The sequence below is a fragment of the Gammaproteobacteria bacterium genome, assembly GCA_024235095.1.
GTDB lineage: Bacteria > Pseudomonadota > Gammaproteobacteria > Competibacterales > Competibacteraceae > UBA2383.
The window spans coordinates 1831208-1946550 of sequence record JACKNC010000001.1; the positions used below are offsets into that span (position 1 = coordinate 1831208).

Annotated in this window: 113 protein-coding genes, 4 pseudogenes and 1 riboswitch (2 of these 118 running past the window's edge); of the genes and pseudogenes, 66 read left to right on the forward strand and 51 right to left on the reverse strand. The window is 52.6% G+C overall.

What is annotated here, in order from left to right; genetic code table 11:
• Positions 1–374: the 5' portion of a hypothetical protein gene (locus H6973_08115; GenBank protein MCP5125588.1), read on the reverse strand. The gene continues 187 nt to the left of window position 1, outside the view; only the first 374 of its 561 coding nucleotides appear in the window; the start codon lies at positions 372–374; its stop codon lies beyond the left edge, outside the window.
• A gap of 332 nt (positions 375–706) precedes the next feature.
• Between H6973_08115 and H6973_08120 the strand changes: the two genes are divergently transcribed.
• Complete coding sequence (locus H6973_08120) at positions 707–2095, forward strand: integron integrase (GenBank protein MCP5125589.1); 1389 nt, start codon at positions 707–709, stop codon at positions 2093–2095.
• A gap of 53 nt (positions 2096–2148) precedes the next feature.
• Here the strand turns inward: H6973_08120 and H6973_08125 are convergent, their stop codons facing one another.
• From H6973_08125 to H6973_08180, 12 genes are all read right to left on the reverse strand, one after another.
• Positions 2149–3858, reverse strand: coding sequence for a nickel-dependent hydrogenase large subunit (locus tag H6973_08125; protein ID MCP5125590.1), 1710 nt, complete (start codon positions 3856–3858; stop codon positions 2149–2151).
• On the reverse strand, positions 3855–5072 hold the full coding sequence (hybB, locus tag H6973_08130) for a Ni/Fe-hydrogenase cytochrome b subunit (protein ID MCP5125591.1): 1218 nt from the start codon (positions 5070–5072) through the stop codon (positions 3855–3857). The genes H6973_08125 and hybB overlap by 4 nt, the downstream gene beginning before the upstream one ends.
• Positions 5069–6103, reverse strand: a complete 1035-nt coding sequence (gene hybA, locus H6973_08135) for a hydrogenase 2 operon protein HybA (protein ID MCP5125592.1) — start codon at positions 6101–6103, stop codon at positions 5069–5071. Before hybA ends, hybB begins: the two co-directional genes overlap by 4 nt.
• 12 nt (positions 6104–6115) lie before the next feature.
• Entirely contained in the window at positions 6116–7297 is a 1182-nt protein-coding gene (locus tag H6973_08140; GenBank protein ID MCP5125593.1) for a hydrogenase small subunit, read from the reverse strand.
• Positions 7298–7497: 200 nt separating this feature from the next.
• Complete coding sequence (locus H6973_08145; protein ID MCP5125594.1) at positions 7498–7842, reverse strand: SUF system Fe-S cluster assembly protein; 345 nt, start codon at positions 7840–7842, stop codon at positions 7498–7500.
• A gap of 22 nt (positions 7843–7864) precedes the next feature.
• Positions 7865–8308 (reverse strand): SUF system NifU family Fe-S cluster assembly protein, encoded by a 444-nt coding sequence (locus tag H6973_08150; protein ID MCP5125595.1) that lies wholly within the window; start codon positions 8306–8308, stop codon positions 7865–7867.
• Positions 8305–9525 carry a cysteine desulfurase gene (locus H6973_08155; protein MCP5125596.1) on the reverse strand — a complete coding sequence of 407 codons (1221 nt, stop codon included), beginning with the start codon at positions 9523–9525 and terminating at the stop codon, positions 8305–8307. The genes H6973_08150 and H6973_08155 overlap by 4 nt, the downstream gene beginning before the upstream one ends.
• Positions 9526–9584: 59 nt before the next feature.
• Positions 9585–10889 carry a Fe-S cluster assembly protein SufD gene (sufD, locus tag H6973_08160; protein ID MCP5125597.1) on the reverse strand — a complete coding sequence of 435 codons (1305 nt, stop codon included), beginning with the start codon at positions 10887–10889 and terminating at the stop codon, positions 9585–9587.
• Between the two features lie 10 nt (positions 10890–10899).
• Positions 10900–11667 (reverse strand): Fe-S cluster assembly ATPase SufC, encoded by a 768-nt coding sequence (gene sufC / locus H6973_08165; protein MCP5125598.1) that lies wholly within the window; start codon positions 11665–11667, stop codon positions 10900–10902.
• Between the two features lie 342 nt (positions 11668–12009).
• Positions 12010–12432 (reverse strand): aminoacyl-tRNA hydrolase, encoded by a 423-nt coding sequence (arfB, locus tag H6973_08170; GenBank protein MCP5125599.1) that lies wholly within the window; start codon positions 12430–12432, stop codon positions 12010–12012.
• A 437-nt stretch (positions 12433–12869) separates the two neighbouring features.
• Positions 12870–13943, reverse strand: coding sequence for a class II fructose-bisphosphate aldolase (gene fbaA, locus H6973_08175; protein ID MCP5125600.1), 1074 nt, complete (start codon positions 13941–13943; stop codon positions 12870–12872).
• 182 nt (positions 13944–14125) lie between these two features.
• On the reverse strand, positions 14126–15148 hold the full coding sequence (locus H6973_08180) for a hypothetical protein (protein MCP5125601.1): 1023 nt from the start codon (positions 15146–15148) through the stop codon (positions 14126–14128).
• Positions 15149–15269: 121 nt separating this feature from the next.
• On the opposite strand from H6973_08180, the gene aroK reads away from it, so the two are divergent.
• Together aroK and aroB are read left to right on the forward strand one after the other, a co-directional pair.
• Entirely contained in the window at positions 15270–15800 is a 531-nt protein-coding gene (gene aroK / locus H6973_08185; protein ID MCP5125602.1) for a shikimate kinase AroK, read from the forward strand.
• Positions 15797–16873 carry a 3-dehydroquinate synthase gene (aroB, locus tag H6973_08190; GenBank protein MCP5125603.1) on the forward strand — a complete coding sequence of 359 codons (1077 nt, stop codon included), beginning with the start codon at positions 15797–15799 and terminating at the stop codon, positions 16871–16873. The genes aroK and aroB overlap by 4 nt, the downstream gene beginning before the upstream one ends.
• A gap of 26 nt (positions 16874–16899) precedes the next feature.
• On the opposite strand, the gene H6973_08195 is transcribed toward aroB, so the two are convergent.
• From H6973_08195 to hemE, 3 genes are read right to left on the reverse strand one after another with little or no spacing between them, the layout of a single operon-like run.
• Positions 16900–17526, reverse strand: a complete 627-nt coding sequence (locus tag H6973_08195; GenBank protein MCP5125604.1) for a CBS domain-containing protein — start codon at positions 17524–17526, stop codon at positions 16900–16902.
• Between the two features lie 39 nt (positions 17527–17565).
• Positions 17566–18015: an NUDIX domain-containing protein gene (locus tag H6973_08200; GenBank protein MCP5125605.1), complete on the reverse strand. Its 450-nt coding sequence runs from the start codon at positions 18013–18015 to the stop codon at positions 17566–17568.
• Between the two features lie 24 nt (positions 18016–18039).
• On the reverse strand, positions 18040–19119 hold the full coding sequence (gene hemE, locus H6973_08205) for a uroporphyrinogen decarboxylase (GenBank protein MCP5125606.1): 1080 nt from the start codon (positions 19117–19119) through the stop codon (positions 18040–18042).
• A gap of 235 nt (positions 19120–19354) precedes the next feature.
• Here hemE and H6973_08210 point away from each other — a divergent pair.
• Positions 19355–19539, forward strand: a pseudogene (locus H6973_08210) (Uma2 family endonuclease).
• Positions 19540–19801: 262 nt separating this feature from the next.
• Complete coding sequence (locus H6973_08215) at positions 19802–20206, forward strand: transposase (GenBank protein MCP5125607.1); 405 nt, start codon at positions 19802–19804, stop codon at positions 20204–20206.
• A 6-nt stretch (positions 20207–20212) separates the two neighbouring features.
• On the opposite strand, the gene H6973_08220 is transcribed toward H6973_08215, so the two are convergent.
• Positions 20213–21172 carry a transposase family protein gene (locus H6973_08220; protein MCP5125608.1) on the reverse strand — a complete coding sequence of 320 codons (960 nt, stop codon included), beginning with the start codon at positions 21170–21172 and terminating at the stop codon, positions 20213–20215.
• A gap of 164 nt (positions 21173–21336) precedes the next feature.
• On the opposite strand from H6973_08220, the gene H6973_08225 reads away from it, so the two are divergent.
• Positions 21337–21735: a transposase gene (locus H6973_08225; GenBank protein MCP5125609.1), complete on the forward strand. Its 399-nt coding sequence runs from the start codon at positions 21337–21339 to the stop codon at positions 21733–21735.
• Positions 21736–21948: 213 nt separating this feature from the next.
• Here the strand turns inward: H6973_08225 and tnpA are convergent, their stop codons facing one another.
• Together tnpA and H6973_08235 are read right to left on the reverse strand one after the other, a co-directional pair.
• A complete protein-coding gene (tnpA, locus tag H6973_08230) occupies positions 21949–22383 on the reverse strand; it encodes an IS200/IS605 family transposase (protein ID MCP5125610.1) in 435 nt (144 codons plus the stop codon).
• A gap of 446 nt (positions 22384–22829) precedes the next feature.
• On the reverse strand, positions 22830–23237 hold the full coding sequence (locus H6973_08235) for a cation transporter (GenBank protein MCP5125611.1): 408 nt from the start codon (positions 23235–23237) through the stop codon (positions 22830–22832).
• Positions 23238–23308: 71 nt separating this feature from the next.
• Between H6973_08235 and H6973_08240 the strand changes: the two genes are divergently transcribed.
• Complete coding sequence (locus H6973_08240) at positions 23309–23728, forward strand: MerR family transcriptional regulator (protein MCP5125612.1); 420 nt, start codon at positions 23309–23311, stop codon at positions 23726–23728.
• On the opposite strand, the gene H6973_08245 is transcribed toward H6973_08240, so the two are convergent.
• From H6973_08245 to gltB, 4 genes and pseudogenes are all read right to left on the reverse strand, one after another.
• Complete coding sequence (locus H6973_08245) at positions 23713–25125, reverse strand: FAD-dependent oxidoreductase (protein MCP5125613.1); 1413 nt, start codon at positions 25123–25125, stop codon at positions 23713–23715. The genes H6973_08240 and H6973_08245 overlap by 16 nt on opposite strands.
• 30 nt (positions 25126–25155) lie before the next feature.
• A complete protein-coding gene (locus H6973_08250; protein ID MCP5125614.1) occupies positions 25156–25809 on the reverse strand; it encodes an S-adenosylmethionine-binding protein in 654 nt (217 codons plus the stop codon).
• Positions 25810–26401 (reverse strand): annotated as a pseudogene (locus H6973_08255) (restriction endonuclease).
• Positions 26402–26478: 77 nt separating this feature from the next.
• Positions 26479–30954: a glutamate synthase large subunit gene (gene gltB / locus H6973_08260; GenBank protein ID MCP5125615.1), complete on the reverse strand. Its 4476-nt coding sequence runs from the start codon at positions 30952–30954 to the stop codon at positions 26479–26481.
• A gap of 374 nt (positions 30955–31328) precedes the next feature.
• Here gltB and H6973_08265 point away from each other — a divergent pair, with 374 nt between their 5' ends.
• Entirely contained in the window at positions 31329–31916 is a 588-nt protein-coding gene (locus H6973_08265) for a hypothetical protein (GenBank protein ID MCP5125616.1), read from the forward strand.
• A gap of 32 nt (positions 31917–31948) precedes the next feature.
• Here the strand turns inward: H6973_08265 and H6973_08270 are convergent, their stop codons facing one another.
• The 7 genes from H6973_08270 to ubiH all read right to left on the reverse strand — a co-directional run bounded on the left by H6973_08270 (position 31949) and on the right by ubiH (position 37761).
• On the reverse strand, positions 31949–32401 hold the full coding sequence (locus H6973_08270) for a YaiI/YqxD family protein (GenBank protein MCP5125617.1): 453 nt from the start codon (positions 32399–32401) through the stop codon (positions 31949–31951).
• A gap of 61 nt (positions 32402–32462) precedes the next feature.
• Positions 32463–33623: a hypothetical protein gene (locus H6973_08275; protein MCP5125618.1), complete on the reverse strand. Its 1161-nt coding sequence runs from the start codon at positions 33621–33623 to the stop codon at positions 32463–32465.
• Positions 33624–33660: 37 nt separating this feature from the next.
• Positions 33661–34041 carry a hypothetical protein gene (locus tag H6973_08280; protein MCP5125619.1) on the reverse strand — a complete coding sequence of 127 codons (381 nt, stop codon included), beginning with the start codon at positions 34039–34041 and terminating at the stop codon, positions 33661–33663.
• A 194-nt stretch (positions 34042–34235) separates the two neighbouring features.
• Complete coding sequence (locus H6973_08285) at positions 34236–34844, reverse strand: class I SAM-dependent methyltransferase (GenBank protein ID MCP5125620.1); 609 nt, start codon at positions 34842–34844, stop codon at positions 34236–34238.
• A gap of 9 nt (positions 34845–34853) precedes the next feature.
• Positions 34854–35240 carry a Co2+/Mg2+ efflux protein ApaG gene (apaG, locus tag H6973_08290; GenBank protein ID MCP5125621.1) on the reverse strand — a complete coding sequence of 129 codons (387 nt, stop codon included), beginning with the start codon at positions 35238–35240 and terminating at the stop codon, positions 34854–34856.
• A gap of 47 nt (positions 35241–35287) precedes the next feature.
• On the reverse strand, positions 35288–36517 hold the full coding sequence (locus H6973_08295; protein ID MCP5125622.1) for a UbiH/UbiF/VisC/COQ6 family ubiquinone biosynthesis hydroxylase: 1230 nt from the start codon (positions 36515–36517) through the stop codon (positions 35288–35290).
• Positions 36518–36528: 11 nt separating this feature from the next.
• The gene (gene ubiH, locus H6973_08300) at positions 36529–37761 is read right to left on the reverse strand and encodes a 2-octaprenyl-6-methoxyphenyl hydroxylase (GenBank protein MCP5125623.1); all 1233 of its coding nucleotides are present in this window, start codon (positions 37759–37761) and stop codon (positions 36529–36531) included.
• Positions 37762–38502: 741 nt separating this feature from the next.
• Here ubiH and dapF point away from each other — a divergent pair.
• The 6 genes from dapF to H6973_08330 all read left to right on the forward strand — a co-directional run bounded on the left by dapF (position 38503) and on the right by H6973_08330 (position 46311).
• Positions 38503–39663 (forward strand): diaminopimelate epimerase, encoded by a 1161-nt coding sequence (gene dapF, locus H6973_08305; GenBank protein MCP5125624.1) that lies wholly within the window; start codon positions 38503–38505, stop codon positions 39661–39663.
• Between the two features lie 22 nt (positions 39664–39685).
• A complete protein-coding gene (locus H6973_08310; protein ID MCP5125625.1) occupies positions 39686–41473 on the forward strand; it encodes an MFS transporter in 1788 nt (595 codons plus the stop codon).
• Positions 41451–43043, forward strand: coding sequence for a hypothetical protein (locus tag H6973_08315; GenBank protein ID MCP5125626.1), 1593 nt, complete (start codon positions 41451–41453; stop codon positions 43041–43043). The genes H6973_08310 and H6973_08315 overlap by 23 nt, the downstream gene beginning before the upstream one ends.
• A 25-nt stretch (positions 43044–43068) precedes the next feature.
• On the forward strand, positions 43069–43704 hold the full coding sequence (locus H6973_08320; protein ID MCP5125627.1) for a class I SAM-dependent methyltransferase: 636 nt from the start codon (positions 43069–43071) through the stop codon (positions 43702–43704).
• Between the two features lie 161 nt (positions 43705–43865).
• Positions 43866–44999, forward strand: a complete 1134-nt coding sequence (locus H6973_08325; GenBank protein MCP5125628.1) for an ABC transporter substrate-binding protein — start codon at positions 43866–43868, stop codon at positions 44997–44999.
• Positions 45000–45147: 148 nt separating this feature from the next.
• A complete protein-coding gene (locus H6973_08330) occupies positions 45148–46311 on the forward strand; it encodes an ABC transporter substrate-binding protein (GenBank protein MCP5125629.1) in 1164 nt (387 codons plus the stop codon).
• A gap of 240 nt (positions 46312–46551) precedes the next feature.
• Here H6973_08330 and H6973_08335 read toward each other — a convergent pair whose 3' ends face one another.
• The 6 genes from H6973_08335 to H6973_08360 all read right to left on the reverse strand — a co-directional run bounded on the left by H6973_08335 (position 46552) and on the right by H6973_08360 (position 56192).
• On the reverse strand, positions 46552–48372 hold the full coding sequence (locus H6973_08335; GenBank protein MCP5125630.1) for a response regulator: 1821 nt from the start codon (positions 48370–48372) through the stop codon (positions 46552–46554).
• Positions 48369–50630 (reverse strand): cache domain-containing protein, encoded by a 2262-nt coding sequence (locus H6973_08340; GenBank protein MCP5125631.1) that lies wholly within the window; start codon positions 50628–50630, stop codon positions 48369–48371. Before H6973_08340 ends, H6973_08335 begins: the two co-directional genes overlap by 4 nt.
• 62 nt (positions 50631–50692) lie before the next feature.
• Positions 50693–52105 (reverse strand): diguanylate cyclase, encoded by a 1413-nt coding sequence (locus tag H6973_08345; GenBank protein MCP5125632.1) that lies wholly within the window; start codon positions 52103–52105, stop codon positions 50693–50695.
• Positions 52106–52123: 18 nt separating this feature from the next.
• Complete coding sequence (locus H6973_08350) at positions 52124–53623, reverse strand: diguanylate cyclase (protein MCP5125633.1); 1500 nt, start codon at positions 53621–53623, stop codon at positions 52124–52126.
• 547 nt (positions 53624–54170) lie between these two features.
• Positions 54171–55532, reverse strand: coding sequence for an aminopeptidase P N-terminal domain-containing protein (locus H6973_08355; GenBank protein ID MCP5125634.1), 1362 nt, complete (start codon positions 55530–55532; stop codon positions 54171–54173).
• 135 nt (positions 55533–55667) lie between these two features.
• On the reverse strand, positions 55668–56192 hold the full coding sequence (locus H6973_08360; GenBank protein MCP5125635.1) for a UPF0149 family protein: 525 nt from the start codon (positions 56190–56192) through the stop codon (positions 55668–55670).
• 144 nt (positions 56193–56336) lie between these two features.
• Between H6973_08360 and H6973_08365 the strand changes: the two are divergent.
• From H6973_08365 to H6973_08395, 7 genes and pseudogenes are all read left to right on the forward strand, one after another.
• Positions 56337–57374 (forward strand): annotated as a pseudogene (locus tag H6973_08365) (IS4 family transposase).
• 247 nt (positions 57375–57621) lie between these two features.
• On the forward strand, positions 57622–58311 hold the full coding sequence (locus H6973_08370; protein ID MCP5125636.1) for an IS630 family transposase: 690 nt from the start codon (positions 57622–57624) through the stop codon (positions 58309–58311).
• Entirely contained in the window at positions 58312–58677 is a 366-nt protein-coding gene (locus H6973_08375; GenBank protein MCP5125637.1) for a transposase, read from the forward strand.
• 104 nt (positions 58678–58781) lie between these two features.
• Positions 58782–59495, forward strand: a complete 714-nt coding sequence (locus H6973_08380) for an IS1 family transposase (protein ID MCP5125638.1) — start codon at positions 58782–58784, stop codon at positions 59493–59495.
• Between the two features lie 221 nt (positions 59496–59716).
• Positions 59717–61081, forward strand: a pseudogene (locus H6973_08385) (transposase).
• An 856-nt stretch (positions 61082–61937) separates the two neighbouring features.
• Entirely contained in the window at positions 61938–63467 is a 1530-nt protein-coding gene (locus tag H6973_08390) for an IS21 family transposase (GenBank protein MCP5125639.1), read from the forward strand.
• Positions 63468–63483: 16 nt separating this feature from the next.
• Positions 63484–64239 carry an ATP-binding protein gene (locus tag H6973_08395; protein MCP5125640.1) on the forward strand — a complete coding sequence of 252 codons (756 nt, stop codon included), beginning with the start codon at positions 63484–63486 and terminating at the stop codon, positions 64237–64239.
• On the opposite strand, the gene H6973_08400 is transcribed toward H6973_08395, so the two are convergent.
• Genes H6973_08400 through H6973_08410 form a run of 3 tightly spaced genes read right to left on the reverse strand, consistent with a single transcriptional unit; the run spans position 64164 to position 66174 of the window.
• Positions 64164–64730: a hypothetical protein gene (locus H6973_08400; protein ID MCP5125641.1), complete on the reverse strand. Its 567-nt coding sequence runs from the start codon at positions 64728–64730 to the stop codon at positions 64164–64166. The two genes, H6973_08395 and H6973_08400, sit on opposite strands and share 76 nt — an antisense overlap.
• 11 nt (positions 64731–64741) lie before the next feature.
• On the reverse strand, positions 64742–65860 hold the full coding sequence (locus tag H6973_08405; GenBank protein MCP5125642.1) for a HigA family addiction module antidote protein: 1119 nt from the start codon (positions 65858–65860) through the stop codon (positions 64742–64744).
• Positions 65861–65877: 17 nt separating this feature from the next.
• A complete protein-coding gene (locus H6973_08410) occupies positions 65878–66174 on the reverse strand; it encodes a type II toxin-antitoxin system RelE/ParE family toxin (GenBank protein ID MCP5125643.1) in 297 nt (98 codons plus the stop codon).
• Positions 66175–66309: 135 nt separating this feature from the next.
• Here H6973_08410 and H6973_08415 point away from each other — a divergent pair, with 135 nt between their 5' ends.
• From H6973_08415 to H6973_08580, 34 genes are all read left to right on the forward strand, one after another.
• Positions 66310–67200: a DDE-type integrase/transposase/recombinase gene (locus H6973_08415; protein MCP5125644.1), complete on the forward strand. Its 891-nt coding sequence runs from the start codon at positions 66310–66312 to the stop codon at positions 67198–67200.
• Positions 67201–67338: 138 nt separating this feature from the next.
• Positions 67339–67713 carry a 30S ribosomal protein S12 gene (gene rpsL, locus H6973_08420; protein MCP5125645.1) on the forward strand — a complete coding sequence of 125 codons (375 nt, stop codon included), beginning with the start codon at positions 67339–67341 and terminating at the stop codon, positions 67711–67713.
• Positions 67714–67744: 31 nt separating this feature from the next.
• Complete coding sequence (rpsG, locus tag H6973_08425; protein ID MCP5125646.1) at positions 67745–68215, forward strand: 30S ribosomal protein S7; 471 nt, start codon at positions 67745–67747, stop codon at positions 68213–68215.
• A 17-nt stretch (positions 68216–68232) separates the two neighbouring features.
• Positions 68233–70332, forward strand: a complete 2100-nt coding sequence (fusA, locus tag H6973_08430; protein ID MCP5125647.1) for an elongation factor G — start codon at positions 68233–68235, stop codon at positions 70330–70332.
• Between the two features lie 39 nt (positions 70333–70371).
• Positions 70372–71562, forward strand: a complete 1191-nt coding sequence (gene tuf, locus H6973_08435) for an elongation factor Tu (GenBank protein MCP5125648.1) — start codon at positions 70372–70374, stop codon at positions 71560–71562.
• Between the two features lie 5 nt (positions 71563–71567).
• Positions 71568–71882 carry a 30S ribosomal protein S10 gene (rpsJ, locus tag H6973_08440; GenBank protein MCP5125649.1) on the forward strand — a complete coding sequence of 105 codons (315 nt, stop codon included), beginning with the start codon at positions 71568–71570 and terminating at the stop codon, positions 71880–71882.
• Positions 71883–72007: 125 nt separating this feature from the next.
• Positions 72008–72652, forward strand: a complete 645-nt coding sequence (rplC, locus tag H6973_08445) for a 50S ribosomal protein L3 (protein ID MCP5125650.1) — start codon at positions 72008–72010, stop codon at positions 72650–72652.
• 9 nt (positions 72653–72661) lie between these two features.
• Entirely contained in the window at positions 72662–73288 is a 627-nt protein-coding gene (gene rplD, locus H6973_08450) for a 50S ribosomal protein L4 (GenBank protein MCP5125651.1), read from the forward strand.
• On the forward strand, positions 73285–73584 hold the full coding sequence (rplW, locus tag H6973_08455) for a 50S ribosomal protein L23 (GenBank protein ID MCP5125652.1): 300 nt from the start codon (positions 73285–73287) through the stop codon (positions 73582–73584). The genes rplD and rplW overlap by 4 nt, the downstream gene beginning before the upstream one ends.
• A 41-nt stretch (positions 73585–73625) precedes the next feature.
• Complete coding sequence (gene rplB / locus H6973_08460) at positions 73626–74450, forward strand: 50S ribosomal protein L2 (GenBank protein ID MCP5125653.1); 825 nt, start codon at positions 73626–73628, stop codon at positions 74448–74450.
• A 29-nt stretch (positions 74451–74479) separates the two neighbouring features.
• Entirely contained in the window at positions 74480–74752 is a 273-nt protein-coding gene (rpsS, locus tag H6973_08465; protein ID MCP5125654.1) for a 30S ribosomal protein S19, read from the forward strand.
• 11 nt (positions 74753–74763) lie between these two features.
• On the forward strand, positions 74764–75093 hold the full coding sequence (rplV, locus tag H6973_08470) for a 50S ribosomal protein L22 (protein MCP5125655.1): 330 nt from the start codon (positions 74764–74766) through the stop codon (positions 75091–75093).
• An 18-nt stretch (positions 75094–75111) separates the two neighbouring features.
• Positions 75112–75795 (forward strand): 30S ribosomal protein S3, encoded by a 684-nt coding sequence (gene rpsC, locus H6973_08475; protein ID MCP5125656.1) that lies wholly within the window; start codon positions 75112–75114, stop codon positions 75793–75795.
• Positions 75796–75861: 66 nt separating this feature from the next.
• On the forward strand, positions 75862–76275 hold the full coding sequence (gene rplP / locus H6973_08480) for a 50S ribosomal protein L16 (GenBank protein MCP5125657.1): 414 nt from the start codon (positions 75862–75864) through the stop codon (positions 76273–76275).
• Positions 76275–76469, forward strand: a complete 195-nt coding sequence (gene rpmC, locus H6973_08485; GenBank protein ID MCP5125658.1) for a 50S ribosomal protein L29 — start codon at positions 76275–76277, stop codon at positions 76467–76469. The genes rplP and rpmC overlap by 1 nt, the downstream gene beginning before the upstream one ends.
• Positions 76466–76726 carry a 30S ribosomal protein S17 gene (rpsQ, locus tag H6973_08490; GenBank protein ID MCP5125659.1) on the forward strand — a complete coding sequence of 87 codons (261 nt, stop codon included), beginning with the start codon at positions 76466–76468 and terminating at the stop codon, positions 76724–76726. The genes rpmC and rpsQ overlap by 4 nt, the downstream gene beginning before the upstream one ends.
• Before the next feature lie 52 nt (positions 76727–76778).
• Complete coding sequence (gene rplN, locus H6973_08495) at positions 76779–77147, forward strand: 50S ribosomal protein L14 (protein MCP5125660.1); 369 nt, start codon at positions 76779–76781, stop codon at positions 77145–77147.
• A gap of 18 nt (positions 77148–77165) precedes the next feature.
• Entirely contained in the window at positions 77166–77504 is a 339-nt protein-coding gene (gene rplX / locus H6973_08500; protein MCP5125661.1) for a 50S ribosomal protein L24, read from the forward strand.
• Positions 77501–78040 carry a 50S ribosomal protein L5 gene (gene rplE / locus H6973_08505; protein MCP5125662.1) on the forward strand — a complete coding sequence of 180 codons (540 nt, stop codon included), beginning with the start codon at positions 77501–77503 and terminating at the stop codon, positions 78038–78040. The genes rplX and rplE overlap by 4 nt, the downstream gene beginning before the upstream one ends.
• Before the next feature lie 10 nt (positions 78041–78050).
• Positions 78051–78356, forward strand: coding sequence for a 30S ribosomal protein S14 (rpsN, locus tag H6973_08510; GenBank protein MCP5125663.1), 306 nt, complete (start codon positions 78051–78053; stop codon positions 78354–78356).
• A 118-nt stretch (positions 78357–78474) separates the two neighbouring features.
• Entirely contained in the window at positions 78475–78873 is a 399-nt protein-coding gene (rpsH, locus tag H6973_08515) for a 30S ribosomal protein S8 (protein MCP5125664.1), read from the forward strand.
• Positions 78874–78919: 46 nt separating this feature from the next.
• Positions 78920–79459 (forward strand): 50S ribosomal protein L6, encoded by a 540-nt coding sequence (rplF, locus tag H6973_08520; protein MCP5125665.1) that lies wholly within the window; start codon positions 78920–78922, stop codon positions 79457–79459.
• A gap of 9 nt (positions 79460–79468) precedes the next feature.
• The gene (rplR, locus tag H6973_08525) at positions 79469–79843 is read left to right on the forward strand and encodes a 50S ribosomal protein L18 (GenBank protein MCP5125666.1); all 375 of its coding nucleotides are present in this window, start codon (positions 79469–79471) and stop codon (positions 79841–79843) included.
• A gap of 9 nt (positions 79844–79852) precedes the next feature.
• Entirely contained in the window at positions 79853–80362 is a 510-nt protein-coding gene (gene rpsE / locus H6973_08530) for a 30S ribosomal protein S5 (protein MCP5125667.1), read from the forward strand.
• A 5-nt stretch (positions 80363–80367) separates the two neighbouring features.
• Positions 80368–80565: a 50S ribosomal protein L30 gene (gene rpmD, locus H6973_08535; protein ID MCP5125668.1), complete on the forward strand. Its 198-nt coding sequence runs from the start codon at positions 80368–80370 to the stop codon at positions 80563–80565.
• Positions 80556–80990, forward strand: a complete 435-nt coding sequence (gene rplO / locus H6973_08540; protein MCP5125669.1) for a 50S ribosomal protein L15 — start codon at positions 80556–80558, stop codon at positions 80988–80990. Before rpmD ends, rplO begins: the two co-directional genes overlap by 10 nt.
• A 5-nt stretch (positions 80991–80995) precedes the next feature.
• The gene (secY, locus tag H6973_08545) at positions 80996–82324 is read left to right on the forward strand and encodes a preprotein translocase subunit SecY (GenBank protein MCP5125670.1); all 1329 of its coding nucleotides are present in this window, start codon (positions 80996–80998) and stop codon (positions 82322–82324) included.
• 66 nt (positions 82325–82390) lie between these two features.
• Positions 82391–82504: a 50S ribosomal protein L36 gene (gene rpmJ / locus H6973_08550; protein MCP5125671.1), complete on the forward strand. Its 114-nt coding sequence runs from the start codon at positions 82391–82393 to the stop codon at positions 82502–82504.
• A 94-nt stretch (positions 82505–82598) separates the two neighbouring features.
• The gene (gene rpsM, locus H6973_08555; GenBank protein ID MCP5125672.1) at positions 82599–82955 is read left to right on the forward strand and encodes a 30S ribosomal protein S13; all 357 of its coding nucleotides are present in this window, start codon (positions 82599–82601) and stop codon (positions 82953–82955) included.
• Between the two features lie 41 nt (positions 82956–82996).
• On the forward strand, positions 82997–83386 hold the full coding sequence (rpsK, locus tag H6973_08560; GenBank protein ID MCP5125673.1) for a 30S ribosomal protein S11: 390 nt from the start codon (positions 82997–82999) through the stop codon (positions 83384–83386).
• 15 nt (positions 83387–83401) lie between these two features.
• On the forward strand, positions 83402–84022 hold the full coding sequence (gene rpsD, locus H6973_08565; protein ID MCP5125674.1) for a 30S ribosomal protein S4: 621 nt from the start codon (positions 83402–83404) through the stop codon (positions 84020–84022).
• 20 nt (positions 84023–84042) lie between these two features.
• A complete protein-coding gene (gene rpoA, locus H6973_08570) occupies positions 84043–85167 on the forward strand; it encodes a DNA-directed RNA polymerase subunit alpha (GenBank protein MCP5125675.1) in 1125 nt (374 codons plus the stop codon).
• 73 nt (positions 85168–85240) lie between these two features.
• On the forward strand, positions 85241–85615 hold the full coding sequence (gene rplQ / locus H6973_08575) for a 50S ribosomal protein L17 (protein ID MCP5125676.1): 375 nt from the start codon (positions 85241–85243) through the stop codon (positions 85613–85615).
• A gap of 571 nt (positions 85616–86186) precedes the next feature.
• Positions 86187–87272, forward strand: coding sequence for a helix-turn-helix domain-containing protein (locus tag H6973_08580; protein MCP5125677.1), 1086 nt, complete (start codon positions 86187–86189; stop codon positions 87270–87272).
• Between the two features lie 89 nt (positions 87273–87361).
• Here the strand turns inward: H6973_08580 and H6973_08585 are convergent, their stop codons facing one another.
• The 3 genes from H6973_08585 to H6973_08595 form a co-directional block, all read right to left on the reverse strand.
• Entirely contained in the window at positions 87362–88366 is a 1005-nt protein-coding gene (locus tag H6973_08585) for an NAD(P)H-quinone oxidoreductase (GenBank protein ID MCP5125678.1), read from the reverse strand.
• Positions 88367–88405: 39 nt separating this feature from the next.
• The gene (locus H6973_08590; GenBank protein ID MCP5125679.1) at positions 88406–89083 is read right to left on the reverse strand and encodes an NrdJb; all 678 of its coding nucleotides are present in this window, start codon (positions 89081–89083) and stop codon (positions 88406–88408) included.
• Positions 89084–89577: 494 nt separating this feature from the next.
• A complete protein-coding gene (locus H6973_08595) occupies positions 89578–91737 on the reverse strand; it encodes an adenosylcobalamin-dependent ribonucleoside-diphosphate reductase (GenBank protein ID MCP5125680.1) in 2160 nt (719 codons plus the stop codon).
• A 365-nt stretch (positions 91738–92102) separates the two neighbouring features.
• Between H6973_08595 and H6973_08600 the strand changes: the two genes are divergently transcribed.
• Both H6973_08600 and H6973_08605 read left to right on the forward strand, forming a co-directional pair.
• Positions 92103–92648, forward strand: coding sequence for a hypothetical protein (locus H6973_08600; GenBank protein ID MCP5125681.1), 546 nt, complete (start codon positions 92103–92105; stop codon positions 92646–92648).
• Positions 92645–93208 (forward strand): hypothetical protein, encoded by a 564-nt coding sequence (locus tag H6973_08605; protein ID MCP5125682.1) that lies wholly within the window; start codon positions 92645–92647, stop codon positions 93206–93208. The genes H6973_08600 and H6973_08605 overlap by 4 nt, the downstream gene beginning before the upstream one ends.
• Before the next feature lie 66 nt (positions 93209–93274).
• Here H6973_08605 and metF read toward each other — a convergent pair whose 3' ends face one another.
• The 3 genes from metF to H6973_08620 form a co-directional block, all read right to left on the reverse strand.
• The gene (metF, locus tag H6973_08610) at positions 93275–94132 is read right to left on the reverse strand and encodes a methylenetetrahydrofolate reductase [NAD(P)H] (GenBank protein MCP5125683.1); all 858 of its coding nucleotides are present in this window, start codon (positions 94130–94132) and stop codon (positions 93275–93277) included.
• 87 nt (positions 94133–94219) lie between these two features.
• Entirely contained in the window at positions 94220–95638 is a 1419-nt protein-coding gene (locus H6973_08615; protein ID MCP5125684.1) for an adenosylhomocysteinase, read from the reverse strand.
• An 18-nt stretch (positions 95639–95656) separates the two neighbouring features.
• Positions 95657–95738: riboswitch (S-adenosyl-L-homocysteine riboswitch) on the reverse strand.
• 104 nt (positions 95739–95842) lie between these two features.
• Entirely contained in the window at positions 95843–97003 is a 1161-nt protein-coding gene (locus H6973_08620; GenBank protein MCP5125685.1) for a methionine adenosyltransferase, read from the reverse strand.
• A 239-nt stretch (positions 97004–97242) separates the two neighbouring features.
• Here H6973_08620 and H6973_08625 point away from each other — a divergent pair, with 239 nt between their 5' ends.
• On the forward strand, positions 97243–97476 hold the full coding sequence (locus H6973_08625; protein ID MCP5125686.1) for a MoaD/ThiS family protein: 234 nt from the start codon (positions 97243–97245) through the stop codon (positions 97474–97476).
• Between the two features lie 13 nt (positions 97477–97489).
• Here H6973_08625 and prsT read toward each other — a convergent pair whose 3' ends face one another.
• Positions 97490–101437 (reverse strand): PEP-CTERM system TPR-repeat protein PrsT, encoded by a 3948-nt coding sequence (gene prsT / locus H6973_08630; GenBank protein ID MCP5125687.1) that lies wholly within the window; start codon positions 101435–101437, stop codon positions 97490–97492.
• Between the two features lie 225 nt (positions 101438–101662).
• Between prsT and H6973_08635 the strand changes: the two genes are divergently transcribed.
• The 4 genes from H6973_08635 (at position 101663) to H6973_08650 (ending at position 104335) form a co-directional block, all read left to right on the forward strand.
• Entirely contained in the window at positions 101663–101983 is a 321-nt protein-coding gene (locus tag H6973_08635) for a PepSY domain-containing protein (GenBank protein ID MCP5125688.1), read from the forward strand.
• Between the two features lie 85 nt (positions 101984–102068).
• Complete coding sequence (locus H6973_08640) at positions 102069–102680, forward strand: cytochrome b/b6 domain-containing protein (GenBank protein MCP5125689.1); 612 nt, start codon at positions 102069–102071, stop codon at positions 102678–102680.
• A 420-nt stretch (positions 102681–103100) separates the two neighbouring features.
• Positions 103101–104141: a c-type cytochrome gene (locus tag H6973_08645; protein ID MCP5125690.1), complete on the forward strand. Its 1041-nt coding sequence runs from the start codon at positions 103101–103103 to the stop codon at positions 104139–104141.
• A gap of 29 nt (positions 104142–104170) precedes the next feature.
• Complete coding sequence (locus H6973_08650) at positions 104171–104335, forward strand: hypothetical protein (GenBank protein MCP5125691.1); 165 nt, start codon at positions 104171–104173, stop codon at positions 104333–104335.
• Positions 104336–104358: 23 nt separating this feature from the next.
• Here H6973_08650 and H6973_08655 read toward each other — a convergent pair whose 3' ends face one another.
• Complete coding sequence (locus H6973_08655; protein ID MCP5125692.1) at positions 104359–107094, reverse strand: AAA family ATPase; 2736 nt, start codon at positions 107092–107094, stop codon at positions 104359–104361.
• 62 nt (positions 107095–107156) lie between these two features.
• Between H6973_08655 and H6973_08660 the strand changes: the two genes are divergently transcribed.
• Positions 107157–108788, forward strand: coding sequence for an AarF/ABC1/UbiB kinase family protein (locus H6973_08660; GenBank protein MCP5125693.1), 1632 nt, complete (start codon positions 107157–107159; stop codon positions 108786–108788).
• A 212-nt stretch (positions 108789–109000) separates the two neighbouring features.
• Positions 109001–110365: a TrpB-like pyridoxal phosphate-dependent enzyme gene (locus H6973_08665; GenBank protein ID MCP5125694.1), complete on the forward strand. Its 1365-nt coding sequence runs from the start codon at positions 109001–109003 to the stop codon at positions 110363–110365.
• Between the two features lie 70 nt (positions 110366–110435).
• On the opposite strand, the gene H6973_08670 is transcribed toward H6973_08665, so the two are convergent.
• The 3 genes from H6973_08670 to H6973_08680 form a co-directional block, all read right to left on the reverse strand.
• The gene (locus tag H6973_08670; protein ID MCP5125695.1) at positions 110436–111338 is read right to left on the reverse strand and encodes a hypothetical protein; all 903 of its coding nucleotides are present in this window, start codon (positions 111336–111338) and stop codon (positions 110436–110438) included.
• A gap of 130 nt (positions 111339–111468) precedes the next feature.
• Positions 111469–112584 carry a hypothetical protein gene (locus H6973_08675; protein ID MCP5125696.1) on the reverse strand — a complete coding sequence of 372 codons (1116 nt, stop codon included), beginning with the start codon at positions 112582–112584 and terminating at the stop codon, positions 111469–111471.
• Positions 112585–112676: 92 nt separating this feature from the next.
• A complete protein-coding gene (locus H6973_08680) occupies positions 112677–113006 on the reverse strand; it encodes a hypothetical protein (GenBank protein MCP5125697.1) in 330 nt (109 codons plus the stop codon).
• A 442-nt stretch (positions 113007–113448) separates the two neighbouring features.
• Here H6973_08680 and H6973_08685 point away from each other — a divergent pair, with 442 nt between their 5' ends.
• Together H6973_08685 and H6973_08690 are read left to right on the forward strand one after the other, a co-directional pair.
• Positions 113449–114564: a GGDEF domain-containing protein gene (locus H6973_08685; protein MCP5125698.1), complete on the forward strand. Its 1116-nt coding sequence runs from the start codon at positions 113449–113451 to the stop codon at positions 114562–114564.
• 99 nt (positions 114565–114663) lie between these two features.
• Complete coding sequence (locus H6973_08690) at positions 114664–115155, forward strand: hypothetical protein (protein ID MCP5125699.1); 492 nt, start codon at positions 114664–114666, stop codon at positions 115153–115155.
• 16 nt (positions 115156–115171) lie between these two features.
• On the opposite strand, the gene H6973_08695 is transcribed toward H6973_08690, so the two are convergent.
• Positions 115172–115343: the end of a Smr/MutS family protein gene (locus tag H6973_08695; GenBank protein MCP5125700.1), read on the reverse strand. Its footprint extends 269 nt past the window's final position; 172 of the gene's 441 nt are visible here — the last part of the coding sequence; its start codon lies beyond the right edge, outside the window; its stop codon occupies positions 115172–115174.

Sequence of the window (115343 nt, forward strand, 5' to 3'; positions counted from 1 at the left end):
GATAAAATTGGTTCCCGCAAATCAGGATCAAAAAGGTGGCTTTTGGCTTCATATTCAGCCTTAACAAAATGATAAGCCTCTGCTTGTGCAGATACGTATTTAACAACGAGTTGAAAGACCTCCTCTCTCGATTTTCCTTCCTTCATCGCCCATTCGATATCGTGAGTCAAATAACTCTCTGGAGTTTCTACAGTAACAATCCGATGCTTTAGCTCTTCTAATTCATTTAACGTCTTTACGTGAACATCCCATTTTTTCTTTTCTTTCTCTAGTTGTCTTGAATTTCTGATGTTCCAATAGGTTACAAGTAGATTCACTGCCAGGGCAATGAGCCCTGTTATCGCGGGCAACCATTTAACAAGATCTGGATTCATATTCGATCTCTTTTAGCATTGAGCCTAACGGGGCGCGAGCTGAGCGGAATCGGTCTAATACCGGAGAGCGCATAGGCGCTTGCAGGTGATTAGGCCGATTACCGCTCCAGCGAGTTGATAGGCGGAGCGCGCAGCGCGACGCCTGCAACTCGCGTCGAGCGAAGCTCGGCTCGCGCCCCGATAAGCGGAGCGCGAAGCGCTCCGCTTATCTTTTGAGTCGACAGAATGAGCTGATAGGACGCTGTACAGAATCCACATATTGCTTTATGCTGACTTTCTGTGTAGCACTAATCCCGGCATTCTTGTCTCATCCGAAAAATAAACGTTAGTCTATGATCAACGCGCTGTCAACTCCCTCGGACACCATTCGGCGCTTTTGGGACCGCTATCTGGAAATACTCCATAAAATAGGCATTAAGCCGCCCGCTGACCGTTGGTACGTCATTCATGCTGAAGCGTACATCAGAGCCTCTCATGGCCGACGCCTAGCGGAACAAACGCCTACCGACGTTGACTGCTATCTCTCCGAGTTGGGAAGAATAGGCAGAATACGTGCCTGGCAGTTTCGGCAAGTCGTCAATGCTCTACAGAAACTGTTCGAGTTAGTCGGCGTCCCATGGCTACAAGAAGTGGACTGGGATTTCTGGCGGGATTCCGCACAAACCTTGCAGTCTGACCATCCGACCATCGCTCGGGCTTCCGGCCAATCGGTAACCCCGCTACCCAACACCGCAACGCTTGACTCTAAAAGCGGCGTCAAACAGGATGCAACCCTGATCGACCGTCTGGTAACGGTGATTCGGCAACGAAATTATTCAATCCGCACCGAAACCGCCTATCGATCATGGGTGGAGCGATTCCTGGCGTTCATTCAGCATCGTGATCCGCGCACCGCCGGTGCCACCGCAGTGGTTTCATTCCTGGAAACACTGGCTGTGCAGGGTAACGTCGCGGCGAGTACGCAGAATCAGGCGCTTAATGCCCTGACATTCTTTTACGACCAGGCGCTTGAGCAACCGTTGGGCGATTTAGGCAGTTTCGTTCGGGCTAAGCGCCCGAGCCGGTTGCCGGTCGTTCTGACGCGCGGGGAAGTGCAGCGGTTGCTCGATCAAATGGAAGGAACCCACCGCTTGATGGCTTCCCTGATGTACGGTACCGGGATGCGTTTGATGGAATGCCTGCGACTGCGCGTCCAGGATGTCGATTTCGCCTATGGTCAAATCCTGGTGCGCGATGGCAAGGGCCAGAAGGATCGGATTACGCCCTTGCCGCAAAAACTGATCGAGCCGCTCCGCGCGCACCTGGAAAAAGCCCAAACGTTGCATATAAAGGATTTACGTCAGGGCTACGGCGAAGTTTATCTGCCCTTCGCGCTTGCGAAAAAGTATCCAAATGCTGCAAAAGAGTGGAGATGGCAGTATGTCTTTCCGAGCGGGCGCTTATCTGTCGACCCCCGCAGTGGAACCATTCGTCGTCATCACCTGCACGAAAACAGCTTGCAAAAAGCCGTAAAAAAAGCTGCTACCGCCGCCCGCCTGGTCAAATCCGCCAATTGCCATGCGTTGCGCCACAGTTTCGCTACCCACTTGCTGGAATCCGGCTACGACATCCGCACCGTCCAGGAATTACTGGGCCACAAGGACGTAAGCACCACCATGATTTATACCCACGTCCTGAATCGCGGTGGGCGGGGCGTCGTCAGTCCCCTGGATACGATCTGACTGGCCACCCTCGCCCGCTTGCGGGCGAGAGAAGCGAACGGTTAACGCGGAAATCAGCCTAGCGCCCGGACTTGGACAATCGGCTGTTTCCGGCCATCCACCAGGTGAATGGCGCAAGCCAAGCAGGGATCGAAGGAATGCACGGTGCGCAACACTTCCAGCGGCAATTCGGCGTCGGCCACCGGATTATCCATCAGCGACGCTTCGTAAGGTCCAAGTGCATCATTATCGTCCCGCGGACCCGCGTTCCAGGTGCTCGGCACCACGGCTTGATAGTTCTTGATCTTGCCGTTCTCGATCACCGTCCAGTGTGACAATACCCCGCGCGGCGCTTCATGATAACCAAAGCCGCGAATCTCTCCCTTGGGAAACACAGGCCGATTAAAGGTCGCAAAATCCCCTTTGGCAATGTTGTCGATCAGCAATTGCCACTGATTTTGCAACGACTCCAGCAACACCGCGCAGCGCACCGCCCGCGCGGCAATCCGGCCAATGGTGGAGTGCAACGCTTCCACGGGAATTTGCGTACCGGCCACCGTACTGGCAATTTCCAGCACCCGGTTGAGATGGCGCTTGGTCGGTTCATGACCGGCAGCCACCATCGCCAGCACATTGGCCAACGGTCCGACTTGTGCGCGCTGATCGTAGAAGGTTGGCGCTTTCACCCAGGAATACTTGCCATTATCCTGGAAGGTCGTGTGCTTGGGATTGGTTTGCCCGTCGTAGGGATGCAGGGCTTTGTCACCACCCTGATACTCATACCAGGCATGTTTGACGCTTTCCTTGACCCCGTCGCGGAAATAGCCGTCCTGATAACTGGTGATCGGCTTGAACTGCGCGACATCGCCCTTGGGAATAAAGCCGCCCGGTAATTCAAACTGTGTCCCTTTCGTATCCAGCGGCAGATCCGGCACCGACAGATAATCGGTGACCCCGGCTCCGTATTGCGTCCAGTCGGCGTACAGCGCGCCAACCGCCGCGACATCGGGAATCATCGCCTGGTTGACAAACTCGCCGAGCTTATCAATTTCCGCCTTGATGGCGAACAGCCGCTCCAGTGTTAGCGTCGATTGGCTGTCCGGGTTAATCGGATTCGCTACGCCGCCCACCGCCAGGTTTTGAATATGCGGAGTCTTGGAACCCAGAATCGCCACAATCCGGTTGGCGATACGCTGATATTCCAGCGCCTGCAAATAGTGCGTCGCCGCCAGCAGATTCACTTCCGGCGGTAGTTTCATCGCCGGATGGCCCCAGTAACCGCTAGCGAACACCCCCAGTTGCCCTGTGCCAACAAACGCCTTGAGCTTGTCCTGTACTTGGCGAATTTCCGGCAGGCTGTTGCGCCGGTAGTCGGACAGCGTCGCTCCGAGTTTCGCCGCGCCTTCGGGACTGGCCGATAACGCCGAAACGATGTCCACCCAGTCCAGCGCCGCCAACTGGTAGAAATGCACGATATGATCGTGAATCCCGTGGGCGGTGATGATCATATTGCGGATGTATTGCGCGTTCAGCGGTACGTCCAGATTCAACGCATTCTCCACCGCCCGCACCGAGACGATGGCGTGCACTGTCGTGCAAACGCCGCAGATACGCTGAGTGAACAGCCAGGCGTCGCGCGGATCGCGGCCTTGTAGGATCGTTTCAATGCCGCGCCACATTTGCCCGGACGACCAGGCGTTGGCGACTTTGCCGTTCTCCACCTCGCAATCGATGCGCAAATGACCCTCGATGCGGGTGATGGGATCGATAGTAATACGGGTCACGACGGCCTCCCGGCTTTGGCAGTGCGGCCGGGCAACACCGGCAGCGTTTTAATGAAAATGAGATAGAGCATGATTTCCAGACACACCACGCCGACGGTGATCATCAGCTCCGGCGCGGAGGGAAAATAGGTCCAACCATTGCCCGGATTAACCGCCAGCAGGTAGCCGTTCATCCGGTACAGGGAACCGGCGGCCAGCAGGCTGATCGTCGCCAGGAAGCGCAGCCGGGTGTTAGCGCAACGACGTTGCGAGGCGAGAATGGCGATGGGCGCGGCGAACAGCGCGGTTTCGATCAGGAACAGAATGCTGTACCGGTCAAAGTTGAAGGCCAGCCCCAGTTGCCCCCGCGCCAGCAGATCGCCGATGCGCACGATCAGGAACAACACGAGTAACCCGGCGACCACCCGCGACAGCTTGGTGAGTAGCGCGGCTTCAGACGGCAGCTTGAAGGAGCGTTGCACCAAGGTCGCTTCCAGCATCACTACCCCGTAGCCCATGGCCAGCGCCGAAATCAGAAACAGCAACGGCAACCATTGTGTGTACCAGAGCGGGGACAATTTGGAACCCATGATCAGCAGCACCGACCCTAACGAGGATTGATGCATGGTCGGCAGCAACACCCCCAGGGCGATGAACACATACATGTAGCGGCGCAGGAAAACCTGGAATTTATCCAGATTAAACCGCTTCTTGACTGCCAGCGGCATGCGCTCCAGAAACGCCGGCCAGAACTCGATCCACAGCACGGTGATATAGGCCATGACGCACAGCGCGACCTCGAAGATGACCGAGTTTGGCTGCGCGTACCAGGGCAGCAGCAGATTAAAGGCGTTCCAGTAGCGGCCCAGGTCGATCATCACCGCCAGACCGGCCAGGGTGTAACCGAAGACCCCACCGAGCAGAGCCGGACGAATCAGCGGATGGTAAACATTGCGGTTGAGAATGTAGACCAGCAGGGCCATGGCGAAGCCGCCACAACCGAAGGCGGTGCCGATCACCACATCCAGCACCACCCAGGTGCCGATGGGATAGCCGTTGCTCATGTTCGATACGTCACCCATGCCGAACAGGAAGCGGCGCAGAATGAAGTAGCCGCCGATCAGCACCAGCAGGCCCAGGAGCATGAACGGTTTGGTGACAATGCGACCACCGAGCGGCTGATGATTCTCCAGAACCGGATCCGGAGATTCGGCAACCGGGTGTAAGACGCTCATCGCGAATCCTCCTCATCGTCAGTCCGGGTCGGGTCTTCGTCGTGATAGACTTTGGCGCTGCGCCGGGCCAGCACCACCAGTCCGCCCAGCAGGGCCAGCGGCGCGATCATGCCTTTGTAAAGGGTATGCTGCATACCCTCGGAAACCGCTGCATAGGAATGGTCGGGCAGTTCCGGCAGACCCAGTTTCTGGTGGGGTACGCCGGTCAGATAACGCACTTGGGTGCCGCCCGCTTCTTTCTCCCCGTAGAGGTGCGGCTGGTATTTGCCAATCGGCGCTTCATGACCGGGCCGGTCGCCGCCCAGCTTGCCACGCGGGAAGGTGTAGGTCTCCCCTGGTTTGGCAGCCAGTCGCCGTTCTGCCTCAGCCTGCAGGTCCTCGACCAGGCCAAACAGCGAAGCACCGGTCGGACAGACATCGCAACAGGCCGGGAGCTTGCCTTGCGCTTGTAAATGGTTGCAGAACTGGCACTTGGAAATCCGGCCAAAGGGTTCGTCGAATTGATATTGCGGAACGTTGAATGGGCAGCCATAGACACAATACCGGCAACCGATGCAGGCGTTGGGGTTATGGGTAACAATGCCGGTGACGGGGTTCTTCTGCATGGCGCTGACCGGACAGACCGAAATGCAGGAAGGATCGACGCAATGCAGACAATGGCGCTTAACGAAGGCATAGCCGTCCTCTTCACGATCTTTTTGAGACATCGCGCCATTCTGGTAGACGCGGATCACGTTCAGCGTCTTTCCGGAAATATCCTCGGCGGTATCCCAAGTTCCTTCGTTCCAGGCCGCCAGCGACGCCGGTTGCTCAGCGGGCATCCCGTTCGCTTCTTTACAGGCGCTGACGCAAGCCTTGCAACCCACACACAGCGTGGAGTCATACAACATGCCCACCGCTTTCGGCGGCAAGGTTTTCGGTTCGCGCGGCCCAAAGGCTACCGCTTCACTGACCGGTGCAGCAACTGCTGCCGCCGTGGTCGCAAGGGCGCCCGCCGCGCCGCGCAGAAATTGACGGCGATTCGGATCCATGACGTTCCCTCCCTAGTGCTGCTTGTCGGAAGAGTTAGATGAGGCTCCCTGACCACCCGCTTCGTCCTCATCCTTCATGCCGCGCAACGCCATCACCCCAGCGCCAACGCCCAGTCCGGCGATACCGGCGACAATCGCCGCCGCTGCGGGGGTGACGCCTTCGCCTTTGGCCGAATTCACTGCGGGGAAAGCGGTTGGCGGAGCAAACGTTTTGACATCCGCCAATGCATGAAGGGGCTTGGTGAACCCGATGCCCTCCTCGGTGCAACCGAAGCAGGGATGACCGATGCCCACCGGCCAGTTGCCCTCGCCGACATCGCCAAAACCAATGGCCGGGCAGTTGGCGTGCGTCTCCGGTCCCTTGCAACCGATCTTGTACAGGCACCAGCCCTGGCGATGGCCGAAATCGCCATATTCCAGGGCGAAGCGTCCAGCATCAAAATGCGGTCGTCGCTCGCAATTCTCATGAATCAAGCGACCATAGGCGAAGCGTGGCCGGTTCTTTACATCCAGTTCTGGCGGTTTGCCCAAGGTCAGCAGGTAAAGAACAGTGGACAGGAAGTTATAGGGATTGGGTGGACAACCGGGAATGTTGATGACTGTTTTGCCCGGCAATACTGCTTGCACCGACTTCGCTTGAGTAGGGTTAGGATCGCTGGAAGGAATGCCGCCCCAGGAGGCGCAAGAGCCGATGCTGATGATCGCCGCTGCGCCTTCCGCTGCTTCCTGTACCGCTTGCAGAATCGGCTTGCCAGCGACCATGCAGTAGACGCCGCCGTCCTTCGTAGGAATCGAACCGTCGACCACCAGGACATATTTGCCCCAGTTCTCCTTCATCGACTTGGCCTTATAGGCTTCGGCCTGATGACCAGCGCCGGAACATAGGGCCTCGTGGTAATCAAGGGAGATCATGTCCAGGATCAGGGTTTCGAGCGTTGGATGGTAGGCGCGCAGCAACGACTCCGTGCAACCGGTGCATTCCTGCGCCGACAGCCAGATGACCGGTGGCCGTTGCGGCGCGGTCGCCGCTTGCGCAATGCGCAACCCCATGAACGATGACAGGCCCAGTGTCGCAGCGATCCCGGTGCAGTATTTCAGGAACTCACGGCGGGTCAGTCCGCCTAGCGCGCCTTCGTAACCATCGAGATTCCGGATTGTACCGGACGCCAAATCGATATCATCGACAAAACCCATGACCATGTTCTCCCCCGCAGGATTCGACCACGGCAAAAGGTAACGCGAGATTTAGGGAATCATTTGATGATCGTCAATTTTTAAAGATTTTTTATAATGCGGGATATGCTCACGCTAAGAAGCTGTTGAAAAGCCGGTCTTCGTTTTAGTAGGTTACAATTAGGTACCCCCCCGGCCCTGCCGGGGAATGGTTACTATCGCTAGAGCATATTCAATTCCAGCTTGGCGCGCATTGACATGAGTTCGGGTGTCCACGGCGGTTCCCACACCAGTTGGACATTGACGGATTCCACGCCGGCTACATGGCGAACGGCGTTTTCCACCCACTCCGGCATCGAACCGGCCACCGGGCAACCAGGGGCGGTCAGGGTCATTTCAACATCCGCATGATTGCCTAGCGGATCGACATTCAGGCCGTAGATGAGTCCCAGTTCGTAAATATTGACGGGAATTTCCGGATCATAAACAGTTTTTAGCGCATCAATGACCCGAGCTTCCATCTCGTCGGCGTCGGGAATCGTTGCGGCAGTGGACATCGCGGTCATGCAGGGTCTCCTTAAAGACAGTTTACTCAGTCGCTACTGCTTCTTTACGCTCTTCCAGCGCAGCGCGCACCGCGTGCCAGGCCAGCGTGGCGCACTTGACCCGGCTGGGATAGTCGCGCACCCCCGCTAATACGCTAAGTTTGCCTAATCCTTTCGGGCATTCGCATTCCGTGGTGACCACATCATGGAATGCATCAAACAGATGTTCGATTTCCGCAACCGGCTTGCCCTTGAGCGCTTCGGTCATCAGTGAAGCCGAAGCGCTGGAAATCGCGCAGCCGGCGCCCTGAAAGGAGATATCCTGGATGACGCCATCCTCGATATCCAGATACACGCTGATCCGGTCGCCGCACAGCGGATTGACGCCATTGGCGTGATGCGTTGGCTGCGGCAGGATGCGGAAATTCCGGGGCCGTTTGTTATGGTCCAGGATCACTTCTTGGTAGAGATCGCGCAGATCATTCATAGTTCGAACATTTCCTTAACTTTCCAAAGGGCCGCGACCAGGACGTCGACCTCGTCGCGCGTGTTGTAGACGGCAAACGATGCCCGTGCAGTGGCGGGAACACCGTAATGCTGCATCACTGGTTGAGCGCAATGATGGCCCGCGCGGACGGCGACCCCCTCACGATCGAGAATGGTGCCGATATCGTGAGGGTGAACCCCGTCCAAAGTGAACGCCGCCAGCGCCGCCTTGTCTCGCGCCGCGCCCATGATATTGAGGCCCGGGATGTCATTCAGCCGGGCCGTGGCGTAATCCAGCAACTCTTGCTCGTGAGCGGCGATTCGTTCCAGGCCAATGGCGTTCACCCAGTCCAGCGCCGCGCCCAACCCGATCACACCGGCAATGTTCGGGGTGCCGGCCTCGAATTTGTTGGGCAGGTCAGCGTATTCGGTTTTTTCAAAAGTGACCAAGCTGATCATATCGCCGCCGCCCTGATAAGGCGGCATCGCGTCCAGCAGCGCCTTCTTACCGTACAGGACGCCGACGCCGCTCGGTCCGTAAATCTTGTGCGCGGAAAAGGCGTAAAACTCGCAGTCCAGTTCGCACACGTCCACCCCCAGATGGGGAGTCGATTGCGCCCCGTCCACCAGCACCGGAATGCCTCGGGCGTGAGCCATTGCAATCAGTTGCCTGGCCGGATTCAGGGTGCCGAGCGCGTTGGAGAGATGCACGAAGGCGACGAGTTTCACTGGCCCGTCATCCAGCAACCGTTCGTACTCCTCTAGAATCAGCTCGCCGGCATCAGTAAACGGCGCTACTTTCAGTTTGGCCCCGGTGCGTTCGCACAGCAGTTGCCAGGGCACAATGTTGGAGTGATGCTCCATGCCGGTAATCAGAATCTCATCGCCGGCTTTGACGGTCTGACCGCCGAAACTGCTGGCGACCAGATTGATGCTCTCGGTCGTGCCTCGGGTGAAAATGATTTCCTGCACGCTGGCGGCGTTCAGAAAGGCTCGCACTTTCTCCCGCGCCCCTTCATAGGCGGCGGTGGAGCGCTCTGACAACAGATGAACGCCGCGATGAATGTTGGCGTAGTAACCGGTATAACATTCGCTGACAGTATCGATCACCGCCCTGGGTTTCTGCACTGAGGCGGCATTGTCCAGATAGACCAGCGGCTTGCCATGCACTCGTTGGCGCAGAATCGGAAAATCGGCGCGGATACGGGCAAGGTCCAGTTCTTCCAACGAGGGAGTCACCGATGGAGCTATGGAATGCAGGGCGCTCATATCGTTCATTATTCCTCCGTGATATCCAGCGTCAGACGCTCAGCGAGCAAACGGCTCAGGCGCTCGCGCAACGGCGTCAGGCGAATTTGGTTCAGGCTGTCATTGGCGAAGGCATGGACCAGCAGGGCGCGGGCCTGATCGGTGGGAATGCCCCGGGCGCGCAGGTAGAACTCCGCGTCGGGATCGAGAAAACCGGTACTGGAGCCGTGGCTGCATTTCACATCATCGGCCAGAATTTCCAGCCGGGGATTGGCGTTGGCGTGAGCCTGTTTGGACAGTAGCAAATTGCGATTCAACTGGCGCGCATCGGTTTTCTGGGCGTGTTGGCGAACGTGGATCATGCCATCGAATACGGTCTGCCCCTTGCCGTCCAGCACACTCTTGAATATCTGCTCACTGGCGCCATGCGGCTGGGCGTGTTCGATCCGAACATGGGTATCGCTAAATTGCGTATCGCGCACCAAGGTCAGGCTATTGAGGCTGCAATGTGCGCCTTCGCCGTCGAGCAGCGCCTGCAAATCGGTGCGGGCCAACTGACCGCCAATGGAGAGCAAATGAAGGTTCGCCTGGCTATCACGATCCTGCTGAACCCGGACACCGCCTAGATGGAACGCCTGTGGTGACTCTTCCTGAATCTTGTGGTAATCCAACACCGCCCCAGCGCCGAGTTGCAACTCAGTCACCGGCGCGTTCAGGTAACGCCCTGCTCCGCGATACTCAACGACTACCGTGGCCTGAGCATGGTCCTCCAGCACCAGCACCAGCCGCGGATGAACCGCGTTATCGTCGCCGGTGGCGTAAAACACCACATGAATGGGCGCATCGACCACCGTTTCACGCGGCAGGTGGACAAAAACGCCATCTTCCCAGAAGGCGCTGTTGAGCAGAGCAAAGGCGTGATTTTCCAATCCCGGTAACCGATTCATGGCGGGTTCAATCCGTTCCGGATGGGTCAATAGCGCTTGGCCGAGACTGGCGACCAACGCCTGGTTGGGCAGTTCGCGCAACCGCGACAGGCCAGGGGCAAAGCGGCCATTGACGAACGCCAGCCGATGCGTTGGGGTATCCAGCGCCGGCAGTGCTTGAGCATCGATTGCTGCATTGGCCGGTTGCCGGAAAGCAATGGCCTGCAAGGCGTTCAGCTCGGTCAGCCGCCAGGCTTCCTGCTGGCGGGTCGGCAAACCGAGCGCCTCGAAGCAATCAAACGCCATGCGGCGTGAACGGGCAATCGCATCCGGTTCATGGCGGTTGGCCATGAATTCGGCAAACCGCTGGCGGTAGGGATCGGAGAACAATGGGGCGACGTTGGTCATAACATGCGCCTCAAGCCGCCCGGCGCGCCCGGCCAGGTTCTTCGTTGTACAGCGCGTACCCCTGTTTCTCCAGTTCCAGCGCCAGGTCCTTGCCGCCAGAACGAGCAATCCGGCCATTGACCAGGACGTGAACATGATCCGGCACGATGTAATCGAGCAGGCGCTGATAATGGGTAATCACTAGAAAGCCGCGTTCTGGACCGCGCAAGGCGTTGACCCCGTCAGCGACGACTTTCAGGGCGTCGATGTCCAGTCCCGAATCGGTCTCATCCATAACAGCGAACCGGGGTTGCAGCACCGCCATCTGAAAGACTTCATTGCGTTTTTTCTCGCCGCCGGAGAATCCTTCGTTGACCGAACGCTTGAGCATGGATTCGTCCATTTTCACCAGTTCCATGCGTTCGTGAACCAGGTCCCAGAACTCCATGGCGTCTACCGGCGGTTCGCCGCGATATTTACGTACTGCGTTGACCGCCGCTTTGAGGAAATACAGGTTAGCGACGCCGGGAATTTCCACCGGATACTGGAAGGCCAGAAACAGCCCTTCACAGGCGCGGATTTCCGGGTCCATTTCCAGCAGGTTCTTACCCTCGAAAAGAATTTCACCCTCGGTGACGGTGTAGCCTTCCCGTCCGGCAATGATATTCGCCAGGGTGCTTTTGCCCGAGCCGTTCGGCCCCATGATGGCGTGGGTTTCGCCGGGATGGATGGCCAGGTCAATACCCTTGAGGATCTCCTGGCCCTCGACGGTGACGTGCAGATTGCGAATGTCCAGCATGGCGTGTTGGGTTCTCCCTGGTTCAGAAGCCTTGCGGTCGGCAGGGCGGATCTAATCGGTACTGGATTAGTACTATTTATGCGTAGAATAGTTCCAAACAACGGGTTTGCCAAGCCGTCAGCAATGACTTGCCGCCGACCTTGCGAGCAACGCTATGAGTTATACCGTTTCTCGATAGGTTTTGAATTCCGAATTCCCCCCTTTAGCAAAGGGGGGTGAGGGGGGATTTGAGGCGCGGCCTGTCGAAATCCCCCCCGGCCCCCCTTTTTCAAAGGGGGGAGACTCTGCAGTAATGTCATTGAACATAATGGGAATGGGTATTAAATCAGCGCCGAACCGGCTTTAGTCTTCATCCCCGGTTGATCGGCGAGTCTGCTTCTTTTCCCCGATGCGCCGCTTTTCGGCGACCCGGCGTTCTTTGGCAGCGCGGGAGGGTTTCCGTTTCAAACGTGGCTTGGGGATTTCCGTCGCTTTCTGAATCAGGGCGGCCAGGCGATCAATGGCGTCCTGGCGGTTGCGCTCTTGGCTGCGAAAGCGCCGGGCGGTGATGAGCAACTCCCCGTCCTTGTTCATGCGGCTGCCAGCCAGGGTGAATAACCGCGCTCTGACTTCATCAGGCAAGGCCGGGGAATGCGCGGCGTCGAAACGCAGTTCCGCCGCCGTGGCCACCTTGTTGACGTTCTGGCCACCGGGGCCGGACGCCAGCTTGAACTGAAATTGCAGTTCGTTTTCGTCAAGCTGGATGGTGGGCGTGACGATAATCATGGTGACGGGGAATTCCTCTCGTCTATCGCGTTGAGGAATGCAAGCGCGGCGGCTTCGTCGGTTTCAATGGCGATTTCGACGGTGCGTTGGGCGGCGTTGAGGAATTGGGCGGCGCGACGCTTGGCCTTTCGGGCGGCAAGTATGCTTGATCTTGTTTGCTCAGCGGTACTGGTTCAGTCCAGTTATAATTTAACCTCTTTTATGGCTCTTCGAGGGTTTTTGTGGAGCAACCCAACCGGCGAGCTGACTATAAAACTAACCAATTGATCTTGAAAGAGGTATGGCCCACTTGGTGGGCTGATCTCCGGTCATACGGGCCGATTCCACAGAAACCCTCGAAGAGCCTTTAAAGATGAGTAGCTTGGCGTTGAATAATCTCTGATGATGCGTCAGAACCCCTGTCCCTTACGGGACAGGGGCGACAATGCCGCTTCAGCTTACAGGCAGAGCGACTTGCCCTTGGAACCCAGATCAGCAAAAGCTTCGTCCAAGCGGGCAATCATGTTCTGTTCTGCTGCACGCAGATACTTGCGCGGATCATAGAACTTCTTGTACGGCTTGTCGGTTTCCGGGTCGACCTGATACAGGAACGCCTTGGGATTCTCGGTGACGAACTTGCCAATCGCTTCCGAGTAGGCGAATTGCAGATCCGTATCGATATTCATCTTGAACACCCCGTAGCTGACCGCCTCGGTGATTTTTTCCTTCTCCGAGCCGGAGCCACCGTGGAACACCAGATTCAGCGGCTTCGCCGCGGTCTTGTGTTCCTTTTCAATCAGCGCCTGGGAATTATGGAGAATTTCGGGTCGCAATTGAACATTGCCGGGCTTGTATACCCCATGCACGTTGCCAAAGGACGCAGCGACCGAGAAATGGCCGATGGGCGACAACCGCTCGTAGGCCTGCAACACATCTTCCGGCTGAGTGTACAAGTGCGAATTGTCAGCGCTTGCATCGTGTTCACCATGACCAATGCCATCTTCCTCGCCGCCGGTGACGCCGAGTTCAATTTCCAGGCTCATGTTCAGCGGCGCCATACGGGTCAGAATCCGCGCACACTCGCTGAGATTAAACTCCATCGGGTCTTCGGAAAGATCCAGCATGTGTGAACTGAACAGCGGCTTGCCATTCTGCTTGAAGTACGCCTCACCATGATCCAGCAGCGCCTCAACCCAGGGAATCAGACCTTTATTGGCATGGTCGGTGTGCAGCACCACGCAAACCCCATAGTGTTCGGCCAACAGATGAACATGCATCGCTGCCGACACCGCGCCCAGCACCTTGGCCTTGAAACCATCCTTCATCCCCTGTCCAGCGTAGAACTGCGCGCCGCCATTGGAAAGCTGAACAATGACATCAGACTGGTTCTTGGCGGCGGCTTCCAGAACCGCGTTGATGGTGCTGCTGCTGGAGACGTTGACTGCCGGTAATGCATAACCGCCTTCCTTAGCCGCGTTGACCAGGGTCAGATAATCCTTGCCGGAAACCACGCCAGGTTTAAGCTGTGCCATGAGAAAATCCTCTTGCTTGCTAGGGTGAGTGAAATCGCTTGACGAAGAATAATCGTCATCCCGACGCCAAGGGCTGAATGACGACCTCGGAATTCAGTATAGCCTTTGCGCCGCCATCGTAGTAGCCATGTTCTCAAGGTTGGAGGGGTCAGCGTTCAAATCCCTGTTATTGGAAAAGGGGTCTATCTAATGCCAATCAGCGCCAGCAAGACGACAATGATGATGCCGGCGCCTATCAGTCCACCTATTAGAATCTTGTTGAATCGTGCGGCTCCGGGCATCCGCAACGCTAGACCCTCCAGGGTTTGCCGCATCTCTTCCAAAGTGTACGCCTGTTCCTGAATTTGTTGCTCGCTTTCACCCAGACGTTGTTCATGATCATCCAGGACATGCGCGCTTTCCAGGCTTTCCAGCGCCGCCAGCCGTTCGTGCAAGGTTACCATCTGACCATGCAGCTCGCGAAGCACCGGGTCGAACTTGGCAAATTGCTCGGCCTGCGCACTCAGCCATTTTTCCAGGGCCGCCAGCCGTTCCCGGTCGGTGCGCAGGGCTTCGGCGCTGCGCGTGCGTTCTTCGCTGAATTGTTGCTCCAGCGCGCCAATCCGTTCGTTCACTTTGGTCAGGGTCGCGAGCGCGGTTTCCCGCTGGGATTGTTCCTGTTTGTGCAGGCTGGTCAGCGTATCGATGTGTCCATTAATTTCCTGGGTTTGCTTCCGGGAGCGTTCAGTCAGCGCCGCCAGATCACGGGTATGCGCATCCAGTTGTTCCCGAGACTTCACCGACTGCGTTCTAAACGTCTTCTCCAGGTCCGCGCTGGTTTGTCGAATGCTCTGCAGTTCCTGCTGGAACATGTTCAGAGTCCCGGTGACTTCATCAATCTGCTGACCATGCGTTGCGTGGGTCTCGCGCAGCGTGCTCATGCCGTCCCGGGCCTCCTGAAGCTCCTGGCGAAGGGCGCTCATAGCCGCAGCGAGTTCATCCGCCCGCTGGCCGCTGGCCTGACCCGCTTCACGCAACGCCGCCAGGTCATCTTGCACGCTTTGCATTTGCTGGCGAACCGCATCCAGCGCGGCCATCATTTCATCGGCCCGTTGACCGTGCGTGGCGCAGGCGTCGAGCAAAGTCGCCAGTTCATGCTGGGTTCCCTGAAAGCGTTCGCGAATCACTTCCAAAGCATGGTTAAGGGGATCGTCATGCGTACTCATTAGCATCCTCAATACAGGTGGGGTATTGCATTAGTTTAATCGTTTCCGAACCATGATTCCGAATAGAGAATCCGATGAATGAATATGGTAAAAAGCTTGAAAAACCGATTTCCCAATCACTATGCGTAAAGTGACCCCTTCCATTTTTCTGATTGGCCCAATGGGCGCGGGCAAAACCACGATTGGCCGGCGGCTGGCGCAAGCGCTGCGATGGGTTTTTATCGACAGCGACCAGGAAATCGAGCAACGAGCCGGCGTCAGCATTCCCCTGATTTTCGAACTGGAAGGCGAGGCGGGTTTTCGTCTACGCGAGAAAGCCGTCATGGCCGAGTTGACCCAACGCCAGGACATCGTGCTAGCGACTGGCGGCGGCGCCGTGTTGGATCGCGACAACCGCCGTTATCTGACTGGGCGGGGTCTGGTGGTTTATCTGTACGCCTCGGTGGACGAGCAGCTCCGCCGCACCCGTCATGACAGTCACCGCCCTTTACTGCAAACGGCTGATCCAAGAGGCCGGCTTGAAGCGCTGTTTAGCTTGCGCGATCCGCTTTACCGGGAAGTTGCCGACCTGATGGTCGCCAGCGATGGTCAAGCGCCGCGCGTCATCGTCCAGCAAATTCTTACCCATATTCAGGAAATACCTTCCCTATGAAAACTCTGCACGTTGAGCTTGGCGACCGTCGCTATCCCATCCATATCGGCCCTGGCCTGCTGGCGCGGCCTGAATTGCTGACTCCCTGCATTCCCGGACGACAGGCGCTGGTGGTCAGCAACACCACGGTTGCTCCTTTGTACCTGGAGCCGGTGCGCGCTTCGCTGGACGGGCTGCGTCATGAAGCGGTGATTTTGCCGGATGGCGAACAGTATAAAACGCTGGACACGCTCAACGAGATTTTCACCGCGTTACTGAATCATCGCTTCGACCGGAATTGTACGGTCATTGCGCTCGGTGGCGGAGTGATTGGCGATATGGCCGGCTTTGCCGCCGCCTGCTACCAGCGCGGCGTGCATTTTATCCAGATTCCCACCACGCTGCTGGCCCAGGTGGATTCCTCGGTCGGTGGCAAGACCGCAGTCAATCACCCGTTTGGCAAGAATATGATCGGAGCGTTTTACCAGCCGCTTGGCGTCCTGGCCGATACCGATACCCTAGCGACCTTGCCGGATCGGGAGCTAAGCGCTGGCTTGGCGGAAGTGATCAAGTATGGGCTAATTCGCGACTTGCCGTTCCTGGAATGGCTGGAAGCGAACCTGGAGGCGCTCATGGCGCGCAATGCCGCAGTTTTGAGCGAGGCCATTGAGCGTTCCTGTCGGAACAAGGCGGAAATTGTCGCCGCTGATGAACGGGAGACTGGCGAACGGGCCTTGTTGAATCTAGGCCACACCTTTGGCCATGCGATCGAAACCGGGGTCGGTTATGGAGAATGGCTGCATGGCGAAGCGGTAGCGACGGGAATGGCCATGGCGGCTGATCTGTCAGCGCGGCTGGGTTGGTTGAACCGGGAACAGGTGGAACGGGTTCGTGCGTTGCTCGCGCGCGCCCGCTTACCCTTGCAGCCGCCGTCGCAATTGACGCCCGATGATTTCCTGCGCTTGATGGCGGTAGACAAAAAGGTCAAGGATGAGCGGTTGCGGCTGATCCTGTTGCGTAATTTGGGTCAGGCGGTCATTGCCAGCGATATTAATCCACGGCTTTTAACAGAGACGCTGGAAACATCGCTTTGATCGAAATCTACCCACCGGCTTGCCCTCTATGGCAATAAGTCACTGCTAGTAATGGGATAATCGATGCCGGCCTGTTCCAGATCAACGAAGGTTGTTGCATGCAGCGCCGGGTCGATCTCCAATCCCAGCAACAAGCCGATTTGTGACAGCGAGAAGATGCCGCGCACCGCCAAGCGGTTGGTTTCAGGGTGGATGTCCACGATCATCGCATGTTGCCGATTCACTTGCCGCAGTGTCGCGATGATGTCGCCGATCCGCGCTTTCGCGACGTCCTCCATCAACAACACTTCCAGCTTCGGTTGCAGGGTCATGATGTCGGCAACTAGCAAATCTTCCCAACTGCCGCCTGCCTTGGCCAGGATGCGCTCCGGCTTTTCACCTTCAATATCGCGACTGGTGATCAACCCGACAATATGGCCTTCGGCATCACGCACCAACAGCATGCGCACCCCGCGCTTCATCATCGTCTCACGCGCCTTGTTCAATGGGGTGTCTAATTCGGTGGTATAGGCGGTCACCAGGCTAAGATCGGTCATTACCGACAGGGCTGGATCATCGGCGGTGATGTGCTCAGGCAGGTGCTGCTTTGGACGGAAATAGCCAGCGCCAGCTTCAAGATGATGAAACGTCAGCGTTTGATAAGTTTGGGACATCGGAATCTCCGGGAAAGTTGAAATAATGGCGTCAGGCGCCTACGAACGCCGAACAGGCCGGGCGATGACGCCATCGGTCCATTCCAGAATCGCTCGCACGCGCGGCGTCAACATGTTCCAGGCTTCAGTGCGGCTAACCCAACGGAATTCGCTATGCTCGGGACGGCCTAACTCGGGATTCAAAGGCAATTGGACCTCAGCGTTTGGCGATTCGGCAATATAGTAGCGGGCCACCTTGCGCCCTTGGTTATAAGGGTGGGTTTCGCGGTAGATATCGCCCCAGCGAAACCGCAGCCCGGTTAGCGTGGTTTCCTCTTCCACTTCACGGACCGCCGCTTGCAGGGGGGATTCATTAACTTCCACCACGCCTTTGGGAAAATCCCAATAATTGTAGGCTCTCAGCAGTAAATAGTCGTAATGTTCGCCGGTCCAATGCACGACCACGACCCCGGAAGACAGGATGCGGGAACTGGCGGGCTTCAGAGGCATGGTGCGATTCACTGGGTATCCCGTTCAACGTCCAACGCCAGAGTGATAGGGTCTGCTTAATTCATGCGCGGCTTCCACCAGCACCCGGACGTGCTCGGGGTTAACGCTGGGTTGAACGCCATGCCCTAGATTAAACACATGGCCGGAACCAGGGCCGAAATCAGCCAGCACTTGGGCAACCTGTTGGCGGATGCGGTCGGGTGCGGCATACAGTACAGCCGGATCGAGATTACCTTGTACGGCAACCCGATCGCCAATCCGCCGACGCGCTTCGCCAAGATTAACCGTCCAGTCGATGCCCACCGCTTCGCAGCCGGTTGCGGCCATCGCTTCCAGCCAAGCGCCGCCCCCTTTAGTGAACAGGATCACCGGTGCTTGCTGGTCGCCGGTTTCGCGCGCTAACTCTGCAATAATCCGCGCCAGGTAGGCCAGTGAGAATTCCTGGTAAGCGCGTGGGGTCAGAATGCCGCCCCAGGTATCGAACACCATCAATGCCTGCGCGCCGGCGGCTAATTGAGCGTTCAGGTAAGCAATGACCGCCTGCGTGGTCACCTCCAGCAAGCGATGCAGTGCCTTGGGCTGGTCGTACAGCAATCCTTTGACCTGGGCGTAATCCTTGCTGGAAGCGCCTTCGACCATATAGGTCGCCAAAGTCCACGGACTGCCGGCAAAGCCGATAAGCGGGACTTGCCCGTTCAATTCCCGGCGGATCAACCGCACGGCGTCCATCACATAGCGTAGCTCTACTTCCGGGTCAGGAACGGACAATTGTTCAATATCTCGTGCCAACCGAACAGGCCGGGCGAATCGTGGGCCTTCGCCCTCACTGAACGATAGCCCCAAACCCATAGCGTCAGGCACGGTCAAAATGTCCGAAAACAGAATAGCGGCGTCCAGCGGAAAACGGGTCAGCGGTTGCAGCGTGACCTCGCAGGCCAGTTCCGGGGTTTGGCAGAGGCGCATGAAATCGCCGGCGCGGGCGCGAGTCGCACGGTATTCGGGCAGATAACGACCCGCCTGGCGCATCAGCCAGACCGGGGTCACATCCACCGGTTGACGGCGCAACGCTCTTAGCAGGCGATCGTTTTGCAATGGGGTGGTCATGGTTGCTCGGTTTGAGGTCGGTCCAAAATTCAGCGGGGGCGTGCAGCGAAGCGCGCTATTAACTCGATTTTGACGGTAATTTTACATCAAGTGCGCCAAGGTTTCCGAAATAGCGTCTATGTAATGAATAACCGTGAGACACCATAATACTTAGCTGGTTGATCATTGACGTTCTGCAAAATCGTTCAGTGATGACCGATTTTGGTATTCCTTTGTTCCACATCAGGAGATTGCCATGACCGACTCCGTCCGCCATTCAGGCCGTGGCCCGTTTCGTGCCGATCAACTGCGTGATGGCGACCGTTACGAACTCTCGAACGGCCACCCGATTTATTGTATGCCCGCCGATTGGAAACACGGTTCGGGAAGCACGACCGGCGGCCTCGTGCTGGAAGTGACCCGGATGTCCAATGGACGGGTTCTATAGTCAAACAGTTTTTAGATAGTTTGAAAAACCGCTGTTAGTGCATCAAAAAGAGTTTGACAATTTGGAAGAATTTTTTTCAACTTCCCCTTAGAGACTGTACGAAAATAACATATTGATTTTATTATTTTTTTTTTGATAGAATTACCCAAAAAAGCCCAAATTATTTTAGTTTCGAAATTTTTGTTCGAGGTGCGCGATGTCTTGGCCGAAGGAAAAACCGTTTAATCGCTATCCCAGTGATCTTACCGATGCGGAATGGGAGAGGGTTCAACCCCTTTTGGAAGAACGCGAGCCAAATACGCGAGGACGTCCCCGAGAAGTGGATCTCCGCGAGATTTAAATGCAATTTTTTACATCAATAAAACGGGTTGTCAGTGGCGATATCTTCCCAAAGATTTTCCGGCGTATACCACCGTCAGCACTTATTATCATCAATGGATCAATAACGGTGTTTTCGAGAAAATTAACACGGCGCTTCACCAAAAATTTCGTCAAGAAGTAGGGCGAAATGAGACCCCAAGCGCCGCGATCATTGATAGCCAATCGGTGAAAGGCACCCAGGAATGTGCGGATGAAACAGGATTGGATGGAGGCAAGTTAGTTAAAGGAAGAAAAAGGCATATTCTAGTGGATACAATAGACCTGCTCCGAAATATGTAGCATAACTCATTGAACCTCATAGCCATTTCTTAGGTTGCAGAGTCCAGCGACGACCAATATAATTTGATCGCTTACATTATTAAGGCGGTTTCTAAACTTTATTGTTAGTGCACCAAAGTTCTTTAATTGACCGATGAGATGCTCAATGCCAACACGAACCTGACTGATCAGGCGATTTTCTCTTTTCTGTTTTGGCGTCAGCTTCGGATTTGGATGAGTTTTTGACTTGCGTGGTTTTTTATGGGGAATATGAATAGTCCCGATCTTGGGATAGTTTTTTTCGATCCCTTGATAGCCTAAATCGGCCGAAACTTCTACGGATGAAAGCCCCGGTTTTTCAGGGTCCAGTTCTCCTTTTAACATGGCGTAGTCATGCTGATGTCCGGGCGTGGTTGGGCCGATGACATCAATACCCCCTTTAATAGGGGCGATGACCGTGTTTTTGAGGGTATGGGCCTTTCTCTTACCGCTATAATAGTTTTTTTGCCGACGCTTGTTTTTCGGTCGACGACAGGGCCTTTCTGTCGCATCAATCATAATTTTTCTATTTTTTTCAGTATCTTGTTCTTGTTGACTGTCTATCGGCACGATTTTAAGGTGGCGATGAGGTAAAACATGAAGCTCTTTTTCAGCCTGCTTCAAAATCGGGATTAACTTCATCACATTTTCTTGAGCTTTTGACGGACTCATATCAAATAAACAACCTAATACGTCAAAGGTTGGATAGTTTTTTAGATAAAAAAGAAGAAAGAAAAGCTTTAATTCAGGCGTCGACAAAATTCCCCTGCGCCCACCGCCCGGGTGGCGTCGACGTTGTGCCTGCTGTCGGCGATAACGCCGCCGTTTCTCTTCGTTCAAACAGCGTGCAAACACAGGAACAAGTTGATCAAATTCTTGCTGAGAAACCCCGGTCATCGCTCTGAATTGTCGTTCATTACGCACAGCAATCGATTGAAAGTTTCGCATGACGACTCTCCTTTATCTTGAGTTTCCTTACTTCAAATATGGGGACTCTTTCCAAAAATTCAATACCTAACTTATTGACAATAAACATAATCTTATAAAACCTTAGAAAAAAAACAATGATAAATCATTGAAAATTATATAAAAATTATTAAGGAGCGAGTCTAATGGGTTGTCTAATTTATGTCGGGGTGCATGCCGCGAATATTCCGGATGTAAAAGGCGCACCACAGGTATTACAAGGTGGGCTATCCATCGCCAATACGATCCGGAAAGTTTGGGCCGATGGTGCTTATCAAGGTGAGTCCCTGGCTCAATGGCTTGAGAAAAACTTTAACTGCACGATTGAAGTTGTTAACAAAAATAAAGAAGAGAAAGGATTTCAGGTTTTACCTCGGCGATGGGTTGTTGAAAGAAGCCTCGCTTGGTTGGGGCGATCTTGTCGATTAAGTAGAGATTACGAAAGGAAGCCTGCATCGAGTCAAAGTCAAGTCTACCTTGCTTCAATTCGATTAATGTTGCGAAAATATTTAAGAATCGTGAATTATTGCAGGAACCCATTTTAGAGGCTGCGTAGGATATTAAGTTTTCGTACAGTCTCTTAGTCTCTTGATGGTCTGTGGGCATGTTCTATTTATTTAGTCGAGTATCAGGGTATCTCTATTATAGTAAAGAAACCACCCGCAAAGCGGGTGGTTTTGGTTAACCCCTAAAAGGGGATAGTCTGCCTTGCCCCCTGAGGAGGCAAGGGCGTCGTCCCCACAGGATGGGTTCTCACTTTAGAAATCGAAACCGCGCTGTTCGGCGTCTCTTTCCTTACGCTCTTGATACCGCACATACTTGCGAATCTTCTCGACATCCAGTCCTATCGTATCCACACAGTAGCCGCGCGCCCAAAAGTGGTTGCCCCAATAGGGTCTCCTTTTCAGTTCGCAAAACCGATTGAAGACCCGAATGGCCGTCCGCCCCTTCAGCGTTCCCACAAAGTTAGAAATCGACAACTTCGGCGGAATCATCACCAACAGATGAACATGATCCACCTGGATATTTAATTCAACAATTTCCACTTTTTGATAGTCCGAAAAGGCGTGAATACATCGCGATACCTCTTCTGCGATGTGCCCTGTGAGGACTCGATACCGGTATTTCGGAACCCAAACAATATGATACTGGCAGTGCCAGATCGTATGTGATAACTTTCTGAATCGACTCATGGTCAGTACTCCTCTCGATCTGTTGTGGGGACAACAAACCGTAGTAGTACCCCATGAGTCGATCAACTGGCAAAGCCGTTGATCTCTGACCACGCCCTAAGGGCGTGGTTTTCTACGTTGTTAATAAATTATTAAGCGTCTTTGAACGCTTAGAGTGGTGTTTTTTCTTTCTTATTAAGTGATTCTATAATCATCGACTACTTATTCAAAAGCAGGTCTAAATAAAGAGAGCGGGAATTGCTGACGATTCAGGGTGTCCATCCCGATTTTGAATAAGGTAATTATGTCAATTTTCGACGTACCATTCAAATAATTCTGTATCACTCTTGTTCTTAAATCTTCACTATATGGCTTGGACATTGAGATACTCCTTAGTTTGTCTATTATATAATAACTAATAAAAAACTGTTTGACTATAACGGCGGGCGGAGATGCGCCGGTTCCCGTCAGCACCGCTGACGTTGCGCATGGAGCGCTGCTGGGTTACTGCAGCAGGAGCTACTGGCGCTTGTGGTGTTACTGCGCGCATTTTCGTCCAGATAGCGCCACCAACCGTATTTCAATCGATCCCAAAAGCGCTGTCGTGGAGGATGGCCTGCATTTCTCAGCGCCTCGATCACTGCCTCGACATCGATGATCGTATTATCGTAGTCGACACAAGCCCAATGATGTCTGGGATCAAGCCTGACATGATGTACGCCGGATTGCGGAGTCAGAATATCCAGGATGGTTGATGCCTGTAGGTCATCCTTCAATCCCTCCATGAAGAAGCACCGAGTAACGAGAGTTGAAGGATGATCATGGGCATGAGCGGCATGATGCTCATGGTTGCCAGCGTGGTCGAAAGTGTTCATCGCAGCATCCTCCTCGTCAATGAAGGTTAGTCATGCTATTTTTAGCTCCGTACCCGAGTACGGAGTCAAGCATGAAAAAATCCGCTGCGCTAACGGTGGGTGAGTTAGCCAAAGCCGCTGGAGTCCACGTTGAGACTGTGCGTTACTACCAGCGGCGCGGCTTGCTGACGACGCCTGAGCGCCCTTACGGGACGATTCGCCGCTATTCAAACGCTGACTCTAATCGACTGTGCTTTATTCGTCGGGCGCAGCGGCTGGGTTTCACGCTGGATGAGATTGCACAACTGCTTGCTTTGGACACGTTCCGGGATCGGGATCAGGCGCGCGCTCTGGCCGAGATCAAGGTGGCTGACCTGGATGCGCGCATTGCCGATTTGCAGGCCATGCGCCGGGTACTGGTCGAGCGCATCGCCGATTGCACCCATGGCCAACCGACCGAACCCTGCCCGATTCTTGGCGTCTTTCAAGAGGATGTTCATACCTCCAGATAATCAAGAATGCCCTCCGCCGCTTCCCGACCCTCGAACACGGCGGTCACCACCAGGTCGGAACCACGCACCATGTCGCCGCCGGCAAAGACCTTAGGATTACGAGTCTGGAATTTGAATCGTCCCTTGGGCGAAGCCTGCACCCGGCCCCGCAAGTCGACCGCGATGCCGAATTCGCTGAACCACGGCGCGGGGTTGGGCTGGAAGCCAAAGGCGATGATCACCCGGTCCGCCGGGAGCACTTCCTCGGAGCCGGGGAGGATTTCCGGCGCGCGCCGGCCTTTGGCGTCGGGCGCGCCCAGCCGCGTGGCGCACACTTTGACGCCTTCCACCCGGTCATCGCCCACGATTTCCAGCGGCTGACGGTTCCACAGAAAGCGCACGCCTTCTTCCTTCGCATTGGCGACTTCGCGGCGGGAACCCGGCATGTTCGCCTCATCGCGGCGATAGGCGCAGGTCACGCTGGCCGCGCCCTGGCGAATCGCAGTACGGTTGCAATCCATCGCAGTATCGCCACCACCGAGCACCACCACGCGCTGGCTTTGCATATCGACGAATTCGTCAAGGTCCTTTTCCAGCCCCAGTACGCGGTTAATGTTGGCGATCAAATAGGGCAGCGCCTCATGGACGCCGGGCAGATTCTCGCCGGGGAAACCGCCTTTCATATAAGTGTACGTCCCCATGCCGAGAAACACAGCGTCGTATTCAACCAGCAGACGCTGAAACGGCAGGTCACGGCCAATCTCGGTGTTCAGCACGAATTCCACGCCCATGCCTTCCATGATCTCGCGGCGGGTTTGCACCACTTCTTTTTCCAATTTAAACGGTGGAATGCCGAAGGTCAGCAGGCCACCGATTTGCGGATAGCGGTCGAACACCACCGGCTTGACCCCGTTGCGGACCAGAATATCGGCGCAACCCAGGCCCGCTGGCCCCGCGCCGATAATCGCGACGCGCTTACCAGTCGGCGTGACTTGCGACATATCCGGTCGCCAACCGGCTTTGAGCGCCTCGTCGGTGATGTATTTTTCAATCGAGCCGATGGTGACCGCGCCAAAGCCATCGTTCAGGGTGCAGTCGCCTTCGCACAGCCGATCCTGCGGGCAAACCCGGCCACACATTTCCGGCAGCGAGTTGGTGCGATGCGAGAGTTCAGCGGCTTCAAATAGATTGCCCTCGGCAATCAGTTGCAACCAGTTGGGGATGTAGTTATGAACCGGGCATTTCCACTCACAATAGGGATTGCCACAATGCAGACAGCGACCGGCCTGGGCGGCAGCGGAGTCCGCATTGAACTGTCCGTAAATTTCCTTGAATTCGAGAACGCGCTCACGAGCCGGTTTCTTATCCGGGTCCTGGCGGGGGGTTTCAATGAACAACAGGGGTTTGGCTTGGGACATAGCTAAAACTCAATTTGTTGGATTCCAGAATTAAAAAAGACTTTCTTGTGAATTTAAAATTGTAGATAGCTGGGAATGATTAGAATAAGTAGGCCAGTCAGGACTATATTCTTCTGCCTGATTACCCCAGACAAACCAACCGGTTCGTGGACCGCGAGCAAACAATTCTATATAAGGACCATTGCTACACGCTTCAATAATTTCATACTGTTCATCAGGCTTTCTACTATGTTCCTGTTTCATGGAAACGATGATATTCTCTTGGCTTCTACCCGGTTGAAGAGTCCTAACATTTTTTCCGCGCACACCAAAAAGAATCATTTCAGTTACATTTCTAAAGTAAAAACCCACTCCTCTTCGATCAGGACCACCATCTTTGCGAGTTTTATACCAAATAATATTGGTTTTATAAGTGAACCCCCATTGCTCCATCACTTGTAATCCGAGACTAAGTAGTGCGTTGGGAACCCATAAATATAAGTGTGCGTTATCTTGTGCAATTGTTTGAATCGGTAGTTCTTTACTATCTTCAATCGGCATAGTTGGGTAGCGTTGCAATCGTTTATGCTCTGGGGCCATTTTTCCCGTGCGATTGGTAAATTGCCAGGGCGGATCAGCGAGAGTAGTAGCGAATTTGCGGTCGCCAACGGTTTGTAAAAGATCTTCAGAGGCGTTGCTATCCATTTAATCATCCTCGATATAAAGTGATTTTGAGATTCCAAAAACTAAAATTGGGCATCCCGCACCACTACCACCTTCAATTCTTGGAACGAGCTTACCCATGTGCGTCGTTGATGTGCCATAAGAGGAGCCACGACCTAATTCATTGAAAATATCTTGCAACTCATCACACCTTGTAATGATAATCCCAACACTAAATTGCTCGAAGATCAAACAAAAGTCTAAAATTGTTTAGATCTCTGTCATAAAAGGGATCTTTGTTATTCCATTCAATCTCTAATGCAACTCGATTTTTAAAACAATCGACTTTATGCGTTGGAGAGTCTGTTGTCTTTTCATCGACGACAACTTGAGTTTTGAATTCTTTCTCAACCCATCCCTGTTCATAGAGAAAGTTGTCAATAAACTCAGAAATTTTTGATTTTCTTCCACCAGGATTAGTTATCCAGCTTTTTCTTAGCCGAAATGCTGTTAGTACTGAAATAACATCCTGCCATTCATTTGAAAAATCTTCTTTCAAGATTGCACATGCATGTTTCCATTCATGAATCTCATAATTTTCTCGAATAAATGCTGGAAGAAAATCAATACTCATAGTCTTTTTATCATACTCCAGCTAATCAGGAAAACATCAGGTTTTCAAAGCGGTCTCCCGCTCTGAAAACCCCGCGCTTACGCCGCTTCGCGCAACGCGCCGACCAGCGACTTGAGATCAGCCGCCTTCGGTTTGATCAGCCAGAACCGGCTGGCGTAGTAGCGGAAATCATCCAGAATCGCCTGGCCCCAGGCGCTGCCGGTTTCCGTGACGTAATCCTCGATCAACTCCAACAGATAATTCCGTTGCGGCTCCATGTTCTCGGTGGCGATGCGGTGGATGTCGATCAATTCATGGTTGTAGCAGTCGACAAAGGCATTGCGCTCATCCAGCACGAAGGCGAAACCGCCAGTCATGCCCGCACCGAAATTCACCCCGGTTTCCCCCAGCACCACCACTACGCCGCCGGTCATGTACTCGCAGCCATGATCGCCTACCCCCTCGACAATCGCCAGCGTCCCGGAGTTGCGCACGGCGAACCGCTCGCCCGCTGTCCCGGCAGCATACAGCGTACCGCCGGTCGCGCCATACAGGCAGGTATTGCCAATAATGGGCGTCTCCTGGCTGGCGAATGCGCTGTCACGCGGTGGGTAAATGACCAGCTTGCCGCCGGCCATGCCCTTGCCGACATAATCATTGGCATCGCCTTCCAGGTAAAGATGCAAGCCGCCGGCGTTCCATACGCCAAAACTCTGTCCCGCTATACCGGTCAACCGTAGCGTGATCGGCGCATTCTCCATCCCCAGGTTGCCATGCCGGCGGGCAATTTCACCGGATAACCGGGCGCCAATGGAACGGTGAATGTTCTTAACCGCATAGTGGAATTCGCCGCCGGTTTTGCTTTTAATCGCGGGCAACGCATCCGCCACCATCTGCTCGGCTAATTCGCCTTTATCAAACGGCTCGTTGCGTGGTTCGATGCAGAATTGCGGATGTTTCAGCAGCAAACCGGCGTCCGACAGCAGCGGTGATAAATCAAGACCCCCCTGTTTACCGCCTTCGCCGGGCAGGATTTCCAACAACTCGGTGCGGCCAATCAGGTCTTCAAACCGACGAATGCCCAGTTCGGCCATAATCTCCCGCGTTTCCTGAGCGACAAAGCGGAAATAGTTCATGACCTTCTCTGCTGTACCCCGGAAGTGGTTCAGCCGCAGCACGTTATTCTGGGTGGCGACTCCGGTGGCGCAGTTGTTGAGATGGCAGATGCGCAAGTACTTGCAGCCCAGCGCCACCATCGGCGCAGTGCCGAACCCGAAACTTTCCGCGCCGAGAATGGCGGCCTTGATCACGTCCAAGCCGGTTTTCAATCCGCCATCGGTTTGCAACCGCACCTTGTCGCGCAGGTGGTTCATGCGCAAAGTCTGATGGGTCTCGCTCAGCCCTAGCTCCCAGGGCGAACCAGCATATTTAACCGAGGTCAGCGGGGAAGCGCCGGTGCCGCCGTCGTAACCGGAAATGGTGATCAAATCGGCATACGCTTTGGCCACGCCGGCGGCGATGGTGCCGACGCCCGCTTCGGCGACCAGCTTCACCGAGACCAGCGCCTGGGGATTAATCTGCTTGAGATCGAAGATCAGTTGCGCTAGGTCTTCAATCGAATAAATATCGTGGTGCGGCGGCGGCGAAATCAGCGCCACGCCGGGTTTGGAATAACGCAACCGGGCAATCGTGGCGTTGACCTTATCGCCGGGGAGCTGTCCGCCCTCGCCGGGTTTGGCGCCCTGGGCGACCTTGATCTGCAACACCTCGGCGTTGACCAGGTAAGCCGGGGTGACGCCAAAGCGCCCGGAAGCGACCTGCTTGATCTTGGACATCTTCTCGGTGCCGTAACGCACCGGGTCCTCGCCGCCCTCGCCAGAGTTGGAGCGTCCGCCCAGGCGGTTCATGGCCACCGCCAGCGCCTCATGCGCTTCCGGGGACAACGCGCCCAGCGACATGCCCGCCGAATCGAAACGCGGCAGAATGTTTTCCAGCGATTCCACGTCGTCCAATGGGATCGGCTGGCCCACTGGTTTCAAGCGGAACCGGTCGCGCAGGGCCGCTGCTGGCCGCTCGTTGACCAAGCGAGCGTATTCCTGATAGTCGGCATAGTCGCCACTGTTCACTGCTTTTTGCAGGGCGTACACCACATCCGGATTGTAGGCGTGGTACTCGCCGCCGTGGATGTATTTCAGCAACCCGCCAGGGTCGATCCCTTGCCGACGCTTCCAGGCCCGCCGCGCAAGTTCGGTTTGCTCGGTTTCCAGATCGGCAAAACGCGCGCCCTGGATGCGGCTGGCGGTGTCCTTGAAACAGAGATTCACCACCTCGTCATGCAGACCAACGATCTCGAACAACTGCGCGCCGCGATAGCTGTTGATAGTGGAAATCCCCATCTTGGAGATGATCTTGTACAGGCCCTTACTGATACCTTTACGGTAATTCTCGACTAGAGTAGGAAAGTCGCGATCCGTGATTTCCCCGGTGCGCGACAGGTCGTTCAGCACGTCATAAGCCAGCCAGGGATGCACCAGCGTTGCGCCGTAGCCGATCAGCACGGCCATTTGATGCGGGTCACGCGCTGTGCCGGTCTCGATCAGCAGGTTCACATCGCAGCGCACGCCGTCCCGCACCAGGCGATGGTGCACGGCTCCGGTCGCCAGCAAGGCGTGAATCGGCACCCGGTCGGGCGCAATGGCGCGATCCGACAGGATCAGCAACACGGCGCCATTTCGCGCCGCCGCTACGGCTTCATCGCAAATCCGCTCAATGGCGGTCTGTAATCCTTCGCCCGCCGGGTAATTCAATTCGATGCGCTGGTGCGGATAGCGGCCGTCAGGATTGGCCAGCAACGCCCGCATCCGGCCCTCGGTCATCACCGGCGAGTTGGCGGTCAGCCGAGGCGCGTAGGCCGGACTTTCCTCGAACAGATTGCATTCAACGCCGAGACAAGTTTCCAGCGACATGACCACCGCTTCGCGCAGGGGATCGATCGGCGGATTGGTGACTTGAGCGAACTGCTGGCGGAAGTAGTCGTACAACGAGCGCGGACGCTCCGACAGCACGGCGAACGGCGTATCATCGCCCATGGAACCGATGGCTTCCTGACCGGCTTCGGCCAGTACGCGCAAGACTTGATCGCGCTCCTCAAACGTCACGCCGAACAGTTTCTGAACAGTATTCAGCATTTCCGGAGTCAGCGACTCCGGCTTCGGCTCATCCTTGTACAGAGAACGCAGGCGTTGAATGTTGCCGCGCAGCCAGCGCCGGTAGGGGTGGCGGCTCTTGAGGTCGTTGTCGATATCGGTCGGGGTTAACAGTTGACCCGTTTCGACATCCACCGCCAACATTTCCCCAGGCCGCATCCGGCCCTTGGCCACGACGTCCTCAGGCGCATAGTCGTAAACGCCGATTTCCGAGGCGATGGTCAGATGGCGATCTTTGGTAATGACATAACGCGCCGGGCGCAGGCCATTGCGATCCAGAACGCAGCCCGCATAACGGCCATCAGTGAGCACGATGCCGGCGGGACCGTCCCAGGGTTCGAGATGCATGGAGTTGAATTCGTAAAAGGCTCGCAAATCCGGGTCCATGTGTTCGACGTTCTGCCAAGCCGGCGGAATCAGCAGGCGCATGGCGCGGAAAATGTCCATGCCGCCCATCACCAGCATTTCCAGCATGTTGTCCAGCGAACTGGAGTCGGAGCCGTGCATATTGACCAAGGGACGGATTTCCGCCATGTCTGGCAGCAGGGGGGAAGAAAACACATGGCTGCGAGCGGCGGTCCAGTTGCGGTTGCCGCAAATGGTGTTGATTTCGCCGTTGTGCGCCAAATAGCGGAAGGGTTGCGCCAGCCACCATTGCGGTAGAGTGTTGGTGGAAAAGCGCTGATGGAACAGACAAATTGAGGACTCCAAGCCGGGGTCGTTGAGGTCTGGGTAGAACACCGGCAAGTTGGCGGGCATGACCAACCCTTTGTAGCTGATCACCCGACCCGACAGGGACAGAACGTAATAAACAGGGTCACGCTGACTGATTTGCACATTGGCGCGGCGGCGGGCGACAAACAGATGCCGCTCGAACGCCTCGGCGGACATGTCGGCAGATGGGTTGACAAAAATCTGCTCGATTTGCGGCAGGGTGTTGCGCGATTCGTCGCCACACGCCTCGGGATTCACCGGAACGGTGCGCCAGCCAGCGACAATCAATCCCTCCTTTTCCAAGTGTGCTTGCAAATCAGCGCGGGCGGCGGCGGCCATGCCGGGATCGCGGTTGAGAAACACCATGCCGACCCCATAATATTCTCCCAGGATAATGCCTGATTCAGCGGCCACCCGGCGCAGGAAGGCATCCGGTTTGCGCATCAGCAACCCACAACCATCACCGGATTTGCCATCGGCGGCGACTGCACCACGATGGGTCAAACGGGCCAGCGAAGCGATGGCGGTTTGCACCAACCAGTGGCTTGGTTGATTATCCATCTGCGCCATCAGGCCGAAACCGCAACTGTCTCGCTCAAATTCAGGCCGATAAAGGCTCTGCGCCGGTAGGAGAGAGGAGGAGGGGGTATGCATCAATCAATCACTCCGCAGTGGTGAGGCAAACATCCAGTCGACTTCCCTGTCCTCTTGAGGGGGCGGGGGTGGGGAAATGACCGGATAATATGCAAACAATGAGCCGGGTCGGCGTTACTAGAATGGATTAGCAAAACCTTCACTGTCGGCAAAGATTACACATTTGAATTATAATTATTTTCTCTGGGGGAAATACTTGTCATTCGCGCGAAGAACTAGCGCTGAAGGTTTAGGTATGATCAACATCAGTGCGCTGGCGGGAAGGTTTGCTTCGTGATGATCGCGCTAGAGCCTACAATGGTTCGTGTTGGCCCGCCCTATCTGCCAAGGGCGGGAGTTTATCACCACCCTCTCACGATTTTGAGGAGAACAACATGATTGAAGTGCAGGGTTCGACCGCGCGCAATCCCGACTTGGACTGGAGCCAGATCCGCGAGACCATTTTGATGCTGGCGCTTTCCGTTGCACAAATCGAAGTATCCATGCGCGACAGCGATGGCTCGGTGGAGGCGCTGAGCAATTCCTTCACTTCGATGGTCGGTCAGGTCAAGATGATTGAAAGAACGGCTGCCTCTCTGCCGGATACGCCAGAGAATGAGGCGGCCAAAACGGCCATGATTGAAAGCTGCTCGACGATCAGTGAGATGATGCGCTCAGCGATTGTCGCCTTTCAGTTCTACGACAAGCTGACTCAGCGTTTGAGTCATGTTACCTCCAGCCTGGGTTCGCTGGCCAACCTGGTTTCCGACGCCAAGCGGCTGTATAACCCGTATGAATGGCTGGGTATGCAGGAAAAAATCAAATCGCGCTATACCATGGAAGAGGAACGCTTGATGTTTGAAGCGGTAATGGAGGGGAAAAGCGTCAAACAGGCACTGGCGATTTACATTGAGGGCATAGAGGAAAAGAAACGTAAGGCTAGCGCCGCCCATGATGACGAGGAAGATATCGAGTTGTTCTAGAAGCAAATCCGATGGGCTAAGAAAATGCTGGATTAACCGGCCCGGCGCTGGGTTAGCCAACGATCCAGGCTATTGGCGAAGGCTTGCTTATCGCGGTCGTGATAAGGCGCTGGGCCACCGGTTATGCTGCCTGCCGACCGCAACTCTTCTTTAAAATTGCGCAAGGCCAGTCGTTCCTGAATATTATCCGCCGTGTACAACTCGCCGCGTGGGTTCAGGGCCGGGATGCCTTGCGCAACCAATCGCGCCGCTAGTGGAATATCGGCGGTGATCACCAGATCGCTAGCGGTAGCGTTTGCAACGATATAGTCATCCGCCGCGTCGAAACCCTGGCTAACCTGCACCACCTTGATCAGCGGTAAAGCGGGTTTTTGCGCTCTTTGATTGGCTACCAGGGTGACAGGTATCCGGACCCGTTGCGAAGCGCGAAATACAATGGCTTTCACCGGCGCCGGACAAGCATCCGCGTCAATCCAGATTTGCATGAGCGTTCGTAAATCATTTCAAATCAGCCCGGCTGACTTTGATTAGGCGATGATGTCTTTCTCAAAAGCGGAACGCGGCTTGTACGGCAAACAGGTTCCAGTATTCGCGCAATTGGCCAAGATCGGGATTTTCCCGGAATGACAACACGAAAGTTCCGTGATGCCGCTGATATTCGGCCCGCACCATCCACTGTCGGTTGATGTCCCAGCGCAGGCCCGCTGTCCAGATCTTGGAGAAGCCGGCAAACGGTGGGAACAGTCCACCAGTCCTGGTTGAGAACCGAACGCCGTCCCGGTCATTCCGGTTAGCAAAACCCTCTTCATAACGCATCAGTAGCTCGATATTTGGCCGGATCCGGTAGGTTCCCTGCAAGTAGTAACCCTCGACAGTAGTTTTAAAATTCGGAAAAAATGGGCCATAATCGCCCCACGCTAAAGGCTCGCGGAGGTACTCGGCGGACAGGGTCCAATCCTCAGTGTCGTATTGGATGGAAGCAATCCAGTAGAAAATATCTGTGGTTCCGGATCTCAGCGGCGAATGCTGACCAGGATCGAATCGCAAGGACAGCATGATACCGCTGAGACCAAACTTGAATCGCTCTCCTGGCGTTGAATACCAGAGCTGGACCAGTCCTGTTTTATTGTCGGTTTGGAATTCGCCATCGTAGTTATTACGAAGGAAAGTCCATCCAACATTGTCGTCGATGACTGGCTGACCACCACCCAAGGTTAGCGATAATGCGCCCTGATCGATGTAAGACTCGCCGTAGAACATTAAACCATCGGTGGAAAGCGCTAGGTTGCGGATTTTGTCGTAATAGATCACTTGAGGAAGAAAAATGCCCGGACGAGTGAAAGGCACATCACGGGTTTCGTTATAAATCCCCAGAGGATTTTTGACGCGCCCGACGCGAACTCCCCAGCGCTGTTCGTTTGAGGACGCCAGTGTGATGTCAGCCAGTCCGTAGTCCAGCTCTGGCGTTCCGTCATACATATCGCCCGCTCGTCGAGCCAGTAATTGACCGGAAAGGAGGATACGCGGATTGATTGGCAGCGAAGCATTCAGTCCAATCTCGGTGAAAGCGAAGGAGGTTTCCGGGCTGTTGCCAAAAAAACGATTATCGCTGGTCCAGATCGCCGCCTGACTGGCAAAGCCATGGACTTGCAGACCATCCCAAATCGATTCGGATCCCTCGGCATGTGCGCTTGTCGGACCGAGCATCGCCAGAAATGCGGTGATGAGTAATAAATGACGCACTTCAACGAACCTCCAGCGTTCGGACCTGAGAATATGCCGGTGCGGATTCCACATAGCCGATGCCCCCGGGCGTAGACGCTACCCGTTTAATCATTTCTTGTTCGGTCGCTACGGTGATGGGCGCTTGTCCGGTTCCAGAAAAGATTTGACGATCCCAAACCTGTCGCAACTGATATGGAAATAGACCGAGAACGTTTTTGGCGAATTGACGATGCAACGGATGATCGTCGGGCAGCACGAACACTTTTACCGGCAGGTTATTTTCCCAGAGCGGCAGCCGCATGGTGAAAAACAAGCGGGCCTCATTCTGACTGATTCGAGCATTGTGCACTGATTCATTGACGATTAACTCCTGAGCAGTGAGTCTCCAGGGCCAAAGCACCAGAACCAGACCGATAAAAGCAGTACTCAGCGGCTTGGCGCTTTGCTGGCGAATAGCGGGCGGCCTCCGCCAATGGTTGCTTTTGCTTGACGAGCTAAAAGAATCCATCCATAAACGACTCGGGTTATCAATGCGCGCAATGAGATATGCAAAAATTAGAACGCATCACTTGAAGTATAATATTGAATCTGCATTCAGTTCCCAGTTTTGCGTAGCAGGATTTGCCGGAACCAGCCACCCGCCAAGGTCGGCTCATTGGATACCATTTCCAATCCCGGCGCGTGGGGCAGGATCTGTTCCAATACTACATTCGTGCGGGTCGCTAGCAAGCCCAATAACGGGCTGATCAATCGCCGGACCGGCGCACGCTGTCCGGGGCGCAGGAATTTGTCGAGGATGAGCGCCCGTCCACCAGGTCGCAACACCCGTGCAGCTTCGACCAGCACTTTTTCCGGATGCGGAGTCACGGCTAGAATTAAATGCAGCACCACCACGTCGAATGCGGCGGTGGGATAAGGTAAAGCGCGCGCGTCACCTTCATCGAGATGAAGGTCCAGCCCCAGGCGGAACGCCTTGCGCCGGGCGCGCGCCAGCATAGCCGGCGTCAAATCCAGTCCGGTATAGCGCGGTCCAACGGGCAGCAACGGCACATCCAGCCCGCTACCGATCCCGATCAGCAGCACTTCGTCATGGGGTCCATCGCGCAACGTGGCCAGGCTGCGTTGCCGCATTCCGGCAGTAAAAGGCGCGACGAAAACATCATAGATTGGGGCAAACACCGTGTAGGTATAACGCAAGGTCACGGCTGCGGCCTAATGCAGGGTGCGCGGGATGGAGAGCACAAACGGCGGAATTTCTGCGTCGAAAGTGGCGCCATCGTCAGCCAACATCTGATAGCTGCCCTGCATACTGCCAACGGAGGTGTCCAATATAGCGCCGCTGGTGTATTGGAAACCTTCGCCAGGACGCAGGTAAGGTTGTTCACCGACCACACCTTCGCCGCGCACCTCCTCAACCTTGCTGTTAGCGTCAGTAATGATCCAATGGCGGCTGAGCAACCGGGCGGCGACATTGCCCTGGTTCTGAATCAACACCGTATAGGCAAAGACATAGCGATCATGCGCCGGATCGGATTGTTCTTCCAGATAGAAAGCCTGTACGGCAACCTTGATGCTGTAATTGGTGTTTTTCTTCTCCATAGGATGCAGGGCTTCCGATAGTTTATGGTGGATATGAGAAAATATTTTTATGAAAGCAGGTCCCGTGCCAGGCGCGGCAAATCACCTTCCAGCCCCATGGCGCGGCGGGCGATCAGGTTCTTCAGCGGGCCTGCGGCGTCGGTCAGGCTGAGACCGAGGTTACGCAGCAGCCCCACTGTGGGCAGCGAATTGCTGAACAGCCGCTTGAAGCCATCCATCACGCCCAGCATCAAAAGATTATCAGCCTTGCGCCAGCGCTCATAGCGACGCAGCACCTTGAGCGCGCCGATCTCCTGACCGGCGGTTAAAGCGTCCAGGATCACTTCGGCCAAAGTCGCCGCATCCAGCAGACCCAGATTGACGCCCTGCCCGGCCAGAGGATGTACAACATGCGCAGCATCGCCAATCAGCGCCAGACCAGGTCTGATGTAGTCGCGGGTGTGCTGGAGGCGCAAAGGAAACGCGCCGCGCCGCCCAACCTCAATGATCTCGCCCAATCGTTGGTCAAACGCTTCCGCCAAAGCCTCAGCGAACGCAGCATCGTCCAGGGTCAGCAGCCTATCCGCCTGTTCCGGCGTTGTAGACCAGACAATCGAGCAACGCCCGTCATGTAACGGCAGAAACGCTAATGGCCCGGTGGGCAGAAAGCGCTGCCAGGCGGTGGCCTGGTGCGGTTTAGCGGTGCGGACGTTGCCCACCACCGCTTTCTGATCATAGCTCCAGCCACGGGTAGCGATGCCGGCCTGTTGCCGGACCTTGGATTGCGCCCCGTCCGCGCCAACCAACAGTTGAGTGGTGAATTCGCGTCCGTCGTCTAACCGCACCCGCCAACCCGGCCCCTTTAGCGGCTCAGCGGTCTTCAGCGCCGTTGGACACAGCAACTCGACCGTTGCTAACTGTCGCACCCGTTCCAGCAGAGTATATTGAATCACCCGATTCTCAATGATCCAGCCCAGCAATGGTTCGCCGATGGTTGCACTGTCGAAATGAATGTGGCCGAAGCCGGTTGCATCCCAGACTCGCATATCGCGGAAGGGGCTGACGCGCCAAGCAGTCATGTCGTCCCAAGCACCTACTGCGGCGAAGATGCGCTGCGAGGCGCGGCTGATAGCGGAGACGCGCAAGTCCGGCTCCGGTTCCGGGCGAATGCAGTCCAGCGGTGCGCCTTCCAGCAGCGCAATGCGCAAGTCCGTTTCACCCAGCGCGCAGGCCAACGCCGAGCCGACCATGCCGCCGCCGGCGATAATGAGATCGTAGTCAATTTTAGTATGACGCATGATGTTCTCTCTCACTCGGACAGCGCTAATCCGCGCGCCAGTTTCGGGACTCGTCCGTCCAGACCCATGGTCTGCCGGGCAAAGCGGCGCTTGAGCGGTGAAACCAGATCAAAAGCCAGCAACCCAAGATTGCGGGCGATGCGCACCGGTGGCAACGGGTTCATAAACAACCGATTCAAGGCGTCAGTGAAGGCGATGGTTTGCCGTTGATCCCAGCGCCGCCAGTCGGCGTAACGATTCAGCACATTCAAATCACCGAGGTCTTCACCCGCATGATGTGCGTCAGCCATTACTTCCGCTAGCGCCGCGACATCGCGGATGCCGAGGTTGAAGCCCTGGCCGGCGATGGGATGCAAAGTATGAGCGGCGTTGCCGATGATAGCGACTCGTTGGCGGGCATGTTCCCGGGACTTGAGCAGGAATAGCGGATAGGCTTGCCGTTGCCCGGTGCGTCGGAAGGGACCCAGCCGGTCGCCGAAACGCTTGTGCAACAGTGCCAAGAAACCAGCGTCATCCAGCGCCATGACTGCCGGCGCGTCGGCATCGCTGACCGTGCAGACCACCGCGCAACGATTCTCGCTCATCGGCAGCAGCGCAATGGGTCCATCGGGGGTGAAACGCTCATAAGCGACATTGCGATGGGGCAAGGCGGGGGTAACATTGGCGATGACCGCCTGCTGACCATAGTCCCAGCGTAAGGCAGCGATGCCCAATTGTTGACGCACCGGCGACTGTGCGCCATCGGCGGCCACCAGCAAGCGGGTCCGCAGCGCCATCGCTCGCTTGTCGCCGCAACGCACTGTAGCGCAAGCCGCTTCCGGTTGAATGTCAACCGTTTCCAGCCGAGCTGGACAAAGCAACTCCACATTCCGCAAGGTGGGCAATTTTGCCAGCAGCGCCGCACCGACCAAGCGCGCCTCGGCCACATAACCCAGCGCCTCCACGCCTTCCTCGCGGCTGTCCAGATGAGCGAAACCGGGTGAGCCGCGTTCGGAAACATGAATCTGGCGGATCGGGGTTACCGCCGCAGCCAGCGTTTCCCACAGCCCCAGGGTCTGAAAAATGCGCCGGGTTCCTTGCGCTAGGGCCAGCGTACGATCATCATAGCTAGGATGCGCGCTGATGGTCAGCGGCGCTGCTTCCACCAGGCCAATGTGCAGATTCAGCCCCTCCAGCGCGCAGGCCAGACTGGCGCCGACCAGGCCGCCGCCAATAATGAGCAAATCATAATTCGGTTCCGTCATGGTCTCTCTCATCCAGTCGCCACACCCCACGAGATTTGATATGCAATCTTCAAAACTTACAATAGAATTTGCGGTGGGTCCCATTGTCAAGATAAAAATTACTGAAGCAGGCGCCATTCCGGCCAACCCCAACTGCTGCATGAAGCGCTGGACCCGATTTCGATTGCCCTTACATCTGCGGTCCCACAGAGATTCGATCATGCGCCGACTGCTAAAGCAGGAATAGCGAGTGTATTCTGCATCGATCAATCGGAGCATCACCGTTTCATTCTCATCCGCTGGGGTGGGACGTTGATGAGCGTAATAGGCGGCCCGACTCACGCCAGCTAAGACACAGGGGTTGGATTACGGATACCAACTCTTCAGGAAAAATCCACACTTGCTGCATCGCAGCAGACTCAGACCGGACTTTTTTCAACCAGTCCAGCTCCACTTGATCTGCCTGCTCTCACGTCCGATTTTCAGAGTTCACTATAGCAGCAATCCCGGTCTCTTTTTTCAGCGTATTGAATCGCAATACATAAAAACTTATTTAATATCAATAATAAAAAAAGAGACATTGCTGCTACTATAGAAAGCTGACCGGCTAAAGCCGGCAGTTTTGAATCTTTAATAAAGAACATAGAGTAGTTGACTATAGCATGGAGACTGTCTAAGATATGTGGTCGTTGATAATCGATTGTAAACTTTTCAATGTTAAATAAAATCAAATAGCATTCTTTTTTTAGGGAGGAGGTCAAGATGAAACTGATACCATTTAGCAAATACTCCAATTGTGGAAACAACTTTGTCATCTTGGATGAAATCTCAAAATCCTATCTCTCAGAGCAGGAAAAGCAATTATTTTCAATCAAGGCAAGAGATGTATTCTTTGGCATTGGTTCAGATGGTTTATTAGTCGTGCAACCCCTTACTCTAGATGTACTAAAAAAAATCAATGAGGCTTTTGAGTATTGGACGACGCTTCCTACCACAGATGGAAGCGGTGATTTTATTTTTAGATTATTTGAATCAAAAGGAATAGAGGCATTCTCCTGTGGTAATGGTCTATTGTGCATTGCCCAGTATCTTTATCAATATCATGGCATAGAAAAGTCTCGAATAATGACTGAAGCGCCTACGGCTCAACCAAAAATTATTAGTATCGGGTTCAATGACAAGAAAAAAAAGAGTTGGTGCAACATAGGTTGGCCACGAAGAGCGCCAAATAATGTTGTTTCACTGAATCGCCTTGAATCTAGTCAGGGAGAATATGGAGAGTTTGATGTCATTAAAGAATTGAAGATCATTTTTCGCAAACACGACCTACACCCCTTTTCCGACTTAACAACCTTATTGTTAGATGGCTATATCACCTATACCGGCGAGCCGCATTTGGTTATTTTTCCCGATAAATGGCTGCCGCCTGAAATTGTTAATACTATGTTTTTCCCTATTGGGGCGGATGGCAAGGAAAAGCGTAGAAACTTTGGTTCTTGGCTAGTTAGTCATATTGGCTCTTCTATCAATAAAAATCATCAGAATATTTTTCCTTCGGGAGTAAATGTCAGTTTTGTTCGTGTTAATAGTGACAGTGAGATTATTCAATATCGATGTTACGAACGGAATATTTACCGTGAGACGCTAGCCTGTGGTACAGGCGCTTTAGCGATCGCTTACATCGTTAAGCAGTTGCAGCTACTCCCCAATGACAAATTGATTTTATTTCCACATCGCTGTAACTGGTATCAGCCAGGTAATCACCAAGAGGTTGAGTTAACAAATGAGGGCTGGATTCTACAAGGTCAACCATTGCGCCTGTTTACTGGACAGTTGTTTTTTAACTCTGAAGGAAGCGATATAGATAATCAACATTCTGTTCCATGGGGAATGCTTAATGAAAAAAGTTATGCCAGAACATAGTTCCTGTTAAACGAATGGGATCTTGGAAACGGTTATGATAAATAAAATAAAACTAGCTTTCAATGCGATCATTTTGTTGCTAATCAGCTTTACTTTTAGCAGCTATTTTGCGTTAACAGCATTAAGCAGACTATACGCCAAGACCCTAAATGCATCGGACTTGTCAACGGCACCGGACGCAGGGCTAGCATCGCTTGCAATTGATACATTTATCGATCAACAACTTCATGTTGCGTTGCTAGTGCTATCAGGCAGCAGCTTAGTGCTGCTGGCAATGGTCGCTTGGCGGGCGTCGCCGACGCCAGCACAGTGGACGTTCAGCAATGTGGGGTGGTCATTGTTTTTGGTCAATAGCTTGGCACAGCTACTGGCTATGGGCCTGTACATTAGTAATTTTGTCGGAGTCGCGCCCATAAATTCGATAGTTGCCGCTGATTTGCCGGATGTCGTCATTGAAATCACTGCAACATTGGTGATTGCCTCATTGCTCTTTGTCGAGTTGTTCACGTTAATATTGAAACTGTGGGCAGGGGCAAGCGCTCCTGTTGGTTGCCTGTCTGCAGAAGTTGATCCTGGCAGTATTCGCCCAGTGATATTTTTATTCTTATTTGGCGTTGACTTATCGGCGGCTTTTGTCCCGCTCCACATGAAAAATCTCTATCGACCGCTGTTGGATCTGCCCAAGGATGTGGTGTTGGGTCTGCCGATTTCTGCGATGTTTTTCAGCGTCAGCATCACTATTGTAGTGTCAGGTATTTGGTTGGATCGACGTGGTTGGCATGAACCCTTTCTAGCAGGTCTCGCTCTCACTGCCAGCGCCATGTTTTATGCGTGGTTGGCACCGAGCGCGGCGCATTTTATAATCGCGATGGGCCTAGTTGGTCTCGGCTATGGACTGGTGTTGATGGCCTCGCAAGGCTTTGTGATCGTACATACCGACAATAGAGATAAAGCGCGTGGTTTGGCCTATCTGTTCGCTGGTATGTATGCAGGCAGTATCTGTGGGACGGCGGCCGGCGCGATGCTGGCGGAGCGTATTGGCTACAGCCCGGTCTTTTTACTCAGTGGGGCGCTCGTATTTCTCACCTTGGGCTATACTTTTATAGCTCTGCGCGGGGCGCTCGAAAAAGTTAAACAACACTATAGCTTAGCCGTAAGACCATCCATAGCCCCAGTGACCGCTAAACACTATTGGAATTTTTTAATCAATCGCCATGTGCTAGGCTTGATCCTGTTAAGCAGTCTTCCGTCGGCCATTGCCGTAATCGGTTTGTTGAACTACTTTGGTCCGGTTTATCTGGACCGGTTGGGCGTGTCCCAGTCGATCATTGGTAGCGTGTTGATCCTTTACAGTTTTTGCATGGTTTATCTGGGTCCCTTGGTCAGCCAGTATATTGATGCCTCAAACAACAAGCAATTGTTCGTATTTTTCGGGTGCGTATTGGGTGGTTGCGCGTTTCTTAGCTTCTATTTCTTAACTGGCTTGGTTGCGACAGTGGTGGCTGTGTTGCTACTGGGTCTGTCGAGTTGTTTTGTGCTGGCGTCACAGACCACTTACGCGCTGACATTGGATGTCACTCAACAGCTTGGTCAAGGGCGGGCTATCGGAATATTTCGCGCCTCCAGCCGTATTGGCCAGATGGTGGGGCCGATTCTGTTTGGCTGGTTGATCGCCACCACTGATATCAACCAGGGTCTTACTTATTTTGGCATTGCGTATCTGGCTACCGCAGTGTTATTTGCTCTTTTAACTAGTGATCGACTTATTTGCAAAAATAAGGTGGTCTATGAATCAAGCCCATCTAGTTGACATATTTTATTCCAGTTTTGCCGAGCAGGCCTTGGCGCTGGTTAGTGCGCGATCCCCTGTTGTCAAACGAACTCTCGATCGCTTTGGACCGGTTGGTTTGGCTAATTATCTTCGCCAGTCGCTCTCGATATGCGAACCTCCTCTACAACCGCGTAACGATCTGTTGGAGATTGTTTATCGGTATACGGCGCCGTTGTTAGGCGAAACTATTGCCGAAAAAGCAGCGCAAGAATTGCAAGCTTTACCAGCGGTACTGACGGCTAACCACCATGGCGTCGATTTTTTGGCGCAATCGGTGCAAAGTAGTTTGCTGTTTTCGCTCAGGGAAGTGGGTGGTAAGCCGGCGACCACGGTGCCGGTCTTCGCTTGTGGCAATGTGCCGCTCAACAATCCAACCTTCCCGAGAGGTTTATTGCTGTACCACGCTGACCGAGGGGTTGCAAAATTTACGCTGCCTATAAAATTGCCGGTTTTTCTTGATCGTCATAAAAGACAGTTGGTTAGCGTCGTTGAGGCCTATGACGCCGCCATGCTCTTGCGCGCAGAGCAGCGCCTTGCGACAATGGCGCGGACGAAGCAAATCCCTTTTAATTTGGCGGCGGCGGCTGAGAAAATTCTCGGTGAGGATTATCGGAATAGCTTAGCATCGGGGTTAAAGAGCTATTCGCAACAGGCAGTGATATTGAATAACCTTATCTGGAAACGTTGTTTTCGCGAGCCGGAACAAGCTCCCGAGATGGTCTTTCTGGAATTGGAGAAAATCGCCAGTCAGCTGTTGCAAGTGGATTTGCATGATGAAAACAGTTTGATATGGCAGGTTATGTTTAACCCAACGCTCAGAGATGAGGTACTCAGTCGGCTTGATGGCGCTAAAGCATGTTGGGATCGAAATAGACTAACTAAGCGTATGCGCCAAGGCCCGAGTGATAAGAAATCCGATCCCGGCAGCTGTGGTACGACCTTTTTTTGGGCGGTCGATAATACCGGTCGGCGAGTGCCATTGATGTTAACGAGTAGCACCGACCATCAGGTAATGTTGCAGGGACGGGATGATCGAAGCGAACTCTGGGCATTTTCATTCAACCCTAAAGACATTAATCGAAACCTCCAAGTAGGAAAGTTGTTGCCATCGTTGTTTACCTGTTATTCGATTATTGGTTTCGCCCGTGGAATCAGTTGCTGTGGAGGGTATTTTCAGGCCGATTATTTATCCAACATTCAGAGTGCGCTGGTAGGCGCTTTCAGTGAAATAATGGGTGAGACCAGATTTGTTGAGTATGTGAATCGAGTTCCAACCAGTATTTATTTGTCGGGCATGCAGGGAGTGATGCATAGTTTAGACAGCGATTTCTTGCTACCGGCTGGGCCGATAGAAATAATCGCGAGCGGAGGACTATCACCTAATCAAATTGAACAAATGCGCTCATTAACTGTGAGAGACGCTCACTTGGGTGGATTAACGGAAACGCTACCAGACTTTTTTCCTCACTATAACCTTCCAGATAACTGGCAGCTATTAGTGGCGGAAGAATGTAATCATTTTCTGAAAAACCGAACTCTAGCTATCTAATGGCTTTTTCGGGGAAATCAAACTTATGTCGAGAGAAAAGCCTTATTCAAGCATTGTTGCTCACTACGAAGATTGCCTAAGTCGTTTTGGTGATACTCACTTAGGTGTAGACTGGCAAAATGCGGATGATGCATACAAGCGTTATCAAATCATGCTTGATATAATTAAACCTGAAGCCAGTAAAATTACACTTCTCGATTTTGGCTGTGGTACGGCTGGTTTACTTGATTATATAAATGAAAAAAAGATTCTCTATATTGATTATAGTGGTTTGGAGATATCTACAGAATTTTTTAATGTTAGCAAAAAAAAGTATCCTAACAATACTTTTTTTAATATGGATATTCTAGATAAGGATGCTTTATTGCCCTGTTTCGACTATATTATCATGAATGGGGTATTTACCGAAAAAATTGATTTATCACATAACATTATGTTTTCATATTTTTGCTCTATGATAGAGACGATTTATCCTCATTGCAGAAAAGGGATAGCATTCAACTTAAGATCCAAACAGGTTATGGCTGAGGATCAAGATTTGTTTCATTTATCTCTTGATGAACTAGCATGGTTTTTAGTCGAAAAATTTGGTCGGAATTTTATTATTAGAAACGATTACGGGCTTGAAGAGTATGCCGTATATATCTGTAAAGAACCCTAATGTTTCATATGTACAAAGATAATGTAGATTTAACTTAGGATTCGCAAACCAAAGCAAACACGATTTTAAAAAATTTTTAACTTACTTTTCTGAGGAGAGAATTAATGAAAAATTTTTCCAAATTTTTGTTGGTATTAATTATCTATGTCCATCTATTTGGTATGAATGTTCTAACAGCGGAAGCAGCCTTACCCGTTTCTAAAGTTGTAGATGAATCTTCTTTTAGCTTAGCGCCGACTACTAATAAAGGGAAAAAATGGCGGATAGCTTATTATGAGGGCGGCCCTTATACAGATTACCAGCAGGTTTTTACCGAGACTGTGCGTGGGTTGATGCAACTAGGTTGGATAGAAATAGCAGAGCTACCAAAGCAGACTGGCGAGGAAAACATCATCCTTTGGAATTGGTTAGCTACCAAGGCAAAAAGTAAATATCTTGAATTTCCAAAAGATGCTTATTATACAGGTAACTGGATAAGCAAACAGAGGGCAGAAAGCGTTACTCGCTTAATGAAGCGTCTTACCCAAACTAAAGATATCGATTTACTGATTGCTGTAGGCACACAAGCCGGACAGGATTTTGCCAATGATAAACATAGAACTCCAACTTTGGTGCTAACTGCTAGTGACCCAGTCTCTGCGGGGATTATCAAAAGCATTGAAGACTCTGGTTTTGAGCATGTGCACGCAACTATTGATCCTAAACGATACGAACGCCAAATCAGAGTTTTTCACGAAATCATCAATTTCAATAAACTTGGGATGATTTATGAAGATTCAATCAATGGCAGAAGCTTTTCAGCTATTGACCAAGTTGAAAAAATTGCTAATGAACGTAATTTTGAAATTGTCAAATGTTTTAGTTTTGACGAAAGCATAGATGATCAAGAGGCTCGAGAAAAGAGCGTTATCAAATGTTTTAATGACTTGGCTTCAAAGGTGGATGCCATCTACATTACTCAGCAAAGTGGTGTAAATAGTAATACCATCCCTAAGATGGTGGAAATTGCTAATCAGCATCATATTCCAACGTTCTCACAAGCAGGCTCTGCTGAAGTGAAATGGGGATTCTTACTTAGTCTTTCGCAGGCAGGATTTAGGTATGTAGGTGAGTTTCAAGCGAAAGTTATCGCTAAGGTTCTTAATGGCGCAAAGCCAAATCAATTAAGCCAGCTGTTCGAAGAACCTCCTAAAATTGCTATTAATTTAAGGACAGCAGAAATCATTGGTTTTGATCCACCTATTGTAATGTTAGGAGCTGCTGATGAAATTTTCAATACAATTGAAAGCCCATAATTTTTTGGCTTGGCTCTTCGAGGGTTTCTATGGAATTTTTGCATCTAGGCTGGGTTAATAGTTGCTCTTCGAGTTAGCTGGCTCCATCATAGAACCCTTGAAGAATCATTTTTTAACAAAGCGCTAATGTTGCGAGAAGGTGATTACAATGAATTACATTAAGGGAATTTTGCTAATTTTCATTTTGAATTTTTCTGTAATAACTTTTAACCTAGCTTGGTCGTTGGAATCAACCCAAGATAATTATAGCTATCAGCCCTTACTAGCTAAGGGAGGGAAGAAATGGCGCATAGGATACTATCAGGGAGGAGATTCTAATGCTTATTACCCGTATCTAGTTGCTACAATCAAAGGTCTGGTTGATTTAGGTTGGATTCCTACCTTACAACTACCCTTAGACGATGAGAAGAAAGATACAAAAATTCTTTGGGACTGGCTGACCAAAAATGCCAAAAGCAAATATATCGAGTTCGTTGCTGATGGTTACTATAATGCTAACTGGGATAGTAATATGAGATCAGTGATCAAAAAAACCATTATTAGTCGCCTGAATACCAAGAAAGACATTGATTTAATGATTGCCATGGGTACTTGGGCAGGTCAAGATCTATCGAATAATCAACATCAAACACCAGTCATGGTAATGTCTGCGACCGATCCAGTCAGAGCAGGTATTATTACAAGCGATAGTGACTCAGGCTATGATCATGTGTTTGCACGTGTCGATCCTGGTCGTTGGGAACGTCAGATCCGAATTTTTCATAAGATCATCGGCTTTAAGAAATTAGGTATCGCTTATGAAAATACTCCTGTTGGTCGCACCTACGCATCCATCGATATGATCGAGAATGTTGCCAACGAAAAAGGATTTCAGATTACTAGATGTTTTACCAAGGACGATATCCCTGATGTTGAGGTAGCTGGAAAGAGTGTAATCAAATGCTTTGAGGAGCTTGCCCCTCAAGTTGATGCTCTCTATGTGGTCATACAGAATGGCGTTAACGCTAATACCATCCCAAAGTTGATATCCATTGCTAACAAGCATCGCATCCCGACTTTTTCCCAACAAGGCTCGGAAGAAGTAAAAGCTGGTTTTTTAATGAGCATCGCTCGGCAAGGAGGCTTCGCACCCGTTGGCCGATTCTTGGCGGTTTCCATGGCGAAAATTTTCAACGGCGCCAAACCAAGGCAACTCAAACAAGTGTTCGAGGAAGGACCTGCCATCGCTCTTAACCTGAAAACAGCCGAGATAATCGGGCTATATCTGAATGCTGAAATACTGGCTGGCGCTGACGAAATGTACCAAGAATAGAATGATTTTTGAGAGATTACACCATAAAGAAGCCTTACCGCAGGCAGACGGCAGGGCCTTTTAAAAAGACCCAAAAATCTCAATCGATCTGGGATAAGGGGGCATCGCATTGAGCAGCTGGCACCTCAAAGGATTTATTCCTCCCCGCTGCAAAAGTGGTGGAGGAATTCTCTGAAGACTTTTTTCATGAAGCATTAAGTAAGCATTTACCTCCCTCCTTGGCAAAGGGAGACTGAACGGTTACATATTCTGCGCCCCCTGAATTTGATTTTTCCCTGATTTCTTGGCGCGGTACATCATAAAGTCAGCTTTCTCTATTAGATCATCAGCATTAGTTGCATCTAACGGGCAGAAAGCTATACCAATACTGATAGTGATACTCCCTAATGAGGAATTACTATCAACAACTCCTTTGAAAACATGTTGTTCTATTGACTTTCTGATATCCTCTGCAACATTATAAACTCTTTTAATACCAGCATAGGGAAATACGATAGCGAATTCTTCCCCGCCATAACGCACTGGAAAATCTATTTCACTGATATGGGTTTTAATTATTTGAGCAATCTCTTGCAGAACGCTATCGCCAAACGAATGGCCAAAATTATCGTTGTACTTCTTGAAATTATCCAAATCACCAATTATCAACCCCACCATATACTGACTAGCGACTGCTCGCTTAACTTCTGCGCTGATATAACGTTTGAAATAAGATTGATTATATAGCTTGGTTAGTCCATCAATAATTGCCAAATCAAGCACCTTATCTCGATGCGAACGCAAGCCATCGAGATACGCCTTTTTCTTCAGCAAAGCATTTATTCTTAGTCGAAGCTCGCGTTTATCAATAGGTTTCACCAGGAATTCATCAACTCCTTCCTCCAGCCCCCTAACCTTACTTTCTAAATCAGAAAGGCTTGTAATCATTACAATTTGTATATCAGAGGTGTGAGCATTATTTTTCAGGTATTGACAGACTTTATAACCATCCATTCCTGGCAGCATTAAATCCAATAAGATTAGATCGATTTTCTCATTTACTACGACATCAATAGCTTCCTCGCCAGCTGCTACTTGTATTAAATTGTAGGGTTCATTAATGAGCATCTGTTTCATGATCACTGTATCTTTAGGATTATCCTCTACAAGCAATACAGATTGCGCATAATTTCTAATCGATACTTTATTGAGTGAGGGTATACTTAGTGGATCTTCTGTTTGTCTCCGTACTCGCATCTGATCCCGGTATTGCTTAAGTCTTAACATGGACTTTACTCTCGAAACTATTTCAAATTTATTAATCGGTTTGGTAATAAATTCATCAGCTCCAGCATCAAGCCCACGTTTTTTATCTTCTTCACTGTTTAGCGCTGTAATCAAAATTATTGGCAAATCCTTTGTGTCTATATTTCCTTTAATAATCTTTGTCACTTCATAACCATCTATTTCTGGCATCATAATATCAAGCAAAATTAAATCAACTTTATTGTTATTAATTATTTCAAGCGCTTCTTTCCCATTATAAGCGGTTAAAATATCAAATTGTTCTACAGTACTCAGTATGGCGCAGATTAGCTTAACATTTCCAGGTTCATCGTCAACAATCATTACTCTAGATTTATACCCGCATACAACTTCTTTAGCAGAGATATGCTCAACAGGTATAGATTTCTGGTTTCCTTCAACATTAGGATCAATGAAAAGGAGTATTTCACTCAAAAAAGTCCGGGTGTTAATCGGCTTGGTAATATATCCGTCACAGCCTGCATCCATAGCCTTTTTATCATCACCGACCATGGCGTGTGAAGTAAGCGCTACTATAGGAATATGGTTGATCTGGATATCCTTATCCTGTTTAAGCAGACGGGTCGCTTGCAAGCCATCCATATTAGGGAGCTGTATATCCATCAAAATCAAATTAGGTTTATGTATTTTCGCCAATTGAATGCCATCTTCAGCATTATTTGCCTCAATAATATGAAAGTTGGCCTTATTAAGTAGACTCCTGAAAAGCTTCATATTTATTTGATTATCTTCGACGACTAAGACAATTGGGCTCATACAGCCTCCGGGCCATCATTAAAGCAATGTTTATTGCCATTAAATTCTAGATTAGCTACTCTTAATGTAGAATCAGGTTGTAGCTGATCTGTTGCATCTTGGTGGTAGTAGTAGGGAATGAAAAAGCTGAAAATACTTCCCTTATCTTTCCCATCGCTTTCAACGGTAATTACACCGCCATGCAATTCCACCAACTTCCTAGTTAAGGTCAAACCCAAACCGGTGCCTTGATATTTCCTGCTTGCTGAACCATCCGCTTGTACAAACGGCGAAAATATACGCTCTTGATCCTCCACTGCAATGCCAATTCCCGTATCAGCTACTGAAAACTCTAGAAATTGGCCATTGAACCCAATATTTTTATCTCGCTCATTCTTGGCAATTATGTTTGTTATCTGTTGCGAATCCAACGTAAGGAGTCTCTTTCCAGCATTAATTTGAAACTGGTTATTATTAAGAACAGATAACTTTAATAATCTTGCAGATATACAAATCTTGCCTTTTTCAGGAGTAAATTTAGCTGCATTTGAAATTAAGTTGTAAAAAATCTGCTTTAACTTGCGTTCGTCAGCGTAGATGCTCAAAGGTAGCTTATCAATTTCTTTTCTCAATTCTATTCCATGCTTCATGATCTTTTCCTTAACCATTGTTAAGCTCCTTTCAAGGATTGGTTCAGGATCGATCGTAGACAGCTGTAATTCCATTTTACCTGCTTCGACTTTGGATAGATCCAATATATCATTGATTAAAGACAGCAAATGACGGCTGCTCGTAAGGACATCATTCAAATACTCTTCTTGCAATTCATTCAATTCACCAAAGCTTTTATCTACGATCAATTCTGTGAATCCGATAATGTGATTTAAAGGCGTACGCAGCTCGTGACTCATATTTGCTAAAAACTCGCTCTTCGATCTATTCGCTTCTTCCGCAGCCTCTCTCTCCAAACGTTCTTTAGCGGCATTCGATTCAATCGCATTTTTCATGTTCTTCCTTAATTCCATTTCCATAAATATAAAGGATTCAGCTAGTCGGCCGACCTCATCATTATATTTAGTAACTAAACCTTTAACCAATTCGCTAGATGGTCTTAATTCAATTGTAAAATCTTGATTCGGTAATGTTTTTGCGTAAGAGGTTAAGGCATTAATTGGACTTGATATCTTAGAAACAATCACTAGGCTAAGAAGAAGGCCGCCTAAGAAGATGCAAGCAATGATGATACTCTGACGAGTTAATAAAACCTGCGTCGGCTCTTGAATTTCTTGCAAAGGAACCACAACAACAATATACCAATCAAAGGCTTTGAAGTAACTCACAAAACCTTCCATTATTTCATTTTTCCCAGCAAATGGATCAGCATAGCGAATGTACTCACTATTTGAATTGGCGGTTGTCATTAAATCATCAAATAAATTATTCCCAGTATTTTTATTAATCATTTTCTGTTGCCACTCAAAACTATTTTCTTGGTAAGTTGGAGGCGGAATCAACATTTTTTTATCGCCATCAAATAAGAATACATAGGCGGTCCTCCCGATTTTAATATCTGAAAAAGTTTTTTTCAGTATTTCAATAATTTTTTCTAATTTTTTTCGACTTTCCGCTTCGATATCGTCAAAACTAATCATGGTTCCAAATGTCCACTTCCATTGTTTTATTGGAACAAAATATCCGATTTTTTTGCTATCAACAATATCATCTTTGTTATTAAGGTCATTTTTCCAATAAAACACCGCCGATTGACCATCATCTTTAAGAACATCATAACTCGAAATTTCAAATAAAGACCGGCCCTTCATCTCTCGAATGTTACTAATAGAGAAATTTACAAACTCAGGTCTAGTATGGCTTAATATAATTCCCTTTTCATCGAAAATCATAAATTCCTCTGGACCCAAATGCAATTTACTCACCCATTCTAGTACAGATTGCTGTGCTTTCTCTCTATCCAGCGTTCCCTGGCGAGTCAAATTAATTTTCTCATCAATAGATGATTTTATAATAACCGATAAGTACTTTAATTCTTTATATAACCTTGCCAATATTTCGATCTTGTCAGATAGTAGCCTGCTATATCCGGCCGATATATTTAGCTCAACCAATGTAAGAACGATATCGGCAGAATTTACTTGAATTTTAAGAATAGCTTTACCTGCATCTTGATAAGTGTAATACATAATAGCGATAGAAGTTACAATCATTATTGATGAAATCAAATAAACGACTTTCTTTCGCAATGAGTTAAAAATAAGCATATTTGCGTTTCCAATAAGAAGGGTCTATTAAGTATGGATTTAAATAGAAAACTTCATTAATTTCAGATTAATTGATCATCGTACAAGCAAACTTTGTTTTTTCCAGTTTTTTTTGCCTGATATAATACCTGATCAGCTTTATTGATTAAATCGATGGGCGATTTTGAGCTATATGGATAATCAGCGATCCCTACACTGACAGTTAATTTATCAATACTGTTGAGTAGTTTTGAGGGTAATGATAAATCTGATAATGCAGACTGAATTCTCTGTGCGATTATCGATGCATACAGCTTTTCAGTATTTAGTAGCAATATAATAAATTCTTCGCCACCATATCGCGCCGCCACGTCAACCTCACGAATATTATTTGAAATAACTTTTCCCACATCACGCAGAATGGCGTCTCCTTCCAGATGTCCAACACCGTCATTAATAATTTTAAAGTTATCTACATCAATCATCATAACGGACAGGCACATCTTAGTACGCTTTACCTTTTTAATCTCAAGATCCAAGCATTTCATAAAATAATTCCTCTTATATAAACCTGTTAGACCATCTCTTGTAGCATAATCAAATGCGATCATATATTCTGTTAATAATTTATCTGTTTTGATTTTCCTTTTTAATAAAAATTTAAATTTCATATTGAATACTTTAGGATTAATAGGCTTGAAGAAAAATTCATCAACTTCGTGCTCAAGACATATTACTCTATAATTATAATCATGAGTAGCAGAAACAAATATTACAGGCACCTGTTTATAGATATCTATCCTTTTAATCCTCTTAAACGCATCTAAGGCGTTCATGTCAGGCAATAGAGTATCAAATATTATTAAATCGAAATTAGAATCTAGCGCCATGGTAATAGATTTTTCACCTGTATCCACTAAATAAAAAGATAAATCATCATCGTATTCAAAAATATCCATTATTGCTTTTGCGTTTTTAGAATTATTGTCAACGAGTAACACCTTAAACAGTGGCGCTTTACTGTCATACAGGTCTTCATTAGTTTGCGAATTATTGGAAAAATCAAATAAAGTTTCTTTTCTAATCTTGAGTTGCTCTTGATACATTTTTAAACTAAACACTGACTTAATACGGGCAATCAATTCTATGCTATCAAAAGGCTTATTTAATAATTCATCTACACCCGCATGGATAGTTTTTTCTGAAATTTCTGAGTTAAGGTTTTCAGTAACTACTATGATCGATAAACTTTTGTCAATAGCAAGATCCCTTATAGCACTAATAACCCCAAAACCTTCATCAAAAATAATTTTTTCATCTAAAATGATAATATCTGGTATGCATTTTTTAAAACTTTCCAATATCTCAATAAAACCAACAGCAGTTTGAACAAGACAATCTTCATTATTAAGAAGATCAAGTACTGAGTTATCGTTAGATATGTCTTTATCGACAATCATTACTGTAGGATAGTAACAACTATCTCTAGTTTTCATTGTATCAGCGCCACTGTGTCAACTTGAAACAACCTCAAATAATGCTTTAGCAACTCTGGCATCCAATTTACCAGATACTGCTTCATCGTTTATTATGCTCAACGCTTTTTCATTATCCATTCCCTTTCGATAGGGCCTATCTGTAACCAAGGCATCATATAAATCTACGACAGCAACAATACGCGCAATTTCTGGAATAAGATCTCCTTTTATGCCATCCGGGTAACCGCTTCCATCAAGTCTTTCATGGTGATGAAGAATACCTTCCAAAGCAAGGCCTAAATTATTATTTAGAGGTAAGCATATTTTATATCCTATGGTAGGATGTTTTTTAATTATTTCCCATTCGTTATCATTTAGTTTTCCATTTTTATTTAGCACGATATCAGGAATACCAATTTTACCAACATCATGTAAAATTCCGGCAAACCATAACGCCTCGATTTCTTTATCAGATAGCCCAAATTTTTTTCCGATAGCAACCGAAAAATTGGCCACTCGTTCCACATGACCCTGGGTATAGCTATCCTTGGCTTCTACAGCAGTCGCAATGGATATTAGAATATTTTTGACATCAGCTAGATTTTTGTTTAGATTATTAAACTTTATTAATGATTTAACTCTTGCCAAAAGTTCCACTTTATTAGGCGGCTTAGTAATAAAATCATCGGCGCCAGCTTCAATTCCCTTAATTTTTGAAGGAGCATCATCTAAAGCCGTGATCAAAATAATAGGAATTAAGCGGGTTTTTTCATTCGTCTTTAAACGCTGACAAACTTCATAACCATCGATGCCAGGCATCATTACATCGAGCAGAATTAAATCGATACTATGCTTTTCTACACAATGCAAAGCATCGCTACCATTATCGGCTAGAATGATCTGATATCCTTCAGTAGCTAACATTGCCTGGAAAACCTTTAAATTGATTAGGTTGTCATCTACAACCAGTACATTCGATAGGATGCTTTGATTTTTTTTAGATGAAATTGTTTTATTATCAAAATAATAAACGATATTACCGCCTTTAATTTTAGCTTCGCTTAAGGTCTTGTGTGCTTTAGAAATTAAAGAAGGTCTTGATTTTCCATCGTTCGGATAATTAACCACTCCTATGCTGACAGTTAATTTTTCATCAGTCGCCTCATAGATTGCCTTTCTAGTTCGTTCGCTTATCTTGAGTCCATCGGCAATATTTGTCTCAGTAAAGATAATGACAAACTGATCTCCAGCATATCGCGCTACAATATCCGCCTTGCGTATGCTGATTTCGATCGCTTCCGCAATTCTTTTAAGTATTAAATCTCCCTGAGCATAACCATTTTTTTCATTATAGAATGAAAATCGGTCAGCATCGATCAAAGCCAAACAGAATTCCTTGCCATATCTTTCCGATCGCTTAATCTCGTAGTCAACAGCAATTTGAAATAAACTATGGCCGTACAGATTAGTAACACCGTCCTTATAGTCAAGGGCAAGCTCATTTTTTACATCAAGTTCTTGCAAAGTATTCATCATAAGTAAAATGATCGTATAATTGGTTCTTCAAGGGTTCTTGTGGAGCCAAGCAAAGCGGATCAGCATTCATTGTTTGAAGTTGGCAAAATCACCAAAACTATACCTCATACATCCCACTACTTTGATCGAATCATTATAGTCTAGCAGTCTGATAAATCTACATTCTGAGCCAACTACCCCGGCCTTTCAGGCGATCCTACCAGGGAAGAGGAGGAATCCAGAATGTAGGGATAGCAATGAACAGGACAATAATACCGGTTCTTCAAGGGTTTCTGTGAAATGTGAATTTCTTAGCCATGATCAGCACGCCAAGCCGACACCGTCTTTTTCAAGATCAACGGGTTGGAGCCACGAGCCGCACCTGAATCGGTTTGCTCCACAAGAACCCTCGAAGAACCTTTAATTATTTGGCTATGCTCCATCTGGTCTATGCATTCATTATCTCTGGGAAACTCGCAGCAACTTGAGAGGGCAAAGTATGTGTCGGATATCCTCTAAATCCAAGCGTTTTTGATCACACATCGGTTTTTGAAGATTCCTTAACTCCTTAATTCCGCATCAACGTCTCGATCTCATCAATCTCTTTCGGCGCGGCAGCAGTCAGTACTTCAGGTTCCCCTTCCGTCACCAGCACGTCATCCTCAATGCGCACACCAATGCGCTGCCAGCGTTCGTCGACATCGGTTTCCAGATGAATACCGAGTTGCGCCCAGCCCTCATCGACCGTTTTTGTGCCAGCGGGAATATACAACCCCGGTTCAATCGTGGTGACCATACCCGACGCAAAAACCTGCCAATCCTCACCAGTTTTATAGCTGCCGACGTCATGTACGTCCATGCCCAACCAATGACTGGTGCGATGCATATAAAACAGCTTGTATTGCTCCGCCTTGACCACTTCCTCGACATCACCCCGCAACAACCCCAACGCAATCAGACCCTCGGTCAGAACGCGGATCGCCGCATCATGTGGTTCATTGAAATGACCACCAGGTCGCACCTTGTCAATCGCAGCCTTCTGCGCGGCCAGCACCAGTTCATAAATCACCCGTTGCTCCCCGGAAAAGCGTCCATTAACAGGGAAGGTGCGCGTAATGTCGGACGCATAGCCGTCCAGTTCCGCGCCGGCATCGATCAATAGCACATCGCCATCCCGCAATTCCGCATTATTCTCAGTGTAATGCAAGATACAACTGTTATCGCCGCCGGCGACGATGGGAGGATAGGACCAACCGGCTCCATTACGCAGGAAAGTATGGAAAAATTCCGCCTCGATTTCATACTCCATCATGCCAGGCCGACAGATCTGCATCGCCTGGCAATGCGCGTCGCAGGCGATCCGCGCTGATTCGCGCATCACCGCGATTTCTTCCGCCTGCTTGCAACGCCGCAGGGGATGCAGCAAATGCTCGAGAGCGATGAAGGTCACCGGCGCCTGCACGCCGGTGCGGGTTTTGGCGCGAGTCTGATTGATCCAGCTCATCACTTGCTCATCAAACTCCGGACGGTAACCAATGGCGTAATACACTCGCTCGCGGTTCTCCAAGAGTGGCAACAGGATTTTGTCCAGCTGCGCAATCGAATATGCGTTATCCGCACCATAGCGTTCTCTGGCGCCCCGAGGACCAGCGCGGCGGCCATGCCAGATTTCCATGTGCGGATCGCGATCACGACAGAATAGCAAGAATTCCTGTTCTGCGCCCGGAATCAACGCGGCGATCGCTTCGGGTTCCGGAAAACCGGTGAGATAGTAGAAATCGCTGTCCTGGCGATAGGGATAATAAACATCGCGATTGCGCGGCGCTTCTGCTGCTGCAGGTAATAGCGCAACCGAATTTGGCCCCATCAGATCCATCAACGCGCGGCGACGACGGGCAAACACGGCAGCGGGAATAGTACGAGCAAACATGGACATGGAAGTTTCAGGTTTTAAGTTTAAAGTTTTTGGGTAACCCTTCACTCCCCTCGCCTGCTTACGGGGAGAGCGGTTGTGGGTGAGTACGGTGCATTAGGTATTTCAATGTGGACGGGAAGAATCCATTGCCTATTGGCGGTCCTGCTGAAGCAGCATCAATCCAACCCGCAAGTATTCGACCACTTCCGCATAAGCGTTTTCATCGGTTTCGTTACCTTTATCGGTATCGAAACCGATTTTAGCAATATCCGCGACATCTTTGAGAAATTCCGCACTTTCTGCGCCTAACCGGTCGCTCCAACCACTCTCGCCGAGACCCAGTCCATAGAGCAGCCCCTGGCACCAGCTTCCCAATGCGCGTACCCGTTCGGACAAAGGCGTATCATCGTCCGGCAGCAGCAGGGTCACAGGCTCATCCAGGTTACCGATTTGGCTGGCATTCTCATCAAATAGTTGCAAGATTAGCTCATCCAGGGCATGGGAATATCCGCTGTCCTCAACCAGCGCTTCTCGTGCCTTATGTATCCATTGATCACGGTCCAGACTGGCGTCTGTACATAACAAACCGCAGAGCAGTCCATGCAATTCAGCAGGGTCGATCGGTTTTAGCAACGGGCTTAGCATCTCGAATCGGGACGCATTTTGATCGGACATAGCGAGACTCCAGGGCCAGCAGTGGAACACGGCATTATGTATCCTACCATTGCTAGATCAGGTTCCAAAACACTCCGGATCTTACCACCTATCAGTTCTGAGTTAGACTAGGATTATGAGTTTAACGAACATCATGAGGGGATCATGGGAACGATTCGGCAGTTGGCAACAGAAATCGAAGCGGGGTTGAGAGCTGCCCACCCGACGCTACGCAAGACGGTACGCGCCAAGCTAGCTTTAGCGGTGGGCGCCATCCTGGAAGCCCAGACCCCGAATACGGTGGAACTCGCCAATCTCCTACCCTTGGAGACCGAACGGCAAGATATGCGCGAGCAGTGGCTGCGGCGGTTGTTGAAGAATCCGTTGCTGTCGAGTACGGAAGTGCTGGAACCGTGGGCGCGCCAAACCTTGGCGGCGACGGGCCAGCAGGGACAAACGATTATTTTGAGTCTGGATCAAACCGATTTGGGGGATCGTTTTGCGATTTTGATGGTGAGCCTTGGGATCGGCGATCGGGCCTTACCCCTTGCTTGGCGGGTGGAAGCCGGCCCGGCCAATCTGGGTTTTGCGGCCCAGAAAGCGGTATTAGAACAAGTTCGAGCGTGGCTCCCGGCGGGAGCCGAGGTGCTGCTTTCGGCGGATCGCTTTTATCCCTCGGTGGATTTATTCGCGTGGCTTCACGCGCAGTCCGGTTGGCATTATCGGTTACGATTGAAAGGCAATCTCAATGTGGATCCAGGGTTTGGAGACATGACCACGACCGGGGTGCTTGCCACAGGGCAAACCGAGCGCTATCTGCCCAATGTGCGGTTATTCAATCAAGGGGTCGCGACGAATCTGGCGATTTGGCATGAGGGGGCCCACCCGGAACCCTGGATCATCGCCATGAATGACCCGCCGAATCGGGCGACCGTGCGGGATTACGCAAGTCGCTGGGGCATTGAGCCGATGTTCTCCGATTTCAAAAGTCGCGGTTTTCAATTAGAAGACACGCAGTTACAGGCCGCTGATCGGCTCGATCGGTTGCTGCTGATCATGGCCTTGGCCATGTACTGGTGCGTGCGCGTCGGTCAAGAGGAGGCCCACGATCACCCCACGCCCCTGGAAAAAAGACGCAAGAACAGACCGATCCTCACCATTGGACCTTTCGAAAACTCGCCCGTAGCGCCGTTTCCTGGTTCACCCGGGGTCTGCGCGCAATCCACCGGAAGCTACAAATGCAACAACCTTTACCTTCCTTCTATCGAGTTTGCCCCGTGATGAGAAACTGATAGGTGGTAAGCACTCCGGATTGACCCAACGGGAATAATCGCCTGTAGGCTTGCCAACGATTATCCCTACATTATCAACGAACTGAGCGTTAATCAAATTGTCTAATAACTATAGAAGACCTCTTTAGAGACTCTAAATTTATAGAGGAGGTGCGGCAATGAACGCGGAATGGATGTTTGATGCACGTAAAATACCGGATGAAGTGATGAATTACATCCGGCGTATTGCGGTTCGCGCGGTCGAAGAGAAGCATTATGGTCCGGAGCTTGTTGCTGATTTTTTGGGTATCGACCGAACGAGTATTTATGATTGGCTTCGCAACTATCGTTATGAAGGAGAAGAAGCCCTGGATACCCGGAAAGCGCTCGGCGCCACGTGTGTGATGACTCCGGATATTGATCGATGGTTAAAAGAAACGATACTCAATACGACGCCGGCGGATCATGGCTATGATACGGTTTTATGGACTTTAGAGATCATGGTTAATTTATTGAAAGAGTACTTTGGTTTATGGGTATCGGATGCCACGGTTCGTCTGCATTTACATCAATTAGGACTGAGTTGTCAAAAACCTTGTTATCATGCCTTAAACCAGGATCAGGAGGAAGTTAAAAAGTTTATTAATGAAGAATTTAAAGAGATTCAGAAGCGGGCTCAAGAACTTGGAGCGGATATTGCGTTTCAGGATGAGTCATGGGTTCAAGGCCATACGCGTTCTGGACGGACGTGGGGCTTAGTCGGTCATCCGCCTGAAATTAAAGTGAGTGATGACCGGGGTGGGTTTCACATTTTATCGATGGTTACGGCGACGGGCGAGTTAATATTTGAAGTGACCACTCAAAAATGAGTGAGTGGGGTTTTCATTGCCTTTTTAGAGAAGGCATTAGAGGGTCGAGAGCGCCCATTAATTGTCATCACGGACAATGCGTCTTATCATACCTCGAAAGAAGTCAAAGCCTTTCTTGAGACGCATCGAAAACAAATCCGCTTGTTCTTTCTTCCCCCCCACTCGCCAGAGTTAAATCCGGATGAACAGGTTTGGAATGAGATCAAAAATGATCATCTGGAAAAGGAGCCAATTAAAAACCGGGCTGATTTCAGAGCGCGCGTTTATTCTGCTTTGGAAAAGCTAAAAGAATTTCAGGAAAGGGTCAAATCATTTTTTAGGCTCCCTGATACTCAATACGCTAATCCTGAAAAAGCTCCAGCATGATTTTTGTGGGGATAACTATTAGCAAGACAATGGTAGTCCTGTAGAAAGTAGTGATTAATTTATGGTATGATTTTAGTGGTAACAAATAGAGTCAGTAAAGAGCGATGATTTGTCCTAATTGTCATTCCGTCAACGTTGTAAAAAACGGCAGCATTCACAACGGAAAGCCCACGTTTTCTTGCAAAGATTGCAGTCGACAATTTGTCGAAAATCCAGAGAATAGAATTTCGCAAGATAAAAAGGATTTAATCGACAAACTGTTATTAGAACGAATTCCTATTGCCGGTATTGCACGGGTCGTTGGGGTTTCAGAACGTTGGCTACAAGGCGATGTCAATCGAAAATATCAAGGAGTCCCTCAGCAAGTCGCTGTTAAAAAAAAGCCCAAAGGTCGGCTCGTGATTCAGTGTGACGAACTGTGGTCTTTTGTAGGAAATAAGAATAACAAACAATGGGTTTGGTTAGCGATTGATCAAGGCACAAGCGAGATCGTCGGCGTTTTTGTCGGTAATCGAAGCCAAAAAGGCGCTCAAGGACTGTGGGACTCCTTACCGCCGGTTTATCGCCAATGCGCCGTCGCTTATACCGATTTTTGGGAAGCGTATGAGGTGATATTCCCAACCAAACGTCACAAAGCCGTAGGCAAAGAAAGTGGTCGGACTTACAAAATTGAAAGATTCAATGGTACTTTAAGACAAAGAATTTCTCGTCTCGTTAGAAAGACGCTCTCTTTTTCGAAGAAACTGGAAAACCACATTGGAGCTATTTGGTATTTTATCCATCATTATAACAATTCTCTATCGGTCGTTACTGCATGAGGGTTCACTACAATCTGCAGGACTACCTAATCGCCTTATACTCGATTCTCAAGTTTTTAGAACTTGACAAAGTGATGAAAAGGGCAGCGGGTCATTCTTGTCAGACTCGGGTTCCCGCCTGGGCTGGAGCCGTCACGGTACTGACCCAGTGGCCCGCTACCGCTGGGTAGTCTAAGGTAGACTTCAGCATCATGGCCAGTGAGCTGATCGAGGAACCGACTCTGTTGATCCGTCAACCCTTACTGTTTGTTCAAGAGTTTGTCGCCGCGCTAGACGAGGCGTTGCGGGCACACGATAGGGCGGGTCGGGGGCTCTCGCGGTTGCAGCAACGGTGGTTAAGCTTTTGCCTGATGGCGATCATGATCACCCATCGTCTCTGCTGGGCGCGCTTTGAGCGCGTGGGACTGGGGCGCTATTCGCAAGCGGTGCTGTCGTGAGTCTTTTGCCGGGCCAAACTGCCGTGGGAAGGGCTGTTGGCGCTGAGTGTCCGGGTGATTCTGCACCGTTATGGGATCACGAGCGGCACCGCTGGTGGCGGATGATAGTGACCGGGCGCGCAGTAAGGTCACGCGGCGGTTCACAAGCTCAAGGACAAGACCAGCGGTGGTTATGTCATGGGCCAGTGTCTGGTATTCCTGCTTTTGGTCACGGCCACGGTGACATTCCCGGTGGGGGTGGCCTTCCATCAACCCGATCCGGCCCTGCGGGCCTGGTGCCGGCGGGATGACGAACTCAAACGGCAAAAGATCGCCAAGCGGGCACGCCCGGCGGGCCCCGGCCCGAGATCCAGCCTACCCGACCAAGAGCGCGCTGTGCCTGCAGCTCTTGGAGCGGTTTGCCCGCGAACACCCGACCGTGCAGGTGCAAGCCGTGCTGGTGGACGCGTGGTATGGTACCCAGGCCTTTCTGGAGCAGGCCAGCGCCCTCTTTGGTGGTGTCCAGGTCATCAGTCAGCGTCGCCACAACCAGAAGGTGCGCTTTCGCAACCGCAGCCTGACGCTGGAGACCTTTTCATCCGCTATCCCGGCGTCGCCCAGCGCTATCCACGGCGTGGTGATGAACCCGTCGACGTCATCATCAGCAGTGCGCGTTTGTGGGTAGAAGTCCATGGACGTAAGCAATTGATCGTGGCTGTGAAGTATGCCGGGGAAACCGAGTATCGTTATTTAGTCGCCACCGACTTGAGTGGGCGAACCGAAGATGTCTTCCGGACCTTTACCTTACGCTGGCTGGTCGAGGTCTTCATCCAGGACTGGAAAGGCCATCAAGGCTGGGGCACCTTGGCCAAACAGCCAGGCGTTGAGGGGTCAAGCCACGGCCTGATCTTAAGCCTGCTGGTGGACCAGGGTCTCCTGCTGCATCCGGCCCAGCTCGCCCGGTTGAAGAACCGGCAACCGGCGGTGACCGTCGGGAGCCTGATCGAGTCCCCCCACCCCGAACAGCAACTCCAGCATCTCACCGAGACCTTGGCCTCGTATGGTGACCTGAGACCCTCGGGTAAGCACATGGTCGGGCGCGACTTGGGTCGGATGGAACCCACCCTAGCGCTCAAATATCGAGCGGCCACATGTGCGGTGGCGAGTTGAGAAGATCCTTGATTTCAGCAAAATGGCTCTCGTCCAGCAATAAAAACTTGAGAACCGAGTATCCATAAAACCTTGCGGGTGACTCCAGCGATGGAGGCAGGCATTTCCGATCACGTTTGGTCGCTAGAGGAAATCGCCGGCTTGGTTCCTGAACCGGTCGCCAAGCCGTGCGGCCCCTATAAGAAACGGAAGCAGGTTTCTTAAAATTCAAACTGAGATACTACCCGGGTTTGGGTAGTGTCTCAGTTTGAAATTTAGCATCTTGACGGTCGGCGGGAGCCTAAGCATACTGCCCTACTATGCCTAAACGCTCAAGCAGAGGTCGGCTCGACCTCAACCAACTTGCCAAGTCGATTGTCGATCAAGCGACGGGCGAGGAGACCAAGGACTCGGAACAGTCGGACAAGAATCCGGCGGCGGTGGCGCTTGGGCGTCTTGGCGGAAAGAAGGGAGGAAAGGCGCGAGCCGAGAAGCTTACGCCAGAGAAACGAAAGGAGATTGCTAGACTTGCCGCGAACACACGATGGAAGAAAAGTTTCTAGCTAGCCTTCTTAAACGGAAGCTGCAATTCTTCAACGTCTCGCGTGAAATCTAATACAACCTGAATTGGTTCATTTGAGCTACGTCTATCGTTGTAAACGTCAATATGCGTATTTCACGGGATGACGGCAGGTCGTTTCACGGGATGACGGCAGGTCGTTTCACGGGATGACGGCAGGTCGTTTCACGGAAGGCGGCAGGCCATTACACGGAAGGCGGCGGGTTGTTTCGCCAATGAGCAGCGACGCAGGTTAACAACTTGTAGGCTGGTTCCTTTTTTTCCGAGGAGGAACTCATGCCGACTGAGAGGTTATCCATGCGCAAGATTCAAGAAGTGCTTCGTTTGCAGGCGGCGGGCCATAGCCAACCACAAATTGCCCGGAGTTGCGGGATCGGCCGTAGCACGGTCGGAGAGTATCTGCAACGCGCCCGACGAGCGGGCCTGGGTTGGCCCCTGCCCAAGGGCATGATGGCCGATGAATTGGAACGACGGTTGTTTCCGCCGCGCCCCGCCGCTGGGTCTGCGGATCGCGGAAAACCGGATTGGGCCACCGTCCACCAGGAATTACGCCGCCCCGGCGTCACCTTGTGGCTCTTGTGGGAAGAGTACAAAGCCACGCATCCCCAGGGCTATCAATACACCTGGTTCTGCCAGCAGTATCGGGCTTGGGTGGCGCATACCGATGTGGTGATGCGCCAGACCCATCGGGCCGGTGAGAAGGTGTTTGTGGACTACGCCGGTCCCACCGTGCCCATCGTGGACCGCATCACGGGTGAACTCCGCCAGGCCCAAGTGTTTGTTGCGGTGCTGGGCGCCAGCAATTACACCTATGTGGAGGCGACCTGGACCCAAGGACTGGATGACTGGCTCATGGCGCATGTCCGGGCCTTTGCATTTTTCGGCGGTGTCCCGGAAATTGTGGTTCCAGATAATTTGAAAACCGGCGTCCAGACGCCGCACCGCTATGAGCCCGACCTCAACCCCAGTTATCTGGAGTTAGCCGCCCATTATGGCGTCGCGGTGATCCCCGCGCGTGTCCGAAAACCGCGTGATAAAGCCAAAGCGGAAAGTGGCGTGCTCGTGGTGGAACGCTGGATTCTGGCCCGCTTGCGCCATCGGACTCTGTTCAGTCTCGACGAACTCAACACGGTCATCCGCGAACTGCGCGACGCCCTCAATCAGCGCGCCTTCAAAAAACTCCCCGGTTCCCGTCAGCATTGGTTTGCAACGCTGGAACAACCGGCGTTGCGTCCCTTACCGGCCGAACCCTACGTGTTCGCGCAATGGAAAAAAGCGCGCGTCAACATTGACTATCACATTGACATCGAGCGCCATTACTATTCGGTCCCCTACCTCCTGGTGCGCCAGGAAGTGGAGGTGCGCCTGACCGCCACCACGGTCGAGGTCTTCCATCAACGTCAGCGGGTGGCTTGTCATCGCCGCCATCCGCAGCCTGGTCGCCATACCACCGTAACCGCCCACATGCCCAAAGCCCATCGGGAGTACGCCGAATGGACGCCCGAACGGTTAGTGCGCTGGGCTCACCAGACCGGCCCCCACACGGCGACTCTAGTGGAACGTATCCTGGCCACGCGGCCCCATCCTCAGCAGGGCTACCGCTCGTGCTTGGGCATCTTGCGTCTGGGCAAAGCCTATGGCGCCGACCGCTTGGAGGCCGCCTGTCAGCGCGCGTTAGCCATTGGGGGACTGAGTTACAAGAGCATCGAGTCGATTCTCAAGCATGGCCTGGACCAGCAACGCCTCCCGGATGCGGGGACTTCGCCACCGCCCATCCCTTCGACCGCGACCCACGCGAACGTGCGCGGCGCACGCTATTACCAATAACCCAGGAGCCTCCGCCATGCTGAAACAACCCCTTCTCGATCAACTGCACACCTTGAAACTCAGCGGCATGCGTCAGGCCTTGCACGAGCAACTCCAGATGCCCGATAGCGATCAGCTCAGCTTTACGGATCGCTTGAGTCTCCTGGTTGATCGCGAACTGACCGAACGCGCGAATCGTCGCCTCCAGTACCGCTTACAGCAAGCCCGTTTGCCCCAGCAAGCCTGCCGGGAAGACCTGGATTACCAACATCCCCGGGGCCTGGATAAAACCCTCATCCAGCATCTGCTCGGTGAACGCTGGCTTGTGGAGCATCTCAACTGCCTGATTACCGGCCCCACCGGCGTGGGGAAAACATGGATTGCTTGTGCCTTGGCTCAGCATGCGTGTCGTCTGGGCTATACCGCGCGCTATGTCCGTTTGCCCCGCTTGCTCCCTGAACTGGCGTTGGCCCGCGCCGATGGCCGCTATCCCAAGCTGCTACGCGAGTACGCTAAAGCACACGTGTTGGTCATCGATGACTGGGGCTTAACACCGCTCACCAGCGAGGGCCGCCGTGATCTTCTGGAAATCCTCGATGACCGGCATCACCGTCAATCCACCCTCGTGACCAGCCAGTTGCCCGTGGCAAGCTGGCACGCCTATCTGGACGAACCCACTCTGGCTGATGCCCTCCTCGATCGGCTCGTCCATAACGCCTACACCCTCAACCTGACCGGAGAATCCTTACGAAAACGTAAAACCCCCTTGACGAACTCCATCACGGAACAGTAAACACTCATCCACTGCGTCGCTGCGCTCCGACCGAGTGAAATACGCTGCCGCCTTCGACTGAACTCGCCGGCCGTCATCCCGTGAAATGGATGGCCGGCATCAGTGAAATACGCATCAATATCAGTTTTTAACTGATAACAATCGCCTACAATTTGTTGGCGGCGCTGAGAAAATGATTTTTGAAAATGTTCATGTGGAGCATTTTGGTCATCAAGGTCGGCCCATAATGCCAGTGTTTTATTCCCTTTCCTCTTAGTAATTGCATGCTTAGCTCGATAGCGCCTGCCGAATCTATCAGTACGGTATTCCTCACGAAACACTTGCGCGATGTCAGCAGCAATTGCGTCGATTACAGTTTTGATATTCGGCTTATGTAATCCATTACGGTAGGCCCATTTAGCTAACTCATGTGGTTCAATTAACCCATCATCTCGAACTTCACGCTTGTAACGTTCTATATAGTCCTTTATTTGATTTAAGTACGCCGACATAACTAAACCTCTCAAAATTTCTCTATGAAACCCCATCCATCAACAGGGGCAGACTTAATCACGATATCTCGAATTTTAACTTGATGTTTACGTAGAAAATCGTATCTGTTTAGCTTCCTCTGTAGCTGACCGACAACTAAGCCTGGATGGATGCCAAGTCTTTGCGCGAATAAACATACCCGTTGCTCACTGAAGTAGGGGGTTACTCTAGATATAAAATCATCTAGCTCATTTTTTGGCACGCAAAAATCAGCGGCAGCCTGGTTAGCAAGCTGTTCTTCGGTTTCAATCTGTTTATCTATCACCCCCCCCTCCAAATCTTGATCTAGAATAAATTCCAGTTCTCTACCATGACCTTGGAGTACATGCTCAATTTCATGACGAAGAACAAACCAAAAGTTATCAATGCGGTCAAGGCGCAAAGACATTGCAATCACTGGCTGATAGTCGCTTAACCAGAAGCAAGCGCCATCTATCTTTGATCCAGATAAATGTTCAATAAATATGAGCCTAACTCCGCATTCAGCTAAGATACGTACAGCGTGCCTAGCTTCTTCTGGGGATACCAATAATGCACTGATCTTAGATAGTGCATTTCTAAGATATTCCGTTTTGTATCTTTTTAAGACACACTCCGCAGCAACGGCCTTGGCTCTAAATAACCAAGCCATTTGTTGCATTGTTGCTTCACTATAAGCAGATGATTTCTTAGCAGCGTGTAGGAAGGATGGATCAGAATCAATGGAAGAAATACCAAAGAACTGTCTGAACTGTTGCTCAAGAACTTCAATATTTTCACTGCCATCAACCCACTTTCGCTTGATCATTTCCCGAACTGGGAATCGCGTATACAAAAAAGACCGTCTTGCAATTAAATTGTTTTTCACAGTGACTTTGGAAAGCTGATATTGGCTCTCTAAGTTCATCCAAAGCTCTGGCCCTGTGCCAAGCGCATCGCCAAGCTGAATAGCTGTCTCTGGTGTAATCGCTCTTTTCCCGGAAATTATTTCATTGACCAACCTAGTTGGTCGTCCAATAATTTCTGCTAGTTCGATTTGCGTCCATCCACGAGTCTCTATCTCCTCACGCAAGAATTCTCCAGGAGCAAAAGTCTCTGCCATTATATTCATAGTTATCTCCTCAAATATTAGTGGTAATCTAAGATTTCTACAATCACAACCACAGTTTTTGAGGCTGTTTTTTTAAATTTTATGATTAATCTCCATTGATCATTTAAGCGCATAGAGTATTGATTTGATCGATCTCCTATTAATTTTTCAAAATGTAGCGATTTCATTGCATAGAATGCTCGCTCGTCTATAGCTGCCCTAATAAATTGAATTCGCATTCGGAATTTACGCACGATACTGTGGGCCAGCCCCTTATCAAAGGAGGCGTCTGTTTCTAGCCGATGCAACGATATGTCTTCGTATTCAATTTCCATCGAATATAGAATATCTGGTTATTCAATTATCGTCAATACCACTTTTACACTTAGTGTAAATTTATAACTTGATTTATCTTGTCCGGTCAAGCATAATATTCATACTGAATTTAATACTTGAGCGATTAAGCAAGCATGAACAAGCTCTCTCTGAAAGACCAAGCGCAAATTCTGAATCTATTGGTGGAAGGTAACTCGATGCGCGCCACTTCACGTATTGCCGATGTAAGCATCAACACAGTGACGAAGCTGCTGGTCGATGCGGGTAGCGCCTGCTTGGCTTACCATGATGAGGTCGTTCATAACATCAACAGCCAGCGCGTTCAGTGTGATGAAATCTGGTCGTTCTGCTATGCCAAAGAAAAGAACGTGGCTCCAGAACACAAGGGCGAACTGGGGTATGGCGACGTTTACACTTGGACGGCTATCGACGCTGACACCAAATTGGCGCTTTCCTGGTTAGTTGGGCATCGCGGTCAAGAGTATGCGGAAGCCTTCATTGCTGATCTGGCTTCCCGCCTTCATGGAAGGATTCAACTCACCACAGACGGGCATGGTCCTTATCTTGGCGCGGTAGAAAAGGTCTTTGGTGGCGCGATTGACTACGCCATGCTGGTGAAGATTTACGAAGGTCAAGGGAAACAAGACCAGCAAAGATATAGCCCCGCAAGCTTCGTGAAGGCCGAAAAACGCCCTGTTGTCGGCAACCCGGAGCTTAGCGCGGTATCAACCAGCTATGTTGAACGCCAGAATCTCACCATGCGTATGGGAATGCGGCGCTTTACCCGGCTTACCAACGGGTTTAGCAAAAAGATTGAAAACCTTGAACACGCCGTTTCCCTGCATTTCATGCATTACAATTTTGCGCGTATCCATAAAACCTTGCGGGTAACTCCGGCAATGGAAGCGGGTATTTCCGATCACGTTTGGTCACTCGAGGAAATCGCGGGCTTGGTTCCTGAACCTGTCGCCAAACCACGCGGCCCCTACAAGAAACGAAATCAGGTTTCTGAAATTTCAAACTGAGACACTACCCGGGTTTGACTTGACTTGACATTGGCGACTGGCCCGCCTATAGTCCCGCTTCTTTGCAGACCCGGATTCCAATCAGCGCAGGCCCGCTGCCGGGTTGACTGAATTTGCAAGCTCGATTGGAGTAAGGGAATGGCCACCATCAACCAGTTGGTAAGCAAGCCGCGCGGTAGAAAGAAAGCCAAGAGCAATGTTCCAGCGCTCGAAAGCTGCCCGCAGAAGCGCGGCGTTTGCACCCGCGTCTACACCACGACGCCTAAGAAGCCTAATTCCGCGTTGCGTAAGGTGGCGCGCGTGCGCCTGACCAACGGCCAGGAAGTGACCAGCTATATTGGCGGTGAGGGCCACAACCTGCAAGAGCACTCTGTGGTGCTCATTCGTGGTGGGCGCGTCAAGGATCTGCCCGGTGTGCGTTATCACATCGTGCGCGGCAGCCTGGATACCTCTGGCGTGACCAAGCGCCGTCAGGCGCGATCCAAGTACGGCGCCAAGCGGCCCAAATCCTGAGTTTTACCAGTCCATCGAGATTGAGGCGGTTATGCCGAGAAGAAGAGAAGTCCCCAAACGCATCATCCTCCCCGATCCCAAGCACGGGAGCGAGATGCTGGCCAAATTCATGAATATGGTCATGGAGCGCGGCAAGAAGTCCGTGGCCGAGAAAATCGTCTATGGCGCGCTCGATGTCATGACCGAGAAGGGCAAGGAGAATCCCCTGAGCCTGCTAGAGCAGGCGCTGGATAACGTTCGTCCGATCGTTGAGGTCAAATCCCGTCGGGTGGGCGGCGCGACCTATCAGGTGCCGGTGGAAGTGCGCGCGGTGCGTCGGAACACCCTGGCGATGCGCTGGGTCATCGATGCTTCCCGCAAGCGCGGCGAAAAATCGATGGCCCGGCGCCTGGCCGGGGAGTTGATGGATGCCGCTGAAAGCCGCGGCGCAGCGGTCAAAAAGCGCGAAGATGTGCATCGCATGGCGGAAGCGAACAAGGCTTTCGCCCATTATCGCTGGTAAGTTTCGAGGATTGAGCCGTGGCTCGCAAAACCCCCATCGAGCGCTATCGTAATCTTGGCATCATGGCCCACATCGATGCCGGCAAAACCACTGTGACCGAGCGTATCCTGTTCTACACAGGCATTTCCCACAAACTGGGCGAGGTTCACGATGGCGCCGCCACTATGGACTGGATGGTGCAGGAGCAGGAGCGCGGCATCACCATTACTTCCGCCGCTACGACCTGTTTCTGGGGCGGCATGGCCGGGCAGTTTGATGAGCACCGCGTCAATATCATCGACACACCCGGGCATGTCGATTTCACTATTGAGGTCGAGCGCTCCTTGCGAGTGTTGGACGGTGCTTGCGCAGTGTTCTGCGCGGTGGGCGGGGTGGAGCCACAGTCAGAAACCGTTTGGCGCCAGGCGAACAAGTATGGCGTGCCGCGCTTGGCGTTCGTCAACAAGATGGACCGCGCTGGGGCCGATTTTCTGCGGGTCGTGCAACAGATTCAAGACCGGTTGGGCGCTTATCCGGTGCCGATTCAGCTGCCGATTGGCGCTGAAGATCAATTCAAGGGCATCGTTGACTTGGTCAAAATGCAGGCGGTTTCCTGGGATGAAGACAGCCTTGGCATGAAGTTCGAGTACGGCGATATTCCCCCTTCGTTGCAAGCCGATTGCGAAACGTGGCGCGAGAAGATGGTTGAAGCCGCTGCCGAATCTTCTGATGAATTAATGGAGAAATACCTCGAAGGCGAACCGCTCAGCGAGGACGAAATTCACGCCGGGTTGCGCGCCCGTACTCTAAAGGGTGAGATTGTCCTGGCATTATGCGGGTCCGCGTTCAAAAATAAGGGTGTCCAGGCTATGCTGGATGCAGCGATTCGATATCTGCCGTCGCCGGTGGACAAGCCGCCGGTCAAAGGTATTCTGGATGATGCCGCTGAGAGCGAAGGCGAGCGTCAAGCCAACGATGAAGCGCCGTTCGCCGCGCTGGCCTTCAAGATTGCCACCGATCCTTTCGTAGGCACCCTGACCTTTATTCGTTGCTATTCCGGCGTGGTCGATTCCGGCGATTCAGTCTACAACCCCGTCAAGAGTCGGCGCGAGCGCATTGGCCGCCTAGTGCAAATGCATGCCAACAGCCGTGAGGAAATCAAGGAAATCCGCGCGGGTGATATCGCCGCCTGTGTAGGACTCAAGGACGTCACCACCGGTGATACCCTGTGCAACCCGGATCAGGTAATCACCCTGGAGCGGATGGAGTTTCCCGAGCCGGTCATCGCGGTCGCGGTCGAACCCAAGACTAAGGCTGATCAGGAAAAGATGGGCATTGCGCTCAGCAAGCTGGCCCAGGAAGACCCCTCATTTCGCGTTCACACCGATCCTGAATCCGGTCAGACCATCATTTCCGGCATGGGTGAATTGCATCTGGAAATCATTGTCGATCGCCTCAAACGTGAATTCAAGGTAGACGCGAATGTAGGTAAACCGCGAGTCGCTTACCGCGAGACTATTCGCAAGACGGTGGAGCAGGAAGGCAAATTCGTCCGCCAGTCGGGCGGCCGTGGTCAATACGGTCACGTCTGGTTGCGATTGGAGCCACAGGAACCGGGAACCGGTTACGAATTCGTCAATGCCATTGTTGGCGGCGTGGTGCCGCGCGAATACGTCCCGGCTGTCGACAAAGGCGTACAGGAACAGATGGAAAAGGGTGTGTTGGCTGGTTATCCCGTGGTGGATGTCAAGGTCACCATTTTCGACGGTTCTTATCATGAGGTCGACTCCAGCGAAATGGCGTTCAAAATCGCCGGCTCCATGGGCTTTAAGGATGGCGCGCTAAAGGCGGGCGCCACCCTGCTGGAGCCGATCATGAAAGTCGAAGTGGTTACGCCCGAGGAGTATATGGGCGATGTGATGGGCGATCTCAACCGCCGGCGTGGCATGTTGCAGGGAATGGATGACTCGCCATCGGGCAAAGTCATCCGCGCCGAGGTGCCCCTGGCCGAGATGTTTGGCTATGCAACGGATCTGCGCTCGGCCACCCAGGGTCGCGCGACCTATTCCATGGAATTTGCCAAATACAACGAAGCCCCCGCTAACATTGCAGAGGCAATTATCAAGAAAGCATCCTGAAGCGGTTGCTGAAAAGATTGAATCGGATGGAGTGCCTGGATGTCCAAAGAAAAGTTTGAGCGCAGCAAGCCGCATGTAAATGTGGGGACGATTGGTCATGTGGATCACGGCAAGACCACGCTGACGGCGGCGATCACGCGGGTGATGGCTGTGCAATTTGGTGGGGAATTCAAAGCCTACGACCAGATTGACTCCGCGCCGGAAGAGAAGGCGCGCGGTATCACCATTGCCACGGCGCATGTAGAATACCAATCGCCCAAGCGGCACTACGCGCATGTAGACTGCCCGGGGCATGCGGACTACATCAAGAACATGATCACGGGCGCGGCGCAGATGGACGGCGCGGTGCTGGTGGTATCGGCGGCGGATGGGCCGATGCCGCAGACGCGCGAGCACATTCTGCTGGCGCGGCAAGTGGGCGTCCCCTACATTGTGGTCTATCTGAACAAAGCCGACATGGTAGACGACCCTGAATTGCTGGAGCTGGTGGAAATGGAAGTGCGGGAATTGCTGTCCAGCTACGACTTTCCGGGCGACGACCTGCCGATCATCACTGGATCGGCGCTCAAGGCGCTGGAAGGGGATACAGGCGAGTTGGGCGAACCCTCGATCCACAAGCTGGTGGCGGCGATGGACGAGTACATTCCGCAACCGCAGCGCGAAGTGGACAAACCGTTTCTGATGCCGATTGAAGATGTTTTTTCGATTTCCGGGCGGGGCACGGTCGTAACGGGTCGCGTCGAGCGTGGACGGATCAAGGTCGGTGAAGAAGTCGCGATTGTCGGGATTCGGCCCACGGTGAAGACCACCTGCACCGGGGTGGAAATGTTCCGCAAGCTGCTGGATCAGGGCGAAGCTGGAGACAATGTTGGCGTTCTGTTGCGCGGCACCAAGCGGGATGATGTTGAGCGGGGCCAAGTGTTGGCCAAGCCGGGGACGATCACGCCGCACACGAATTTTGAAGCGGAAGTATATGTTTTGAGCAAGGAAGAAGGCGGACGGCACACGCCCTTTTTCAAAGGCTACCGGCCCCAGTTCTATTTTCGCACGACGGACGTGACGGGATCGGTGGACCTGCCGGAAGGGGTGGAGATGGTGATGCCCGGGGATAATGTGCGGATTGTGGTGAGTTTGATCGCGCCGATTGCGATGGACGAAGGATTGCGTTTTGCCATTCGCGAAGGCGGACGCACCGTCGGTGCCGGCGTCGTCGCTAAAATCATCGAGTAAACGCTATGACGACCAGCCAACGCATTCGCATCCGCCTCAAAGCGTTTGACCATCGCTTGATCGATCAGTCGGCGCGGGAAATTGTCGAAACTGCCCGGCGCACTGGTGCCCAGGTGCGCGGCCCGATTCCGTTGCCGACCAAGATCGAACGCTTCACCGTATTGATTTCACCCCATGTTAACAAGGATGCCCGTGATCAATACGAGTTACGCACTCACAAGCGGCTCATGGATATCGTGGATCCGACGGACAAGACAGTCGATGCTTTGATGCGGCTGGATCTCGCTGCGGGGGTGGATGTGCAGATTAAATTGAATTAGTAGGTCAAATGGTTTCTTGGAACAGTCATCATTTCAGGTTTGGCTTGTAGCCTGACTTCCTTGCGGATCACGAGGGGCAGCCTTCCCCTCCTCTGATTCAGGTTATGCTCCAGAGGTTTAATAAAATGGCAATCGGACTTATCGGCCGCAAGGCCGGCATGACCCGGATTTTCACGGAAGACGGTGTTTCAATACCCGTGACCCTCATTGAGGTCGAACCTAACCGTGTTACCCAGATCAAGACGGAAGAAATTGACGGTTACCGCGCTCTGCAGGTCACTGTTGGCGAGCGGCGCGCTAGCCGAGTGACCAAGCCTATGGCCGGTCACTTCGCTAAGGCTGGCGTCGCGCCCGGTCGTGGCCTGTGGGAGTTCCGTTTGGCGGACAGCGAAGGCGAGAATATTGGCGTTGGCGCTGAGCTCACCGTCGATCGTTTCCAGGTCGGTCAAAAAGTCGATGTCACCGGCACCACTATTGGCAAGGGTTTCGCGGGTGCGATCAAGCGCCACCATTTCCGCAGCCAGCGCGCCAGCCACGGTAATTCGCTGTCGCATCGCGCCCCCGGCTCCATTGGTCAGAACCAAAGTCCTGGTCGAGTGTTCAAGGGCAAGAAAATGGCTGGTCATCTTGGCGCAGTGCAGCGTTGTGTGCAGAATCTGGAAGTCGTCCGGGTCGATGCTGCGCGTAATCTGTTGGCCATCAAGGGTGCGATCCCTGGCCATAAGGGCGGCGATGTGATGGTTCGGCCTGCCGTGAAGGCGCGTCAGTAAGGAGGCGATATGGAACTTCAGACTAAAAACACCAGCGACGCAGCGCCTGGCCAGATCACAGTGGCCGATGAGGTTTTTGCCCAGCCATTCAATGAACCCCTGGTGCATCAAGTAGTCGTCGCCTATTTAGCAGGCGCTCGCGCCGGTACCCGCGCTCAGAAAAGTCGCGCTCAGGTCAGCGGCGGCGGCAGCAAGCCGTGGCGGCAGAAAGGCACTGGTCGCGCCCGCGCCGGCAGCACCCGTGGCCCGATCTGGCGTGGTGGCGGCGTGACGTTCGCAGCCCGTCCACAGGATCATTCGCAGAAGGTCAACCGCAAGATGTACCGCGCCGCTATGCGCGCTATCTTTTCCGAGTTACTACGCCAGGACCGTTTGCAGGTGGTCGACAAATTGACCTTCCCGGAAATCAAAACCAAGCAAGTGATTGCGCTGCTGAAAACGCTGGATCTCGCCGACCAGCGCCGAGTATTGCTGGTGAGTGAAGAAGTGGAACTGAATCTCTATCTGTCAGCGCGCAATCTGGCTCAAGTAGCGCTCAGTGATGTGAGCAGTCTGGACCCAGTCAATCTGGTGGGCGCCGATACCGTACTTATCACGGTTGGGGCTATGCAACGCGTAGGAGAGTGGCTCGGATGAACAACCAGGAACGCTTGATGAAAATTTTGCTGGCCCCGCATATCTCTGAAAAGGCCAACCGGGTTGCCGAGCGCTATAACCAGATCGTGTTCAAGGTGTTGCGCGATGCGACGAAGCCGGAAATCAAGGATGCTGTTGAATTGATGTTCAAGGTCAAGGTTCAGCGCGTTACGGTAGCCAACGTCAAGGGTAAGCGTAAACGCTTCGGGGCCATTTACGGGCGGCGTTCGGACTGGAAAAAAGCTTATGTCTCGCTGGAGCCTGGTCAGGAAATCGATTTCCTGATGGCTGGATGAGCGGACACTCGCCGATATTTGCAGATTTAAGGTGAATTCTCATGCCTCTCGTTAAAGCCAAGCCGACCTCACCGGGCCGACGGTTCGTGATCAAGGTCGTCAATCCTGAACTGCACAAAGGCCGACCGTATGCGCCCTTGTTGGAGAAGCAGTCGCGCAAGGGTGGACGCAACAATCAGGGCCGCATCACGACCCGCCATCAAGGCGGTGGCCATAAACAGCACTATCGACTGATTGACTTCAAACGCAACAAGGACAATATCCCGGCGCGAGTCGAACGGTTGGAGTACGATCCGAATCGTAGCGCCCATATCGCTTTGTTGTTGTACGCTGATGGCGAGCGCCGCTACATTGTTGCACCCCGCCATGTCCATGCCGGCGACAGCCTGATGTCCGGGCCAGCGGCGCCGATCAAGCCAGGCAATACCCTGCCGCTGCGCAATATACCCGTCGGCAGCCAGGTGCATTGTGTGGAATTACGACCCGGTAAGGGCGCGCAACTGGCTCGTAGCGCCGGCGCTTCCGTACAACTGGTCGCCCGCGAAGGTAACTACGCAACCTTGCGACTGCGTTCTGGCGAAATCCGCAAAGTGCATGCGGACTGCAAGGCGACGATCGGCGAGGTGGGGAATGCAGAGCATAACCTGCGCTCCCTGGGTAAAGCGGGCGCCCAGCGTTGGCGTGGCGTCCGGCCTACCGTGCGCGGCGTGGCCATGAATCCAGTCGATCACCCCCATGGTGGCGGTGAAGGCCGCACCTCTGGCGGGCGCCATCCGGTGTCACCGTGGGGCGTCCCGACCAAGGGCCACAAGACCCGCTCGAACAAGCGCACTGATAAACTGATTGTGCGCCGGCGTAAGAAATAGGACTGGCTGAACCGAGAGGATAAGTTAAGGTGCCACGCTCGATTAAGAAAGGCCCATTTGTCGATCTCCACCTGGCCAAGAAGGTGGAACAGGCAGTGGCCACGAATGCCAAGCGTCCGATCAAAACCTGGTCGCGGCGCTCGATGATTTTGCCGGATATGATTGGCTTGACTATCGCAGTGCATAACGGCCGGCAACATGTGCCGATTCTGGTCACTGAGAACATGGTCGGCCATAAGCTCGGCGAGTTTGCGGCGACCCGCACCTATCGCGGACATGCCGCGGACAAGAAATCCAAGTAAGAGGCGCTCCGATGCAAGCTGTCGCTATTTTAAAACATGCCCGCATCTCGCCGCAGAAGGCCCGGCTGGTGGCTGATCAGGTCCGTATGCTCCCGGTCGGCAGGGCTTTGGAGATTTTGACCTTCAGCAACAAAAAAGCGGCGCAATTGATCAAAAAAGTACTCGACTCAGCAATTGCCAATGCCGAGCATAACGAAGGCGCTGACATTGATGAACTCAGGGTGTCCGCGATTTGCGTAGATTGTGGCCCTGTATTGAAACGTATGCATCCCCGAGCCAAGGGGCGCGGTAATCGCATCGTTAAGCGCACCAGCCATATTACGGTCACAGTCGCTGAATAATAAGGAGCGGAGAACGACATGGGTCAAAAAGTCAGTCCCACCGGCATTCGTTTGGGAATTGCGTCCGACTGGACTTCCAAGTGGTATGCGAGTAGCAAGAACTTTCCCGATTTGCTGGAAACCGATCTCAAGGTGCGGCAGTTTCTGAAAAAGAAACTGTCCAATGCTTCAGTCAGCCGGATTCAGGTCGAGCGGCCAGCGCGACTGGCGCGCATTACGATTCACACCGCCCGGCCGGGTGTGGTGATCGGCAAAAAGGGCGAGGATATCGAAGCCCTGCGCAAAGACGTTGCCCGAATGATGGGGTTAGACGTCAAGGATCTTCAGGTTAACATCGAGGAGATCCGCAAACCGGAATTGGATGCGCAACTGGTTGCTGAAAGCGTGGCTCAACAGCTGGAGCGGCGCATCATGTTTCGTCGGGCGATGAAGCGCACGGTGGCTAATGCAATGCGTCTGGGCGCGCTGGGGATTAAGATTCAGGTTTCCGGGCGGCTCAACGGTGCAGAAATCGCCCGTAGCGAGTGGACCCGCGAAGGCCGAGTTCCCTTGCACACGCTGCGCGCCAACATCGATTATGGTTTAGCCGAAGCGCAAACCACCTATGGTGTGATCGGCATCAAGGTCTGGATTTTCAAGGGCGAGGTGTTTGGCCTGGAACGACAAGGCGAGACCAAATCCGAGAAAGCTTCGGCAAATTGATTTGGACAGATTTGCGGAACTCCGCATTCTATTGCGGAGTTCCTTGTTTTATAGACGAGAAGAAACATGTTACAGCCGAAAAGAACAAAATTTCGCAAACAGCGCAAGGGACGCAACCGCGGCTTCGCGACCAGCGGCGCCGAGGTTAGTTTTGGCGAATACGGGTTGAAGGCCATCACGCGCGGCCTGTTGACCGCCCGCCAGATTGAAGCCGCGCGCCGGGCGATTAACCGCTACATCAAACGCGGCGGCAAGGTGTGGATTCGCATTTTCCCGGACAAGCCGATCACGAAGAAACCCTTGGAAGTGCGTATGGGTAGCGGCAAAGGTAATGTTGAGTACTGGGTGGCCAAGGTCAAGCCTGGCTGCGTATTGTATGAAGTGGAGGGTGTGTCCGAACTGGTCGCCCGCGAAGCCTTTCGCCTAGCGGCAGCCAAGCTTCCGGTGCAAACCGCCTTCGTGAACCGAATGGTGATGTAATGAAAGCGAGCCAACTGCGTGAAAAAAGCACGGACGAGTTAAAGCAGGAATTGCTCGCATTGCTGCGTGAGCAATTTAACCTACGCATGCAGAAAGCGACCCAACAGGCTAATAAACCCCACCTGTTTCGACAGGCGCGGCGTAACATCGCCCGGGTCAAGATGGTGTTAAGCGAAAAGGCGAGGCAGGCATGATAACGGAAACTCAGGTGGAACGCACCCTGACCGGGCGCGTCACCAGTAATAAAATGGACAAAACTATCACCGTAGTTATTGAACGATTGGTCAAGCATCCGATATACGGTAAATATATTCGCCGCAGCACCAAGTTGCATGTCCATGATGAACTGAATGAATGCCATGAAGGCGATCTGGTCGCTATCAAGCAATGTCGGCCACTCTCCAAAACCAAGTCCTGGATGCTGGTGTCAGTGATCAATCGCGCCCAATGAACGGGATGGGCGCGGCCGGTCTTTTTCCAACTCCGTCAAGGGAATATAGAACATGATTCAGATGCAAACGATGTTGGAAGTCGCCGACAACAGCGGCGCCCGCCGGCTGATGTGCATCAAGGTGCTGGGCGGCTCGCACCGCCGCTACGCGCATATCGGTGATGTCATTAAGGTCAGCGTCAAGGATGCGATCCCCCGAGGCAAGGTAAACAAAGGCGAGGTATATAACGCGGTTGTCGTGCGTACTCGCAAAGGCGTGCGCCGGACGGACGGTTCGTTAATTCGCTTTGATGGCAACGCTGCTGTGCTGCTTAACAACAAGCTAGAGCCGATCGGCACCCGTATTTTTGGGCCAGTGACCCGTGAATTGCGCAGCGAGCGGTTCATGAAAATCATTTCGCTGGCCCCGGAAGTGCTGTGAAGCGGGAGGAAGGCAGTTATGCGCAGAATTCGAAAAGATGACGAAGTGGTCGTCATCGCCGGTAAGGACAAAGGTCGGCGCGGCAAGGTGATGCGAGTCGTGGAGAACGGCGAGCGCGTTATTGTGGCCGGCGTCAATATGATCAAGCGCCACACCAAGCCCAATCCAGCCCGCAACGTATCGGGGGGTATTATCGAGCGCGAAGCGCCCCTGCATATTTCCAACGTGATGCTGTTCAATCCGATGGCTAAAAAGGGTGACCGCGTCGGTTTCCGATTCCTGGAAGATGGTGGCAAGGTGCGCTACTTCAAATCCAACAACGAAGTAGTGGATGTTGTAAGGAGTAGTTCTTCATGACCCGGTTACAAGAGCATTATCGCGAAACGGTTGTGTCAAAATTGCGCGAACAGTTTAATTACCGCAATGTAATGGAAATACCACGCATTGCCAAAATCACCCTGAATATGGGGGTAGGGGAAGCCGTAGCCGACAAGAAAATCATGGATCATGCGGTCAGCAATCTGGCTCAGATTGCCGGTCAAAAACCGATAGTGACCCTGTCACGTAAATCCATTGCCGGTTTCAAAATTCGCGCAGGGTGGCCAATTGGTTGCAAAGTCACGCTGCGGCGCGAGCGGATGTATGAATTTCTGGATCGGCTGGTCAATATCGCTATCCCGCGCATCCGCGATTTTCGCGGTTTCAGCGCTCGCGCCTTCGACGGTCGTGGTAATTACAGTCTGGGAGTGCGCGAGCAGATTATTTTCCCAGAAATCGATTATGACAAGATCGACGCCATTCGTGGTCTGGATATTACCATTGCCACGACAGCGCGCACTGATGAAGAAGGCCGCGCCCTATTGGCGGCGTTTAATTTCCCATTTCGGAACTGAGGGTTCGATTGTGGCGAAACTAAGTATGATCAACCGCGAGATCAAGCGGGCGCACATCGTCCAGCAATACACCGCCCGGCGGGAAGCGCTTAAGGAAACGATTCGCAATCCGGCCAGCACCGATGAACAGCGGCGGGAAGCGCAGAGGAAGCTGCAAATGCAGCCGCGTGACGCCAGTCCGAGCCGCCTGCACAATCGCTGCCGGTTGACAGGTCGTCCGCATGGTTTCTATCGCAAGTTTGGCTTGGGACGTAACAAGTTGCGCGAAGCTACCATGCGTGGTGACGTCCCTGGGCTGCGTAAGGGAAGCTGGTAGCGCTGGTGAGTAGCGAGTAGGAATTTTTTGTTTGCTTTTCTGCCATTGATTTTAAGTTCAGGGTTTGCCCTGCCGCCGGCGTGGCCCCGAGACTGACCATCTGGAGTTGATTGACATTATGAGTATGACGGACCCCATCGCGGATATGCTGACGCGAGTTCGCAATGCCCAAGCCGCTACCAAGGCGCAGGTGACCATGCCGGCTTCCAAGCTGAAGGCGGCGATTGCCAAAGTGTTGCGGGATGAAGGTTACATTACCGATTTTGCCGTCGAGCAAACCACGCCGGGCAAGGCTGTATTGACTGTTACTCTCAAATATTTTGAAGGACGACCCGTCATCGAGCGTATCGAAAGAGTTAGCAAACCCAGTCGAAGAGTATTTCGCGGCAAAGACGAATTGCCCAAGGTCATGGGGGGGCTGGGTGTAGCGATTATCTCCACGTCCAAAGGCCTGATGAGCGATCGTGCCGCCCGCGCCGCTGGTCATGGCGGTGAAGTACTGTGCATCATCGCGTAAGGAGAAATCAAACATGGCAGCGGTGCTCCAGGAAAGAAAAATTCGCGTGTCGCGGGTCGGTAAACAACCGATTCCAATACCTGTCGGCGTGAATGTGACCATCAATGACCAGCAGGTTGCGCTCAAAGGCAAGAACGGATCGGCGGAAATCCGGATTCATCCCTGGGTGTCGATCCAGCAAGAAGGCAATGAGCTAAAAGTCGCCCCCAAAGTGCTGGCTAACGACGCGAAGTACCGGGCGATGACCGGCACCATGCGTGCGCTGCTCAATAACCTGGTCATCGGCGTCAGCCGGGGTTTTGAGCGCAAATTGCAACTGGTTGGCGTTGGTTATCGCGCCCAAGCTCAAGGTAATCTCCTAAATCTGGCGCTGGGATTTTCTCATCCCGTCGAGTTCAAGGTCCCGGAAGGCATTACTATTCAGACCCCGGCGCCGACCGAAATTATCGTGCGCGGCGTGGATAAACAGCAGGTCGGTGAAGTCGCCGCCCAGATCCGCGCTTACCGACCGCCGGAACCCTACAAGGGCAAGGGTGTGCGTTATGCGGATGAGACAATCATCTTGAAAGAAGCCAAGAAGAAGTAGGGATTCGTCATGGACAAGAAAGCAGCCGACAAGAAAGCGGCTCGCCAGCGGCGCGGGTTGCGGACCCGATACAAGATTCGCGAGCTAGGCATTCATCGCTTATGCGTACATCGCACTCCCCGTCATATTTATGCCCAGATTATCATTCCGGCGGCGACGGGCGACCAGACACTGGCAACATCATCGACCGTGGAGCCGGGCTTGCGTCAGGGGTTAGAGAGCACCGGCGGCATCGCGGCAGCCAAGGCGGTGGGCAAGGCGATTGCCGAAAAAGCCAAGGCGATAGGCATTACTCAAGTTGCATTCGACCGATCCGGTTTCAAATATCACGGCCGGGTTAAAGCATTGGCCGATGCCGCCCGTGAGAACGGTTTGGAGTTTTAAGGAACAGATATGGCGAGCAATGTAGAAGGTTCACAGAGCACCGATGGCCTGCAGGAAAAGTTGATTGCAGTCAATCGCGTCGCCAAGGTCGTCAAGGGGGGGCGGCAATTCGGGTTCACCGCGCTGACCGTGGTGGGCGATGGCAATGGCCGGGTTGGTCTGGGTTATGGCAAGGCCCGTGAAGTGCCGATGGCTATTCAAAAAGCGATGGACAAAGCCCGCAAAAACATGCGCCGTGTGGCGTTGAACGGAACGACCTTGCAATATGCGGTGAATGCCGAGCATGGCGCGGCGCATGTCTTCATGCAACCAGCGTCCGAAGGTACGGGCATCATCGCGGGCGGCGCCATGCGGGCGGTGTTTGAAGTGGTCGGCATCAAGGATGTATTGTCCAAATGCATTGGTTCGCGCAATCCCATTAATGTGGTGCGGGCTACCATTCGTGGACTTAGCGCTATGCAATCGCCGGACTACCTGGCCACTAAACGTGGTAAGAGTATCGATGAGATTCGGAGTTAAGGCGCATGGCAAACCAGTTGAAAGTCACATTAGTAAAAAGTGTGCATGGCCGATTGGCCGCGCATAAGGCATGTGTGCGTGGACTGGGGCTACGACGGATGCATAGCAGCGCAGTGGTTATCGACACTCCGGAAAATCGCGGCATGATTCGCAAGGTCTCCTATTTGCTAAAAGTCGAAGAGGTTATGACGCCATGCGATTGAATACCCTCAAGCCAGCGCCGGGCAGCCGGCCGGATCGGGTGCGGGTCGGGCGCGGTATTGGCTCCGGTCTCGGCAAAACCGCGGGGCGCGGCCATAAGGGCCAACACGCCCGGGCGGGTGGCTATCACAAGGTGGGCTTTGAAGGTGGCCAGATGCCGCTGCAGCGGCGTCTGCCCAAGCGGGGCTTTCGCTCGATGACCGCCAAGGATACTGCTGAAGTGCGTGTGTATGCGCTGGCCAAGGTTCAGGCTGAAGTGATTGACCTGCCAGCGCTTCAGGCTGCGCATCTCGTCCCGATTTTTGCCAGTAAAGTTAAAGTCATCCTATCCGGAAAGCTGGAAAAATCGGTAACCGTGCGGGGCCTGACCCTGACCAAAGGCGCCAAGGAAGCGATTCTGGCGGCTGGCGGCGTGATTCTCGAGTAAAGAACATGGCGAACGCCCTGCCGGATCTCGGCAAAATGACCGAACTGCGTCAGCGTCTGCTGTTTCTGTTGGGAGCATTGATCGTATTTCGCATCGGTACACATATCCCGGTGCCGGGTATTGATCCGCATGCGATGGCCCAATTGTTCGATCAGCAACGCGGCACTATCCTGGACATGTTCAACATGTTTTCGGGCGGTGCATTGCGGCGGCTCAGTATTTTTGCGCTGGGCGTGATGCCATACATTTCGGCATCGATCATCCTCCAACTGATGTCCATGGTCTTGCCAGCGCTGGAACAATTGCGAAAAGAAGGCGGAGCCGCGGGTCGCCACACCTTGACCCGCTATACCCGCTATCTGACGGTGGTGCTGGCTTCCTTCCAGGCCATTGGCGTCAGCATCGCCCTGCAGAATCAAATGGCAGGCGGAACTTCAGTGGTCATTTCGCCAGGCATCGGCTTTATTGTGACCTCTACGATTAGTTTGGTAACGGGCACTATGTTCTTAATGTGGCTAGGCGAGCAGGTAACCGAACGTGGCATCGGTAACGGTATTTCGATGTTGATTTTCGCCGGCATCGTTGCAGGTTTGCCACACGCGGTAGGCGGCACTCTGGAGCTGGCTCGCACCGGTGAATTGCATTTGATCATGGTGTTCTTCCTATTGATATTGGCGGTGTTGGTCACTGGCTTCGTGGTGTTTGTCGAGCGCGGCCAGCGGCGCATTACGGTCAATTATGCTAAACGGCAACAGGGTCGGCGGGTTTACGCCGCCCAGACCACGCACTTGCCGTTGAAACTGAATATGTCGGGGGTGATTCCACCGATCTTTGCTTCCAGCCTGATTCTGTTTCCGGCAACGTTAGGCAGTTGGTTTGGTAACACGCCCAATATGGGATGGCTGCGAGATATCAGTTCCACCTTGTCGCCGGGACAACCGCTCTACGTTATGTTCTATGCTGGGCTGATCATCTTTTTCTGCTTCTTCTACACGGCGCTGGTCTTTAATTCCAAGGAAACCGCGGACAATCTGAAGAAGTCTGGGGCCTTCATTCCGGGCATCCGACCTGGTATGCAAACCGCTGCTTACATTGATAAAGTGCTCACCCGATTAACCTTGGTTGGCGCGATCTATATCACAGGCGTTTGTCTGTTGCCTGAATTTCTAATTCTGTACTGGCGGGTGCCATTCTACTTTGGAGGCACCTCGCTGCTGATTATCGTAGTAGTGGTAATGGATTTCATGGCCCAGGTTCAGGCGCACCTGATGTCTCATCAATATGAGAGCCTGATGAAGAAGAGCAGTTTTAAGGGCCAAAGTTTGTTGCGCTAATGAAATAACAAGATCAATGAACTGGACGTGGCGTGATGCAGCGTCTTGATCAATCTGGAGAATCCTATGAAAGTACGCGCTTCGGTAAAAAAAATCTGCCGTAACTGCAAGATCATTCGCCGTGACCGGGTAGTCCGGGTGATTTGCAAGGATGCCCGTCATAAGCAACGGCAAGGATAAAAGTTATTTCTTTATTGATTTTGCATCGCTATCCGGTTAAATTTCCGCTTCTTTGCGTGGCGAAGACCCGGTGAGGTAGGAGGAGCAGCAAGGCATGGCCCGTATTGCAGGCATTAATATTCCAGTTAACAAGCACGCGGTGATCGCGTTGCAGGCTATTTATGGCATTGGCCCGACCCGCGCCAAATCCATCTGTGCGGCGGCCCAGGTTCCACCGGATCGCAAGATTCGAGATCTGGATGAAGCTCAGGTGGATACTTTGCGCGCCGAAGTGGCCAAGTACGCAGTGGAAGGTGATCTGCGCCGCGAAGTGTCGATGAGCATCAAGCGACTGATGGATTTGGGTTGCTACCGGGGGCTGCGTCATCGGCGTGGTCTGCCCGTTCGCGGCCAGCGCACTCGCACCAACGCCAGGACGCGCAAAGGGCCGCGTCGGGCGATCCGTAAATAAGTTTCGCCTGAATCATTGGAATACTCGGCATAGGTTGGAGCATGGCAAAACCGGTCACCAAGACGCGCAAGCGCGTCAAAAAAAATGTCGTGGATGGGATTGCCCATATCCACGCTTCGTTTAACAACACCATCATCACTATCACGGATCGCCAGGGGAATGCGCTGGCGTGGGCTACGTCGGGCGGCTCGGGATTTCGCGGCTCTCGCAAGAGTACGCCTTTTGCCGCACAGGTGGCCGCTGAACGGGTGGGCAACGTGGTCAAGGAATATGGCGTCAAGAATCTGGAAGTCAATGTTAAAGGTCCGGGGCCAGGCCGGGAGTCTGCGGTGCGCGCCCTAAACGCTGCTGGATTCAAGATTATGAGTATTATGGATGTGACGCCGATCCCCCATAACGGCTGTCGTCCGCCCAAGCGTCGGCGCGTCTAATTCAGGAGTTTTACTGTGGCGAGATATCTCGGTCCCAAATGCAAACTGAGCCGTCGGGAAGGCGTGGATCTGTTTTTGAAGTCTGCTGCCCGTCCGCTGGAATCCAAATGTAATCTGGAGCGCTTGCCGGGCCAGCATGGCGCACGCCGTCCCCGGTTGTCTGATTACGGGTTGCAATTGCGCGAAAAGCAGAAACTGCGGCGTATCTATGGAGTACTGGAACGGCAATTCCTTAATTATTATAAGGAAGCTGCTCGTCGTAAAGGTTCGACGGGTGAGAATCTGCTGAAGTTGCTGGAGTGCCGGTTGGATAATGTCGTGTACCGGATGGGGTTTGGCAGCACCCGCGCTGAAGCCCGGCAACTGGTATCCCATCAGGCCATCCTGGTCAATGATCAGCGGGTCAACATTCCTTCCTATCAAGTCAAACCGGAAGATGTCGTAGCGGTTCGCGAGAAAAGTCGCAGCCAGACGCGGATCCAGTACGCGCTGCAACTGGCTCAAAGCCAGGGTGCTGTCGACTGGGTCGAAGTGGATGCCAGCAAGATGCGCGGGGTATTCAAGCGGATTCCAGATCGTGGCGATCTACCGCCAGATATCAACGAATCGCTAGTGGTGGAGTTGTATTCCAAGTGATCGAATCCGAGGGGAAACGGATGGTGTTGGGCGTATTCGATTTACTGAAGCCGACCCGGGTTGAGATCAAGATTCTTGACGACAAGCGGCGATCGGCGCAAGTGACCGTGGAGCCTCTGGAGCGTGGGTTCGGCTATACGCTAGGCAATGCCCTGCGACGGATTCTGCTTTCATCCATACCCGGCGCTGCGATTGTCGAGTGTGAGATCGATGGGGTTCTGCACGAGTATTCAACAATTGAGGGCGTGCAAGAGGATGTGATCGATATCCTGCTCAATCTCAAGGGGGTTGCCGTTACCTTGCAGGAAGGCGTCGAGGAAGCCAGCTTGACATTGACTAAAAAAGGGCCGGGGCCGGCGCTGGCGGGCGATATTGAAAAAAGCCATCTGATTGATATTGTCAATCCAGGTCAACTCATTGCGCAGCTCACTAAAAGTGGTGAACTGAACATGAGACTCAAGATTGAGCGTGGTCGCGGTTACCGTCCGGCTACTCAGCAGGAAACCACTGATAGTGAAACCCGGCCGCTGGGTCGGTTGCGATTGGATGCTTCTTTTAGTCCGATCCAGAGAATCAGCTATCGTGTAGAAAGCGCCCGCGTTGAACAGCGCACCAATCTAGATAAATTGGTTCTGAATCTTGAAACCAATGGCACGATCGATCCTGAAGAAGCGATTCGCACAGCAGCTAGAATTCTGTTGGATCAATTGTCCGTATTTGTGGATCTCAAAGGTAAGCGGGATGAACCGTTGCCACAACCGCCGGTGGATATTGATCCCAAACTACTGCAACCCGTAGATGATTTGGAATTAACCGTCCGCTCGGCCAACTGTCTGAAGGCGGAAAACGTCTATTATATTGGCGACTTGGTGCAGCGCACTGAAGCAGAACTGCTGAAAACGCCGAATCTTGGCAAGAAGTCGCTAACGGAAATCAAGGAAGTGCTGGCCAAATTTGGATTGCATTTGGGGATGAAGGTGGAAGATTGGCCACCACCCGGCCTGAGTTTGGAGCAACAAGCTGAAGAACGGGCAGCAACCTCTCGTAAGGTCAGCAGCGCTGCGGCCGCTGAATCGGACGAAGAGGATAAGGCGCTATCCAAACTGTCCTCACCTGTTGATAGTAATGATGCGAATCCCGAATGAGGGGCTTGGCGATATTAATCTTTCGTCACCTGTTTAACCTGTTTGACTTGCTTTTTTCTAAGGAATTATTGTCATGCGCCATCGAAAAATCGGTCGCAAACTGAATCGAACCAGCAGCCATCGAAAAGCCATGCTGCGCAACATGGCTGCTTCGTTGTTTACCCACGAACTCATTCGGACTACGCTGCCCAAAGCTAAGGAACTGCGTCGAGTTGCTGAACCGCTGATTACTTTATCTAAGGCAGATAGCGTGGCTCACCGGCGGCTGGCGTTCGATCGACTGCGCAACCGCGATGTGGTCACCAAACTGTTCAATGAGCTGGGGCCGCGCTATCAAGCGCGTCCTGGCGGCTATTTGCGCATTCTCAAATGCGGATTCCGCGTGGGGGACAATGCGCCAATGGCCTATGTTGAACTGGTGGATCGGCCTGAAGCAGCCGTCGGTTAATGTCCGTCCTCAAAGCGAATCACCCAAAGCCGGGTTTGTAACCCGGCTTTTTCGTAGATATCCGCCACTAGTTCTAGTGAGCGACGGCAACGCGAAGTTGCTGACTAAGACCCTGAATGACCAGTAGATTGTAGCGCGCATCAACCAACTCCCAGTAAGGGCCAAAGCATTCGCCAAAAATTTTGAACCACCATCCACCGTTTTCGAACCAAACAAACGGGTGGTGGAGTCTACGGTGACCGCGCATGGTTTTAACCTCTTGCCTGTAGCTTGGATTTCGCCGGCGCAACCTCCAGCGAAACGTCATCTTTGATATTAGTTGATAATAAAGCATAGATGATTTTTTGTTGCAATGCAGAATTCGGTGGTGTCCCTCAGTTTACGTGATGAGCTAAGCCAGTGACGACGACAACATGTATCCTCATTGTGATTGTGGTGTTAATCACTGACCGGGGATCTTATGAAGTGGGAAACGCTCTACTGCCCCAATCGTTCCTGTCACCACTACGGTCGGCCCTTTGGTCAAGGGTTGTTGGTCAAAAATGGTTCCAGTCACGGGAAAAAGCAGGCGTTGTGTCGTTCGTGCGGGAGGAGAGTGTCCTTGACGTACGGAACTGCGTATTTTGACCTCGAGGCCGACCCCGCCGTTTTCGAACTGGCGATGCGGGCGTTGGCGGAGGGAAATTCCATCCAGGGTACGGCACGAATCGTCCAGATCGACAAGGATACGGTTTGTGCGTGGTTGACTCGGGCCGCCCAGCAATGTCGTTTGGTGGTTTTGTCCCATTGGCGCGAGCTGACGGTGACCGAGTGTCAACTGGATGAATTGTGGAGCTTTGTCCATACCAAGGACCAGAATCTGCCGATGGCGCAGCAATGGTGCGAGACGGATGGCGATGCTTGGGTGTGGGTCGCCTTTGCGCCCGAATGGCGCCTGGTGGTAGGGTTTGTCGTGGGCCAGCGCACGCAGGCTCAGGCGAACCTGCTCCTGGAGCGCGTGGTGTATGTGACCGACGATCACGTCCCCTTCTTTACTAGCGACCAATGGCCGGGCTATCCCAGCGCCTTGCTCCATGCCTATGGGGAATGGTATCAGCCCGAGCGCCAAGGGACGCGAGGACGATATCCGGCCCCACGGTGCCGCCCACCGCCGAATTTGCTGTATGCTCAAGTGGTTAAGCGACGTGAAAAAGGACGGGTGGTCGAGGTGACCCGTAAGAGGGTCTGGGGAAGCGCGGACGAGCTTCAGGCGCGATTGGCCGCATCCGCCACCAGCACGACGATCAACACGAGCTTTGTGGAGCGGGATAACCTGGCCTGGCGCGAACACAATCGGCGGTTGGCTCGCAAGACGACCGCGTTTTCCAAGCAACGGTCGTGGATGGAAAAGCAGGTGTGGCTGTCGTTGGCTTACTACCATTTCTGCTTGCCCCACCTGAGCCTGCGTGAGGAATTGCCCACCCCGGAACCGACCCGAGGCAACGGATCGCCCCGTAAATGGCGGCCTGTCACGCCGGCCATGGCGGCGGGGATGACCGATCATATCTGGACCACGGCGGAGTTGCTGGGCTTTCGGGTACCCGCACCGTTTCTGAATACCTTGGAAACCATCAAACACTTGTTCCCCGCACTCGACGATGCTCATCACGTAAACTGAGGGACACCACCCAGAATTCATCATCGAGGATTAAATAGTCCACATTTACCCGAAGCCATCCACACTGCGAGAGGTTCCATATATGCCCATCAGGTGACGACCTGCAACAGAATTTTGCCGATATGGCGATTGGATTCCATTAGGGCGTGAGCAGCGGCAGCCTCGGTCAAGGGAAAAATTCGGTCGATGACTGGTTTGACCGTTCCGTTCGCCAGCAGGGGCCAGATCGTTTCGCGCAAAGCCTGAGCAATTGGTGCCTTATCGGCAATCGGCCGGGCGCGCAAGGTTGAACCCGTTATGGTTAGTCGTTTCATCATGACGGGCGCTAGATTCAGTTCGACTTTGGCGCCGCGCAGGAAGGCGATAAAAACCAGTCGGCCTTCAACTGCTAACGCGCTGAGGTTGCGCTGCGTGTAATCGCCGCCGACCATGTCCAGAATGACATCCACCCCCCGATTATTCGTGGCGCTTTTGGTAACTTGGACAAAATCTTCTTCGCGATAATTGATCACCCGCTCAGCGCCCAGATCGAGGCAGGATTGCGCCTTGTCAGAGCTGCCAACGGTCGTCAGCACCCGCGACCCCAGTGCTTTGGCCAGTTGGATAGCAGTCACGCCAATACCGCTGGCGCCGCCATGAACCAACAGAATTTCACCGGGTTGCAGTCGCCCTCGGTCAAACACATTGCTCCAGACCGTAAAGAAGGTTTCCGGTAGCGCTGCTGCCTGCTGCAGGGTCAAGCCAGTGGGAACCGGCAGACATTGCAGGGCAGGAGCGATACAGTATTCGGCATAACCGCCGCCGGTCAACAGGGCGCAAACTTCCTCGCCAACTGCCCAGGTATTGACGCCTTCGCCCAGGGCGGCGACCGTGCCGGCGACTTCCAAACCGGGAATGTCGGAAGCGCCCGGCGGTGGAGGGTAACTGCCTTGGCGTTGCAAGCAATCCGGACGATTAACTCCTGCGGTAGCGACCTGGATCAACACTTCGCCAACAGCAGGTTGCGGTACCGGTCGACTAGCGGGTGCGAGCTTTTCCGGGCCGCCGGGTTCGGTAATTTCAATAACGGTCATGCGATCAGGCAATGGGGACATCGTGCAATCTCTGGTGGAGTCGGGATCAAGTCGTTTTCTTTAGGAACACTTGGAGTCGCCACAGTTCAGGCAGGTCAGGCAACCGTCCATGACGATCACCGCCTTGTTCTGGCATTTGCCACAGAGCGTGGCTTCAGGAGGAAAAGTACTTACGCCCGCTTCTTCGACCGCCTTCATGCCGGTTTCGTATTTGATGCGCTGCTCTTCAATCATTTTACGCTGATGCTCGTCAGGACCGTCTTCTTTCAACATGCCAATGGAGCGCAGGTGGGATTCGATGACGTCGCCGATTTCCGCGACCAGCGAGGGCATGTACTTGCCGCCTTTTTTAAAGTAGCCGCCCTTTGGGTCGAATACCGAACGCATTTCCTCCACCAGGAACGTGACGTCGCCGCCCTTGCGGAAGACGGCTGAAATGATGCGGGTCAGGGCAACGATCCATTGGAAATGCTCCATCGCCTTGGAGTTGATGAAGATTTCAAAGGGACGCCGAATTTCGTCCGGGGTGCCTTTGTTGAGCACGATGTCGTTTATAGTGATGTATAGCGCATGGTCAGACAGCGGCGTCTTGACCTTGTAGGTCGCGCCGGGCAGAACGTCTGGTCGTTCCAGGCTCTCATGCATGTGCTGCACGGCCAGCGTGGGTGTGATCGCTGGAATGTCATCGGGTTTGACTACGCTGTAGGCAATAATTTTTTTGTCGATTTTGACGGTCATGGGGATTCGGTATGCAGTGATTAATCTCATACGGTTTTTTTGAAGCTACATTTTTGCTAATTGTAGCTTGGATGTAGTAAGCAAAACCGAAGATAAGATCGTCAGACAAGAAAATGGCGGGGATTGCGCCCCGCCACCTAATTTTAAGTCCTGACTAAGAAAGCCCAGCACTCATACCCGTAATCCCAAGCGTCAAGTACTCGGGTCGAATTCTTCACTCGTCTGTAACGGGTAAAGACCCACCGGAATCCCGGTGGCGCAGCTTTTAGCTGTCGTCGCACATAGATCACCTCCTTTCCAGGAGGAGTTTGGGCCTTGCAGCTCGTCCATGCATAGGCTACCTTTAAAGGGTCCTTATAGTAGCACTATCTCAAAGACTCCGTTGCAAGGAGCGGCATGCCTCCCGGTTCATGCCACATGCGTAACCAACATTTCGAGCGAACCCAGCTGCTAACTGGAGTTCGCTTTTTCATTTTTGCCTTCGAATCTTCGTTTCAAAATTTTCCGTAATATCCCTCCTTAATAGCGTCGAACAAATTCGCCGCCGTATGAATTTCACCATCATACTCAACTTCTTCGTTGCCCTGCACTTCGATTGCCGAACCATCCTCCAACACGAACCGGTAGTGGGTATTCGCTAGATCTTGTTCCTTGACCAACACGCCCTGGAAGGCGGCGGGGTTAAAGCGGAAGGTCGTGCAGCCTTTGAGTCCCTGCTCGTAGGCGTAAAGATAGATGTCCTTGAAATCCTCGTAAGGGAAATCAGTTGGAACGTTGGCGGTTTTGGAGATGCTGGAATCGATCCATTTTTGCGCGGCAGCCTGAATATCCACATGCTGCCTGGGCGTCACGTCATCGGCGGTACTGAATACATCCGGTAACTGCTCCTCAGGCGATTGAGCATCTGGAATAGCTCCGGGATTAATCAGGTGTCGGTAGGCTAATAATTCAAAAGAGAATACATCGACTTTTTCCTTGGATTTTTTCCCGGAGCGGATAATGTTGCGTGAGTAATGGTGGGCGAAGCTGGGTTCAATGCCATTACTGACGTTGTTAGCCAGTGACAGAGCGATGGTGCCAGTCGGGGCGATGGAGGTGTGATGGGTGAACCGGGCACCGGTCTCGGCGAGCATTTTAACCAGATCAGGATCAACTTCCGCAACCCGTTGCATGTAGCGACTATAGCGAGCGTGTAAAACCTTGCCCTTGACGCAATCTCCTTCGCGGATGCTATCGTTCGCCATCTCCGGGTGCTTGCGCAGCAGATCAGCAGTGATAGTGAATTCCTGTTCGAGAATAGGCGCCGGACCTTTTTCCTGCGCCAGTTCTAGCGCAACCCGCCAGCCGACGAGCGCCATTTCCCGAGTGACTTCCTCGGTGAAAGCCAGGGATTCCGGCGAACCGTATTTCATTCCTAGCAAAGTCAATGTTGAACCGAGTCCTAGATAACCCATGCCATGCCGGCGTTTACTTAAAATCTCCCGACGCTGTTGCTTCAGTGGCAGGCCATTGATTTCCACCACGTTATCCAGCATTCGGGTGAAAATGGCGACCACTTGGCGATAGGTATCCCAGTTAAAGCGGGCTTTTTCGGTAAAGGGGTTCTCCACGAATTGGGTTAAATTGATCGAACCGAGTAAGCAAGATCCATAAGGAGGGAGCATCTGTTCGCCGCAAGGATTTGATGCTTGTATATTTTCACAGAACCAATTGTTATTCATTGCATTGACTTCATCAATCAAAATGAATCCTGGTTCTGCATAATCGTAAGTTGAGGACATAATCACGTCCCACAAACGTCGGGCAGGAATTTTTCGATAAATTTTGCAAGCAACCTGGCCTTTTTGGTTAACCACTAGTCCCTGAGTAGTTGGCCATTCGCGCCAGACAATGTGCGCAGCGTCATAAAGATCAATGTGATCCTGTTCCGCCTCCTGAGCCATCATTGGGAACGCCAACACCCAGTCCTGATTGTTCTTGACGGCTTCCATGAATTCGCGAGTGATCAGCAACGACAGATTGAATTGTCGCAAACGTCCCGCTTCACGCTTAGCGCGGATGAATTCCATGACATCGGGGTGGCCCACATCGAAAGTTCCCATCTGCGCGCCGCGCCGTCCACCCGCCGAGGAGACGGTGAAACACATCTTGTCGTAAATATCCATGAACGACAGGGGGCCGGAGGTATAGGCTCCGGCCCCAGATACATAAGCGCCGCGCGGACGCAGCGTGGAGAAGCAATAACCGATGCCAGAACCCGCTTTTAATGTGAGTCCTGCTTCATGCACTTTGCGCAGGATATCGTCCATAGAATCCAGAATCGTGCCGGATACCGTGCAATTGATGGTCGAAGTTGCGGGTTTGTGCTCCCAGGCGCCGGCATTGGAAATTATTCGTCCTGCTGGAATTGCGCCATGGCGCAAGGCCCACAAGAATTTTTCGTACCAGTGTTCGCGCAATTCCGGGGTTGCCTCGACTTCGGCCAGCGCTCGGGCAACTCTTTGGTAGGTGCCATCGATAGTTTCGTCAATCGGACGCCCATCCTTGGCCTTCAATCGGTATTTCTTGTCCCAGATATCCCAGGAAGCCGGCTGCATCGGCACAGCGGCAGCGGTAGTCGGGCGGTCGACAGGTTGCAAATGAGCGGTTTTCATAACCCCGGAATCTCTGGAAAAATGTTGATGAAGCACGATCAGGATCAGGAACGGTTGACGTATTGAATTGAGAAGAACCGCCCTCGAGCGATGCTGAGTGTGATTCGGGACTGGAAATTTTAGAGGATACAGGCCTGTTTTTCTACATACTGTGGTTCACGATCCAGTCATATACAACATAATGTGTTGAACTAAATCGTTAAGACTTTGTTTGCTCTGGTAATCAGCCTGCTTGCATCTTCGCGATAAAATCAACGGGCAGATTTGCAAAACCCTTGTTGTCAAGGGGTGGAACCGGTGGTATAACCCGCTAAACTCTGAAGAGTGCCGCTAACAACGGATACAAAAAGCCGAGGGAGAAAATCATGAAGACCTTGTATGCTTCTCTTATTGTTCTCTGTCTGGGGCTGGGGGCTTGCACAACTCCAATGCCCGTCGAGACGACCTATCCGCTCACCTACCAACAGAAAATGCGGTCGGCGCATCACTGGGATGTCATGGCGATTGATGTAGCCAATTGGCTACAAGACGCCTTGATGACGCCAGATTCTGAGTACGATAAAGAGCATGAGGCTCAGGACCGTCCAACCATTAGCTTGTATCTCGAGCAGCCCAGATACGACAGTGCGGCAGGCGCGGGGTTTTATGACTTATTGACTACGCGTCTTGTAGAACGGGGATTCATTCTCACTACCAATCCTTCAGCCGGTTTACCCGTCAGCTATGACATGCAGGTGGTAAAATCCGGGTTGCCGGAAACCGTCGAGTACGAAGTCATTGTCAATGTTTCGGTCATGAACGCTGATCGTTATCTGATCCGATATAGCAATGTTTATTATGTTGGTGATAAAAGCCAATACATTGCCATGCAGCAATCGGCGAGTCGCATCATAGAGGTGGTCGGGCCATGAACTGGAATATGATCCTACGTGCGGGAGTCGCGTTGCTGGCTCTGTTCGGCTTGGCGGGTATCCAGGGATGCGCCTCTTCAGGCGATGAAACACCGGTCCGGCCCATCATCCAGGATGCGGATTTGATCAACCAGAACTATCAGGCGGCGGATGCCTTGCTCATAAGGGCACCCTGGTTGCGGGAGCGCCGTGAGCCGCTGCTGTCAGCGACGTTTGTAGATATTAACAATCTTGAAATGTCATCGGGCTTGGGGCGCGTGATCGGCGAACAACTGGGTTCACGGTTTGCCCAGCAGGGTTTCACGGTGATCGAAATCAAGATGCGCAATAACATCTTTGTCCAGGAAGGCGCAGGCGAGTTCGCTTTGTCGCGTTCTGTCAGGGAAATCAGTCAATCGCATAACGCGGCGGCGGTAATCGCTGGCACCTATGCGGTGGGGCGAACATCGGTGTTCGTCAATGCCCGTCTGATCCGCGCCACTGATAATCTGGTGCTGGCTTCCTATGACTATGTGCTGCCCTTGGGGCCAGATGCCAAGGCGCTGATCGCCGCTCAGTAAGTGTTTTCACTCATAGCGCCCTTCCTTGTGGAAGGGGCGTTGCTGTTTACATCCGATTGAAGTCGGTTAATCGGCGGTTAACAATCCCAGCCGTTCGCTGATGGCCAGGGTTAATCCGGCCTGATTCATTGTGTAGAAATGCAAGCCTGGTGCACCGCCATCGAGTAATTTCCGGCAAAGCGCGCTAACCACCTCCAGACCAAAGGCGCGAATGGCGTTACGGTCATCGCCAAAACTTTCCAGTTTCTTGCGAATCCACCGGGGAATTTCCGCGCCGCAGGCATCGGAAAAGCGCGCCAGTTGGGTGAAATTGGTGATCGGCATGATGCCTGGCACAATCGGGATGTCGATGCGCCGGCGCGCGCACTGGTCGATGAAACGGAAATAGGCGTCAGGATTATAGAAATACTGGGTGATCGCGCTGTTGGCGCCCGCATCGACCTTGCGCTGGAAGTTTTGCAAATCCTGGTCGGGACTGGACGCCTGGGGGTGATATTCGGGATAGGCGGCGACTTCGAGGTGAAAGTGATCGCCAAATTCCTCGCGAATGAAGCGGACCAGTTCATTGGCATAGCGAAACTCGCCAGGATCGCGCATCCCCGAGGGCATATCGCCACGCAACGCGACGATGCGGCGAATACCGTGCGCTTTATAGTGGTTCAATAACTCACGGACACTGCCCCGGGTCGAGGCGATGCAGGTAAGATGTGGGGTGGCGGGTACGCCGCTATGGGCTTGAATATCCAGCACCACTTCTACCGTGCGGTCGCGGGTGGAGCCACCGGCGCCGTAGGTGACCGAGAAATAGGTAGGGTGCATCGCCAATAATTCCTGGCGAGCTGCTTGGAGTTTGGCGAGGCCCTCGGCGGTGATGGGTGGGAAAAATTCGCAACTGAAGGTTGTTGGCCAGTCTGATTGGGGCATAGTGGTCACCGGCTTCCTGATGAACAGAGGAAAAATTGGTAGAAAGGTTGAACGCGAAGGGGGTTCAACGCTCAACCCTTACCGTTCCTAGTACCGATAATTCTCCGCCTTATACGGTCCGTCCACCGCCACGCCAATATACGCCGCCTGCTCCGGGGTGAGCGTAGTCAATTTCGCCCCAATCCGGTCCAGATGCAGCCGCGCCACCTTTTCATCCAGATGCTTGGGCAGCACATAAACCTTATTTTCGTAGCGATCACGATGATTGAATAGTTCGATCTGCGCCAGCGTCTGGTTAGTAAAACTATTGCTCATCACGAACGAGGGATGGCCGGTGGCGCAACCGAGGTTCACCAAGCGCCCTTCCGCCAGCAGGATAATCCGCTTACCATCTGGGAAGATAATGTGATCGACCTGCGGCTTGATGTTTTCCCAGCGATATTCTTTCAAGCTGGCGACTGCGATCTCTGAATCGAAATGACCAATGTTGCACACAATCGCCTGATTTTTCATCCGCGCCATGTGGTCATGGGTAATCACGCTCACGTTACCAGTAGTGGTAACAAAGATGTCCGCCTGATCCGCTACATCATCCATACGCACTACCCGGTAACCCTCCATCGCCGCTTGCAAGGCGCAGATCGGGTCGATCTCCGTGACCCACACTGTTGCGCCTAGACCCCGCAGCGACTGGGCGCAGCCCTTGCCTACATCGCCATAGCCAAGAACTACCGCAATTTTTCCAGCGATCATCACGTCGGTAGCCCGCTTGATGCCATCCACCAGCGATTCACGGCATCCGTAAAGATTATCGAACTTGGATTTGGTCACCGAGTCGTTCACGTTAAACGCCGGGAAGGGCAGGCGGCCTTCCTTTTCCATTTGGTACAGGCGGTGAACACCGGTCGTCGTTTCCTCCGTCACCCCGCGAATATTGGCTTGAATTTTTGCATACCAACCCGGCTGGTGCTCCAGCCGCTGGCGAATCGCGGCGAACAATACTTGTTCTTCTTCACAAGTAGGGTTGGCAATGAGTGAGCGATCTTGTTCCGCCCGGCTGCCCAGCGTCACCAACAACGTGGCGTCACCGCCATCGTCGAGAATCATGTTAGGCGCGCCGCCGTTCGGCCATTCCAGAATGCGATGGGTGAAATCCCAGTATTCCACCAGCGATTCGCCCTTGTAAGCGAAGACGGGAACGCCGCCGGCGGCAATCGCAGCGGCGGCATGATCCTGAGTCGAAAAGATATTGCAGGAAGCCCAGCGGATGTCAGCGCCAAGATCAGCGAGGGTTTCAATGAGCACCGCCGTCTGAATGGTCATGTGCAAGGAACCGGCAATGCAGGCGCCCTTGAGCGGTTGCTGCGCCCGGTATTCCTCGCGAATCGCCATCAATCCCGGCATTTCGGTTTCGGCGATGGCGATTTCCTTGCGGCCCCAAGCGGCCAGAGATAAATCGGCGACGTGAAAGTCGGTAAACGGTTTTTCGCGCACGACGGCGTTCATGGCGTTCTCCAGGGTTGGAATGAACGGGCGCCGTTGGCTTGTGAAAGCCATGCCACACCGAGCCTGACGGTCAATAACCGCTGCAGCGCCCCTCGGCGTGGGGGGCAGGAAAATCAATTAAGCGGAAAAACTAACGATGATCAGGTCAATCGCTTGCCAAATGACCGCAATCATCAACGAATCGTTCCCTGAGCATCACAAGGCTTAAAGTCCGGCGGCTTCGCGCAGCGCGTCAGCCCGATCGGTGCGCTCCCAGGTAAATTCCGGTTCTTCCCGGCCAAAGTGTCCATAAGCAGCCGTCTTGCGATAGATGGGTCGGATCAAGTCCAGCATCTTGACCAGTCCGTAAGGCCGTAGATCGAAATGGCCGCGAATAATCGTGACCAGCCGATCTTCATCCAGCTTGCCGGTGCCAAAGGTATTGACGTTGATTGATGTCGGCTCAGCGACGCCAATCGCATAGGAGACCTGGATTTCGCATTTGTCCGCCAGGCCGGCGGCGACAATGTTCTTGGCTACATAACGCCCGGCGTAAGCCGCGGAACGATCGACCTTGGAGGGGTCTTTACCGGAAAAAGCGCCGCCACCGTGATGGGCGGAACCGCCGTAGGTATCGACGATGATCTTGCGTCCGGTCAGGCCGCAATCACCCACGGGACCGCCGATGACGAAACTGCCGGTTGGGTTAATGTGATATTGAGTATGCTTGTCCAGCCATTCGGGAGGCAGTACGGGCAGGACGATATTTTCCATCACCGCTTCGCACAGCAGTTTGTAAGTAATGTCGGCATCATGCTGGGTTGACAGCACCACGGCTTCGACGCCGGCGACCTGATTGTCCTCATAGCGGAAGGTGATCTGGCTCTTGGCGTCAGGCCGCAACCAGGGCAGCACCCCGCTCTTGCGCATTTCCGCCTGTCGCTGCACCAACCGATGAGCATAGGTAATCGGCGCTGGCATCAGTACATCCGTTTCGTTAGTGGCGTAGCCAAACATCAGACCTTGATCGCCTGCGCCCTGTTCCTCGGGCTTAGCGCGATCCACGCCTTGCGCGATATTGGCGGATTGCTTGCCGATGCAGGACAGCACCGCGCAGGTGGCGCCGTCAAAACCCACGTTGGAATTGTCGTAGCCGATGCCCACGACGGTATCACGCACGATCTGGTCGAAATCTACCCAGGCCGAAGTGGTAATCTCTCCAGCCAGCACAACCACGCCGGTTTTGATCAGAGTTTCGCAGGCGACTCGCGCTCTGGGATCCTCAGCGATAATGGCATCCAGCACGGCATCGGAAATCTGATCAGCGATTTTATCCGGATGTCCCTCGGAGACAGATTCGGAAGTGAACAGATAGGTTCGGCTCATAAGATGGCGGGTCCTCGAAAACAGTGGCGGTATTAAGGGAATGGCGGACGCCAAGGCAGCGCCAGCTATTTCAATGGAATCAGTCTACCCGGAAAATAAGATATTTGCATCTGTATTTTTTATGCTATTTAGTTGGTTATTAACGACCCAGCTGAGCGAAAGACGGGCCTAGATAAACTTTTGATCTTGGAGCCGATCAGTGTTTTCAGGTCTCTTCAGCGCATGATGAGGGAAAATAAATGGCTATTCAAATTAGATACTTCGCCAGTTTGCGTGACCAGCTAGGCCGCGCCAGCGATGAATTACCCTTTGCTAAGGGGTGGACAGTCGCCAGCATTTGGGCCGCGTTACACCCAGATTCACCGCCGCCATCAAACCTGCTGGCGGCGGTGAATCTGGAATATGCGGAATGGACGCACCCTGTGCAAGACGGCGATGAGGTGGCGTTTTTTCCACCCGTCACAGGAGGATAGAAGCAACCTGTCTTTACTGTCTCAGGCTTTCCAACAGCTTGCGCGCTTCTTCCTGTTCCGGGAACGCCGAAACGTCCGCCAGTTTTTCCAATGCCTGCCGAGCAGCGTCCTTGCGTCCCAATTTGGCGTAGGCCGCTGCCAGGTGATAGCGCACCGAAGGCTGATCTGGCAGCTTGTCCGCTGCTTTTTCCAGGAACTCCAGGCCACGCAACGCTTCATTGCGCTGCACCAGAATCCAGCCCAGGGTATCCGCCACTTCCGGATTATCCGGCGCCTTGTCATGCGCGCGTTCCGCATAACGCAGCGCGCGAGAATCGCCGGTTTCGTAGTAGAACCAGGCCAGATTGTTCAGGACTATGGGATTATCCGGCAAGCGCTCGGCCAGTTGTTCGTACTCCGTAATCGTTTCCGTTTTACGATTCGATTCTTGCAAATACATCGCGTACTGCAAGCGCGCGCGATTGTCCTTAGGTTCACTGGTCAACCATTGCCGCAAGGTCGCTAGCGCTGCTTCCCGATCACCGGCCTGCCACTGGGCGTTGGCCAACCGCGTCGCGGTCTGGTTATTGGGCGTTTTGGCATACGCCGACTGATAAGCTTCTACCGCTGGCGCAAATTCCTTTTGTCGCAGATGTAAATCGCCTTCCAGCACATAGCCCGTTATTTGATCCGGGTACAGGGCTTGAATGTGGCGGACGCCCTCCAGCGCCTGGTCAACTTCCTGTCCTTGTTGCTGCAACTGCACCTTGGCGACCAGCGCTGGTAAGTAGTTATTTTGAATGGCCAGGGCTTTGTCCAGCGACTTGGTTGCAGCGCTAACGTTCTTGGCTGCGCTTTGCGCCATCGCCGTCAGATACCAGGGTTCCGGCGATTGCGGCAACAGACTGGCTAACTTCTGGAAGCTGGCGATCGCCTCGGTTGTCTTGCCATTGCTGGCTTGAGTTAGACCCATCGCCCGGACAACCCGTGGATCGTCTGCTTTCACCTTTTCCAGATTTTGCACTACGGTCAGCGCCTTATCCTTGTCGCCACGGTTTGTGTATTCCTGGGCCAAGGCTAAACCGACATCGATGGAGTCCGGTCTCCGGTTCCAAGCCTGCTCCAATAAACGCAATGACTCGTCAGTACGCCCCAGCAGCGCCGACAATCGTATCAGGGCTGCGAAATTGTCCGGATCCCGCTCCAGAACCTGCCGATAGCGCAGCTGCGCGCCGGCCCGATTTCCGCTTTTGACATCCAGCGTCGCCAGGTTCATTTGCGCAGGGACATGGTTGGGTTGCAATTTCAACGCCTGATCAAAGGCAGCTCGCGCCGCCTGGTCATCGCCCTGCGCAAGATAGACCGCACCCAGCAGATTGAACGCCCCCGACTCATTCGGCCGTTTTTCGGTCAAATCCTTAGCAGCAGCGATCGCCTTGTCGAATTCCTTTTGCTGGAGATAAGCCTGCACCAACAGGGTATCCGCCTGCTGCAGGCCACGGTCCAGAGTGATCGCACCGCTGCCTTCGTCCACCGCTTCCCGCTTGGCGAGCCGTTCATATTCAGCGATTGCTTCCTCGCGCCTTCCCAGACGTTGCAACTCAGCCGCCAGTCGAGTACGCACTTGAACATCGTCCGGATGCGCCGTCAGCCAGTCGCGTAATATCTTCAACGCCGCTTCGCTGTCGCCGGTGACCTGCTGCGCCCCGGCCAGCATGAGCACGGTTTGACTGTCCGGAGTTTTGGCGTAAGCGGCCTGATAAGCGGCCAGTGCTTTGGTGAAATCCTTTTGTCGGACGTACAGATTGCCTTCCAGGCGGTAGCCCACATTCAGATTGGCAAACTGTTTTTGCAGCGCCTTGGCGCCGGTCAGCGCCTCAGCAAATTTCCCCTGCTGTGCTTGCAATTCGACGCGGGCCACCAGCGAGGGTAGATAGTCGCCCTGAATCGCCAGCGCCCTGCTAATCGCTTCCGCGGCTTCTTTGAATTTCTGGGAACGCGCCTGGGTTAAGGCGATCAGATGCCAGGGTTCCGGCGATTGTGGCTGCAATTCGGCCAGTTTGCGGAACGTTTTAACAGCGTCATCAGGCCGGCCATCCGCCAGCAGCGCCAGACCGAGCGCCCGCTGTGCGGCTGGATGTTCGGGATTAGCCGCTTCCAGGCCGCGCGCTACGTTGAGCGCCTTCACATTCAGGTTGGCGGCCTGATACTGGCCAATCAGCGCCAGACCGGCTTCCAGGGAGGCAGGATTTTTATCCCAGGCCTGTTCCAGCCAGCGCAGCGTTTGCTCGCTCTGTCCTGCCTGTTCAGCCAGTCCGGCCAGGCGCAGCAGGGCACCCAGGTTACCGGGTTCTTTGGCGACGATCTTTTCATACAATTCCCGGGCAGCGTTACGATTGCCGGCTTTCAATTCCAGCAACGCGAGATTCAGCGCCGGAGTGCTGAAGTCCGGATTCAGCCGCAGCGCCCGTTCAAATTCGCTACGGGCTTTTTTATCCTCGCCCTTGGCCAGATACGCTCCGCCTAACAGGTTATGCGCAACCGGATCGTCCGGTTTTTTCTTCACCAGTTCGCTGGCGGCAGTGATCGCCTTGTCATAATCCTTCTGCTGCAAATAGGCTTGCACCAGCAACAGATCCGCCTGGAGTACGTCCTGTCCCAGATCGACCAACCCTTGCAGTTCGCGAACCGCCTCGCCGGCTTTACCTTCTCCAAGCCGCGATAGCGCCAACTGGGTGCGGATATTGGCGGCATCCGGGGCAATCTGCGCTGCTTTCTGCAAATATTCCGAACCTTTAGCGTAATCCCGGTTTTGCAGATAGGCGCTGCCGAGCAGGGCCAGCAACTGGGCGTCATCCGGCGACTGGGCCAGCGCCGGCGTCAGGGTGTTAATAGCCTGATCTGGTTTTTCCAGCTTAAGCTGGGTAGCGGCCAGCAGCAGACGCGCTGGCAGATAGCTGGGCAGGCGGCCAACGAATGACGTCAGGTACTGTTCGGCCAACCCTAAATTGCCTTGTTCATAATTGATGGAGCCCAACAAGAACTGACTGCCAGGATGGTCGGGCGCGACTCTTAGCACCTGCAGCAAGGCATCCTGAGCCGGGGTCAGTTCCTTCTTCTGGAACAGGATGCTGCCGCGCAGATAATTGGCCTCCGGCAGATTCGGTTGGCGCTTGCGAACGGTTTCGACATCGGCCAGGGCTTCATCCTGCTTGCCCTGGGCGATCAGGATCTGCGCCTGCTCCAACAGAGCGGCAGCGTTTTCCGGTTGTAGTTCGAGAATGCGCTGCAAGGCTTTGAGCGTTGCCGGATCATCATTTTGCAAGCGATGCAACCGCACTTTGATAAACCAGGGTCGCAGGTCATCCGGATTCTGCTCACTGGCCTTGCTGGCGAAGGCTTCGGCCTCGCTGTAGTTGCGGTTGATCAGCGCCAACTGGCCCAGGCCCAGCAAAGCGTCGGGATCGTTTGGCTGCAATGCCAGCGCCTGATCCAGACTGGTTTTAGCGGCGTCGGGTTGTCCAAGCGCCAGTTGAGCAAGTCCGTGCAACGCCCGCAGTGTTGCTTGAGTCGCTGGCGAATCACTTTCTTCCGGAGTCAGCTCCAGCACTTTTTGATTCTGGCCTTGCAGCAAGTAGGATCGCGCCAGTGGCAACAGCCAGGCGTTGCGCTCGGCGCCCAACTCCTGAGCGCGTTGCAACTCCTTCTCCGCGGGCGCGCCGTTGCCGGTCTTCACATAAATTTGCCCCAGCAGCAACCGGGCATCGCGGTTCTCCGGATTCTTCTGCAAGGCGTTTTTGAGTTCGATAACGCTGGCTTGCCACTCTTGCTTGGTTTGATATTCCCGGGCTCGCTGAACATGCTCGACATCGGTGGTGCGATCACCGCAGCTCACTAGTCCAATGGTGACGCCGACTCCCAGGCAGCAACCCAGCGCCAGAGTGCGTAAGGGAAAAGTCAATAAACGATAACGGGATTTCATGACAGACTCCAAAAGTAAGTCATCAGGTTGGAGGCAGTGGCTCAATGAATATTGTGATTATAGGCTAACCACTTTACTAGCCGACCGTTGGACTAATGAATTTCAGCTTGGTTTAAGGTACGTGCGTTAAAGTGTCGCTCAAGGTCGCGTTCGGAGGGGGCTTTGGCCACGATAACCGGCGGTGACCCGCCCTATTCTCGATCCACTTTAATTAAGGAAATCTTAATGATTATTCGTAAATCGCTGTTCGTTGCCGCCACTCTCGCCGCCACCCTTTGCACCCTCCCTGCCTCCGCTTCTGAAACTAAGGAGATGATAGCGCCAGCCACCAGCTCGTCCGCCGCTGTAACCTCTGGCAAAATCACCAAGGAGCAGGCCGTGGAAATGGCAATCAAGGCGCATCCAGGCAAAGTCACCAAAGCGTATGAGGATGGTCATAAAGGCAAACAGACCTGGGAAGTCAAAATTGATGGTGCTGACGGAAAAAAATGGAAGGTGTACTACGAGATCGCGACTGGGGCGCTGGTCGACGAAAAGAGCGAGTAACCACCACAGCTTTTCCTGCGCATAAACCCGCCTCCGCGTTGGCGCTTTTGCTACGATGGAGGCATCACCGATACAGCATCCTGTCATGACCGACCGCAATACCACCGAAATCACCGTTTGGGATCTCTGGGTTCGCCTGTTTCACTGGAGCCTGGTCATCGCCTTTACGCTGGCCTATTTCAGCCAGGGCGAGTTGTTTGAAGATCTTCTGGAAAACGTCGATGGAGCGTTGTTACAAACTATCCATGTCTGGTCCGGCTATACTATTGTCGGACTGCTGATTTTTCGCCTGATCTGGGGTTTCACCGGCCCCCCTTACGCCCGGTTCAGTGACTTCGTGCGCAGTCCACGTGAAATTTTCACTTATACCCAACAGGTATTGACGTTGCGCGCGCCCCGCCATCTCGGCCACAACCCCGCCGGTGGTGCAATGATCATCATTTTGTTGTTGAGCCTCACCGTCACCGTCACCGCTGGTTTAATACTCTACGGCGCTGACAAGGGGATGGGACCGCTGGCCGGATTATTGGTAAACAGCAGCGATAGTCTGATCGACATTGCCAAGGAAACTCATGAATTCTTTGCAAACTTCACGCTGATCCTAGTCGTCGGGCACCTCACCGGCGTGATATGGGAAAGTTTACTGCACCGGGAGAATCTCGCTCACGCCATGATCACCGGGCGCAAGCGGGCTTGAAGCGCAGCAGCAGGCTACCACTTTATACAAAGTTACGACATCACGGACGATGTTGGTGATATTTTCAGCGTGATTGGCGGAAATGCTCTCTGAAGCGATCACGAAAGTCCAGGAGCTGCTGGACCCATCCCGACTAGCAAGCCACTATCCTTCGTACCCGCGGTCGCGTTTTTTTGCTGCCTCTGGGGAAGTCTCTTTCGTAGGCCGCCTCATCCAGCTTGCCTTGTGATCAAAATCGAATTATGATTATTTAAATAAATCAAAAATATAAATCCGACAAAGTAGAACTTATGTCAATTTCCTTATGACCATTTCTCCAGACAGAACGAGCCATGCGGGAAAATGCCGGGCTACCCACCCACTTCTTAAGGGATTTCTTTCACGAAACCTCATATCCACTAAAGATTAAAGAATCCAGTTATGAGAAAACCAGCGATCTATCTGCTAGTTAGCTTGACCACCTTGAGCGTACCCGTATCGGCTACTGACAGCCGCTGGTCGGCGCTGCCCGAAAAAGCGCCCGATCCCGCGGATAATCCAACCACTGAAGCCAAGGTCACACTTGGCAAGATGCTGTATTTCGATACCCGCTTTTCCTCAACCGGCACCGTGTCCTGCTTTTCTTGCCACAACGTAATGGAGGGCGGCGATGATCACCGGCCTACGTCCATAGGCGTTCATGGGCAGGTCGGCGGTCGCAACGCGCCAACTGTCTGGAATGCGGCGTTCAACTCAGCACAGTTTTGGGATGGCCGCGCGCCCTCTCTCGAAGAGCAGGCCAAAGGACCGCCGGCTAATCCGATTGAAATGGGCATGCCGAACCTGGACGCCACCATTGGCCGCATCCAGGCGATTCCCGGTTACCAACCTTATTTCGAAGCAGCGTTTGGTAAAGACGCTATAACCATGGACAACGCGGCTAAAGCCATCGCAGCTTATGAGCGCACCCTGATCACGCCGAACAGCGCTTACGATCGTTATGTCAAGGGCGATAAAAAAGCCATGACTGAGCAGCAGATTAGAGGTATGGATGCCTTTGCCAAAACCGGTTGCACGGCCTGTCACTCCGGTCCGGCTTTTAATGGTTCCACCAACATGCCGGCGGGTCAGGGTTTCTTAATGAAATTCCCGGTCTTCGCTGGCAGCCCATACGAAACCCAGTACAAGCTGACTGAGGATCCAGGCCGCTACACTGTCACTCAAAAGGAGGAGGACAAATATTTGTGGCGGGTGCAGACGCTGCGCAATCTGACTTACACCGCGCCGTACTTCCACAACGGTTCAGTCAAAAGCCTCGACGAAGCGGTGCGTGTCATGGCCAAGACCCAGCTTAACAAAGATTTGAATGATGCTGAGATCCAGGACATCGTCGCTTTCCTCAGAGCATTAGACGGCCCGTTTCCGCAACAAATTATGCCGAGGCTACCGCCGACTCCCGGCGGTCTACTGACCGAAAACTAACACACTCCACCAAAACAGGATTCGTCATCATGCGCCTGTTATTGGTCGAAAACGATACGCTATCGGGCGATCGCTTGCGAACTGAACTGGAACAGGCTGGATTTGCGGTGGATGTCGCCACGGATGGCGTTGGCGCCCCGAATTCATGGGGAAGTCAGAACCTTACCATGTTGTCGTGCTTGATATTGGGTTAGCAGTCGCCATGTGTGCTCGGCGACTAATACCCCTCGAACGTGAACCGCGCCGAGCCAATCGCCAGCGAATCGCCGGTCTCCAGCGCTAGCACCTCATTGGTCGCCAACCCGTGGCAGCCGACCTGCACCGAACCCGATGCCCCCAGATTCTGGATCCAGTACATGCCGTCCCGAAATAACAATTCCGCATGATGAGGGATCACATCCGGCGCGTTGATACGCAAACCATCCTGTGGGGAAGCGCCAATGGGCAGCCACTTGGGCACATAGTAGTGCACGACCTGCTGGTGGGCCGCGTCATCGCGCTCAAAGCGGACATAATGCAACGCGCCGGGATTACCGACGCCATTCAATTCGGCTACTCGATCCTGCATGCGCATCAAGTGGAGGTAACGGTTGCGGAGATTGACCCGTAACTCGTTGTTGTCGGCCTGCTGGTCGCGTTGACGCAGCACCTCAACCAGTTCCAGCAGATAGTGGCCGAAGCGGTCGCGCGGCTCCTGGAGATCCCAGTCCAGCGTCTCGCGCTCTTTTTTATGATCCCAAGCCACAGAGAGCCGCAAGTGGTACAAGTCGCAAACATCGACTACATCATCCGTTTCCAGTATTTCCCAGCACCCGCGATCCAGCCGCTGGCCGTTGCGCCCCGTATAGGTATGACCGTGATCGCTGACCGCCATTAACGCTAATTGATCGCCCAGCGCACAGACCACACAATGTAAGCGGGAAATCCGACTGTATTTCGGGATGAAACCCAACGTGAAATCGCCAAATCCAGCCCCAGCAGCACTCTGTCGACCAAAAATCATAAAGGGACGAGAGACCAATTCGATGCGCGCTGGAGCCTGCGCCGGATCAACAGCCAACAACAAGGCCCGGGTCAGCGGGGTGCCCCGGCTCAGCGTCTGTTCATTGGTTGTGCGCAGGTGGTGAGTATGCTCGGGATTGTCTTCCAGTTCGAGCAGGAGGGTACAGGCCAGATTTCCGCTCCCTATCGCACCCGACAGCCATACTCCAGCATCTGATCCAGCCACAGGAAGATCCGGCCAGAACCGATCACAGGCAGGCTCAACGCCCGATCCGGCTTCCATCTTGGGACTTTCCTGACTTCCGGGCGAAAAATCCAGGCGAATCTCTAGCCGGTTCGCGTAAACCGACCATTCTCCGCGATGATCGCAGAGTTCGAGTTCCAGCCAGAGCGTTGCTCGCGCCGGTTCTGTGTGGAGTAGACGATAATCCAGATAAACCGGTTGGGCGTCACGGCCATCCAGCAACCGGACCGGGGGTGCTTGCCCATCCTGAGCGAAGACCAGATCAGGACTGCGCACATGCAACTGGATTTCCCGGTACAGCCACCAGGTAGGATTAATAAGCAAGGCGCAGAGTACGCCATTCCGCCCAGGTAATACCGGAGCCGCGGTTGCCAAACCGATCAGCACGGGTTGTCGAGTTTCCTGCAACCGCGCAAATCTTCGCTCGTGTTCATCCCGTTGCACTGAATCACTGTCATGCAGCCAGCGCAGATACCGGTTTCGAAAATACTGTAGCGCTTCACGGTCCTGGGCCTCCTTGCGATCCTGTTTTACTCCCAGGTCGCTGAGCAGGTTAGCGAACTCGCGTAGGGACGGCGATATGGCGGTTGTCTTGCGCGGTTCGGCGCCGGTCTCGGTCGGTTTGCTGGCGGGAGGCAACTCTAGCGGTATTGGCGTTTCTTCGATGACCAGCTGTGTTGGCGGCAAGGTCTCGTCCGAGGGTAGGACGAGAATCGTTTCGTCCGGTGCCGATTCGACCGGGCTGTTTGCATCCGTCTTCAGAGTTTCTTCCAGATCGAAATCGAAACTCAGGCCCAGATCGGGAAAATCCAGATCGAATCCCCCCTTATTGTCCGACAAGGAAGGCATCGCCTCAGTCGTGCCCGGCGGATTATCAGCATTCGACGCCAGCGATTTTTGGGCAGGTTCGTTCAGAAAACAACTTCGGGCTGCTTCATCAACCAGCGCCTGGGTAATTTCCCCATCGGCTTCCAGGCTTGCAAACAGCAGCAAGGTATCGCAGAGCATGACGATAGCGCGTGGAATGCCTTGACAATATTGGACGATGCGCTCAGTCACCGCATCCGGGGGCTGGCTACCATCCCAGTGCTCGGCGGTTTCAAATTGGTGGCGGATAAATTTTTTCGTTTCCTGATCGCTCAGGATGTCGAGGCGACAGCGCACCGCAATACTGGTCTGGAGTCGGTGCAACTCGGGTTGGCGCAGTTTGCCCTCGATATCCGGCAATCCGGTCAATACGACTTGCAGACGATGCGCGGGGACTGCGGGCATCTCCACGAAATCGTACAGATGGCGCAAAACGCTGAGGCGCAGATGGTGAGCGTCGTCAATTAATAGTGCGATAATCTGATCGCGGCGCGCGCGCGCCGCCAGCATATCCAGCAACAATCGGCTTTGCTGACCGGCGTCCAGATGGTCAGCCGGCAATTCTAGATGGGCGCATAGATAATTCAGAATATCAGGAAAGTCGAGGCTGGCGTTGGTCAGTAGTACAAAGTGGACATCGCTGGCTTCCGCCATGCAATGACGCAACACTAGCGTCTTGCCGACACCGGCTTCTCCTGTCAGCAGAATAATGCCTCTTCGTTCCCGAATACTCTTCAGGATATCCTCGCAAGCAGCATCAAAAGTGGCATTATGATAAAAACGCTTAAGCTCCTTCGGTCCGAAGGGCTGATGATCAGAGCCGGTATTGGTGGTTTGCATATCCCCTCCCGCCAGTCGCTACCCGCAAGTTTACGACGCTTATGTCAATCCAAACAGTCCCCATGCGATTCCCGGCGCGTCGTCGGTGGTTATTACGGCGTTTGCTGACGGTCATTCATCAGTTACTCGGTTTACTGAGCGGCGGTTTATTAGCCCACGTTCGCAGTCTGCCTCCGGAATGGCGGCATCGTCGTAGTCACTGGCCGCTCCGATTGGCGGCGGCCTTGGTGGAGCGCGGGCTTGATCCTGAGCTGGTCAACCTGTCGTTTGCGACTCAACTGCGCTACCGTCTGGAGCGGCTCGGACCGACTTACATTAAGCTTGGCCAGATTCTGGCAGTGCGTGAAGATATGTTACCACACGCCATTACAGATGAATTGAAAAATCTGTTCGATCAGGCGCCAGCTGTATCTTTCTCAATCATTCACACTTTGATCGAAGCTGAGTTGGAGCGCCCTTTGACCGAGTTGTTTCTCCACATTGAGGAACAGCCTTTGGGTTCGGCATCGCTGGCCCAAGTCCATCGTGCTACAACCCGCGATGGGCAGGCGGTCGTGGTTAAGGTGCTTAAACCTGGGGTGCGCGAGTTGGTGTTGGTGGATCTTCGATTATTAGGTTGGCTGGGCGTGGTGCTAGAACCGTTCATACCTCAGTACGAGATCGTTGCCATTATCGAGGAATTTCGTAGTTATACGACTCGCGAACTAGATTTGACTGTCGAAGCGGATAACGGCGATATCTTCACTGCCCAGTTTGAGCAGGATCCAGCGATCGTGTTCCCGGTCATGCATCGGGAACTCAGCACCGACAGTGTGTTAACAATGGAGTTTCTGAACGGGTTCAAACCAGGAGCGCCGGCGACCTTCGCATTGGAGGATTCAGAGCGGATGCAGATTGCTCACTTGGGGGCGCGAGCCATTTTGCGGATGCTGTACCAGCATGGGTTCTTTCATGCTGACTTGCACGCCGGCAATCTACTGATTTTACCAGGACCGCCCTTACGGATCGGCTTTATTGACCTAGGCATGGTTGGACGCTTTGAGGAGCAAACCCGCCGGCGATTGCTGTACTACTACTATTCGCTGGTCAATGGTGATATCGATAAAGCGGCCCAACATCTTTGCGAAATTGCCCGGCCAGGACCGGGCGGCGGTGATCTAGCCGGCTTCCGGCGTTCAGTTGTGGAACTGTCACAGCGCTTTTTACTGCGCGCCGCTCGTGGCGAGTTCAGCATTGCTCGACTCATCCTGGAATCAATGCGTTTGGGGGGCCGCCACTGCATGTATTTCCGGGTCGATCTGGTGCTGATGGTCAAGGCGCTGGTCACTTTTGAAGGGGTGGGGCGGATGGTCGAACCTGAGCTGGATGTGGTGGCGATTTCCCGGACCCACATCGAGCGCATTTTCCGCGAACAGTTTCAGTTAAAACGTTTCGGACGGGAATTATGGCGTAATGGCCCGGAACTCCTGGATTTAGCCAGTCGATTGCCAGAGTTGCTGGCGCAATCCGGTCATCGGTTGGAATCAACTCCGTCATTGTCTTCTACACAACACACACTGGTCGGGTTGCGCGGCGCCATTGTCGCCGCAGCCTGTATTATCGGCGGGGTGCTCATCCTGCTCCAGTCGGAAGGCTGGCTGGTGGGAGGCGGATTGTTGTTTGCCGGATGGTGGATTTACTGGCGCGGGGACTAAGCGTTTGTGGTCTTTCCACGTGCAAGCCGGACAAATTCAGGAGTAACTTCCTGTTTCCGTTCCTGATGCCTCTATACTCGTCTCTGTTGAACTTGCGCTAAAATGAAATTGGCGCTTCCGGCAGCGCGCATCAAACTTTCAAGACCCGCCCTGTCCGGCGAGCGGGAGCAACCCGAACCGCCCACAGGGCGGATGCCTTTTCAGGAACCGATATGACTGAATCCGTCAAATACGTACTCGACGAAACCCGAATGCCTAAATTCTGGTACAATCTGGTTGCCGATTTACCTGCGCCGCCGCCGCCAGTGTTGCATCCCGGCGCTCTGCAACCGATTGGCCCGGATGATCTGGCGCCGCTGTTTCCCATGACGCTGATCCAGCAGGAGGTCGCCAGTGAGCGGGACATTGAAATCCCGGAACCGGTGCGCGATATTTACCGGCAGTGGCGGCCCAGTCCGCTGTATCGCGCCCGCCGCCTGGAGAAGGCGCTCGACACTCCGGCAAGGATTTACTACAAATACGAAGGCGTCAGCCCGGCAGGCAGTCACAAACCCAACACCGCGGTCGCGCAAGCCTTTTACAACAAGGAAGCCGGCATTAAACGGATCGCCACAGAAACTGGCGCTGGGCAATGGGGTTCTTCACTGGCGTTCGCCGGAGCCTTGTTCGGCATCGAGGTGCAGGTATTCATGGTGCGGGTTTCCTACAATCAGAAACCTTATCGTCGCGCCTTAATGGAAACTTATGGCGCACGTTGCGTCGCTTCTCCGTCCGAGGAAACCGCCTCGGGGCGAGCGATTCTGGCCCAGCGGCCTGATCATCCCGGCAGCCTGGGCATCGCGATCTCCGAGGCGGTCGAAGTCGCTGCGCAACGCGACGATACCAAATACGCGCTAGGTTCGGTGCTCAATCACGTTCTGTTACATCAGACGGTGGTGGGTCTAGAAGCCCTGGTGCAACTGGAAATGGCCAATGACTATCCCGATGTGGTCATCGGTTGCACCGGCGGCGGCTCCAACTTTGCTGGCATTGCCTTCCCGTTTATTGGCGCCGAACTGCGTGGCGGTCGAAAAGCGCGCATCATCGCGATTGAACCGGCGGCCTGTCCCAGTCTGACTCGTGGTCCATACGCTTACGACTTTGGCGATACTGCGCATCTGACGCCATTAACCAAAATGCATACACTAGGTTCAACGTTCACTCCGCCTGGTTTTCATGCCGGTGGCCTGCGTTATCACGGCATGGCGCCGCTGGTCAGCCATGTCAAGGAATTGGGGTTGATCGAAGCCCGTGCCTACCATCAACTTGGTTGCTTCGAGGCAGGCGTACAGTTCGCACGCGCCGAGGGCATCCTGCCAGCCCCGGAGGCGAATCATGCGGTAAAGGGAGCGATTGACGAAGCTCTACGTTGCAAGGAAGAAGGCGTGAGCCGGGCGATTCTGTTCAATCTCTGTGGCCACGGTCATTTCGATATGCAAGCCTATATGGATTACTTTGCTGGTAATTTGACCGATCAGAGCTACGATGAGGCTGAACTGGCGATGGCCTTGGCGGGATTGCCGTCGGTAGCGGCGTAAAAAAAGCCGACGGGCGCGGCAGTGGCCGATGATGAGCTGCGCCCGCGCCCGTCTTGCATGGAATTGCGGCTTAGCGTATTGCAGAACGACGCCGACGCCAGAACACTACAGGTAGGGTCGAACCCAGCAACGCCCAAACCGGCGGTTCGTCGATCGTTAGAATATCATCCCGAACCGTGATCACGTCATTGGCGCAGTTCATGGTCCAGCTAATATCCAGATCGGTGTATTTGGTGAACGCATCGCCAAAAACGCTCTTGTCAACACTGACTTCGTAGAGCCAATGTGAATCGTTGGCAGGGCCAGGACCAATGTCGAGGGCGCCGGGCAACTTGGTTACTTTCATCGCCGCTGAACCCACTTTATCCGGCGATTTGGACATGTCCAGCGACGTTACTGCTTCAGTGTTCCAAAATGGGTCTTTCAGCCAATCATCGTTGGTCGTTTCATACACATCAGTGGTGAATAGGCCGATGTTATCTGGATTACTACTGGAGTTGAAATTATGGGGGGTGCGAATGCCAAAATCGTAAATGCCGTTATTCGCGCCGCTCCAGAAATTCAGCGCGAAATCTCCAGCACTATAAGCTCCAGGAGGATTTTGCTTGGTGTTCGGGTTATGGCCAGTGACCAAGGCAATATAAAGATTATTGGCATCCCAGGTTACATAAAGCGCCTCAGCGTCGTAGGCTTGGCCACCGTAACCAGGATCAACGCGTCCGTTACTACCACCGGTGTAGTCCTCAAAGGTATAGTAAATCGTGAGACCATCATGCACGTATTGGCCAAAGCCATTCTTATCGTTTGGATTGCCCTCTGGCGTCCACGGTTGACGGCCACTGCTATTGGTGAATAATCCCCAGTCTTGCAACTTGCCGTCAGTGATGTTGATATCGCCGGCCATGCTTTCGGCGCTCAGACCAAGCCCCAGGGCATACGCCATCAACAAGGCTTTGTTCCGGTTCAATTTCATTTTGGATGGATCCCAAAGTAGAGATAAATTTTACTAAAATTAAAGCAATTTTTATTCCAAAATTATAATATTATGAATTTTATATATAAAACCACAAAATAACTCCTCCTGTAAATTTTCCTGTGATGCTCTATGCGTTTGAAACTAACCGCAAGTTTGACGGATCATTCGCGGCTTCTTGAGGAAACCAGACAGAATCCCATTCATTATTGAGTTCGATCACCTTTAAAATGCCTAAACTTCGACTTCCTGCAGGACGCCAACTCATCCCTTTTTTCTTCTGACGACGTCCGATAACTTGATCACAGCCTTTCTCGATAGAACCACTTCCGATGGGTTTGCCTGCAATCTGACGACTTCGATAATCGATAATTTCATGCTGATGTTTTTCAAGATAATTGATCAGTTCAAGATGCTTTTCTGCATTTTTGGGTTGCACCTGCTCGACTAAGTAATTCAAAACCGTGACAACATCACCACGCCAGAGGTGATAGAACATAAACTTTAGATGCTGATTCTTCTCATCCTTATTCAAGGCAATCATACTCATTAAATCACGAATTTTTTTACCAAGATGGTACCAATCCAGGATAATCAGCACGGTGATACCAAATACCGCCCAAAGATGCTCACGAATGATTTTTGCGCCATCTGTAATCGCGATAATCGGCAATGGCTTTTCTTCTTTCCCATAATCTTCAATCACCCGGCTTTTCAGAATATCAGCAACCGGAATGATCGCTTTCCCCTGTCGATCAATCGGTGCGGTCAGGTATTCAAGATCGCCGTCTTTATTTTCAAAGAGAATGACGTCACTCGATACGGCAGACGTCTTCTTCGGTGCGGATTTCTCTGGCACTTCTTCCTTTATAACTGATTGTTTTCTTATACGATTTTCTTTCTGACCACGGACTTGAATGGCATCTTCGAAAATCAGAATTTCCCGACTTTCTGGGTCGTAAATATCAACATCAGGGTCAATGTTGATGACAGAACCACTCGTCTTCGATAAGGTTTCTTCCACTTGCGCGACGCACGCTTGACTGAGCGCTTGCGCCTTTTCAACCACCACATGGTGGATTTTTTGGTCACTGAGTTGTCGGAACCCGGTGACCCTCTCTATTAAATCGGATACATCGATATAGCTTAAGCGATTGCTATAATAAGCGGAGAATTCTTTTAACCGATCACTCACATAATCTTCCTGAAATTGATCCGTCAAATCAAAGTAGGTTCGATGAGGCAAACTAGGGTATTCTCGATCAATAAATCGCTGAAGTCTAAATTCAAAAGGTCCATGAAGCGTCTTAATCTTGATGGGTGTTGTCCCATTGCAAATCAAGTCTTTTTTTTATCCTGAATAAAGATGTTTTGAGCCGCTTCTAACAAATCAGCCTGAAGATCCGGTAGTGCATTTTTCTTAAATTCTTCAACTGCACCTTCAATACAATGCAAGCTTTGATTTCTCCAATCCAAAGAATATGTTCGTGTGGATCGATGATCAATAATACGACCTTCATCATCACGAAGAATCAATTCAACGGTCGGCATGGCGCTTCTCCAGATCAAAGAGGAGGCGTGGTTTTTTACAGAATTTCTGGACGCATCCTCAGCCGCCGCCCGATCGGCAGCCTTCCATGGATTTCGCCCTTTTTCAAAATCAATCAATGCCCTAATAGGCCGGCTCCAAAAGAGTTCTTGAAAAAGCAAAAAGTTAGATATCAGTATACCCTATGGTTTGTCTATCACAGGAAAATTTACAGGACCAAATAACTTGCGCCAAAACACCTTGTGTAAAAAAATTCTGATGTTTAAATCAATGTCTTTCTGGATTTTAGTTTGTTAAGATTATGAAAAAATGATATTTTTTTAAAAAAATTCTCGAAACAACCTGAGTGCTTGATTGCCCTGAGTGTAAAAAATCCTGACATGCCTTGTCACTCAAGCAGCTGAATTTTTTACATCGGGTCAATATGGACCGATTGGAAGCGCCCGGTGTCAGGAACTATCCTTCATGGAGAGTCGCCAGGGGATATTCTGCTTAGTTTTGCCGGGAGCCAATTTAAGCGATACTTGCTTTACATTTCCAACTTCCTGATGTGGGGCGCTTATGTTTTGGGATAAAAAAACCGACCAGAAATCGCCTGTTGCTCCAGTTGATAGTCCGACCCTGCCTATCATGGCTGATCCGGCGCTGGATGCGACGGGGGAGTTATTGCGCATTTGGGGCAAGTACGCTTTTGATCTCGATCAACTGAGCGCCCAAACTATCAAGGAACTCTGTCAAAAGTGGGCGCGCCACGTTCTGGTGGCCGCGCCATGCCCTGGCGCTGACCCCGATGCGGTGGATGCTGGCCGACAGGCAGATCGTAACTGGTTGGGATTACGTGAGTTTGCGACGCAGTTGCGCAAGCGGGAAAGCGCCTATGTTACGGGTAGCCTCAAGGATATCCGCCAAGTACTAGGGGATTTGATCAACACCTTGGGCAAGGTGCTGAATCAGGATGAGGAAGAGCAAACGGAAATCGTTGACCAGCTCAATTATCTGAAAAGCGTGATCGAGAGCAACGCATCGCTCGATGATATCAAACGCGAAGCAATTCAGGTGATCAACGCTATTGGCTGTATTGCCGAATCCCGTCAGCATACCCATCAAAGTTTGCTGGAGGAGTTGACGAACAAGCTCAAAGCCATGCGAGCCGAGTTGAGCGAAGCGCGCCGGGAGATGGAGTTGGATGGACTCACCCAGCTTTACAATCGCAAGGCTTTTGACCAGCAATTGCTACGTACTTTTGATTTGGGCAGACTTTCCAGCCAGCCGGTGTGCCTGATCATGGTAGACATCGATCATTTCAAGCGGATCAATGATCAATTCGGTCATCCCGCTGGCGATCTGGTTCTCAGGCAATTCGCCGATTGTTGCACTCAAACTTTTCCGCGGCGCAGTGATTTTGTCGCGCGCTATGGCGGCGAGGAGTTCACGATTATTTTGCAGGAAACCGCGATGGATGCTGCTGGGATGCTTGGCGAAAGACTTCTGCATGCCGCGCGCAATTTGCATCTCGACTACCTGGGTCGGGAATTGCGCTTTACGGTCTCTGTTGGCATCGCGGAACTTAGCGTAGCGGATAAGGATGCATCAAGCTGGCTGCACCGGGCGGATAGCGCGCTGTATCGTGCTAAACAGAGTGGAAGGAATCGGTTGATCAAGGGGTTTAATATCTGAAGGCGTTTTGCGTCGAATTTTTAAGCTGGAGAAATCCGCGTGAAAGATGACAATGCCCAGCTCAAGCAACGCATTGCTGCCCTCGAAAAGGAAATGGCCATGCTAAAACAACGCGGTTATGGTTATCGTGGCATTCGTGGCATTCGCAAGCGTTCGGTAACAATGTTTTGGGGTCTGCCTTTTTACGATATCGCTATGGGACCCGACCTGGAGAAGGGCGAATTGCGCGGCCATGCCCGGGGCATTATCGCCATCGGCGATTTCGCTACAGGAGTGTTAGCGATCGGCGGCATTGCCCGGGGCGGGATCGCGATCGGCGGATTGGCATTGGGCTTATTATTCGGGATAGGTGGCCTTGCTACCGGGTTGCTGGCGATTGGCGGACTGGCCATTGGCGGCATTGCGGTCGGTGGCGGCGCACTGGGAGGCATCGCCATTGGCGGCGGCGCAGTTGGTTATTATGGCGTGGGCGGCAGCGCTTTCGGCGCGCATGTTATCGACGGACTGCGACAAGATCCGGAAGTTCTGCGCCTCTTTAACGAATGGCTGCCATTTCTCCAGGACACACTCGGCCCTCGCCGGGGCGGTTGAAATCGCGTTCTCTGGCCTAAGTACGCCGCAGCAACACGTAAACTGCGCCCGTTCCTCCATCTACCGCACGCGCCGAGCAAAACGCCAGTATGTCATCGCGCTGGCGCAACCAGTGATTGACCTTTTGCTTGAGGATCGGCCCCCGGTGACGGGAACCCTTGCCTTTGCCATGAATAATCCGCACGCAG

Bases quoted from the DNA above. Each gene is read 5' to 3' on its own strand.
- H6973_08215 (MCP5125607.1), top strand. From the start codon at position 19,802: ATGGGAGAGGGTTCAACCCCTTTTGGAAGAACGCGAGCCAAATACGCG.
- H6973_08275 (MCP5125618.1), bottom strand. From the start codon at position 33,623: ATGCTCGGTCCGACAAGCGCACATGCCGAGGGATCCGAATCGATTTGG.
- rpsE (MCP5125667.1), top strand. From the start codon at position 79,853: ATGGCGAGCAATGTAGAAGGTTCACAGAGCACCGATGGCCTGCAGGAA.
- rpsM (MCP5125672.1), top strand. From the start codon at position 82,599: ATGGCCCGTATTGCAGGCATTAATATTCCAGTTAACAAGCACGCGGTG.
- H6973_08335 (MCP5125630.1), bottom strand. From the start codon at position 48,372: ATGAGCCCAATTGTCTTAGTCGTCGAAGATAATCAAATAAATATGAAG.
- H6973_08265 (MCP5125616.1), top strand. From the start codon at position 31,329: ATGATTGAAGTGCAGGGTTCGACCGCGCGCAATCCCGACTTGGACTGG.
- rpoA (MCP5125675.1), top strand. From the start codon at position 84,043: ATGGTGTTGGGCGTATTCGATTTACTGAAGCCGACCCGGGTTGAGATC.
- H6973_08415 (MCP5125644.1), top strand. From the start codon at position 66,310: ATGAACAAGCTCTCTCTGAAAGACCAAGCGCAAATTCTGAATCTATTG.
- H6973_08370 (MCP5125636.1), top strand. From the start codon at position 57,622: ATGAACGCGGAATGGATGTTTGATGCACGTAAAATACCGGATGAAGTG.
- aroK (MCP5125602.1), top strand. From the start codon at position 15,270: ATGCGTAAAGTGACCCCTTCCATTTTTCTGATTGGCCCAATGGGCGCG.
- rpsG (MCP5125646.1), top strand. From the start codon at position 67,745: ATGCCGAGAAGAAGAGAAGTCCCCAAACGCATCATCCTCCCCGATCCC.
- H6973_08665 (MCP5125694.1), top strand. From the start codon at position 109,001: ATGACTGAATCCGTCAAATACGTACTCGACGAAACCCGAATGCCTAAA.
- dapF (MCP5125624.1), top strand. From the start codon at position 38,503: ATGAAACTGATACCATTTAGCAAATACTCCAATTGTGGAAACAACTTT.
- H6973_08390 (MCP5125639.1), top strand. From the start codon at position 61,938: ATGCGCAAGATTCAAGAAGTGCTTCGTTTGCAGGCGGCGGGCCATAGC.
- H6973_08245 (MCP5125613.1), bottom strand. From the start codon at position 25,125: ATGTCCCAAGCCAAACCCCTGTTGTTCATTGAAACCCCCCGCCAGGAC.
- H6973_08690 (MCP5125699.1), top strand. From the start codon at position 114,664: ATGCTAAAACAACGCGGTTATGGTTATCGTGGCATTCGTGGCATTCGC.
- H6973_08120 (MCP5125589.1), top strand. From the start codon at position 707: ATGATCAACGCGCTGTCAACTCCCTCGGACACCATTCGGCGCTTTTGG.
- sufD (MCP5125597.1), bottom strand. From the start codon at position 10,889: ATGACCAACGTCGCCCCATTGTTCTCCGATCCCTACCGCCAGCGGTTT.
- rplD (MCP5125651.1), top strand. From the start codon at position 72,662: ATGGAACTTCAGACTAAAAACACCAGCGACGCAGCGCCTGGCCAGATC.
- apaG (MCP5125621.1), bottom strand. From the start codon at position 35,240: ATGGAGAAGAAAAACACCAATTACAGCATCAAGGTTGCCGTACAGGCT.
- H6973_08590 (MCP5125679.1), bottom strand. From the start codon at position 89,083: ATGACCGTCAAAATCGACAAAAAAATTATTGCCTACAGCGTAGTCAAA.
- H6973_08660 (MCP5125693.1), top strand. From the start codon at position 107,157: ATGCGATTCCCGGCGCGTCGTCGGTGGTTATTACGGCGTTTGCTGACG.
- H6973_08360 (MCP5125635.1), bottom strand. From the start codon at position 56,192: ATGTCCGATCAAAATGCGTCCCGATTCGAGATGCTAAGCCCGTTGCTA.
- rplP (MCP5125657.1), top strand. From the start codon at position 75,862: ATGTTACAGCCGAAAAGAACAAAATTTCGCAAACAGCGCAAGGGACGC.
- H6973_08400 (MCP5125641.1), bottom strand. From the start codon at position 64,730: ATGTCGGCGTACTTAAATCAAATAAAGGACTATATAGAACGTTACAAG.
- H6973_08595 (MCP5125680.1), bottom strand. From the start codon at position 91,737: ATGAAAACCGCTCATTTGCAACCTGTCGACCGCCCGACTACCGCTGCC.
- rplN (MCP5125660.1), top strand. From the start codon at position 76,779: ATGATTCAGATGCAAACGATGTTGGAAGTCGCCGACAACAGCGGCGCC.
- secY (MCP5125670.1), top strand. From the start codon at position 80,996: ATGGCGAACGCCCTGCCGGATCTCGGCAAAATGACCGAACTGCGTCAG.
- rpsC (MCP5125656.1), top strand. From the start codon at position 75,112: ATGGGTCAAAAAGTCAGTCCCACCGGCATTCGTTTGGGAATTGCGTCC.
- fbaA (MCP5125600.1), bottom strand. From the start codon at position 13,943: ATGGCACAGCTTAAACCTGGCGTGGTTTCCGGCAAGGATTATCTGACC.
- H6973_08355 (MCP5125634.1), bottom strand. From the start codon at position 55,532: ATGTTTGCTCGTACTATTCCCGCTGCCGTGTTTGCCCGTCGTCGCCGC.
- H6973_08195 (MCP5125604.1), bottom strand. From the start codon at position 17,526: ATGTCCCAAACTTATCAAACGCTGACGTTTCATCATCTTGAAGCTGGC.
- rplW (MCP5125652.1), top strand. From the start codon at position 73,285: ATGAACAACCAGGAACGCTTGATGAAAATTTTGCTGGCCCCGCATATC.
- rpsQ (MCP5125659.1), top strand. From the start codon at position 76,466: ATGATAACGGAAACTCAGGTGGAACGCACCCTGACCGGGCGCGTCACC.
- metF (MCP5125683.1), bottom strand. From the start codon at position 94,132: ATGCCCCAATCAGACTGGCCAACAACCTTCAGTTGCGAATTTTTCCCA.
- H6973_08635 (MCP5125688.1), top strand. From the start codon at position 101,663: ATGATTATTCGTAAATCGCTGTTCGTTGCCGCCACTCTCGCCGCCACC.
- ubiH (MCP5125623.1), bottom strand. From the start codon at position 37,761: ATGACGGAACCGAATTATGATTTGCTCATTATTGGCGGCGGCCTGGTC.
- H6973_08270 (MCP5125617.1), bottom strand. From the start codon at position 32,401: ATGCAAATCTGGATTGACGCGGATGCTTGTCCGGCGCCGGTGAAAGCC.
- hemE (MCP5125606.1), bottom strand. From the start codon at position 19,119: ATGACCACCCCATTGCAAAACGATCGCCTGCTAAGAGCGTTGCGCCGT.
- H6973_08330 (MCP5125629.1), top strand. From the start codon at position 45,148: ATGAATTACATTAAGGGAATTTTGCTAATTTTCATTTTGAATTTTTCT.
- rpsK (MCP5125673.1), top strand. From the start codon at position 82,997: ATGGCAAAACCGGTCACCAAGACGCGCAAGCGCGTCAAAAAAAATGTC.
- H6973_08150 (MCP5125595.1), bottom strand. From the start codon at position 8,308: ATGAATGATCTGCGCGATCTCTACCAAGAAGTGATCCTGGACCATAAC.
- H6973_08320 (MCP5125627.1), top strand. From the start codon at position 43,069: ATGTCGAGAGAAAAGCCTTATTCAAGCATTGTTGCTCACTACGAAGAT.
- rpsH (MCP5125664.1), top strand. From the start codon at position 78,475: ATGAGTATGACGGACCCCATCGCGGATATGCTGACGCGAGTTCGCAAT.
- H6973_08315 (MCP5125626.1), top strand. From the start codon at position 41,451: ATGAATCAAGCCCATCTAGTTGACATATTTTATTCCAGTTTTGCCGAG.
- H6973_08600 (MCP5125681.1), top strand. From the start codon at position 92,103: ATGAAGACCTTGTATGCTTCTCTTATTGTTCTCTGTCTGGGGCTGGGG.
- H6973_08380 (MCP5125638.1), top strand. From the start codon at position 58,782: ATGATTTGTCCTAATTGTCATTCCGTCAACGTTGTAAAAAACGGCAGC.
- rpsL (MCP5125645.1), top strand. From the start codon at position 67,339: ATGGCCACCATCAACCAGTTGGTAAGCAAGCCGCGCGGTAGAAAGAAA.
- H6973_08350 (MCP5125633.1), bottom strand. From the start codon at position 53,623: ATGATGAATACTTTGCAAGAACTTGATGTAAAAAATGAGCTTGCCCTT.
- H6973_08640 (MCP5125689.1), top strand. From the start codon at position 102,069: ATGACCGACCGCAATACCACCGAAATCACCGTTTGGGATCTCTGGGTT.
- tuf (MCP5125648.1), top strand. From the start codon at position 70,372: ATGTCCAAAGAAAAGTTTGAGCGCAGCAAGCCGCATGTAAATGTGGGG.
- H6973_08235 (MCP5125611.1), bottom strand. From the start codon at position 23,237: ATGAACACTTTCGACCACGCTGGCAACCATGAGCATCATGCCGCTCAT.
- rplR (MCP5125666.1), top strand. From the start codon at position 79,469: ATGGACAAGAAAGCAGCCGACAAGAAAGCGGCTCGCCAGCGGCGCGGG.
- rplC (MCP5125650.1), top strand. From the start codon at position 72,008: ATGGCAATCGGACTTATCGGCCGCAAGGCCGGCATGACCCGGATTTTC.
- H6973_08625 (MCP5125686.1), top strand. From the start codon at position 97,243: ATGGCTATTCAAATTAGATACTTCGCCAGTTTGCGTGACCAGCTAGGC.
- hybB (MCP5125591.1), bottom strand. From the start codon at position 5,072: ATGAGCGTCTTACACCCGGTTGCCGAATCTCCGGATCCGGTTCTGGAG.
- H6973_08325 (MCP5125628.1), top strand. From the start codon at position 43,866: ATGAATGTTCTAACAGCGGAAGCAGCCTTACCCGTTTCTAAAGTTGTA.
- tnpA (MCP5125610.1), bottom strand. From the start codon at position 22,383: ATGAGTCGATTCAGAAAGTTATCACATACGATCTGGCACTGCCAGTAT.
- prsT (MCP5125687.1), bottom strand. From the start codon at position 101,437: ATGAAATCCCGTTATCGTTTATTGACTTTTCCCTTACGCACTCTGGCG.
- rplE (MCP5125662.1), top strand. From the start codon at position 77,501: ATGACCCGGTTACAAGAGCATTATCGCGAAACGGTTGTGTCAAAATTG.
- rplB (MCP5125653.1), top strand. From the start codon at position 73,626: ATGCCTCTCGTTAAAGCCAAGCCGACCTCACCGGGCCGACGGTTCGTG.
- sufC (MCP5125598.1), bottom strand. From the start codon at position 11,667: ATGCTGGACATTCGCAATCTGCACGTCACCGTCGAGGGCCAGGAGATC.
- gltB (MCP5125615.1), bottom strand. From the start codon at position 30,954: ATGCATACCCCCTCCTCCTCTCTCCTACCGGCGCAGAGCCTTTATCGG.
- H6973_08620 (MCP5125685.1), bottom strand. From the start codon at position 97,003: ATGAGCCGAACCTATCTGTTCACTTCCGAATCTGTCTCCGAGGGACAT.
- H6973_08340 (MCP5125631.1), bottom strand. From the start codon at position 50,630: ATGCTTATTTTTAACTCATTGCGAAAGAAAGTCGTTTATTTGATTTCA.
- arfB (MCP5125599.1), bottom strand. From the start codon at position 12,432: ATGATTATCGTCACGCCCACCATCCAGCTTGACGAAAACGAACTGCAA.
- H6973_08670 (MCP5125695.1), bottom strand. From the start codon at position 111,338: ATGAAATTGAACCGGAACAAAGCCTTGTTGATGGCGTATGCCCTGGGG.
- H6973_08295 (MCP5125622.1), bottom strand. From the start codon at position 36,517: ATGCGTCATACTAAAATTGACTACGATCTCATTATCGCCGGCGGCGGC.
- H6973_08395 (MCP5125640.1), top strand. From the start codon at position 63,484: ATGCTGAAACAACCCCTTCTCGATCAACTGCACACCTTGAAACTCAGC.
- H6973_08405 (MCP5125642.1), bottom strand. From the start codon at position 65,860: ATGAATATAATGGCAGAGACTTTTGCTCCTGGAGAATTCTTGCGTGAG.
- H6973_08145 (MCP5125594.1), bottom strand. From the start codon at position 7,842: ATGACCGCGATGTCCACTGCCGCAACGATTCCCGACGCCGACGAGATG.
- rplX (MCP5125661.1), top strand. From the start codon at position 77,166: ATGCGCAGAATTCGAAAAGATGACGAAGTGGTCGTCATCGCCGGTAAG.
- rpmJ (MCP5125671.1), top strand. From the start codon at position 82,391: ATGAAAGTACGCGCTTCGGTAAAAAAAATCTGCCGTAACTGCAAGATC.
- H6973_08240 (MCP5125612.1), top strand. From the start codon at position 23,309: ATGAAAAAATCCGCTGCGCTAACGGTGGGTGAGTTAGCCAAAGCCGCT.
- H6973_08410 (MCP5125643.1), bottom strand. From the start codon at position 66,174: ATGGAAATTGAATACGAAGACATATCGTTGCATCGGCTAGAAACAGAC.
- rpsJ (MCP5125649.1), top strand. From the start codon at position 71,568: ATGACGACCAGCCAACGCATTCGCATCCGCCTCAAAGCGTTTGACCAT.
- rpmD (MCP5125668.1), top strand. From the start codon at position 80,368: ATGGCAAACCAGTTGAAAGTCACATTAGTAAAAAGTGTGCATGGCCGA.
- H6973_08225 (MCP5125609.1), top strand. From the start codon at position 21,337: ATGGGTTGTCTAATTTATGTCGGGGTGCATGCCGCGAATATTCCGGAT.
- H6973_08650 (MCP5125691.1), top strand. From the start codon at position 104,171: ATGCGCCTGTTATTGGTCGAAAACGATACGCTATCGGGCGATCGCTTG.
- H6973_08605 (MCP5125682.1), top strand. From the start codon at position 92,645: ATGAACTGGAATATGATCCTACGTGCGGGAGTCGCGTTGCTGGCTCTG.
- H6973_08250 (MCP5125614.1), bottom strand. From the start codon at position 25,809: ATGGATAGCAACGCCTCTGAAGATCTTTTACAAACCGTTGGCGACCGC.
- H6973_08140 (MCP5125593.1), bottom strand. From the start codon at position 7,297: ATGGGTTTTGTCGATGATATCGATTTGGCGTCCGGTACAATCCGGAAT.
- H6973_08200 (MCP5125605.1), bottom strand. From the start codon at position 18,015: ATGCCTCTGAAGCCCGCCAGTTCCCGCATCCTGTCTTCCGGGGTCGTG.
- H6973_08685 (MCP5125698.1), top strand. From the start codon at position 113,449: ATGTTTTGGGATAAAAAAACCGACCAGAAATCGCCTGTTGCTCCAGTT.
- H6973_08655 (MCP5125692.1), bottom strand. From the start codon at position 107,094: ATGCAAACCACCAATACCGGCTCTGATCATCAGCCCTTCGGACCGAAG.
- aroB (MCP5125603.1), top strand. From the start codon at position 15,797: ATGAAAACTCTGCACGTTGAGCTTGGCGACCGTCGCTATCCCATCCAT.
- H6973_08645 (MCP5125690.1), top strand. From the start codon at position 103,101: ATGAGAAAACCAGCGATCTATCTGCTAGTTAGCTTGACCACCTTGAGC.
- H6973_08220 (MCP5125608.1), bottom strand. From the start codon at position 21,172: ATGCGAAACTTTCAATCGATTGCTGTGCGTAATGAACGACAATTCAGA.
- H6973_08585 (MCP5125678.1), bottom strand. From the start codon at position 88,366: ATGTCCCCATTGCCTGATCGCATGACCGTTATTGAAATTACCGAACCC.
- hybA (MCP5125592.1), bottom strand. From the start codon at position 6,103: ATGGATCCGAATCGCCGTCAATTTCTGCGCGGCGCGGCGGGCGCCCTT.
- rplO (MCP5125669.1), top strand. From the start codon at position 80,556: ATGCGATTGAATACCCTCAAGCCAGCGCCGGGCAGCCGGCCGGATCGG.
- rplQ (MCP5125676.1), top strand. From the start codon at position 85,241: ATGCGCCATCGAAAAATCGGTCGCAAACTGAATCGAACCAGCAGCCAT.
- H6973_08180 (MCP5125601.1), bottom strand. From the start codon at position 15,148: ATGAGTACGCATGACGATCCCCTTAACCATGCTTTGGAAGTGATTCGC.
- rplV (MCP5125655.1), top strand. From the start codon at position 74,764: ATGCAAGCTGTCGCTATTTTAAAACATGCCCGCATCTCGCCGCAGAAG.
- rpmC (MCP5125658.1), top strand. From the start codon at position 76,275: ATGAAAGCGAGCCAACTGCGTGAAAAAAGCACGGACGAGTTAAAGCAG.
- H6973_08615 (MCP5125684.1), bottom strand. From the start codon at position 95,638: ATGAACGCCGTCGTGCGCGAAAAACCGTTTACCGACTTTCACGTCGCC.
- H6973_08345 (MCP5125632.1), bottom strand. From the start codon at position 52,105: ATGAAAACTAGAGATAGTTGTTACTATCCTACAGTAATGATTGTCGAT.